The following is a 111861-nucleotide window of genomic DNA, read 5'->3' as shown; positions in this document are numbered from 1 at the left end:
GAAATGCCGGGGCCCGAGCAGGGCAAGCCGGCCGAGATCGATGTGATCATGAACTCTCCGCCCGACCCCGACGGCCGGCCCGGCGCGGCCAATGGCCAGGACATGACGACGCTGTCGCCGGCCGCGGCGGACAGTCCTGCCAGGCGCGGGCTGGGCGAGTTCGAGCCGACCCACACCGAGGCTGCCCTGTTCCGCGACCCCTATGCCGTGCTCGACCAGCTGGCCGACAGCGTCACGCTGACGCCCGGCGAAGGTGCGGCCCCCGAAACGCGCGGGCTGGGCACCCAGCGCCAGGAAGGTGCGCAGGGCGGTGAAGCCTTCCGCGATCCCTTCGATCCGATGTACTGGCAGTTCCTGCCGGGCCGCGAAACGGCCGCACAGCAGGGTGGCGCCGCGAACGACATCTCGGGCGAGGTTGTTGCCGGCGCGTCGAGCTTCAAGGCGCCGGAGACGGCCACGGCTGGCGACGCGCCGGCCCGGCCAGCGGCAACCGGCGTCGACCAGTCTGGCCAGGCCGGCCCGGAGAACGTGGCCGAGGCCCGGTCCGGCACCGGTCCGGATGCCGGTCAGCTGCCGGCTGCTGCCGTCACAGCGGTCGTTGCCCCCGTCGCCCCCGTCGCCTCGTCCGCAGACCGGCCTCATGACCCGTCGGTCCTCCGTGGCGCGGAACAGGCCGACGCCGCACAGCCGGCCTCCACGGCCCCGACGGCCTCTGCGGCCGGGGCATCCGACGCGTCCGCTGCGGCCGCGCGCCAGCTGGCCGAGGATCTGACCCGCGCGATGCGCGGGGTCGAGGGCACGGCGCTCGGCGCGGCGGCCAGCCATGTCGAGGTGGTGCAGCAGGGCTCCGGCGTGCTCATCAGCCTCACCGATGACCAGGACTTCGGCATGTTTGCGGTCGGTTCGGCCGAGCCGCGCGGCGAGCTGGTCAAGCTGATGGAGCGGATCGGCGGCGTGCTCGCCGGCAAGGACGGCCGGATCGTCATCCGCGGCCATACGGATGGGCGCCCCTTCCGGTCCCGCGACTACGACAACTGGCGCCTGTCCACGGCCCGGGCGCACATGGCGCTGTACATGCTGGTGCGCGGCGGCGTCGCCGCCGAACGCATCGACCGTGTCGAGGGCTATGCCGACCGCGATCTCAAGCGGCCGGAGGATCCGCTGGCGCCGTCCAATCGCCGCATCGAGATCTTCATCCTGGAGGACAACGCATGACCCGGCGCATGACCCGGCGACGCACATGGTGCTCTGCTTCCGCGCTTCTCCTGGCTGGCAGCCTGTGGAGCGGGGCCGGTGTGACCGCACCGGAGCGCGCGGCACCGGACAACACACCGGTCAACGCCTTGGCAGAAACGCCGGCGGGAGGCCCCCTGGGCGGCGAGCCGCTGCCGGGCGCCGTGCCGCTGCCTGCGGTTCCCTCGGGACCGGTTCCGGTCCCTGCAGTTCCCGTGAGCGGCATCCAGCCGTTCGAGCTGGTGCGCACGCTGCAGGCGCTGCAGGGGGAGGTCGCCCAGGGCGATGCGCGGGCGCATGTGGCCCAGCGGGCACTGCTCGGGCGCATGCAGGACGCGTTCCTGTCGGCCCCGCCGGAGACCTGGGCCGACCAGCGCAATGCCCGGGCTGCGGTGATCTATCTCCTGAGCGGCGGCAACCCGAAGGTGGTGCGGCAGCTCATCGCGCTGACCCCGCCGCCGGCCGTGGAGGATGACCTGCTGCGCGGGGCCCTGGCCTATGTCGACGGCAACGCGGAAGAGGCCCGCCGGCGGCTGTCGCGGTTCGACCCGATGGACCTGCCGCCCAATCTCGGTGGCCAGGTCGCGCTGGTTCGGGCGGCACTGGAGGTGGCCGGCCAGCCGCAGGAGGCCCTGCGGCTCCTCGGCATCGCGCGCCTGCTCATGCCCGGCACGCTGGTCGAGGAGGCGGCGCTGCGGCGCGAGGTGTTCCTGGCCGGCAAGCTCGGCGAGATCGACCGCTTCCAGAGCCTGTCGATCCGGTATCTTCGCCGCTTCAAGGGCTCGATCTATGCCGGCGACTTCCAGCGTCGCTTCGGCATGGCGCTGGACGGGCTGGGCTTCGGTCTCGATCAGCGACGCTTCGTCCTGCTCGAAGGCCTGCTGGCCGAGTTCGAGGTGCCTGTCCGCCGTCAGTACTACATGGCCGTGACCCGCCAGGCGGTGGTGTCGGGCAATCTCGAGATCGCCCGCATGGCGGCCGGGCGGACCCGCCCGCTTGTGGCGGAGGGCTCGCCGGATGAGGTCCGCCTGCGGCTCTACACGGCCGCCTCGTCGCTGGCCCCGGCCGATGTGATGGCCACCCGCGAACTGCTGTGGTCGATCGATCGCAAGACCCTCGCCCCGGAAGACCTCGCGCTGATGGATGCCGTCTACGCCGTGCTCAACCATGTCCGTCACTGGCCAAGCCCGCCGGACGGGGTCATCGGCGACATCGGGGCCTATGCCTCGATCGACGCGCCGGCCGATCCGGACTGGCGGCGACCCGTGATGCGGGAGGCTGAATTCGTGTTGCGCGAGACCGGCGAGATGCTGGACCAGGCGCGGGAAGGGGGACGGAATGGCGGTTAGCACGACGGGGGTCTTGGCGGCAGCGGCCCCGCTGGGGTCGGCACGCGGCAGCGAGACGGCAGCGGAGGATCCGGGCACGGGTTTCGAGGAGGCGCTGCGCGATGTGGCGCAACCGCGCGAGCGTGGCACGGCCTCCGGTCAGCGCCAGCCGAAGGCCGGCGCGGCCGATGCCGCCGATGCATCGGCACCGGCAGCGGCGGTCGATCCCGGCACGGTGTCGGGGGATGCGGCCTCCGACCCGGCAGCATGGCTGCGTCTGCTCACCTCATCGGTCACGCCGGCGCAGCCGCCGGCAGGTCCGTCCGAGGCGCCGGCCGACGCGGGCATGCCGGATCTCGCCGGCATGCTCGGTCTGACCGGATCGCTTCCGCCGGGCAACGGCGCTGGCGCCGCCCCGGCGACCGCAGCCGCTGCAACGGGGCCAGGCCCCGGAGCCGCCGCAGGCGGTCTGCCGCCAGGCGGGCTCTTGCCCTTCCTGGCCGCAGCGTCACCCTCTCTCACTGCCGGAGCGGAGGGGGCAGGGGGCTCGACACCGGCCAATGGCGCACCTGCGTCGGCCGGAGCGCTCTCCGGACTGGATGACGATGGCCTGTTCGCCCGCTTCGCCGTTGCTCCCGAAGAGGTTCGCATGGATGCGGCCACCGGCCGGCCTGCAGGTCAGGGGGCCGGCCAGGCGGTTACCGCCGAGATCGGCGAGGTCCGGGTGCTGCGCGAGGAGACGCATTTTGCGCCGTCGTTGCGCCTGTCACCGGTCGAGCAGATCGGCGCGGCGATCAGCAAGGCACTGGCCGAACCCCCGCCCGCACCGCCGTCCCCGGGCCAGCTCGTGTCGGGGCCCTTCACGGCACGGGCTGACGGACCCATGGTCAAGGTTCTGGAGATCCAGCTGCAGCCGATGGAGCTTGGCAGCGTGAAGGTCGCGCTGCGGCTGATGGGCGACAGTGTCGAGGTCGTGCTGTCGGCCCAGAACCCGGACACGGTCGAGCTGCTGAAGACCGACCGGCAGCTGCTCGACCAGATGCTGCGTGCCGTCGGGCAGAAGGCGGACAGCATCACCATCCAGGCGGCCAGCGACGACCGGCCGCTGTTCCAGGTCAACGGCTCGCTGCAAGGGCAGGGACCGGGCTGGCTGGCGCAGAACGGAGATGCGGGTGCCGGGCGCGAGGGAGCCTTTGCCCGCGACGGATCGGGTCAGGGGCAGGAGGGCTCCGGCCGGAGCCCGCAGGACAGGCAGAGGGAAACGGAAGGACCTGGTCATGGCGTCACGGGCGAAGATCGCGGCGATCGCAGCGGTGTTGTCTATCTGTGACCTTACCGTTGGCGGGTTCGGGCCGGCCACGGCCCGGGCCGCCGCCGGACAGGCGATCTGCGAGAGGGAGATGGCTGCCGCCGCGCGCGCCTACAACATTCCGCTTGGCGTCCTCTATGCGGTGGGCCTGACGGAGACCGGCCGCCGCAACTCGCTCTCGCCCTATGCCCTCAACATCGAGGGCGAGCCGAAGTTCCTGTCCGATGCCCGGTCGGCCGAGGCAGAGGTGATCGCCGCCCGGGCACGTGGCAAGAAGCTGATCGACATCGGCTGCATGCAGATCAACCATCACTTCCACGGCGAGAAGTTCCGCTCGGTTGCCCACATGCTCGAACCCCGCGCCAATGTGCGTTACGCCGCGCGCTTCCTGAACGAGCTTTACGCCCGGCAAGGCACCTGGACCATGGCGGTCGCCCGCTACCATGCTGGCCCCAACAACAACCCGGCCCAGAAACGCTACATCTGCAAGGTCATTTCCAACATGGTGGCCAGCGGCTTCGGTCAGTGGACGGCGCAGGCGAGGGAATTCTGCGGCTGAAAAAGAATTCCGCACGGCAGTCCGGTCTGTCGTGCGGAAAGGACTTTTTCTGTATTTGAAAGTTAAAATTTTATTAAAAAAGTGACCTCTACTCTGCTTGTGCGAACCAACAGCTTCGCGCAAGTTTGACCGCGTTGAATGTCTCCAGAAGGTTTGGCAACGGGAGACGTTCCATGAGTCTGTATGGCGTAATGCGCACCGGCGTGTCCGGCATGAATGCCCAGTCGAGCAAGCTCGGCACGGTGGCCGACAACATCGCCAACTCCAACACCACGGGCTACAAGCGCGCCGCGTCCGAGTTCACCTCGATGGTGCTGTCGCAAGGGGCCGGCACCTACAATTCCGGCGGCGTCCAGGCCAATACGGTGCGGGCCATCTCGCAGCAGGGATCGCTCAGCTACACGACCTCCGCGCTGAACCTTGCCATCGACGGCAACGGCTTCTTCGTGGTCGCCGACCGGGACGGCACCCAGTCGCTCACCCGCGCCGGAGCCTTCGTCATCGACAAGGAAGGCTACCTCGTCAACACCGCCGGCTTCACGCTGCAGGGCTATCCGATCACCGGCGGCGTTGCGGCAACGCCGGTCGCCAACGGGCTTGGCGGCCTGGTTGATGTCAACGTCTCGCAGAACAAGCTGGAAGCCACGCCGACCAGCTCGGCCACCCTGTGGACCAACGTCCCCGAGGGGGCGACCATCGTGCCGCCGGCGAACCTTCCCTCCGCCAACGCCGCTACGGCCACCTTCTCCGCCAAGACCTCCGTCGTCATGTTCGACAATCTCGGCAACCAGGTGAAACTCGACGTCTTCTATTCCAAGACCGCCCAGACAGCGACGGACTCCACGTGGGAAGTGGCGATCTACAACGCGGCCGAGGCAGGTCCCGGCGGCGGCTTCCCCTACAGCGGTCCCGCCCTGTCCACCCAGACCCTGACCTACAGCCGCACCACCGGCCAGCTGACGGCCGCCAGCCCGAAGGACATCGCCATCACGGTTCCGAACGGCGGCACCTTCAACATGGACCTGTCCGGCTCGACCTCCCTTGCGGCCGGCTTCTCGGTTGCCAGGGTCGAGGCCAACGGCAACGCGCCGAGCTCGGTCGAAACGGTGGAGTTCAACGAGGAGGGGATCCTCAGCGCGGTCTATTCCAACGGAGCCCGCCGCGAGATCTTCCGCATCCCGCTGGCCGACGTGCCGGCGCCGGACAAGCTCACGGCGCTGTCGGGCAACATCTACACCCAGTCCAACAACTCGGGCGACATCCGTGTCGGCTTCCCGGGCGAGGGCGGGCTCGGCAGCGTGGTTGTCGGGGCTCTGGAGGATTCCAACGTCGACCTGGCCACAGAGCTGACCTCGATGATCGAGTCGCAGCGGGCCTACACCGCCAACTCCAAGGTCTTCCGTGCGGGCTCCGACCTGCTCGAGGAACTCGTCAACCTCGTCCGCTGACGGGCTCTGCCGCAAGGAACTGATCCATGAGCCTCTCCGTAGCCCTCAAGGTCGCCCAATCGGCGCTCGCCGCCCGACAGACCGAAACGGCCACCACCTCGCGCAACATCACCGGCGCCCAGGAGGCCGGCTATTCGCGCAAGACCGTCATGCTGAGCACGGTGGTCAACGAAGGTGGCCATCCCGGGGGCGTCCGTGTCGACGGCATCCGCCGCTCGACCGACAGCGCGCTCTATGCCTCGCTGCTGCGCTCCACCGCCCGCGCCACCTCGCAGGATGCGGTGGCGGCCGGCCTGTCCAGGCTGGAGCAGACTGTTGGCGACACGCAGCTGAAGCGCTCCCCCGCCGCCCAGCTCGGCACGCTGGAGACGGCCATCCAGAACTACGCCTCGGACCCGGGCAACGCCATCCTCGCCCAGACGATGCTCGGCGCCGCCAAGGATACGGTGCGGCTCCTCAACGAGTACACCGGCATCGTCCAGGGCATTCGCGCCGGGGCTGATGCCGACATCAACACCTCCGTCGGTCGCATCAACGAGCTTCTTGGCCAGGTCGAGCGTCTCAACGGCGTGATCGTCCGGGGCACCCAGTCCGGTGCGGACGTGACGGACGCGCTGGACGCCCGTGACAAGGCGCTCTTGTCGCTGTCGGAGGAAATCGGCATCTCCACCCTGGCCCAGCCGGATGGCGGCGTCGTCGTCTACACCGACAGCGGTGTGACGCTGTTCGAGACCACGGCCCGCGCCGTCAGCTTTGCGCCGACCAACACCTACAACGCGACCACGACCGGCAACGCGATCTTTGTCGACGGCGTTGCCGTCACCGGTCCGAACGCGATCATGCCGATCGGCAGCGGTCGCCTGCATGGCCTGACCGAGCTGCGCGACCAGACGGCCGTGACCTACCAGAGCCAGCTCGACGAGGTTGCGCGCGGTCTGATCGAGGCCTTTGCCGAGAAGGACCAGTCCGGTGGTGGCGGACCGGACCTCGCCGGCCTCTTCACCTACTCCGGCGGCCCGGCACTGCCGGCGACGGCGACGCTGTCGAAGGGGCTCGCCGGCGACATCCGCATCAACGCCAATGCCGATCCGGACCAGGGCGGCAGTCTGGAGCGCCTGCGCGACGGCGGCATCTCCGATCCGCTGAACCCTGACTATGACTACAACCCGGCCAACAACGCCGGCTTCTCGTCCCGCATCCAGGACTATGCCGCCGCGATGAACGCCGCGCGCGTCTTCGACGCGGGTGTCGGCCTCGATCCCACCGACACGCTGAAGGGCTTTGCCGGCTCCTCCGTGAGCTGGCTGCAAGCTGCGCGCAAGTCTTCTGCGGCAGATGTGGAGGTGCAGTCGGTGATCGTCACCCGGACGGCGGACGCCCTCTCCAACGCCACGGGTGTCAATCTCGACCAGGAAATGACCCTGCTGCTCGACATCGAACGGGCCTATGGCGCTGCCGCCAAGCTGATCTCGGCAGTCGACCGCATGCTCGACGACCTGCTTTCCGCTGCGAGGTAAACCGATGAAAACGACCTTTGTCTCCACCTTCACGCTGCTCAATTCCTCGCGGACGCAGCTCCAGAGCCAGACGGCGAACCTCGCCCGGCTGCAGATCGAGATGTCGTCCGGACGCAAGGCCGACATCGGTCTCGACCTGGGCGCCCGCTCGGGCGAGGCTGTCAACCTGCGCTCCGAGCACACCCGCCTCGATGCGCTCATCGACACCAACGCGCTCGCTGCCTCCCGCCTCGACGTGACGCAGGCAGCCCTGAAGGACATCCTCACCACCACGCAGGACACGCTGGCCACCCTCGTCGGCGTGCGCGACACGGCCGGAGCGGCCTCAGTGGCCAGGAGCAGCGCCGAAGGCGGGCTCAAGCTCGTCATCGCGCGCCTCAACACCCAGCTTGGCGGGACCTACCTGTTCTCGGGCATCAACACCGACAGCAAGCCGGTGCAGGACTATTTCGGCACGCCCCCCGGCGCCAACAAGACCGCCGTCGATGCCGCCTTCCTGGGCGCCTTCGGCTTCTCCCAGGGCGATCCGGCCGTGTCCACGATCACGCCGGCGGCCATGGACGCCTTCCTCAATGGTCCCTTCGCGGCGCTGTTTGCCGATCCGCAGTGGGGCACCAGCTGGTCGAGCGCCACCAATCAGACCATGACCAGCCAGATCTCCCCGGCCGAGAGCCTGGACAGCTCGGTCAGCGCCAACGAGCAGGGCCTGCGCAAGGTGGCCGCGGCCCTGACGATGGTGGCCGACCTCGGCGCGGACCGGCTGGGGCACCAGACCTTCAAGACCATCGTCGACAAGGCCGCCTCGCTGCTCGGCGAGGCCGTCGTCGGCATCACGACGCTGAAGGGCGAGGTCGGGCTTGCGCAGTCGCGCGTCAAGGCGGCCAGCGACCGCCTCGACGTGCAGACCACCATCCTCAACACGCGCATCAACGAGCTTGAGCTGGTCAACAAGGAGGAGACGGCGATCCGGCTCAACACGGCGATCACCCAGCTGGAGACGACCTACGCCGTCAGCTCCCGGCTGCAGAAACTCAGCATCCTGAACTTCCTTTGATCCCGCGTCGGCCCCTGGCCTTCGGCAGGAGGCAGGCCGCCGCAAGTGAGGTGCCATGTACAATTTTTCCTACGCCGAGGCGATTGACGACTATGGCCGCGACCAGCGCGCCGAAGAGCGGGAAGCGATGGACATCGTCATCGGCCAGCTCGAGCGGGCCCGGGAGATGGGACCGCGGTCCCGCGAGGCGATCGAGGCCATCTACAACACCCGCCGTCTGTGGAGCTTCTTCATCGACAACCTCGCCGAGGAGACCAACGAGCTGCCGGTCGAGATCCGCGCCGATCTGATTTCCATCGGCATCTGGGTCATCAAGGAACTGGAACGCATCCGCCGTCAGGAAACCGACAGTCTCGATGCCCTCATCGAGATCAACATCATCATCCGCGACAGTCTGGCACGGTGACGCCCATGCATATTGCCCTGAAAGCCGGTGAACGGATCTACATCAACGGCGCGGTCCTGCGCGTCGATCGCAAGACCAGCCTCGAACTGATGAACAACGCGGTGTTCCTGCTGGAAAGCCACGTGCTGCAGGCACAGGACACCACCACACCGCTGCGGCAGATCTATTTCGTGCTGCAGTCGATGCTCATGGATCCGGTCGCCGCCGCGCATGCCCGCGACCTGGCCGAGATCCTGATCGCCTCCACCCGCAAGACCTTTTCCAACCGGAGCATCGTCGAGGGTCTCGACGAGGTCGAGGGCCTGATGGGCGAGGACCGCCTGTTCGACGCGCTCAAGACCATCCGGTCCCTGTATCCGATCGAGGCTGCCATCATGTCGGGAAAGGTCCCCGACGCTGCGCGCGCCGGCACGATCGTGGCTGCCTGAGGAGAGAGTTCGATGACCGTGACCCAAGCCACCGCCGTGCCGGTGACACAGACTGCCCAGCCGGCTGGCCCGTCGGGCAGCTCCACGACCGGAAAGACGACAGCGGCCGCCAAGGAACAGCTGACGCTCGACTACAACGCCTTCCTGCAGCTGATGCTGGCGCAGATGAAGAACCAGGACCCGACCCAGCCGGTGGATGCGACGCAGCAGCTTGCCCAGCTCGCCAGCTTCTCCCAGGTCGAGCAGGCCATCAAGACCAACTCCAAGCTGGAATCACTGCTGACCAACCTGTCCTTCGGCCAGGTCGATGACATGATCGGCCGCACGGTGACGGACACGGCGACGAATGTCACGGGCAAGGTGGCCTCCGTCGAGGTCTACAGCGACGGCACCCTGCTGGCCCTCGACACCGGCAAGAAGGTCCGCCTCGGGCCCGGCGTGAAGATCTCCTGATCATGAACGAGGCGGACGCCATCGACCTCGTGCGCAACGCGATCTGGGCGATCATCGTGGCCTCGGCCCCTGCGGTCGTGCCGGCGATGATCGTCGGCATCGTCATTGCCCTGCTGCAGGCCCTGACGCAGGTGCAGGAGGTCACGCTGACCTTCATCCCGAAAATCCTCGTCATCCTCGTGATGATCATCGTCGCCGCGCCTTTCATCGGGTCACAGATCTACACCCTGACCGCCCTCGTCTACGGCCGCATCGAAACCGGGTTCTGATCGAGGGGGGCCCGCTCGCCTGCGGGCAACCCGTTCCGGCACGCGTCGACGCTTCCCCGCCGCACCCCGTTCCGTCCCGCGCCGGCCCGTCCTGTCCCGGGGCGCAAGGGGAACCGCATCGCGCGGCCTGCGGCACCGGCACTTGCGGCCTCTCTGCCCCCCTCCATGCCCGCGCAAGCTTCACCGCCGATAGTGAGGCAGCGATCCCTCGAACCGAGATGAGGCATGTCCGACACTGCATTCACGGCCACGGGCCAGACCCCTTCCGGAAGCCGCCGCGACATCGGCTTTGCCGTCGGCATCGCCCTCATCCTGGCGGTGCTGTTCCTTCCGATCCCGACCTTCCTGATCGACCTCGGGCTGGCGCTGTCCATTGCCCTGTCCGTGCTGATCCTGATGGTTGCGCTGTGGATCCAGAAGCCGCTCGACTTCTCGTCCTTTCCGACGATCCTGCTGATCTCGACGATGCTGCGCCTGGCGCTCAACATCGCCACGACGCGCGTCATCCTCTCGGACGGGCACGAGGGCGTCGAGGCGGCGGGCCACATCATCAACGGCTTCTCGAACTTCGTCATGGGCGGCGACTTCGTCATCGGCCTGATCGTCTTTGCGATCCTGATCACGGTGAACTTCATCGTGATCACCAAGGGCGCCACCCGCATCGCCGAGGTCGGGGCCCGCTTCACCCTGGACGCGATCCCGGGCAAGCAGATGGCCATTGACGCCGACCTCTCGGCCGGTCTGATCGACGACAAGGAGGCGCAGCGCCGCCGCCGCGAGCTGGAGGAGGAAAGCTCCTTCTTCGGTGCCATGGACGGTGCCTCGAAGTTCGTTCGCGGCGATGCCATCGCCGGCCTGATCATCACGGCGGTCAACATCTTCGGCGGGATCGTGATCGGCGTCACCCGCCACGACATGTCGCTGGGCGAAGCCGGCGACGTCTTCGTCAAGCTGTCGGTCGGTGACGGCCTGGTGTCGCAGATCCCGGCCCTGATCGTCTCGCTGGCGGCCGGCCTGCTCGTCTCCAAGGGCGGCACGCGCGGTGCGGCCGAGACGGCGGTGCTCAATCAGCTCGCGGCCTATCCCCGCGCCCTGATGGTGGCTGCCGTGCTGATGGGCATCTTCGCCCTGATGCCCGGTCTGCCGACCATTCCTTTCGCCCTGCTCGGCGGTCTCATGGCCTACATCGGCTACTCCATCCCCCGGAAGCGCGCGGAGGAGGAAAAGATGGCAAGGGCCGTGGCGGAGGCCAACGAGGCCAAGGCCAAGCGCGACAGCCGGGAATCCGTCAAGGAATCGCTGAAGACGGCCGAGATCGAACTCTGCCTTGGCAAGCAGGTCGCCTCGCAGCTTCTCGTCGGTCACAACGAGCTGGCCCGTCGCGTCGGCAAGATGCGCCGCAAGTTCGCCGAGCAGTACGGCTTCGTCGTTCCCGACATCCGCGTCTCCGACAGCCTGAGCCTCGACCCGAAGACCTACCAGATCCGCATCCACGGCACCGTGGTCGCCATGCAGGAGCTGAAGGTCGGCGAACTTCTGGTGATGACCGGCGATGACCAGACCTTGCCGCTGCTGGGCGAGCCGACGCGCGAACCGGCCTTCGGCATGCCGGCCTACTGGGTGCCGATGGCCTATCAGGAGGAACTGAAGCGCGACGGTCTCGTGCCGGCGGACAACAACACGGTGATCCTGACCCATCTGTCCGAGGTGATCCGCAACAACCTGCCGCAGCTCCTCTCCTACAAGGACATGCGCAACCTGCTTGACCGGCTTGACCCGGAATACCGCAAGCTGATCGACGACATCTGCCCGTCGCACATCTCGTTCTCCGGCCTGCAGGCGGTGCTGAAGCTGCTGCTGTCGGAGCGCGTGTCGATCCGCAACCTGCACCTGATCCTGGAAGCGGTCGCCGAGATCGTTCCGCATGTGCGCCGCTCCGAACAGGTGGTGGAACATGTGCGCATGCGCATTGCCCAGCAGATCTGCGGCGACCTGGCCGAAGGCGGACCGCTCAACATCCTGCGGCTGGGCAACCGCTGGGATCTGGCCTTTCACCAGAGCATGAAGCGTGACAGCAAGGGCGAGGTGATCGAGTTCGACATCGAGCCGCAGCTGGTGGAGGAGTTCGGCACCCAGATGTCGGCGGCCGTGAAGACCCACATGACCAGCGGCAAGCGGTTCGCCATCGTGGCGGCGCCCGAGGCCCGGCCCTATGTGCGGATGATCGTCGAGCGGATGTTCCCGACCCTCCCGGTGCTGTCGCATCTGGAAATCGCGCGAGGCACCGATGTCGCCACCATCGGCAGCATTTCCTGACCATGCTGGCGGAGATGCTCCTGGCCCGTTTCGGATCGGAGGTGGTGCTGGCCGTCTTCCTGCTGTTCTGCCGGATCGGGGCTTGCCTGATGATCATTCCCGGCTTCGGCAGCGATCGCATTCCGGTGCGCATCCGCCTGATGGTGGCGGTTGCCGTCACGCTGGCGCTGGCCCCGCTGCTGCTCCCGTCGGTGCAGGCGGCGATGCCGGACCAGAGCCTCGCAACGCTGGTCCGGATGATCCTGGCGGAGCTGTTCGTCGGCGGCCTTCTCGGGCTGCTGGGGCGGGCCTTCATCGCCGCGCTGGAGACGATCGGCAATCTCGCGGCCATGAGCATCGGCCTGACGGCGATGCCGGGCATGGCGGTGGAAGGCAACGAGGTCCTGCCGCCGATGGCAAGCCTCATGACCCTGACGGCAACGGCGCTCGTGTTCATCACCAACCAGCACTGGGAGCTGATCCGGGCGCTGGCCGACAGCTACAGCGCGATCCCGCCGGGCGCCGGCCTCGACGTGCAGAGCGGGCTGATCAGGCTGACGGACCAGCTGGCCAACACCTTCCTGCTGGCCCTGCGCATCGGCAGCCCGTTCTTGATCTATGCCGTGGTCGTCAACTTCGCTCTCGGTCTGGCGAACAAGCTGACGCCGCAGATCCCGGTCTATTTCATCGCCATGCCCTTCGTGATCGCGGGCGGGTTGTACTTCCTCTTCATCGTCATGGACGAGGCGATGCTTCTGTTCCTCGACGGCTACGTCACCTGGCTAAAATTCAGTTGAGGCCATCATGTCCAAGAACGCCAAGGAAATCGGGCGCATCCTGAAACTGCAACGGCAGATCCACCAGCTGTCCGCCTGGATGCTGGTCAATCTCGACCGGCAGGACGAGCAGCTCGCCGAACGCCAGGAGCGTGTGCTGAAGGCGCTGTCGGAGGGCGAGCTTGCCCTGCAAGACCGCTTCATCCGCAATGCCTCGCAGCGGCTCAAGACCATTGCCGAGGAGCAGGCGCAGCTCGCCACCGCGCGCGAGAAGGTCGAGGCGGAAATGGCGCGGCAGGGCCGCATGCTCAAGGTCACGGAACGTCGCCTCGCCACCGTGCGGCAACTGGAGCACCAGGCCCAGGAAAGCCGCCGTCTTGCCGAGATCATCGAGCGGCACATCGCGGCCGAAACGCAAGCCTCTCACAAGCTGGACGATCTACCGTCCAAGGCCAGGGAAGCCTGAGGGACGACCCGTCCCGTTCCGTTCCGCGACACAGGAGTGTGTTCATGGCGATCGCGCCACCAACCGATCTTGTTCTTGACGTCGCCCGGGCCGCCGATCCGGGAACGGCGCGCCTGGCGGCGGCCAGGCTCGAACGCCTGTCCTATGCGGCTGCCATGCCCGGAGCCGCATCCGGCGTCGATGAGGGCCTGTTTTCCGAGGCGCTGGACGCGGCAGCCGCTGGCGACGCGGGGCCGGCCGATGTCTCCGCCCTGCCGGGCGGCGGCGGTCCTTCGCGCGTGGCGATGCTCAACGCCACCGCCGTTGCCAATGGCAGCCTGTCACCGGCGCAGAAGTTCGAGGCCATGATCCTGCAGCAGTTCGTGGACGGAATGATGCCGGATGATGCCGCCTCGGTCTATGGCGCCGGCATGGCCGGCAGCATGTGGAAGTCGATGCTGGCCGAGCAGATCAGCACCCAGATCGCAGCGCGCGGCGGCATCGGCATTGCCGGCTTCGTCAACTCCACCCTGAAGGCAAGCGCATGACCGAGACTGCCGACCATCTTTCCGGCCCCCTGGCCGTCGAACGCAGCCCTGCGCCTGTCGTCACCACGCTGGTTGCGGCCATCGCCAAGGCCCATGCCGTCGTCGAGGCGGAGACCCTTGCCCTGCGCGAGCAGGCGGGCGTCGACCTGCGCGCCTACGAGCACCGCAAGAGCCAGGCCCTGCTGGAGCTGACCCGCGCCAGTCGCGGTCTCATTCCCGCCGGCATCGACGGTCTGCGGGACACGCCGGTTGCCGAGGAGCTGGCGCGCCTGCGCGCGGCGCTCGATGCCAACATGACCCTCCTGGAAAAGCATCTGGATGCCGTGCGCGAGATCGCCGACGTCATCTCGCGTGCGATGATCGAGGCGGAATCTGATGGCACCTATGGCGCCCAGATCGCGGGGTGGCGGCCATGATGCGGCTGATCGCGGTCGGTCTCTGGATGTGTCTCGCCACGCTCGCCTCGAGCTTCGGCGCGGTCTATTACCTCACCCACAAGCCGGCGGGCGCCGGGGAGGCTGCCTCGCTGGGCGGGCTGGACTACGAGCGCCTGCGGCCGATCAACGTGCCGATCCTCGAGGATGGCGCGCTCAGGGGCTATGTCGTTGCCCAGCTCGTCTTCACCGCCGACCGGGACGCGCTGCAGGATGTGCAGGTGCCGCCGCATCCCTTCATCGTCGACGAGGCCTTCCGCCTGCTCTATGCCGACGAAACCCTGAATTTCCGCCGTCTCGAGCGCTATGACCTCGACCGCATGAAGGCGCGCGTCCGCGAGACGGTCAACGCCCGCATCGGCAGCGACCTGATCCAGGAAATCCTTGTCGAGGAATTCAACTACTTCGCCAAGGAAGACGTCGTCTCGCATTGAGGGGCCCGGCTTCCCGTCCGCCTCCGGCGACATGGCCGGCTCCCGTCCCCCCCCCCCTGTTCCCCCTTTTCCCAAGCCCTCCGGGCACTCCGCAGCCCGTCTGCCGGCCTTGCCCTGCCGCGCTCCCCGCGACGGCTCCTGCCGCCGTCCTTGCCGGACGGCGGCTTTTTCTGTCCTGCAACGTCCCCGGACACGTTTCGGGAGGCCTCGCTTGCCGGTCATCATGGGCGCCTGAACGGTCCTGACCTGCGACCCGGCCCTGCTACCTGCCCACCTGCCAACTGCCCAACTGCTAGGCTGGCCAGGACCCCGGGGCGCATGGCAAGGTCGATGCACCACCACCCGGCAGCAGAAGGCAGCCTCCCTTGAAAGTTGCTCTTGTCTATGCCGCCGCTGCTCTCTGCGAGATCGCCGGCTGCTACTTCGTCTGGATGTGGTGGCGGCTGGGGCAGTCCTGGCTGTGGCTGCTGCCGGCGCTGGCAAGCCTGACCGTCTTCGCCGCCTTGCTGGCCCTGATCGAGGCGCCGGCGGCCGGACGGGTCTTTGCCGCCTATGGCGGGGTTTATGTGATCGCGTCGCTCGTCTGGATGTGGGCTATCGAGGGCGTGCGGCCGGACCGCTTCGACCTGATCGGAAGCGGTCTCATTCTTGCCGGTGCGCTTGTGGTTCTTGCCGCGCCGCGTCCCGGGGCCTAGGGGCCTGGAGGGCATGCCCTGGCGCAGGTCATGAAAAACCCCTCCGGCGCGGGCACCGGAGGGGCCTTGCATGGCTGTGGGGAGGTGTCGTGCCGATCGGCGCCGCGGCGGGGCGGAGACCTGCTCCCTGTCCGGCCACGCGGCCGGTGTCAGGAGGCCAGCGGGCGGAGGCGGGCGTCGGCGAGGGCCTCACCGAGCCGGCGGGTGTTTTCCTCCGGATCCTCCGAGGGATCGGCAAATTCCACGTGATGGATGTCGACCGCCGATCCGCGGGCATCGAGCGTCAGGCCAAAATAGACCCACACGCCCTTGTTGCGGAACTCCAGGTCGAGCCGCACGCTGGGCGTTGTGTCCCAGTCCAGCTCCACCTGGGCGCCGAGGCCGTAGCGCAAGGTCTCGTTCTTGAAGAACAGTTCCGTCGAGGACTTCACCAGATCGGAGATGTTGGCGTGCTTTTCGGTCCGCACGAAGGCGATGTAGTCGACCACATCGACGAGCCTCAGCTCTTCCGCTACGTCGCTGACCGCATGGGCAAGCATCTCCTCACGTACCTGTCCGGCACCTGCGAGGTGGGTCATCGGGCTGGAGGAGCCTTTTTGCATCATGCGGCCTTCATACCATTCGTGCATCACACGACCTTTACTGTCTTGCGCGAATACACGTAAGAGATGATTTCCGCAACCATGCGATAAAACTGCGGCGGGATCATGCGTTCCAGTTCGGTGCTGGCGTAGAGTGCGCGGGCGAGCTCCCTGTTCTCGATCACCGGGATGTTGTTGTCCTCCGCGATCTGACGGATCTTGAGCGCGATCAGGTCCTGCCCCTTGGCGACCACGACCGGCGCCGCGCTCTCGTCACGGTCGTAGCGCAGGGCCACCGCGAAATGGGTCGGGTTGGCGATGACGACCGTGGCCTGGGGCACGGCGGACATCATCCGGTTGCGCGCCCGGTCGCGGGCGATGGACCGCTGCCGGGCCTTGACCAGCGGATCGCCTTCGGACTGCTTGAATTCGTCCTTCAGTTCCTGCCGGCTCATCTTCAGGTTCTGCCGCCAGTGCATGCGGGCCCAGACGAGATCAAGGGCGACCAGCAGGATCGTGGCGATGCAGATGCCCGACAACAGCTTCATCGACAGATGAAGGATGGTCTCGGGCAGGGCGGAGGGGTCGGTAAACATGGCGTTCACCAGCCCGTCCGCATTGGATCTGAGCAGGAGGAACGCCACGAGACTGATGGCGCCAAACTTGAAGACAGCCTTGAGGAACTCGACCATGCCGTGGGCGCCGAACATCCGCTCGAAGCCCTTGAACACGGATATGCGCGAGAGCTGCGGCTCGATCCGGTCCAGCACCATGCGCGGGGCATTCTGCAGGAAGGAGGCGGCGAGGCCGGCAACCATGAGGATGGCGACCATCGGGGCCAGGAACACGCCGACCTGAAGCCCGAGGCTGTGCGAGAGTAGGATCGCGTCTGAACCATTTCCAAGACTGTATCCTCCTGCGTTGTCGATCAAGCCGGCGAGGCCCGCCATCAGGCGCTTGACGCCGTCAATGGTCACGAAGCTTCCGATCAGCAGGACGGCGAGAAACATGGCCAGCACCGAGGCTTCCTTGGAAGCGGGGATGTTGCCCTTGTCGATCGCGTCCCGGATCTTCTTCTCGGTCGGCTCTTCTGTCTTTGAGTCCTTGTCTTCCTGGTCCGACATGCGTTCGCCCGGATTGGAGGGAGAACCGTCTGTTCCGGCCGGCGGTCTCCCTCAGACGACGCCGGCATTGCAGGTGCCCGTCAGCGGAAGAACGCGGTTTCCTCCTGCTTCGGATTGAGCTCGATCTCGCCCCGCCCGGCCATTTCCAGCGCCAGGTCGGTGATGGTCGACCGCGCCTGCAGCACGTCGCGCTGGCTGGCCGGCTCGCCGCTGGCCAGTTCATGCTCGACGATGCGCCGCGTGCGCGAGGTCAGGGACGACAGCAGCACCTCGCGGAAGGTCCGGTCGGTGCCCTTGAGCGCCATGACGATCCGGTCGGTCGGGATCTGGTCGAAGATCGCCATCCGCGTCCGCGAGCTGAGGTTGATGATGTCATCGAAGGTGAAGAGCAGGCCCTTGAGCAGCTCGGCCGACTTCGGCCGTGCTTCCGTCAGGCTCGACAGCGCTTCCTCCATGTGGTCGCGGTCCATCTTGTTGAGGATGTCCGCCATGCGGGCGTAGGAATCCGCTTCCATGCTGCCCGACAGGTTGAGCATGAAGTCCTCGTGCAGGGTCTTTTCGACATCCCGCATGATTTCCTGCACGATCGCCTTGATCGACAGCATCCGCCGCATCAGCTGGTTGCGCAGCGGTGCCGGCAACTGGCTCAGCACCTTGGCTGCCGCGCTGGGCCGGATCTTGGACAGGATCAGCGCGGCCGTCTGCGGATGCTCCTTCATCAGGTAGTTGGCCAGCACCGTTTCGGACACGCTGGTGATCCGGTCCCAGATCGACCGGTTCGAGTTGCCCAGCACATCCGACATGATGTCGGCCACCTGATCCTCCGGCAGCACGCCCTCCAGCATCTTCTCCACCTCGTTGGCCGTGCCGAAGAGGGTCGTGCCGTTGGAGAACTGGGTGATGAAGTCTTCGGCCAGCCGGTCCAGTTCCTCCGCCGCCACGGTGCCGAGCTGCGCGGCAGCCACCGTGATCATGCGGATTTCCTCCTGGTCGAAGTGCTGCAGCAGCCGCTTGGAGCTTGGCTTGCCAAGCGCCAGGAGCAGGGCCGCCACCTTCTGCGTGCCCTTCAGGGCGCGGGTCGGCAGCATGTTGGTCATGGACAAACTCGCGGTCATGAGCCTCGGTCTTTCCTCGTGCGCTTACGCGTCGAGCAGGCTGTTCTGGGCGCTGATGATTTCCGTCAGGGAGACGCCGAAGCGGGAGTTGTCGTCTTCCACGACCACCACCTCGCCCCGCGCCACGACGCGGCCGTTGACCACGATGTCGACCGGCTCGCCGACGCGGTGGTTGAGCGGGATCACGGCGCCGCGGCCGAGCTTGAGCAGGTTGGCCACCAGCATCGTTGCCGAACCCAGCACGACCTGGATGTTCACCGGAATTCCGAGGATCGTGTCGAGGTTGCGCTCGTCGCCCATCAGGTCTTCCTGGGCCAGTTTCGGCCCCTTGCGCTCGGCGCTCTCCACCTTGGCGAAGTCCGCCTGGCTTGCCGACTTCACGCCGGCGCTGTCGAAGGTCTCGGTAATCTTGCTCATGTCAGGTCATCCTTGCGGTGCATGGAAACGGAACGGAACGGGCCGGTCTGCATGTCGTCGATGCGGTGGACGCGCATCTCGGTCGGCTGGGCCTGGCCAGCCAGCAGCGGGTCATGGCGGCGCGGTGCCTCCTTGCCGGCGTGGCCGGCGGGCTCGCTGTCGGAGGGGGTGAACTGCCCGGCCGAGGGGCGGACGGCCAGCTCCGCCGACAGCTGCTTCAGCTCTGCCTTGAGCACGGACTGCTGCCGCTTCGCCTCGCGGATCAGGCCGTCGATTTCCGCGATCAGCTCGCGGGCGTCGTCCATGCGCGAGCCGAGGGCGTTCAGCACCTGCGAGCCGCGCACGTTGAGCTCCTGGATCGAGACCTCGATGCCGTCGAGCGCCAGCGCGGTCTGGTCGAAAATCCGCTGGTAGTCCGTATGATAGGAGCCCAGGCGCCGCAGCTCGCGGTACATGGTCACCATCTTGACGCTGGTGATCGCCAGCGCGATCAGCAGCACCGCATCAACGAGATAGGAGATCATCGACGATATCCTTTTCCAGATGGATCAGGTCCTCGACCTGAAGCGTGTAGGAGCCGTCCAGTTGCCCGAGGCGGCAGTTGAAGATCGGCTGCTGGTTGCACTCCAGCTTCACCGGGCTGCGCGGCGTCGCCTGCAGCTCGATGATCTGCCCGACCCGCAGATTGGCGATGTCGCCGAGGCTCATCTCGCGCTCTTCCAGCACCGCCTGCAGCTTCACCTCGGTGCGCTGGATCTCGGTCTGGAAGTGCTGCGTCCACTGCCGGTCACGCGTCGACATCTCGCCCGACAGGACCTGGGACAGCTTCTGGCGCAGCGGGTTCAGCGTCGAATGCGGCATGACGACGAAGATCTCGCCGCCCCGGCCGATGGCCTGCAGCAGCAGGCGCGCGACCACGGCCGGGTTGTTGCGCCGGCCGATGATGGCGAAGTCCATGCGGCTCTCGACCCGCTCGATCTTCAGCGTCGTCTCGGCGATCGGGCTGAAGGATTCCGCCAGGGCCTTGGCCGCGACGTCGAACACGGAGCGGGCAATGCGCGTCTCGATCGAGGAGAACGGACGCTCTTCGTCCACCGGCGGCTCGGTGCCGTCGGCGCCGAACAGGACGTCGATCATCGTGAAGATGAAGTCCCGGTCGAAGCCGATCAGCATGCGCGTGTCGAGTTCCGGCGAGTAGAGCACCGCGACAAGCGCATTGGACTCGTAGACATCCAGCACGTCGCCGATCCGCTCGTTGTCGATGTTCGACACGGAGATGTAGGAGGGCGACGCCGACTTCTGGCGCATGGCGTCGGCGAAGACCCGGGCCATGCGGTCGAACAGGACCGGCAGCATCGGCAGGCGGTCGACCGAGATGCCTGCGGCATCGAGAAGCCGGTCGGTGATCTGGGCCCGTTCGGTCTGGTAGGCGGTGGCGGCGGTGTCGAGCATGCTCAGGCCGCTCCCTTCAGGTCCTGGACGCCGTCAGAGGCCGCGCCGCCGGAGTTCATGGTTTCGTTCTCGACTTCATCGATGGTGGGACGGTCGCCGGCAGAGATGGTCTTGCGGCCATGCTCGAGGGCAATCTGCGGCGGAGCGCCGTTCATGAAGGCCAGCAGGGACTGCTTGACGATGATGTAGGGGCGCAGCCGGGACTCGCGCACGCCCTTGACCTTGTGGGCCACCGGGGCGACCAGCGCATAGGACAGGAAGATGCCGACGAAGGTGCCGACCAGGGCGGCGCCGATCAGCGAACCGAGGATCTGCGGCGACTGGTCGATGGCGCCCATCGCCTTGATGACCCCGAGCACCGCAGCCACGATGCCGATGGCGGGCAGCGCTTCGGCCAGGGCCGAGAGCGCATAGTAGGGCTTCATCTGGTCGCGGTGGATGGTCTGCAGTTCCTCGTCCATCAGCGCCTCGATCTCGTGCGCCCGGGCATTGCCGACGATGATCAGACGGAAGTAGTCGCAGACGAAGGTCGACAGGCCGCGGTTGCGATAGACCGTCGGGAAGGCCCGGAAGATCTCGGAATCCTGCGGGTTCTCGATGTGCGGCTCGACCTCGTTGCGGCCCTTGGAGCGCAGCTCGCGCATCAGCGCATAGAGCAGCGCCAGCAGGTCGAGATAATCGCGCTTGCGCGGCACGGAGTTGAACACGGCCTCGCGGGAGGCCCGCAGCGTGTCCAGGATCGCCTTCATCGGATTGGCAACGAAGAACGTGCCGATGGCGATGCCGATGATGATGACCAGTTCCCACGGTTGCCAGAGAACGGTCACCTTGCCGCCCATGGCAGCGAACCCGCCGATCAGCGAAACCGCTGCGATGATCAGACCCAGAATGATTGTCACCTGCCAGCTCCTGCTTGGTGCGTGGTTGACGTCGATGGCAGGAGGCTAGGAGGCGAGGCTTGCCCGAAGCTGTCGGTCGCTTTGCTGGCTATCGGGAGGATCCGGTCCAGCCCGGCGCAAGCCTCGCTGCGCAGAGTGCAGGGCAGTTCAAGGCGACGGCCCCCGTGGTTGCGCCGCGCTCCGGCAGGCGGACCTGCCTCGGGACCCCACAGACGGATCAAAGTCGATGATCAGCACTTTGCTGCAGTACCAGATGGTGACGGGCAACCTGAACCGGTCGCTCAAGGTCACCGCCCAGGATCCTCAGGTCGCGCGTGAAAGCGCCTATTATCTGAAGACGATCGGCTCGATCAAAAGCATCGACGAGTTTCTCGAGAATGACCGTGTCTATGCCTTCGCCATGAAGGCCATGGGGCTCGAGGACATGACCTACGCCAAGGCCTTCATGAAGAAGGCGCTGGAAGGCGGCGTGGACAAGCGCGACAGCTTTGCCAACCGGCTGGCCGACAAGCGCTACGCGGAGTTCGTCAAGACCTTCAACTTCTCCCGCTACGGCGCCACCACAACCACGTTCAGCCGCACCCAGAAACCGATCGTGGACGCCTATGTCCGCCAGACGCTCGAGGTGCAGAGCGGCGAAAGCAACGAAGCCGTCCGCCTGGCGCTTTACTTCGCCCGCAAGGCCGGATCGCTGAAGAACCCCTACGAGGTGCTCGCCGACCGCGCCCTGCAGCAGGTGGTGCTGACCGCGCTGGGACTGCCGAAGGAGTTTGCCGCCGCCAACATCGACAAGCAGGCGGCCGTCATCACCAACCGGGTCAAGTTCGAGGACTTCAAGGACCCGGCCAAGCTCGACATGTTTCTCAAGCGCTTCGCCACCATGTGGGATCTGCAGAATGGCGGCCCGGCCGCCGCAGCCTCGCCGGCGGTGATCCTCAATTCCGCTGCCGGCGCGGCCGGCGGCATCGGCCAGGATCTCCTGGCGCGCATCCAGTCCTTCAAGCTCGGTGGGTTCTGAACATCATGCAGTCTGCCCTCTATGTCTCCCTTTCGGCCCAGGTCGCCCTGTCCAACCGGCTGGACACGGTCGCACGCAACCTCGCCAACATGAACACCGTCGGCTACCGGGCTGACGAGGTGAAGTTTGCCGAGATGCTGTCGCAGGCAGCGAAGGACCCGGTCAGCTTCGCCTCCAGCGGCGAGACCTTCATCTCGCGGCAGGCTGGCGGCCTCACCCGCACCGACAACGCCCTCGATGTGGCGGTCGAAGGGGAGGGATGGCTGGCGATCCGGGCTGGCGAGACGATTGCCTACACCCGCGACGGTCGCATGCAGATCGACACCGACGGCATGTTGCGCACCCTCAACGGCTACGACATCCTCGACGCCGGCGGCCTGCCGATCCAGCTCAATCCGGACAACGGCAGTCCCAACATCGGGCGGGATGGCGCGATCACCCAGGGCGAGGAACAGGTCGGCTCCATCGGGCTGTTCCGCATCCCTGACGACGCGAAACTGCGCCGCTTCGAGAACTCGGCCGTCATCCCGGACCGTCCTGCGGAACCGATCCAGGAGTTTGTGCAGGACGGCGTGGTGCAAGGCTACACCGAAGCCTCCAACATCAATCCGATCCGCGAGATGACCAAGCTCATCATGCTGACGCGGGCGTTCGACGCGGCCTCGAAGATGATCGAGACCAGCCATGATTCCCAGGGCCTGGCCGTCCGCGACCTCGGAGAGCCCGCGTGACCGCCGTTGCTGCCCTGACATCCCAGCCGCTCCGCGCCGCGCTTCCTGCCGACATCGATCGGTCGCGTCCCGTGTCCGGCGCGCCCGGTGTGGCAGCGACCTCCGCGGCCGGGGAGACCCTGGGCTTTGCCGATCTGGTCGATCTCATCAATCCGCTGCAGCACGTTCCGCTGCTCGGCGATCTCTATCGCTCCCTGACCGGCGATGCGATGTCCGAGCCGGTCCGCCATGCCGGCGGAGCGCTTTACGGCCTCGCGCTGGGCGGTCCCGTCGGCATGGCCGGGATGCTCGGCTACAGTCTGGCGCGGACCTCGATGGCCTCGGAGGCATCGCCCGGAGCGCAGGCCGCGGACCAGGATGGACCGGCATCGGCCTCCCTGGCCGCACCGGGCGGTTCCGCGCCGTCGCCGCGTCCCAAGCCGGTCGTCCCGCCACCCGGCCTGAAGGCCGATCCGCAGCCCGCAGCCCTCGCGGCAGCATCCGGGGCCCCCGCGGATCTCCTCGGCATGCGGATTGCCGCCGTGCGGGCGCACTCCGAGGTGACGGGCGCGAACAGGATGGCGGTGGATGCAGCCGTTCCGGTGTCCGATCCGCTCGGCGGGCCGGCGGCCGCACGCGCCCGGCTGGACGGACTGCTCGCCCATCCCGACAACCGCCTGCCGGCGGAGGTCCTGCACGACCTGCGTCTCCGTCACGAGGACCTGATCCGAAATGCACGCACTTGACCGGATGGCGCTTGCCGTCTCCGCCGCTGCCGCCGAGGTGGATCCCGTTCGCATCGGTGGTCGCGTCACGCAGGTCACGCCGAGCGCGATCCGTGTCTCCGGCCTGTCCAGAACCGTCTGCCTCGGTGACCTGGTCACCCTGTCCGGCAAGGCCGGCGAGCGGCGCGGCGAAATCATCCGCCTTGACGAGACCGACGTCATGGTCAAGCCCTTCGAGCCCCATGCCGACATCGGCATCGGCGCCCGCGCCTATCGCAAGGGCGCGCTGACCGTCCATCCGGACGAGAGCTGGAAGGGCCGCGTTGTCGATGCCCTGGGGCGGCCGGCCGACAACCGGGGCCCCCTGCTCAATGGCGCCGAGGCCATGCTCCTGGACCGCGAGCCGCCGCAGACGCTGGAGCGCGGGCGCGTCACCCGTCCGGTCCGGACCGGGGTCAAGGTCATCGACCTGTTCACCCCGCTGTGCGTCGGCCAGCGCGTGGGGATCTTCGCGGGCTCGGGCGTCGGCAAGTCGACGCTGCTGGCCATGCTGGCCGGCTCCACGGACTTCGACACGGTCGTGGTCGGTCTGGTCGGCGAACGCGGGCGCGAGGTGCGCGAGTTTGTCGAGGATGTTCTGGGTGAGGCGCTGGAACGGTCCGTGATCGTGGTGGCCACCGGCGACGAGAGCGCAATGATGCGCCGGCTTGCGCCGCGCACGGCCATGAGCGTCGCCGAATACTTCCGCGATCTTGGCCAGTCGGTCCTGCTCATCATCGATTCCGCCACCCGCTTCGCCCATGCGGCCCGCGACGTGTCGATGGCCGCCGGCGAGCCTCCCGTGGCCCGCGGCTACACGCCCTCCGTCTTCTCCGACCTGACGCGGCTGCTGGAGCGCGCCGGGCCCGGTGCCCGGCAGGGCGGGGCCATCACGGGCATCTTTTCCGTGCTGGTCGACGGCGACGATCACAATGATCCGGTCGCCGACACCTTGCGCGGAGTGCTCGACGGTCACATCGTCCTAGACCGTTCCATCGCCGATGCCGGCCGCTATCCGGCCGTCAATGTTCTCGCCTCCGTTTCCCGCCTGTCGCAGCATGCCTGGACCTCCGAGGAGCGCGAACTGATCATGCGTCTCAAGGCGATGATCTCCCGCTTCGAGGACACGCGGGACCTGCGGCTGATGGGGGGCTACCAGCAGGGCAGCGACGCAGCCCTCGACAAGGCCTGCCTGCTGGTTCCGCGCATCTACGAATTCCTGCGCCAGGACGTGCGCGCCCGACAGTCTGGCGACCCCTTCACCGAGCTGGCCCGCGCGCTCTCGCAAGGGTGATCTTGTCCTGTGCGTGCGACGCAGACCGGCCCGGACGAGACGGTCCGGTGCGCCCGGTGCTGCCCGGCACTTGATCGCTGCAAGAAATCCCGCTATAAACGCCATCAAAGAGCGAGCAAATTTCCTGTGTTTTTCAGGAGAAAAAAGATAAAACATGATAAAAATTGGAATAAAATTGTAAATTTGAAACATTGTATTTTATTGTAACGGAAAGATTAGCGCTCTTTAATCTGTGTTTTCACGTAGCGGTCTGACCGTTGAACGTGATGTTTGACCCGGAAGCCTGGACCCAATAGGGATTTATCAACAAGGCTGTGTTGGGGAAAACACCATGTTCGTAATCGTTGATGAGCGGGAAATCGTCACCGCCGGATATGTGTCCGGTTTCGAGCGCGAGGGGTTTGCCTGCCTCGCGCTGTCGCCGGCAGAGCTGCCCGAGTGGGTGAAGACGGCGTCCGAAGACGATCTGGCCTCCATCGAGGCCTTCCTTTTGGGCGATTGCGTCGAGCGTCCGGACTTTCCGCGCATGGTCCGCACCCGGTGTGACGATGCTCCCATCCTGGCGCTGGACGAGCGGCCGAGCCTCGACCAGACGCTGGAGCTGTTTGCCTGCGGCGTGGACGACGTGCTGCGCAAGCCGATCCATGTCCGTGAGATCCTTGCCCGTGTCGGTGCCATCCGCCGTCGCACGATGCGGGAAGCGGACAACCTGGAAATCGGTCAGATCCGCGTCTTCTTCGACGGCCGCGATCCGGTCATCGGCGGCGAGGTGTTCGAGCTGCCGCGCCGGGAGCGCCGGATCCTGGAGTATCTGGCCCGCAACCACGGTCGCCGGGTGACCAAGACCCAGATCTACAACGCAGTGTATGGCCTCATGAACGAGGAGGTCGACGAATGCGTGGTCGAAAGCCATGTCTCCAAGCTGCGCAAGAAGCTCAAGGACCGCCTCGGCTATGATCCGGTCGAGTCCAAGCGCTACATCGGTTACATGCTCAAGGCCCAGGTTCCCGCACTTGAAGCGCCGGTGCGGGTGGCCGAAAGCCGCCGCGTGCTCGAGCGCGTCTGACAGGAGCTGCGTCTTCCGCGCCCAGCCTCCCGCGCCGGCGCCGCCGGCCCTTCCCTTTCCTTCGCGCCCTGACAGCTGACGCGACTGCCGCCCCGGCCAAGCCCCAACAGGCCGCGGGCGGCTTTTTTTGCTTGAACACTTCAATATATCGAGTAATCTGGAAATATGGATAAAAAAGCCGCCCTCGAGGCACTCGCTGCCCTCTCCCAGGAAACGCGCCTGGATGTCTTCCGCTTGCTGGTTCGCTCCGGCCGGGACGGCATGCTGGCTGGTGAGGTGGCCGAGGCGCTCAATGTCCGCCAGAACACGCTGTCGGCAAACCTCTCGATCCTGGTCTCGGCCGGCCTCATCCGCAACCAGCGGGAAGGTCGCGCGATCCGCTATTTCGCCAGCATGGACGGGATGCAGGATCTGCTCGGGTATCTGGTCGAGGATTGCTGCGGCGGCAAACCCGAACTGTGCCAGCCTCTGATCCGGCAGGTTGGCTGTGGCTGCTGAGGTTCAAGCAATGTCGTCGACCTACAATGTCCTGTTTCTGTGCACCGGCAACTCCGCCCGGTCGATCCTCGCCGAGGCGATCCTGATTGCCGAGGGCAAGGGCCGCTTCCGGTCCTTCTCGGCCGGGTCCCAGCCCAAGGGCGAGGTCCACCCGATGTCCCTGGCCCTGCTGCAGAAGCTTGGTCACGACACGTCCTTCGCCCGGTCCAAGAGCTGGGACGAGTTTGCCGTCGAAGGTGGGCCGAAGATGGACTTCGTCTTCACCGTCTGCGACAGCGCGGCCGCCGAGGCCTGCCCGGTGTGGCCGGGACAGCCGATGACCGCGCACTGGGGCGTGCCGGACCCGGCCGCCGCCACGGGCAGCGAGGCAGACCGGATGCTGGCCTTCTCCGAAGCCTATCGCATGCTGCGCAACCGCATCACGCTGTTCACCAGCCTGCCGATCGAGACGCTGGACGGCCTGTCGCTGAAGCAGAAGCTCGCCGACATCGGCAAGACTACCAGCTGACGGAGCCTTCTCGTGCAGTTTGATCTCTCCCGGCGCCTCGTCGCCGAAGTGCTGGGCACCGCCTTGCTGGTCGCAACCGTGGTCGGATCCGGCATCATGGCCGACCGTCTCAGCGATGACGTCGCGGTCTCGCTTCTCGGCAACACCCTGCCGACCGGCGCCATCCTGCTGGTGCTGATCACCTGTCTCGGGCCGGTGTCCGGAGCGCATTTCAATCCTGCGGTCTCGCTGGTCTTCGCCTTGCGCGGAGACCTCAAGGCGGCTGATGCGGTCTTCTACACCCTCGCGCAGGTCGTCGGCGGCTGCGTCGGGGCCATCGTGGCACACGCCATGTTCGCGCTGCCGCTGGTCGAGCTGTCGAGCACCGTGCGCACCGGCTTGCCGCAGTGGATCGCCGAGGTGGTGGCGACCTTCGGCCTCGTCTTCACCATCCTGTTCGGCCTGCGGTTCAAGGCCGACGCGATCCCGGCGCTGGTGGGCCTCTACATCACGGCCGCCTACTGGTTCACGGCCTCGACCAGCTTCGCCAACCCGGCGGTCGCCATTGCCCGCTCGCTCACCGACACGTTCTCCGGCATCCGTCCGCTGGACCTTCCCGGCTTCATCCTGGCCGAGGTGGCGGGCGCGCTGCTGGCGCTGGCCTTTGCCTCCTGGTTCCTTGGCGGACGCGCCAAAGCCTGACACGACCCTGCGGCGGGCAGACCGTCGCAGGGCCCGTCCCGGTTTCGGGATTCGACCATTTGCCGTCGGTCATCGCACTGGCAATCTGCAGGAACTGCCTCTAAACACAGACGTGCGGGACCCAAACCGGGACGCAGGCCGGCAGCGCGATGGGCGCACGGGAGAAGGCAGTGAGCAGGCGAATTCGCGTCATCGGGATCGGCTCCGGCAATCCCGACCACATGACCATTCAGGCAATTGACGCGCTCAATTCCTGTGACGTCCTGTTCGTGCCCACCAAGGGCGAGGAAAAGGCCTTCCTCGCCGAGCTGCGCCACGAAATCTGCACCCGCTTCATCACCGGCCCGATGCCGCGGCTCGTCCACTACGCCGTGCCGAAGCGCCGCGCCGATGGCGACTATGGTGCCGCCGTCGACGACTGGCACGACGCGATTGCCGCCATTTACGAAGACCTGCTCCTGTCCGAGGTCGCGGAGGGCGAGACCGTGGGCCTGCTCGTCTGGGGCGATCCGATGCTCTACGACAGCACCCTGCGGCTGATCGACAGGCTCACGGCGCGGGCACGGGTGTCCTTCGACCACGACGTCATTCCCGGCATCACCAGCCTGCAGGTGCTCTGCGCCGAACACCGCATGCCGCTCAACCGCATCGGCGCGCCGGTGACGATCACCACCGGACGCCGTCTTGCCGACGGCTGGCCGGAGGGCGCCTCGGACGTAGCCGTCATGCTCGACGGTGTCCAGGCCTTCAACTCTGTCGCCGACCGGGATGCGACCCTCACCTGGGGCGCTTACCTCGGCACACCCATGCAGATCCTGCGTCAGGGACGTCTGGGCGACATTGCCGGCGAGATCACCGCCACGCGGGCCGCTGCCCGGGCCGAGCATGGCTGGATCATGGACATCTACCTGATCCGCGCCAGCGCGACCGAAGCGGATTCGGACGGGGAGGCGGCATGAGCGTGGCTCAGCCCCTTGCCACGGCAGCGCGCCCGCCCGAACGCCGGGGGGCCTGTCCGACACTTGCAACGCCGATGGAAACCGGCGACGGCCTGCTGGCGCGTCTCCGGCCCGTCGCGCCCGGCTACGCCCCTAAGGCCTGGCTGCGGCTGGCGACCCTGAGCCAGACGCATGGCAACGGCCTGCTTGATGTGACCGCGCGGGGCAACCTCCAGATCCGGGGCCTGACCCGCAACAGCGCTGGACAGCTGGCGCAGGATCTCGCCGACGCCGGGCTCCACAGCCACGCCGGCCTTGCCATCGAAACCCCGCCGCTCGCGGGCCTCGACTCAAGCGAAATCGCCGATGGCCGGCCGCTGGCGGAAGCCCTTCGCGCCGCCGTCATGGCTGAGGGCGAGGCCCTGCGGCTCGCGCCCAAGCTGGCTGTCGTGGTCGACGGCGGCGGCCTGCTCAACCTCTCGGGTCAGGTCGCCGACATCCGCCTCGATGCGGTCCGCCGCGACGGCGCGGTGCTCTGGCGCATCGGGCTGGCGGGTGACGCCCTGTCTGCGCATGCCCTCGCTGAAGTCCCGCAAAGTGAGGCCGTCGCGGCGGTTCTCCAGCTGCTTTCGGCCCTTACGGCGCTTGGCCCCGCCGCCCGGGGCCGCGACCTTGATCCGGCTGCGCTCGCCCGGTCAGCCACCTTGCCGCCGCCGCAGGCGATCCCGTCGCCGGCTCCGGTCGGGGTCCTCACCGCGGGCGGCCTCGCCGTGCAGGGCGTGCGCCTGCCCTTTGGCCGGATCGCTGCCGAGGCGCTGGTCACCTGGCTCGACGGGCTGGAACGGCTCGGCGCGAGCGAGGTTCGTCTTGCCCCCGGCCACGCCCTGCTGGTGCTGGGGATTGCCCCGGAACGGGCGAACGAGGCTGCGGCGCTGGCGCAGGCGGCCGGTCTGATCGTTGACCCGGCGGACCCGCGCAATCACATCGTCGCCTGTCCGGGGCAGCGTGGCTGCGGCTCCGGCCTGATCGACCCGCGCGCGCTCACCGACCTGCTCGTCACCACAGCGCCGGCCTTGCTCGACGGATCGCTGACGCTGCATCTTTCCGGCTGCGGCAAGGGCTGCGCCCATCCCGCTGCCGCGTCCCTTGGCCTCACCGGAACGCCCGGCGGCATCGCGCTGGTCGTTGGTGGCCGGGCCGGCGACGCTCCGGTGGCCGTGCTTGCCCCCGCCGACCTCGGCCCGGCCCTGAGCCGGCTGAACACGCGCCTGCGTGCCGGTTCGGACAGCGCCGCCACCCAGATCACCCAGTTGGGGCCGGACGGGCTCCGCGCCCTCATCAAAGACGAGACATGACAGACTACGACTACATCAAGGACGGTCAGGCGATCTATGTGAAGTCCTTCGCCATCATCCGCGCGGAGGCCGACCTCAGCCGCTTCAGCGAAGCCGAGGCCGACGTCGCCGTGCGCATGATTCATGCCGCCGGACTGGTCGAGGCGGCGCAGCATTTCGACTTCGGCCCGGGCTTTGTCGAAACCGCGCGCGGTGCGCTGGAAGCGGGCGCTCCGATCTTCTGCGACGCCGAGATGGTCGCGCGCGGGGTGACCGCCGCCCGCCTGCCGGCTGGCAACGAGGTGATCTGCACCCTGCGCGACCCGCAGACCGCGACGCTGGCCGAGGAGATCGGCAACACCCGCTCGGCGGCGGCCCTGCGGCTTTGGCTTCCTCGTCTGGCGGGTGCGGTCGTTGCCATCGGCAACGCCCCGACGGCCCTGTTCTACCTCCTTGAACTGCTGCGCGACGGGGCACCGAAGCCGGCGGCGATCCTGGGCATGCCCGTCGGCTTTGTCGGCGCGGCCGAATCCAAGGATGCGCTGGCGGAGAATTCCTATGGCGTGCCTTACGCCATCGTGCGCGGCCGGCTGGGCGGCAGCGCGATGACGGCCGCTGCCCTCAATTCCCTGGCGCGGCCCGGACTGTGATGGATCTGACGATGACTGAGGCGAGTGACAAGATCGGCCGGCTGTATGGCGTGGGAACGGGTCCGGGGGACCCGGAGCTGCTGACGCTGAAGGCGGCGCGGGCACTGGAAGAGGCGGATGTTCTGGCCTGGTTCGCCAAGGCGGGCCGGCGCGGCAACGGGCGCGGCATCGTCGAGGCGCGCATCAAGCCCGACATCATCGAGCTGCCGCTCTACTATCCGGTGACCACCGAGATCGACAAGGAAGAGGACGCCTACAAGAGCCAGATCACCGCGTTCTACGAGACCTCGGCCGCCGCCATCGCGGAGCATCTGCGCGCCGGGCGCACCGTGGCCGTGCTCTCCGAAGGCGACCCGCTGTTCTATGGCTCCTACATGCACATGCATGTGCGCCTCGCGCCGCATTTCCCCGTCGAGGTCATCCCCGGCATCACCGCCATGTCCGGCTGCTGGTCGCTCGCCGGTGTGCCGATCGTGCAGGGTGACGACGTGCTGACCGTCCTGCCCGGCACCATGGCGGAAGCCGAACTGGTGCGCCGCCTGAAGGACACGGAAGGCGCCGTCATCATGAAGCTCGGCCGCAACCTGCCCAAGGTGCGCCGGGCGCTGGCCGCCGCCGGCCGTCTGGAGGACGCGATCTATGTCGAGCGCGGCACCATGCCGACCTCCAGCTCCACCCGTCTGGCCGACAAGCCGGACGACAGCGCGCCCTATTTCTCGCTGATCCTCGTGCCGGGCTGGAGCGGGCAGCCATGACGGGCGTCATCCATGTCATCGGCACCGGACCCGGCAATCCGGAGCAGATGACGCCGGAGGCCCTGCGCGCCGTCGCGGTGTCGCAGGAGTTCTACGGCTACTTTCCCTACATCGAACGCCTGAACCTCAGGCCTGACCAGAAAGCGGTCGCCTCCGACAACCGTGAGGAACTCGCCCGCGCCCGTGCGGCCCTCGCCCGCGCCGCCGAGGGCATCAATGTCTGCGTCGTCTCCGGCGGGGACCCGGGCGTCTTTGCCATGGCCAGCGCCGTCTGCGAGGCGATCGAGCATGGGCCGGAGGCCTGGCGCGCGCTGGAGCTGGTCGTGGTTCCCGGCCTCACCGCCATGCTGGCGGTCGCCGCCCGCATCGGCGCACCGCTCGGCCACGACTTCTGCGCCATTTCCCTGTCCGACAACCTGAAGCCCTGGGACCTGATCGAGCGCCGCCTGCAGCTGGTGGCCGAGGCCGGGCTGGTGATGGCCTTCTACAATCCGATCAGCAAGGCGCGGCCCTGGCAGCTGGGCCGGGCTTTCGACATCCTGCGCACCGTGCTGCCGGGCGAGACGCCGGTGATCTTTGGCCGCGCTGCCGGCCGTCCGGACGAGCGGATCGTCGTCAGCACGCTGGCGGCGGCCGATCCGGCCGAGGCCGACATGGCCACCTGCGTCATGGTGGGCTCGCCCGAGACCCGCGTCATTGCCCGCCCGGGCCGGCCGGATCTCGTCTACACACCGCGCTTTGCCGGCAGGCCCAGGCCATGATCCAGCAGCGCGACCGCCTCCGCCGTTGTCCCGGCCCTGAGGGCCGTGACCGGCGCTGGCCGCTCGATCATCACCACCGGCAGGCCAAGGGTCCGCGCGGCGGCGATCTTGCCGTAGGTGGCCGCGCCGCCGCTGTTCTTGCAGACGATCACCTCGATCTGCCGCGCGCGCAGGAGCTGTTCCTCGGCCGCCTCATCGAAGGGCCCGCGCGACAGCAGCGTTTCCAGTTGCGGCAACTGCAAGGGCGGCTCCACCGGATCGACGCTGCGCACCAGATACCGATGCTGCGGCGCCGCCTCGAAGGCCGCTGCCTCCTGCCGGCCGATGGCCAGAAACACGCGCTTGGGCGCAGTCCCGAGGGCCGCCACGGCCGCCTCGACCGAGGCAACCGGCTGCCACCGGTCGCCCGGTTCGGCCGTCCATGCCGGCCGCTCCAGCCGGATCAGCGGCACACCGGCCAGCCTTGCGGCTGTCGCGGCGTTCTGCGTGATCTGCCGGGCAAAGGGATGGGTCGCATCGATCAGCACGTCGATGGCATGCTGGCTGAGATAGGCCGCCAGTCCCTCCGCCCCGCCGAAGCCGCCCGTCCGGGTCGGGGCCGGCAGGGGCAGGGGATCACGGGTGCGCCCGGCGAGCGACAGGATGAGCGCGATGTCGCGGCGCGGCGCAAGCTGTTCGGCCAGCTCGCGCGCTTCGGTCGTGCCCGCCAGAACGAGGATGTGACGCGTGTCCAAGCCTGACCAACTCCCCCTGCCGCCAGCGGCGGATTCGCCGTCCTGTAGCGCTCCCTGGCTCATCCTGATCGGCCTCGGTGAAGACGGTTTAGCCGGGCTCGGCGAGGCTGCCAAGGCGGAGCTTGCCCGGGCCGAGCTGGTGTTCGGCGGCCAGCGCCATCTGGACCTCGCCCAGTCGGCGATCCGGGGCGAGGCGCGGAGCTGGCAGAGCCCCTTCGAGCGCTCGGTGGAGGACATCCTGGCGGCCCGGGGCCGGTCCGTCGTCGTGCTTGCCTCGGGCGATCCGTTCCTCTTCGGCGTCGGGGCCACCCTGTCGCGCCGCATTCCGGCGGCCGAGATGCGGAGCTATCCCGCCCCGTCCTCCTTCAGCCTTGCCGCCTCCCGCCTCGGCTGGCCGCTGCAGGACACGGTCTGCGTCTCCCTGCATGGCCGCCCGCTTGACCTGATCCGGCCGCATCTGCAGCCCGGCAGCCGCGTCCTGGCGCTGACCTCCGATGCCGCCGGCCCCGCCGACCTCGCCGCTCTGCTTGTCGCCGAGGGCTTCGGCGCCACCCGGCTCACCGTTCTGGAAGCGTTGGGCGGCCCGCGCGAGCGCGTGACCACGACTGTGGCCGAGGGCTTCCGCCTCACAGACATCGACAGCCTCAATGTCTGCGCGCTCGAGGTCGCCGCCAGCGCCGGGGCCCGCGTCCTGCCGCTCGCCGCCGGCCGCGAGGACAGCCTGTTCGAGCACGACGGCCAGATCACCAAGCGCGAGATCCGTGCGCTGACCCTGTCGGCGCTGGCGCCCCGCCGCGGCGAGCACCTGTGGGACATTGGCGCCGGCTCCGGCTCGGTTGCCATCGAATGGATGCTCACGGACCCCTCGCTGACCGCCACCGCCATCGAGGCCCATCCCGAGCGCGCTGCCCGTCTGCTGCGCAACGCCGCCCGGTTCGGCGTGCCGTCCCTGCGGCTCGTGCAGGGCACCGCGCCCGGGGCGCTGCAGGGGCTGGCCAGTCCCGATGCGATCTTCGTCGGCGGCGGCGGCTCGGAGCCCGGCGTCATGGACACGGCCTGCGCCGCGCTGAAAGCCGGTGGCCGACTGGTCGCCAACGCCGTGACGCTGGAGATGGAAGCCGTGCTGCTCGCCCTTCACGCAAGGCTCGGCGGCAGCCTGACGCGGCTCGAGATCGCCCGCGCCGCGCCTGTCGGCAGCATGACGGCCTGGCGACCGGCCATGCCGATCACGCAATGGGTCTGGATCAAGCCGGATCCCGAGAGCCCCGCGCCGTCGTCTGACGCCCCCGTTTCAAGCTAGATCCGTCACGAGGAAATCCCATGGCCGTTCACTTCATTGGCGCCGGTCCCGGCGCAGCTGATCTCATCACCGTGCGGGGCCGCGATCTCATCGGCAAATGCCCGGTCTGCCTCTATGCCGGTTCGCTGGTGTCGCCGGAGCTCCTGCAATACTGCCCGGACGGGGCGCGGATCATCGACACCGCACCGATGTCGCTGGACGAGATCGAGGCGGAATATGTGCGCGCGTCCGAACTCGGGCAGGACGTGGCCCGGCTGCACTCCGGCGATCTTTCTGTGTGGAGCGCGGTGGCCGAGCAGATCCGCCGGCTGGAGAAGAATGGCATCTCCTACACCATGACCCCCGGCGTCCCGGCCTTCGCCGCCGCCGCCTCCGCGCTCGGGCGTGAGCTCACCATCCCGGCGGTGGCACAGAGCCTCGTGCTCACCCGCGTCTCCGGCCGCGCCTCGCCAATGCCGAACGAGGAGACGCTCACCCGCTTCGGCGCAACCGGTTCAACGCTGGCGATCCATCTGGCAATCCATGCGCTGGATCAGGTGGTCGAGGAACTGACCCCGCTCTATGGCGCCGACTGCCCGGTCGCCATTGTCGTCAAGGCATCCTGGCCGGACGAACGGATCATCCTCGGCACGCTCGCCGACATCGCCGCCAAGGTCGCCGCCGACCCGATCGAGCGCACGGCGCTGATCTTCGTCGGCCACGGCCTCGGTGCCCGAGACTTCCGCGAAAGCGCCCTCTACGACACCGCCTACCAACGCCGCTTCCGCGGCCGGGGTGAGTAAGGGGAGCGCGCAAAGCCGGTCCAGGAGCTGCTCGGGTTTGTGCAAACGGTAGCAGCAGTGGCAGTTGGGCGGGGGGTAACAAGCCCATTGACCTGCGTTTCAGCCAGAACGGCGCCAAGGGTACATTTAGGCGAGCTGGCTCGATTCAAGAGATGGTAGATGCGTTCCGAAGTGGTGCGTTGAAAGCAGATCAGGTCCCTGCCATTCGCTTGGTTGAGAAGAATGGAATTTGCTTAGTCTCGACAACCGAAGGCTCGAAGCATTCCGCCGCGCTGATATAGGAATGCCATATGGGAAGGCTACGCCTCTAGAAGAATTTCGAGAGGCTTGGAAGTTGACGACGCAGAACGATGACGCTTCGATTGGAATTAGAGGCGAGTGATATGGATTTGAATGAGAAGGTTAACGCGGTGGAAACGCGCGATGATTTCATTGAGTTCATTGGAGCATTGCGGCGTGATCTGAAATCATCTCCTGATGATTGGCAGAATACAACCCTTGACGGCTTCCTTGAAGCGCTTGCTGCCTGGGTGCAGGACATGGATGGGTACTACCAGAACAATAGCCTTCCGGTGACACTCCTCCTCAACTGGAAGAATGTTGCAGAGATGATGCTTGCGGCCAAGCACTACGAATAGCGAACCTACCTATTGCATTTGGCTGATGACCGCTTTGTACGGCGGTTATTCTATGCATTCGCGGCGAAGTGCCTGACTGTACAGAGACGGTATTCACCCGACAGTACCGCGTTTTGCGGCGGGTTCAGGCGGCTCGGGTTTCTGGTTGGTTTGAACCCTGTGCTGCGGACCTTGTTGGTACCTCTCCCTTGGGATTGGCTGCCGCGCTACGGGATGTTTTCTCGGCCAGTCGGTGAAGGCTTGCAGCAATGTCCCGCCTCGCACGGTGCGGCCCCGATGGAGTCACGGCCATCGAATCCAAGGTCGGCAGAACGAGCTGTGATTTCTGAGAAGGTTGTTCATCCTTGAAACCTTCCGGTGGATGTTTGGTCGCAAACACCTTCAGGCTTTCAATTCGGATGAACAACCTTCTCAGAAATCACATCTAGGAGGAAAGCCGAGGGGATTCTGTAAGACACGTCAAATCTAGTGACAGTCGGGCGACAGGCACCTGTATTGGTGGCCAATGTCGAGATCTGCCCGATGGAACCAGGATTAGAATAAAGGTCTTAGATTAGATGATGACCAGTTTGGAAAAATTACTGTCGAACGCAAGTTCATGTCTTAGTGAGCATGAACCGGAAATATCCGTGAAATTGCGTGGCTTCGCAGGCCAATTAACCGATGATTTATTGGGAATGCTGCGCCGGCGTAACGGATTTTATGCGTTGGAAAGCGCTTTACACGTCTTCCCAACGCATTCGAGTTCGCAGGAAATTTGTCTCGGCGATTGGAACGAAAGTACTTTGTGGCGCAGTGCATACAAGGAATTGGCCGACGGCTGTTTGTTTTTTGCAGAAGATATTTTCGGTGGGCAGTTTTGCATCAAAGACAATCTGATTTATACGTTCGACCCAGAAACAGGAGCGCTAGATTATTTGGCTGACGACATGGAAGGCTGGGCAAAAGCAATCATCACCGACTATCAAATGCTTACCGGTTATCCATTGGCGCATCAATGGCAGCAGCAGAATGGCCCTCTTCCAACAAAGAAGCGTTTATTGCCAAAGATACCGTTTGTAGCGGGCGGTGCGTTTAATTTGGACAAATTGTACTTATTTGATTCTGTAGAAGGGATGAAATTTAGGGCAAATATTGCCATTCAAATTAAAGAATTGACCGATGGCGCTCAGATAAAATTTGTCTTTGATGACTGATTTTTAGTGCGGTTTTCGAGCGTCTTAAATGTACAGAATGTACAGAGACGGTACTCACCCGACAGTGCCGCGTTTTGAAGCGTGTTCAGGCGGCTCGGGTTTCTGGTTGCACTGATGCCTGTTTGTGTCTGGATGTCAGGGTCTGTCCCTCGGCTTTTTGCGGGGCTTTTCGGGCGTTAATGAAGGTCTTGAGGGGTGTTCGTCTGCCCATGGCGCGGCCCCCATGGTGGCGCGAGTATGGACACCGAACCAGTCACCGGCCACGGCCTGGGTGCGACAATTGTTTTTCGTCTTCAACGAGTCGATCAGGCATGGATAGTAAAATTGCAGCTTACCCCTGGGTTCCGATCCACGACTTCAGATCATATGCGGAGTTCGACCGCTTTGTTGAATGGATAAACACGCAAATCGCCGCAGGAATAGCTGAAGAAATTTCGATTTCGAGTCATTACGCTGGTTCTACGTCTTTGTCAGAAAAGTGGTTCAAGCATGTTGGTAGTGGCATTGTCTGGCGATTAGTTTGGCCGGATGCCCCCTTCACTGGCGTTTTCGAGCCGGTGTGATGCAGGTGTCCAAGCTTCATGCAAGGTCAAAATGCAGCGCCTGTCCGTCTGTCAGCCAGCGGATGTCAGGGGCGGTCTGATCGATCTGCAGACCGTCACCTGCGGTCAGCCTTTCACCGTCGATCTCCGCCAGCCCCTCGATGATCTGCAGGAAGACGCCTCGCCCGGGCTGCGGGCTGACCGGTGTTGTCCCGCCCTCTTCAGTTCGCAGCAGGGTGACGCGCGTGTCCGAACCAAGCTCCGTCAGCGCGCTGCTGCCGGCCGGACCGGCAAGCAGCACGCGCGGTCCGTCAGTGGGGAGAGAGGCCTGCTGATAACCGGGCGTTTCGCCGGCCTTGTCCGGGATGATCCAGATCTGCAGCAGATGCGTGGTTTCGCCTTCGGCTCCGTTCATCTCCGAATGCGAGATGCCGCTGCCGGCGCGCATGAGCTGGATCTCGCCCGCCGCTGTCTCGCCCTTGTGTCCAAGACTGTCCTCGTGCCGCACCTTGCCCTTCAGCACCAGGGTTAGGATGTCCATGTCGGCATGGTCGTGCCAGGCAAAGCCGGCTCCGGGGATGATCCAGTCCTCGTTGATCACGCGCAGCGCCCGGAAGCCCATGCGCTTGGGATCGCGGAACTCGCCGAAGGAAAAGGTGTGAAAGCTGTCGAGCCAGCCCTTCCGGCTGCGCCCGCGGCTCATGTTCTCATGGATCAGCAACGTCATGGATGGGTCCTTGCCCGGCCGGGTGGGTCCGGCCGGGTGTCATTCTTGATGCTTTAGCGGATGAACGCGAGCACATCCTTGTTGAAGCGCTCCGCTTCCAGCTCGGCCAGCCCATGCCCGCTGCCTTCATAGACAAGCAGCGTGCCCTTGCTCAGCAGCTTGACGGCCTTCTCGGCAGACGCGGCAATGGGCACGATCTGGTCATCGGAGCCATGCAGGACAAGGGTGGGAACGTCGATCTTCGTCAGGTCCTCGGTGTAGTCGACCTCGGAGAATTCGCGGATGCAGTCGTAATGGCCCTTGATGCTGCCGGCCATGCCCTGCAGCCAGAACTTTTCCTGCAGGCCCGGCTGGGCCGGATTGCCATCCCGGTTGAAGCCGTAGAAGGGGACCGTCAGGTCCAGGAAAAACTGCGAGCGCTTCAGCGCGGTTCCCTGGCGGATGCCGTCGAACACCTCCATCGGCGTGCCTTCCGGGTTGGACGCCGTCTTCAGCATGATCGGCGGAACGGCACCGACGAGAACCATCCTGGCGACGCGCGACGTGCCATGCCGGCCGGCATAATGCGCAATCTCGCCGCCGCCGGTCGAATGACCGATGAGGATGACGTCCTTGAGATCCAGCTGCTCGATCAGCTCGGCGAGATCGTCGGCATACTGGTCCATGTTGTTGCCGGTCCAGGGCTGATCGGAGCGGCCATGGCCGCGCCGGTCGTGGGCGATGACGCGGTAGCCGTTCAGGCCGAAGAACAGCATCTGCGCGTCCCAGGCGTCGCCGGACAGCGGCCAGCCGTGGGAAAACACGATGGGCTGACCGGTGCCCCAGTCCTTGTAGAAGATCTTCGTGCCGTCCTTGGTGGTGATCGTAGTCATCGCGATGTCTCCTGTGTCTGCTGCTTGGGGGGTGGCGCTGCCGGAAAAGGGCAGGCCGAGGGAAAGGGCGAGAGCGCCTGCGCCGATCAGGGTCTGGCGGCGGGTGAGGTCGAGGACCATGGGAGGCTCCTTCAGGTTGGCGGGAGGGCAAGGTGGTGTTTCACCTCCGGCGGGCTGTCGCCGGCGTGGAAGCGCAGAAGCTCGCGCTGGAGATCCGCGTCCGGTGAGGCAACGCGCCGGTGCTGGCGCAGGTGTTCGGCCCAGGAGGCGACGAAGAACCATTCCAGCAGGGTTTCCGGATCTGCGACGTCTTCCATCACGCCCCAGGCATAGGCCCCGTCGCGGCGCCGGCTGGTCGACAGGCGATGGATGGCCGCCAGAAACGCTGCCCGGTCGGCGGCGGTCACCTTGTAGGCGATGGTGATCAGCACCGGGCCCCGGTCCGCTGCGGCGTCGCCGGTCAGGTCTTCGGCCAGAGGGCTGGCGACCAGGGGGTCCGGCCAGTGGTTGGACGGTGTCAGGTCCGCTTCGCCGCGCGGCAGGCGGAGACGGTGGAACAGGGTGCCGGTCAGCACGAGGCAAGCAGCGGCAAGAAGCAGGGCCGTGCCCAGACCTGTTGCCTCGGCGACGCCGCCCCAGGCGAGGCTGCCGGCTGTCATCGCGCCGTTGAAGACGGTCAGATAGACCGCCAGCGCCCGGCCCCGGACCCAGTCCGGCAACACGGACTGCGCCGTGCCGTTCAAGGTGGTCAGCGCTGTAATCCAGGCAGCGCCCAGCAGGGCGAGCAGCGCGAGGGCGATGGCCGGCTGTGGGGCCGCCGCCAGGGCGATCATGACGGATGCGGCAACCAGCGCAGCCAGCAGCATCAGGCTGTCAGAACTGAACCGGAGCCGCAGCGTTGGCAGAGCCAGCGCGCCCCCGATCGCGCCAAGACCAACCGCGCCGAGCAGCAGGCCATAGAGGCCCGAACTGCCTTGCAGAAGATCGCGGGTGATGAGCGGCAGCAGGGCCCAGACCGCGCTGGCGCAGAGGAAGAAGACAGCCGCGCGCGCCAGCACGACATGGAGGTCCTTGCTGCGGCGTGCGTAGCGCAGACCCGCCCGGAAGGCGCCGCCGAAGCTCTCCGCCAGCGGATCGCTCGCCTTTCCCTTGCGCGGCCACCAGACCAGCGCGGCAATCACGATCCCGTAGGTCGCAACGTCGACCGCATAGGTCACCGTTGCCCCCGCGAAGGTGATCAGAAGACCGCCTGCGGCCGGACCGATGGCGCGCGCCACATTGAGGCCGAGCGAATTCAGCGCCACGGCGGAACGCAGGTCTGTCCGGGGCACCAGCTCGGGAACGATCGCCTGCCAGGTCGGTGCAATCAGGGCCGCGCCGATGCCGCCGAAAAACGTCAGCGCGACAAGTCCCGTCAGCGTGAGTGCGCCGGCCGCCGACAGCAGCATCAGCGTCAGGCTGACCAGGCCCAGCAACACCTGGATCACGATCAGCAACCGCCGCCGGTCGAGGATGTCCGACAGGACGCCGGCCGGGATCGCCAACAGGAAGACCGGCAGGGTCGCGGCCGCTTGCACGGCGGCGATGGCGGCCGGGGAGGTGCTGAGATCCGTGGCGAGCCAGCCGCTGGCCGTATCCCGGATGAAGCTTCCCGCGTTGCCGATGATCGTCGCCAGCCAGAGGATCAGGAAGACGCGCTGCCTGAGGGGGGCAAAGGCACTGCTGCGGACCGGTGGTGTGGATGAGGCGTCGGTCATCGGTCACATCCAGCAGGCACAGCCAAGGGCACCGAAGAAGCCCTTGAGATCGGCAACCGGAAGCGCCGCCCCCCAGGCCTTGCCATGGTCATGCCCGTGCACGCCGCAGGAGCTGGCGCAGCCGCAGGACATGCGCGCATGGGCGGAAAGGCCGGTGCTGGTCCTGGCGGCGGCCCAGGCACCATATCCGCGATAGGTCCGCACGGGCGACCAGTCCGGCATGGCCGGTGGCAACGGGTTGTCGTCGAGCGCGGCAAAGTCGCCAGCGCCCCACACCACACGGCCGCCGACCATGGTCAGGTCTGACACCAGATGCGAGATCTCCGCCTCAGGCACGGTGAAATAGTCCCGGTCCGGCACCAGCAGATCGGCGAGATATCCGGGCGCAATCCGGCCACGGCGGCCTTCGTCCTTGCAGAACCAGGCGACCTTTTCGGTCCACAGCCGCAGCGCCGTCTCCCGGTCGAGGCAATCGGCCGGCGGCGTCAGGCGCAAGCCGCCGACGGTGCGGCCGGTCACCATCCAGGACAGCGAGACCCAGGGGTTATAGGAGGCGACCCGGGTCGCGTCGGTGCCGGCGGAAACGTGCAGGTCCCGGTCCAGCATGCGGGCAATGGGGGGCGTCGCGCTGGCTGCTGCCGCGCCATACCGCTCGACGAAATACTCGCCCTGATAGGCCATCCGGTGCTGCGTGGCGATGCCGCCCCCCAAGGCCGCGACCCGGTCGATCGACCGGTCCGAGATGGTCTCGGCGTGATCGAACATCCAGTTGAGGCCGTCCAGCGGGATGTCCCGGTTGACCGTCTCGAAAACGTCGAGCGCCCGGGAGATGGTCTCGTCATAGGTCGCATGCATGCGCCACGGCCAGCGGTTCTCCGCCAGGATGCGCACGACCTCCTCGAGGTCCTCCTCCATGGTCGAGGGCATGTCCGGTCGGGGTTCGCGGAAGTCCTCGAAGTCGGCGGCGGAAAACACCAGCATCTCGCCAGCGCCATTGTGACGGAAATAGTCGTCGCCCTGACGATAGGTCACGGACCGGGTCCAGTTGAGAAAGTCGGCCTTTTCGTCACGCGGTTTCTGCGTGAACAGGTTGTAGGCGAGGCGAACCGTCATCTGCCCGGCATTGGCGAGCGTCCGGATCACCTCATAGTCGTCGGGATAGGTCTGGAAGCCGCCGCCCGCATCGATGACGCCGGTGATGCCCAGCCGGTTCAGCTCGCGCATGAAGTGGCGCGTCGAGTTGAGCTGATACTCCAGCGGCAGCTTCGGCCCCCTCGCCAGCGTTGCATAGAGAATGCCCGCGTTTGGCCTCGCCAGCAGCAGTCCGGTCGGATTGCCGCGCGCGTCGCGCTGGATTTCGCCGCCCGGAGGATTGGGCGTATCCTTGTCATAGCCGACGGCCCGAAGGGCTGCGCCATTCAGAAGCGCCCGGTCATAGAGATGCAGCAGGAAAACGGGCGTCTCGGGCGCGGCCGCATTGATTTCCTCCAGTGTCGGAAGGCGTTTCTCCGTGAACTGGTGCTCGGTAAAGCCGCCAATGACCCGCACCCATTGCGGCGGCGGCGTGATGGCCACCTGGCGCCGCAGCATGTCCATGGCATCGGCAAGCGACGTCACGCCGTCCCAGCGCAGCTCCATGTTGAAGTTCAGTCCGCCGCGAATGACATGGGTGTGATTGTCGATCAGCCCGGGAAGCACCCGGCGGCCCTTGAGATCGATGCGGCGTGTCGTGGGCCCGGCCAGCGCCAAAAGCGTGGCGTCATCGCCGACAGCCTCGAAGCGCCCGTCACGGATTGCCACCGCCGACGCGGTCGGCTGGCTGCGGTCGAGCGTCGTGATGCGGCCGTTGAAAAGGATGAGATCAGGCACCATCGGAGCCTCCTGCGGAATGGGCAAGTCTGACGTGCGGCGGAGTTCACGCGGCAGGCGGATCTGACCGGTCAGTCCTCTGGCCGGTTCCGGGCCCGCACTCGGGGTCGGTCGGTGTCGTGCCTTTGGGCAGTTCGCCGCAGATGTGCGGCAGCCGGTGCTCCGTGAACCAGCCGAGCGTCAGCGGCGAACCGGCCAGCATGTGGCGCAGCACCGGCACCATCTGTTCGCCGGCAAGAATGCCGAGCAGGCCGACCAGGGCGACGATCGGCGGGGCAGGGGAGCGGACGTTCAGCAGACTGTAGACGACGCCGACGAGAACCCCGACGGACAGGGAAAGGAAATACATGCGCATCGTGCGGTCTCCGGCACTGGAAAGGCGAGCGGAGGGCCCCGGTGTCGGCACGGCCGGCAGGGCAGCGCGGGCACCGGGGCAGGCGGTCAGTGACCTTCGGACGCGCCGAACATCGACTTGGCGTAGATGATGCCCAGACCATAGGCCCCGCCGAACTTGCGGGCGATGCCGGTCGTCAGGTCATAGGTCTCGCCCCTTGCCCAGTCGCGCTGCAGCTCGAGGAGGTACTGGAGCGACGTCATGGGCCGGGCGCCGGCCTGGACCATCCGGTCCATGGCCCGGTCATGCGCTTCGTCCGACACGTCGCCGCAGGCATCGGCGATGACATAGACCTCGAAGCCCTGATCCAGCGCGGACAGAGCGGGACCGACAATGCAGACGCTGGTCCAGAGGCCGCAGATGACCAGACGGCGCTTGCCGATCCGGTTGACCTCATCGATGACGGCCGCGTCTTCCCAGGTGTTCATCGACGTGCGGTCGAGCATGGCCTGTCCCGGAAACGCGTCGGAAATCTCCGAGAACATCGGGCCGGAGAAGGACTTCTCGGCCACGGTCGTAAGGATCGCGGGAACCTTGAAACCGGCGGCCGCATGGGCGACCAGCGCGGCGTTGTTGCGCAGCAGCACCGCGTCGATCGACTTGGTGGCAAAGGACATCTGCGACTGGAAGTCGATCATGATCAGGGCATGATCGGTCGGCGAGATCAGCTGGGAGCCGGGGGTGGGCTTGGCATTGACAGGCATCTGGTTCACTCCGTCTGGGTCGGGTGAACCACCTATCTCCGATCATCCTCCTGCCGTCTTGAACGCTCGTCCATCGCGTTTTGTACGATTGTCCGGGCATGGTTCGCCGGCAAACTCTGGCGTCAGCTTGCCGCCTGCGCCCGCCAGCGGGCCGGCGAGATCCCGAGGCGGCGGCTGAACTGACGGGTCAGATGGCTCTGATCGGCGAACCCGCATTGCTGCGCAATCTCCGACAGGGGCATGCGTGTTGCCGTGAGCAGCGCCTGCGCCCGTTCCAGCCGCTGCCGCATCACCCATTCATGCGGCGTGCAGCCGAGTTCCTTGCGGAAGGCCTCGTAGAAATAGCTGCGCGACACGCGGCACAGGCTGGCGATCTGGTCGAGGCCGATGTCGCCATCAAGGTTCGCGCGCAGGATCTCCAGGGCGCGGCTGATCAGTGCCGATGGCGGTGGTGTCGTGAGCAGGTCGACGAAGCTGTTGGCATAGCGGCGGCGCAGGTAGGTGCAAAGTGCTTCTCCCATCTGGTCGAGAAAGAGCCGTTCCACCGGCTCGCGGCCGCCCAGCACCGGCAAGACCGCCCGCATGAGATGCCCGATGGTGGGATCGACCGTTCCCGCCTCGCAGGCCAGCCGGCGCGGGTTGCCGAACCGCGGTTCATCGTCCTGAGGGGCAATGACATGGGAGGGGATCTCGATCAGCAGGAAATCGAAGCGACCGCTGAGCTCTGCCGTGTAGGGCCTGTCGAAATCTCGAATGTAGATGCTGTCTTGCACGAACTGCGCGCGCGTGACCTGCCGTCCCTGACGGATGTCACGCCAATGACCGGGCATCAGGGACAGCCCGACGATGTATCCTTGTCCGGTGTCGTCGGTCCGCACCTGCATCGGCTCTGCCTTGCCCGAGGTCTTGCGCAGGAAGATCAGGTCCGTGCCTTGCACCTCCTGATCGCGGATCAGGTCCTTGGCCGTGCAGCCGAGGCGGTCATGCACAGGGGTGGGCGTGCTTGCCATGGACGCGGTCTCCTTCAGGATCAGGTGGGTTGCGGCGAAGGGTGATGGTTGGCCCCGCGCGCATCCGCGCTGGCCACCGTCAGCTTGTCCAGAAAGCGGTCGATGTCCCGCGTGAGGTCGTCCTCCGCTTCCAGCCCGATGCTGAAACGCAGGATCTGTGCGGCGCCCTGCCAGGGCCGTGCGGTGCGGGTGCCTGTGATGGGTTGCGGCGCCAGCAGGCTGCGGGTGCCGCCCCATGACGCGCCGATGGCAAAGATCTGAAGCCCGTGCAGGGCCGCTCCGACATGCGGCGTTGCCTCAGGGGTGAACTCGACACTGAACAGCGGGCTGGAGCCGGTGAAGTCACGCAGCCAGACATCATGCCCCGGACTGCCGGGCAGTGCCGGATGCAGCACGCGATGAACGGCAGGATGGCCGGCAAGACGCGTCGCCAGCCGCAGGGCGACGGCGCTGGCGTGCGCCAGCCGCAGCGGCATCGTTTCCATGCCGCGCAGCACGAGCGCCGCATCATCCGGCGACACGCCGCTGCCGAGCCGGCCGATCAGATTGCGCAGCGGCAGGATCAGCGCCTCGTCGCGCAAGGTCAGCGCGCCCATCAGAAGATCGGCATGCCCGCCATGGAACTTGGTCAGCGCCTCGGCCACGAAGTCGACGCCATGCCGCAACGGCTTGAAGTTCAGCGCGGTCGCCCAGGTGTTGTCGCAGCCGACGAGGGCGCCATGCCGGTGCGCGATCGCGGTGATGGCAGGCAGATCCATCACCTCCATCGTGTTGGATCCGGGCGACTCGCACCAGACAAGCCGCGTCCGGGCGTCGATCTGCCGGGCCACATCCTCAGGCGACAGCGGATCGAAATAGCGCACCGTCACGCCCATCCGCACCAGATCGAGATCGGCGAACTGGCGGACCGGCGGGTAGACCGTATCGGCAATCAGCACCGTGTCGCCAGCCGACAGCACCGCCAGCATGGCCAGCACCACGGCGGCCTGTCCGGAGGGCGTCAGAAACGTCCAGACGCCGCCCTGCAGGTCGCTGAGGCTGCGTTCCAGCATCCGCGTCGTCGGCGTGCCATGCAGGCCGTAGGTGTAGCCATCAGGGGCCAGATCGCCGCGCGCCGCGAACGCGGCCGCATCGGGGAAGACAATGGTGGAGGCGCGATAGACAGGCACCGCAAGCGTGCGAAACCCGTCGGTTTCCGGCTGCGGATGAAGGATGCAACGGCTGGTGTCCTGCATGGGGATCTCCTGAACGACCCCATTGGACATGGCCGGATGCATTCCGTCCAATCGCAAGATATGCTTCGGCTATAATCCGGAGTTATACCCTTGCCATGAACCTGCGTCAGATCGAGATCTTCCAGGCGGTCTTTGCGGCCGGGACCGCGTCCAAGGCCGCCGTCCTGCTCAACCTGTCCCAGCCGGCGGTCAGCAAGGCCGTGCAGGATCTGGAACGCTCCATCGGCTTCGCCCTGTTCGACCGCTCGACGGGACGCATGGTGCCGACGGCCGAGGGGGAGCTGTTTCACCGCGAGGTGGAGCAGACCTTCGCCGGGCTGAGCCGGCTGCGCAGCTCGGCGGCAAGGATCCGCGATTTCGGCTCCGGCGAGATCCGGCTGGCAAGCCTGTCGGCGCTCAGCACGAACATCGTGCCGAAAGCGATTGCCGCCTTCCGGCAGCGTCATCCGCAGGTTGCCATCACCTTCCAGACCCAGATGTCGAGCACGATCCGCGACCTGGTTGCGGCCGGTCAGTTTGACATCGGTCTGACCTCCGACGAGGTGGATGCGACCGGCGTGACGGTCGAGCCCTTCGCGATCTATCGCGCCGCCATTGCCTTGCCGGAGGGACATCCTCTCTGTGCGAAGCCGGTCCTCAGCCCGCCGGACCTGCACGGCGAAGCCTTTGTCGCCCTGGCCCCCGAAGACCGGACGCGTCAGAAACTGGAAACGGTTCTGGCCGCCGCCGGTGCCGTGCCGCGGATCGTGCTGGAAACACCGTACTCGACCACGGTCTGCGCCATGGTTCAGGCGGGCATCGGCTGCGGCCTGATCAATCCGCTGAACGCCGAACCGTTTCTGGGACGCGGGCTGACCTGGCGGCCGTTCGAGCCTGCGCTCTATTTCTGCACCCTGCTGCTGACGCCGCCGGGGCGGCGCGGCTCGCGCATCGCCGAGGACGCAAGAACTCTGCTGATGTCCTTTGCCGGCGAAAGACCGGCGCTGCCGGCGGATCTGCACCACGTGCCGGAGGGGTGACGGGCGGCCGGGCCGCATCCCGGCGACCGGTCGGATCGGAATGGTTCGGTCCGGGAAGGGGGGCGGGACAGGGCGGTTCGGGACGGGGGGCGCCCGTGGCCTCGACGCGACGGCCCGGGCGTTTGATGGGTCACGCCTTGCAATAATATACTAGTATGCTAGTTAAGGGGCGGGAGGCTGAGTTCATGAAGATCCTCGACATCAAGGCCACGACCGTTGCCGTGCCGCTGGAGGCACCGCTTCGTCATTCCAATGGGGCGCACTGGGGCCGGTTCGTCCGCACCATCGTGCAGCTGCAGCTCGACAACGGCCAGATCGGGCTGGGCGAAATGGGCGGAGGCGGGGAATCGGCCGAGGCGGCGATCCGCAGCCTGCGTCCCTATCTGGCCGGGCATGATCCGTTGCAGCTCGAACAGCTGCGCTGGAAGATCATGAATCCTGTCGGCAGTCTCTACAACAACCGCCTGCAGCTGCACGCTGCCATCGAGATGGCCTGCATGGACGCCGCCGGAAAGACGCTCGGCCTGCGCGCCTGCGATCTGCTGGGGGGCGCGATCCGCGAGGAGGTGCCCTTCGCCGCTTACCTCTTCTCCCGCTACCGCGATCCGGCGACCGGGCGTGGCGGAGAGACCGACCCGGACGAGCTGGTGGCCCATGCCCGGGCGCTGAAGGCCGCCTATGGCTTCACCACCCACAAGCTCAAGGGCGGGCATTTCTCGCCGGATCACGATGTCGAGGTCTACCGGGCGCTGGCCGCGGCCTTCCCGGGCGACCGGTTGCGGCTGGATCCCAACTCGGTCTGGACCGTCGAGGAGGCGGTGCGGGTCGGTCGCGCCATCCTGGATCTCAACAATGACTATTTCGAGGATCCGACCTGGGGCCTTGAGGGCATGCGGCGCCTGCGCCAGTTCGTCCCCATCCCGACCGCGACCAACGCCGTTGTCGTCAACTTCGAGCAGCTTGCCCAATCGATCCGGCACGATCTGGTCGACGTGATCCTGCTCGACACGACGTTCTGGGGCGGGCTGCGACAGGCGCACAAGGCCGGAACGGTGCTGGAGACGTTCCAGTACGGCGCCTCCGTTCACTCCTCGGGCGAGCTGGGCATCCAGCTCGCGTCCATGCTGCATCTGGGCGCGGCATTGCCAAACCTGTTCTTTGCCGCAGACGCGCATTACCACCACCTGACGGATGACATCATCCGGGGCGGCAAGCTGCGCTACGAGAACGGCGCCATCCGCGTGCCGTCGGGCCCCGGTCTCGGCGTCGAGCTCGATCCGGATCGGCTGGCGCTTTACGCCGAGCATTACCGGGAGTTCGGAGGCTACCCTTACGACCGTGATCCGGCCCGGCCGCAGTGGTATTCCGTCTTCCCGGAACGCAACTTTGCCGATCCGCGCGTGAAGGAGATGCCCCGCACGCCGGCCTCATGAGAGGTCGCGCGCGGAGCGCAGAGGGAAGGGCGGCCGGTCCGTGCCGCCCTGCTGTCGTCGGCGCGGTTCAGTGCGTCGTGCGCGGTGGCCAGAGTTCGCCCGGAAGGCCGGACTTCGGTCCGCCCAGAAGCGATGACGACAGCGCATGGACGCCGTTCACCGAGAACAGCCAGATGATGTTGCGGTCATACTCGACGAAGGCGGCAAAGCTGCCGTTCTCGAAGGTGTACTCCGGCATCTCCGCCTCGGTCGGGAAACGCGGCACGTAGTAGCCGGCGATCTTCGGTTCCAGCGGATTGCTGACGTCAAAGAGCTGCAGGCCGGCATTGTAGAAGGCATAGGCGACAAGGCCGTCGCGGCCATGCCCGGGCTGGTTCGTGCCGGAGCGCTTCGGGCCGAAGCTGCCCTTGCGCTGGCAATAGTCCGTGAAGCCCGCCTCCGCCGGCGGTGTCGGCCGCGGGAACTTCGCCGCCACCTTCAGCTCCGAGGGAGCCCTTGCATCGATCACCAGGATGTCCTTGTAGGGCTCGTAGCAGTTGGAGTTCATCGGATAGCCGTTGGCAAAGACGTAGCCGGTGCGGGCAAACTGGCTCACGTCGGCATTGTCGAACTCGGTGCCGGCAAAGCTCGGCGGCGTGTTGACGTGGCCGAGGATCGCCGGCTTGTCCGGATTGCTGATGTCGAAGCTGTAGAGGCCGAGGCCGCCCATCGCGCCGAAGGCGATGGTGCCGCCGGCTTCCACCGGCTTCGGCAGGAAGGGCGCCATGCGCGAGCCCATCCACGAGGTGCGGTTGCCCGCGCGCGGGTTCATCAGGAACGCGGCCTCACTGGCTGCATCCCCGACCACCTGTCCGGGCACGGTGATCTGCGTGACGAACTCCGGATCGGCCGGGTCCGACATGTCCCAGACCTGATAGCCGGGGGAATGCAGGTAGTCCGGATACTCGGTCAGGGCATGGGCATCGTCGGGCGCGGCGGACAGGAACATGTACTTGCCGCCGTTCCAGGCCACCGCATCGAGCGCGCCGGAGCCCTGCTGCTCGCCGATCGGGGCCTGCGGATTGACCCGGTCGGTCGTGCGGGTGGCGATGAGTTTCCAGTCGCTGGGCAGCGGACCGTTCATCTCGTAGACCTTGAAGCCCTTGAGCGAATTGTAGTTCCGCAGCGCCGCCACCTGCTCCGGCTGGGTCCGCTTGTTCTCCAGAAGTCCGTACCGGCCGATCTCGTAGGAGGCGACGGCGACCATCTTGCCGAGCGACGGGCTCCAGGCAAACGTCAGTCCGCCCCAGTAATTCTGGACCGTTTTCGCATCCCATTTCTCGCTGGAGCCATCCGGGCCCCAGACCCCGCCTTCGGAGTAGACGACCGTCGCCCTGGCCGGATCGGTCACGTCCAGCACGCGGATGTAATCCCGGTCGTGCACATACATGAACCGCCTGCCGTCGAAATCGGCCACTTCGACCCAGGCATGAAACGGCGAGCTCACATTGGGATAGAAGGCGATCGGCTCGACATTGAGACTGTAGCTCTTGTCGTCCCACCCCTCGATCTGCCCCGGAAAATTGGGGCTGCTGCCGAGCGGTGTGGCCTTCGGTGCCTGGAAGCTGCCATCCGGCCGCATGCCGTAGTCGACGCCTGGCACCGGCGCCGGAGGTGCCTTGTCATAGGTCAGGTCTGACCATTGCAGCAGATAGGGGTCGCGGATGTCGATCGCGGCCGGGGTCTTTGCGCCACCGCCTGCCGCCAGGCAAGCCGTCCCCGTCAGGGCCAGCAGGGCGCTGCCCATGAAAACTTGTCGCAATTGCACTGACATGTCCTCCCAGAATGTGCCGTCCCGGCGGCCTCGTTCGCTCTCGCGCCAGAATCAAAGCAGGAACCAAAGCAGGAACCGGGCGAGGGCCAGGGCCGGGCCAGGGTCGGGCCAGGGTCCTGCCGGCGCCGGGGCCCCATGTCCCCGGTGGTGCCCGACCGTCGCCTCCGCTCCATCGGAGCAATCCAGACGTGTCGGGCAATCCCGGCTGCAAGTGGACACGGATTATATATAAGACACAATCATGATTTATCGTATGAATTCATCCAAAAATCAGGATTAATCGACGCTGGACCGGTGTCGCGTCACGCCGGGCGCAGGGCGTCGAGCAGGGCCTCGACGCTGGCCACCAGCCTCAGCCGCAAGTCGGTGTCCGCGGGAAAGTCGGCAATCTCGAAGGCTGCCTGGTCGAGGGCGCCGAACAGCAGCACGGCCAGCCCGTGCGGGTCGACCGGGCGCAACAGCTGGGCGTCGATCAGCCCGGTGACCTCGGCCTTGAGGAAGGCAAAGGCCGTTTCCCGATCCCGCGCCCGCATCTGGGCCAGTCCGATCACATGCGGCCCGTCCAGCAGCAGGATCTGCCGCATCGGGGGGATGTCGGTGGCGGCAAGATAGGCGCGCCAGATTGCATCGAACCGCAGCCACGGATCCACGTGCCGGCGCGCCGCAGCGTCGATGGAGGCCACGAGATGGTCCTGCCACGCGTCATGGACCGCGATGAACAGGTCACGCTTCGAGCCGAAATGCGCGAACAGCGTTCCCTGCGACACCCCGGCTGCGGCGCAGATCGCCTGCGTCGAGACGGCCTCATATCCGTTCTGCTCGAACAGCGTGCGGGCCGCCGTCATCAGGGCCTCACGCGTGGCGGCGCGCATGTCGGCATTGCGTCCCTTCGGCTTGGGCATCTGTGTCAGGAACCATCTTATTGACCGTAAGTCATTAAATCACTATCCTGCTTGCCATGGACCATCAAGACGGGCGCCTGCCCATCCTGTCGATAACCCTGACTTGCAGGGTCGCGCGGGCTGATCGCGCCGCCTTGCCGGAGCTTCGCGGATGAAAAAGACCTGGATGCAGAAACTGGCCGGCGGCAAGCCGCCGCATGTGGTGCAGCTCGAAAGTGCCTTTGCCGGTGTTCCGGCCGGCGCGCGCCTGTTCATCGCCTCGCCGCGCCTGCTGGACGAGCGCATTGCGTTGATCCCGCGCGGCATGGTGCGGGACCCGGTCGACCTGCGGGCGGAGCTGGCGGCCGAACAGGGAGCGGATGCGACCTGCCCGGTCTCCACCGCCATCTTCCTGCGCATCGTTGCCGAGGCCGCGCTGGAGCGGATTGCCGGCGGGACCCCTGCAGCCGAGGTCACGCCCTTCTGGCGGGTGATCGCGCCGGGGTCGAAGATCGCCGGCAAGCTCAGCTGCGGCGATGACTATCTTCAGCTGATGCGAGACATGGAGCGCACGGCTCCGGCCTGACGAAACGGCCGGCGGTGGGCTGGCCACCGCCGGCCGGATCGGATCCCGTCGCCCGACCCGGCCAGATCCGGCTGTCGGGGCCGGTCTGGAGGGGTCGAGGCGTGTGGCGTCTTATTCGCCCTGGGCCTGCGAGTAGCCCGCCACGCCGTCGAACGTGTAGAGGTTTTCGGTCTTGATCGCATCGAAGCCTGCATCTGCGATGCGCAGGAGCAGTTCGGCAATGGCCTTGCCGTCCACACGGCCGGCTGCAGCCGGGAAGCGGCAGCGCCAGTGGTCGGTGCACAGGGTCTGCGGATTGCCGTTCGGATAGACCTTTACCCCGCGGTTGGTGACAAGGGCGAGGCGGAACTGCGGCCCGGCCAGATCGGCAAGCGCCTGACCCAGCACGTTCGGGTCGCGGCCATGGTCATCCCAGTTCAGGAACACATCGACGCCGGCCAGCTCCTTCTTTGCCGCCGGCTTGGCCGGAACGGTCGCAACGGCCTGGACCAGGGGCTCCGGCTTGCGGTCGGGGTAGGTCACTGCGGCCATCTTGACCGGAGTGCGGCCCAGACGCGCGATCACCGCCTCGGCAAAGGCCCGGGTGCCGAGCTTCTCGCGGCTTACGCCCGGCCGGTAGATGTCGGCGGTATGCAGCCCCTCCTCGAGGGCGCAGAGCCAGGCATTGTGAATGTCGCTCGCCGGCTTGGCGCGGCCGAGATGCACCAGCATCATGACGGCCGACAACAGCAGGCCCGAGGGATTGGCAATGTCCTGGCCGGCGATGTCCGGCGCCGAACCGTGCACGGCCTCGAACATCGCGCAGTCGCGGCCGATGTTGGAGGAGCCCGCCAGACCGATGGAGCCGGCGACTTCCGCAGCCACGTCGGACAGGATGTCTCCGTAGAGGTTCGGCGTGACCACCACGTCGAAGTCCGTCGGGCGGCTGGCCATGCGGGCCGTGCCGATGTCGATGATCATGTGGCTCGTCGCGATGTCGGGATACTCGGCCGCGATCTCGTCGAAGACCTTGTGGAACAGGCCGTCGGTGAGCTTCATGATGTTGTCCTTGGTCATGCAGGTGACCTTCTTGCGCCCGTTCGCACGGGCGTAGTCGAAGGCGTAGCGCACGATCCGCTCGCAGCCCGGACGCGTGATCAGCTTGAGGCACTGGACCACTTCCTGGCTCTGCCGGTGTTCGATGCCGGCATAGGTGTCTTCCTCGTTCTCGCGCACGATCACCACATCCATGCGCGGATGCAGCGCGCTGACATAGGGGTGATAGGACACGCAGGGCCGGAGGTTGGCGTAAAGGCCGAGGGTCTTGCGCAGGGTGACGTTGACCGACTTGTAGCCGCCGCCCTGGGGCGTGGTGATGGGGCCCTTGAGAATGATCTTGTGCTCGGCAATCGCCTGCCAGGTGTCCTCGCCGATCCCCGCCATCAGGCCGGCCTCATAGGCCTTCAGGCCAACGGTGACCGGATGGAAGGTCAGCGCCGGATCAGCGGCCTTCAGGATGGCAAGGGTGGCTTCCATGATCTCCGGACCGATCCCGTCGCCGGCGGCAACCGGAATATGGGCCGCCGGCAAGGCTGCCGGGTGATAGTCCGCACCGGTCTTCGCAGCCGGGGTGGCGATCAGGGGAGCAACGTTGGACTGCATGGCTTGGTTCCTTTCGGATCGTGACAAGCCCGATGTAGTGCGCCGCGCGTGGCGATAAAAATACATTTAAAAGATATGAACGTTCGTTCTTGTAGAACGATCTGCCACGTTCCCGGTCGGGTCGAAAGGCGTCCGGCGTCCATATGCCCTGATGTCAGGCGAGGATGTCCGGCGAGGATGTCAGGCGAGATGGACCGTGTAGGTGCTGCCGGCGGCCTCGGCATGGGCGGCAGGGGTCACGAGCAGGCTGAACAGCTGCGCCAGCACGGCCGCACGCCAGGCCCGGGTCAACGGATCGGCCTCGTCGGCAATCTCGATCAGGATCGCCCCCCGTCGCCAGCGGGAGATGACCGGCGCGCCGCCGGCAAAGGTCCAGGCATGGGCGACGATGGCGCGGCCGAGCAGACGGGCAGCAAGGGGAGCCGGAAGAAGTCCCAGGAGCTTGCGGGCGAGGGCAGGGATCCGGTTTGCCGCAACATAGGCGCCGGTGCGCCGTCCGCTGTCCTCGGCCACGGACAGCGCGGCCGTCGGGGCAAGGCCGGTCGCCAGGCTCCGCATCAGCGCCAGCGCCTCGCCCATCGGCACCATGGCGCCAGGGGGGTCGGCCAGGCGATGGGCGAGGCCGGCACCGGCGAAGATGCGCGCGGTCTGGGCCTCGCCGGCCTGGGCGCGCAGCGCCGCCGCCGTCTGGATCAGGACATTCGGCCCGATGAGCGGCCCGCCGACCGGTGTCGTCATGGTTCGGACGGTCCGTTGACCTCCAGCGCCAGGCTCTCCGGCATCTGCTGCTGCCCGCCTCCGCAGGCCATCATGCGCTCTGCCGCCCGTTCCTTGCCCTGCGCGCGCACGGCAGCCCGCCGCTCGGCAGCGCGGGCCGACCGGTCGGCGGCCGCATCCCAGTCTTCCATCTGCGCCGGCGCGATCTGGCGCGAGGTGTCGAAGTGGAAGTCGACCGACTTCTTTGTCTGCGGTCCCCAGTAGCCGGCCTTGCCGAGGTCATAGAAGGTGCGGTTGAACCCCGCCTTGAGGAAGGCGTAGAGACATCCGAGCAGGTAGCGCCGCCGGAAGCCCCGTCCGCGCCAGGGATAGTGGAACAGCGCCTTGCGGCTGTAGAAGCGCCGGTAGTTGCGCATCACCCCGTCGAGGAGCTCGCCGCGCGTCATCGCGGCCGGCGCCATGATCGGCGTGACGAAATTGTACTTCGAGAAGTCGAAGACCTCGACCTTGTCGCGCAGCTCCTGATAGAGCGGGGTGAAGGGCCAGGGCGTGTACATCGACCAGTTGGCGAGGTCGGGCTGCCAGTCCCACGCCATCTGGAACGTTTCCTCGAGTGTTTCCGCCGTCTCGTTGTCCAGCCCGACGATGAACTGCGCCTCGGTGAAGATGTCCGCCTCGCGCAGCAGCCGGATTGCCTCCTTGTTGTCGGCGACCCGGGTTTCCTTGTTGAACTGGTCCAGCTTCAGCTGCGCGGCCGCCTCGGTGCCCAGGCTGACATGCACGAGCCCGGCCCGGCGGTAGAGCGGCAGCAGGTCCTTGTCCCGCATGATGTCCGTGACGCGGGTGTTGATGCCCCACTTGACCCGGTCCGGCAGGCCGCGGGCGATCAGCTCCTCGCAGAACTCCTTGAACTTCTTGCGGTTGATCGTGGGTTCCTCGTCCGCGAGGATGAAGAAGCCGACATTGTGCTCGTTCACCAGCCGTTCGATTTCGTCGGCAACGCGCTTCGGATCGCGCACCCGGTAGTCGCGCCAGAACTTCCATTGCGAACAGAAACTGCAGGTGAAGGGGCAGCCGCGGGCCATGTTGGGGATGGCGACCCGGACGCCGAGGGGCGTGTAGAGATACTTCGACCAGTCGAGGATCGCCCAGTCCGGATCGATCGCATCGAGGTTCTTCACCGTCGCTGCGGCCTGGGTTGCCACGATGCGGTCGCCATCGAGATAGGCAATGCCCTTGATCTGCTCCCGATCCCGTGGCCAGCGCCCTTCCGCCACCGTCCGCAGCAGCGCGACGAAGATCTCCTCCCCCTCGCCGCGCACGATCACGTCGATCCAGGGGGCCTCGGACAGGACCTGCTTGAACATGAAGGTGGCGTGCACCCCGCCCAGCACCGTGACCGCCGCCGGGCAGACCCGCCGGACCGTGTCCAGCACCGCCTCGGCTGCATAGATCGAGGGCGTGATCGCCGTGACGCCGACGAGATCGGGCTGCAGCGCCTCAAGGCGCAAGGCCAGCGCCTCGTCGTCGAGATCATCGGTCATGGCGTCGATGAAGGTGATGTCGTCGAACCCGGCGGAGCGGGCATGGCCGGCCAGATAGGGCGCCCAGCTCGGGGGCCAGGTGCCGGCGATCTCCGCGCCGCCGGAATGGTAATTGGGATGAACCAGCACAATCTTCACGGCCAACCTCCCTGAAAGTGTCAAGCAAGATTGACAGTTAAAGCGTCATTTGAAATTGACGCAGATCAACTGCGGTGCGCGCGCCCCTGCTGTCGGCTGCGCGCTGAGGCGCCCGCCCCCGGCAGGCCCTGCCGTCCGGAGGGGGGCCGCAGCTTTTGCCCCCGAGGACAAGGCGCAGCGGGCCGGTGTCAGGTTCTCATCGTCGTGTCGAATTCCTGCGCCGGCATTGGCCTCGCGCAGGTGACGGGCTCCTGAGGCCGCCTAGATGCTGTTGCGCGTGTCCGCAAGCGCCACGACCGGGTGCCTGCCTGCCCATCCGCCAGCCCGTCCGTCACGGATCGAAGGAGTGCCTCATGCCGTCTGTCCGTCTGCTGCATGTCCGGGGCCGCTCCAGTCCGCCGCATGGCGTGAACGGGGGCTTGCCGCGCCTGTGGTCGTGCCGGCGCTCGCCCGGTGTTCAGGTGCGTCGGTCAAGACCATGACCGATCTCGCCTACTCCGCTCGCATCGGTACGCCCACCTTCGACCTTGCCCGCTATTCCGCCCCCCCGCGCGATATCGAGCGCTGCGAGGTTTTCTCCGGTGGGCTTTACTTGCTTGAGTTCCCGCGGATGGAACACGTCCGGCAGGTCGAGGCGCCGGGTCAGGGCGGCGACGTGATCATCCATTTCCAGGAAACCATGCCGCGTCTCGATCGCCAGGTCGCTCCCCCGCTTCCGGCCCGGACGATCCACTCGCGGACCCTCACGTTGATCCCGGAGGGGCTGGCAACCAGCTGGCATTGTGCGACCGGGCAGCCGCTCTGCCTGCATATCCATGTGCCCCGGTCGCTGCGTGAACAATGGATGGAAGAGCTTGGCAACGCGCCACTGACCCCCCTGATCAACTGCCGCGCGACGGAGCTTGACGACCTGTTCGCGCGGATTACTGCCGAGTTGCGCGGAGCGGGCGCCTTTCGTCAGCTGAAACTGCAGGGGCTTGTTCTCGCGGCGGTGGCTGCGTGTTACCGGCTGGGCGGACCGCACGGTGCCACGACGTCCGGCCAGGCCATGACGGCGGCACGGCTGCGGCGTGTCCGTGCCTATGTCGAGGAGAATCTCGACCGGGAGGTCTGCATCGAGGATCTGGCCGGTTGCATAGGTCTGTCGCCCAGTCACTTCAGTCGTGCCTTCCGGGCCGAAGTCGGCATGAGCCCGTACGCGTGGGTCGTGCAGGCCCGGATCGAACGGGTGAAGGAGCGGCTTCTCACCACTCGAAAGAGCCTTGCCGAGATCGCCATGGACTGCGGCTTCGGCAATCAGTCGCACATGACCGAGACGTTCCGCCGCTGTGTCGGACTGCCGCCGGCCCGCTGGTTGCGCGAGCAGGGTCAGGATCCGGCAGGACGCGCGACATGAGCGCGCCCCCGATCCGTGGCTCCGCTCGGTCGCCCCGTCGCAGCGACGGCGGCAGGCCGTCACCGCCCCCTGCCGTCTTTCATGCGCAGTCGGGTCTGGTCGCCTATGATGCGGCCTGTTTCCATGGGGCGCCGCCCGTCCATGGTCCGGCCCTCCTGTCTGACCTTGGTTATGCGGCGATGTTCCAGGCCCGTCTGCGCCGGGTCCCGGAAGTGGTCTCCGTCGTCACAGGTGACCTCGTGATCTTCATGGTGATGACGGCAAGGCACGCCATGGATGTCTGGATCGACGGTCGTCCGTGCGGGCAAGTCACCCTGAGGCGGGGTGACCTTGTGTTGCTGCCCCCCGGGCTGACCTCCCGGTGGTGCGCGACCCTCGGACAGGTAAGCGGCATTCATCTGCATGTGTCGGCCGAACGGCTTGCGCGAACCCTGGACGACGAGCCGGGTCGGGCCAGCCTGGATCTGGCGCCGGCAGTTGCCTTTCGCGACCCGGTTCTCCAGCGCCTTCTCATCGAGGCCGTGCAGCTTGATGAGCAAATGGCAATCTCCCGGCTCGGCATGGCGGCCCTCGGCACAGCGGCCCTGCTGCGGGTGCTCCGGCATCCCCCCCCGCGCCCCGGCACGCGAACGCCTCGGTCAGGGTGACGGGGCAGCGCCTGCTCCGAAGCTAGGCCGGGAGGCTCCTGACCAGCGTCTCGCGCCGGTCCGAGAGGTGATCCCTGATCTCGGGGCGCTCGGTTAGCCGGATGGCTTCGGTGAGGCAGGCAATTGCATCTGCGATATCCCCTGCCAGCAGAGAGACCTGGCTGCGCGCGACCCACCAAGGCTGGTGCCGGCGTACCCTGTCTTGCGGCAGGTCGTCGAGCTCGGCGCGCGCGGAGCCGATGTCGCCGGTCTCGGCAAGGACAACAGCCCTGCCGATCCGGGCACCGATGCTGTCTGCATGGGTCACCAGAAGATCATAGAGCTTGAGCAGCGCGGTCAGGTTGAGCCGGCCGGTCAGCGGACGCTGCACGTGCACGGACTGGATGGCAGCTTCACACTGATAGCGCCCGAAACGCCCGGCGCGCGAGGCAACGGTCAAGAGCGCTTCCGCTTCCAGGATCCGGGTGCGGTCCCAGAGCCGGGGGTCCTGACGGTCAAGCGGCACGAAGCGCCCTGCATCATCCCGGCGCGCGAGCCGCCGGGCGCTGCTGTAGAGCATGAGGGCAAGAAGTCCCTTTGCCTCCGGCTCCTGCGGCAGCATCTCCACGACCAGCCGGGCAAGCCAGATGGCCTCGCCGGTCAACGCCTCCGGCATGTCTGGAAGATCAAGCCTGTCCCAGCCCTGCCCGAAGGCTGCATAGATAGCATCGAGCACGGCGTCCAGCCGTCCAGCCATCTCGGCCCGATCGGGAATGCCGAAGCGCAGCCCGGCATCGCGGATCCTCGCCTTGGCCCGCACCAGACGTTGCGACATTGTCGCAGGCTCGACCAGAAAGGCACGGGCAATGGTCGCCGCGTCGATGCCAAGCACGGTTTGCAGCATCAAGGGGGCCCGCGCAGCCGGATCGATGGCCGGATGGGCGCAGACGAACATCAGCTCAAGGCGCCTGTCGCTCGCCTGTACAGTCTCCTCGGCCAGCTCGATCTGCTGCATGAGCTCGGGCTCGGCAGCCTGTCTCACCGACCGCGCCCGCGCCTCGTTCTTCTGCCGGTTGCGCGCCGCAGTCAGCAGCCAGGCGTCCGGATTGGTCGGAACCCCGGTCTGTGGCCAGGTCCGAAGTGCCGCGATCAGGGCCTCCGAAAGGGCATCCTCGGCGGCCGCGATGTCGCGCCGGCGCATCGACAGGATCGCGATCAGGCGGCCATAGCTGGTCCGGGCCGCCTGTTCGGCGACCCGGCGACTGCCGTCGGGATCCGTCGGCTGGCTCATGCTGCCGGGCCGGACATGGGCGACAGCACGGGGCGTACCTCCACGCTTGCAGTTCGCGCCGACGGGGCCCGCGCAGCCCAGTCCAGAGCCGCATCCAGATCTGGGACCTCGATGATGACAAAGCCGGCCAGCTGCTCCTTGGTGTCGGCAAAGGGCCCATCCTCGACCAGACGCTTGCCGTCGCGCAGGCGAACCGTGCTGGCCGTATGCGGGCCTTGCAGTCCGGCGCCGCTCTCGAACACGCCGGCTTGTGCCATAGCGTCGATGAAGGAGCTCCACCCGCCCCAGTAGACGGGAGCCGTTGCGGGGTCATTGCGCTGATCGAAGTCGTCTGCGGTTTCGGTGAAGGCGAGCATGAATTTCATGGCTTGGGTCCTTTCCTGTTCAGCGAGGCATGATGCCGGGTCACGACGTGGCGTCCTGGCGCAAGGCAACGGCCAGCAACGCACCGGCGATGGCCACGACCAGGCTCAGGATGATGATCTGCGGGGCGCCCATTTCGGCAAAGACGCCGTGGATGGCATCGCCGATCCAGAGACCGACGTAGCCAGCAAGCGAGAGCGCGAGAACGCCCGCCGCCTCGGGTCGCCGCAGGAGCAGCAGCACGCTGCCAGCCAGGCCTCCGGTCACGCCAGCGGCAAAGGCAAGGGTCATCCAGGCCGGATAACCGGTCATCACGGTTGCCTGGTCGGCGGTCAGCCCGGAGGCCATGAGGCTGTCCCGTGTCGCCGTCACGGAGCCGACAAGCTGGATTGCGCCGAACAGGTTCCAGGCAATGCCGCCAAGGGCGGTAGCGCGCGTCCACAGGCGGGGGCGGGAGGCGAGAGGGAAGGCGGATGCGTCGGACATGTATCTCTCCTGCAGATCGGAAGCCAGCCGGAACGGGGCTTCTGTCGGGATGACACGCCGACACGGGCCGTTTCGACAGGGTCGCGCATTTTTTTCGCCAAACCAGTCTCCCAGCCTCCCGGGATGTCATGCGCCCTGCGGGCCAGCAAGCCTGATCGAAGACGAAGCCGGTCAGTTCACGCACGTCCGGGCGCTGATCGGGACAGCCGGAGCAGGATCGCGAAAGGCGAGGGGGCGGCGTCCTGATAGTCTTTGACCTGTTGTTCCGGACAGTGATGTCCCCGGTGAATCCGGGTCTGCAGTTCGAGACTGGACCCGAAAACAGGTGCGGGCCGTCTCCGCCTTGGCCGCTTTGATCAGTTCAGGAGACGGGCATGACAGGTCTGCGCCACAAAGCAGGGGCTCGAGCCCTCCCATTCAGGGAAGGACCGCCGCCACGCTACACGCTCTCCAATCCCCAGACCCAGCTCGACCAGCAGCCTGACCGACCGCTTACTTTTGCAATTGTCAGCGAAGTGTCAGGCTGGCCCGGGGTGCGGATTGACGGCAGTCTGCGCGCGCCCATGGGGACGGTCGGCTTCTTTCTCGATCATCCCAGCGGGCAGCCGGCAGACTCCTTTCTGTTAGGTCTCGAGTTCGCGCATGTGCATCCGGGCCCTGACCACAGTTTGCACATGGTCCTCCCGGAGCCGATCCTCAGTGAGGCCATCGGCCATGGCTGGGCTGTTCCGCACCATCTGGCCGGCGCGCCGGGCGTCTCTCGGTTCACGGTTCTCGTTTTCGCGCCCCGTGACACCAGCGAACTCCCGATTGCTCTGGCCCTTGTCAAGTCCGCCTGGCATTTCGCGGCGGGTATCTGATGGAGATCCGAATGCCGAACTACACGCAAGACAGGCTGAGCGCCATCGACGCGGCGCTGCTGCTGATAGATCACCAAGCGGGGATCATGCAGCTTGTCCATGATTATGGTCCCGCTGAGTTTCGCTCGAATGTGCTGGCATTGGCCAAGGTGGGTCTTGCCTTTGGTCTCCCGACGATCCTGTCGTCAAGCTACGAGACTGGACCGAACGGACCGATCATCCCGGAGTTGTTGGCGTTGTTTCCGGACGCTCCGGTCATTCGTCGACCCGGCCAGATCAGCGCCTGGGACAACTCCGACTTCGTGGATGCCGTTAAGGCAACAGGGAGACGCAAGCTCATCATGGCCGGTGTCACGACAGACGTATGCCTTGCGTTCCCGGCCATGCAGGCGGCTGCGGAAGGCTACCAGGTCTACGGGGTCATTGACGCCTCCGGTGCGCATGACTTCGCAACCCAGTCGATGGCTGTGCAGCGGCTTGTCGCGCATGGGGTGACACCGGTCACATGGCTCATGGTGGCAGCGGAACTCCAGCGCGACTGGCGCGAGCCGACCGCCGAGGCAACCGCAAGGGTGTTCCACGAGCACCTCCTGAACTACGGCATGCTGATCGACGGGCACGCAGCCTCGCAAGGAGGCGCAGCATGACCCTGCCGCGCCTGTCTCGATGGCTGCTTGGAGTGTCGGTTATGGGCACTGTTGTGACTGTCGCGGTCGCTGATGTGTTCAACGCCACACACCTGTTCAATCCGGACTGGCCCGCCCATGCCAGGTTTCACATTGCCATGCAGTTCACGGCGCTCTGTCTTGTGTCCCTTGTTTCGTTGTGGGCCTTGTTCGGCGCTGCTCGGGCAGGACAGGCATGGCTGGCTGCACTTGCACCTGCCACATTCTGGCCTGGTCTGCTCGTGGCGTGGATGGTTCCGGGAACAGATCCCTATGCGACCGAGGCACTGCGGTCGACCGGCGTGCCGATAAACATCATTGCGGCTGTCGTCTTCCTTGGCATCACCGGCTGGGGTGTCCATCTCGCGCGGCATAGGGAGTGAGCCAGCGACAGCCATCGTCCAACGAAGGGACTTTTTGTTTGCCCTGCTTGCAGCCTCTAACGGGAGAGCCAGCCATGATTGACCTTGATCGCAGATCCTTCCTAGCCGCGGGTACCGTAGCGGCATTCGTTGCCGCTTCCACACCCTTGCGTGCTCGAACCGATGCGCGTGTCCGGTCGATCAGCGCCATGACGTTGGCCCCGGACGGTCGGCTTGTTGTTGCGGACTGGCGTGCAGGCGCCCTGCATGTTCTCGATCTTCCCGACGCCCAGCCTGCGAGCGACATGCCGTTCAATCTCATGGCTCTCGATGAGGCGCTCTCGACGCTCTCCCCCGGACGAGTGAGGGCGACCGCGCTGGTGTGGCACCCGTCGACCCAACGTGCTGTCATTGCGGCAGAGGCAGGCGGTCAGCCCTTCCTCGCCCTGACTGCTGCAGATGGAGCAGTCGTCACGATTGATCCGGATACGCTTCTCGCAACGTCCATCAGCTTGTCCGATCTTCCCGGCGAGGGAATGATCTGGAATGACACGCCGGCGCGGTCGCTGACGGTTACCGGTCTGTCCTGGCAGGGCTCGTCATTGCTGGTCGCAGGGGTTGCCAATACGGACTTTTCGTCAACGCTGCGCCGTCTTCCCTACCCCTTTGCCGGGACGGCGACCATGGCGCGGATCGAGATGTATCATGCGGTGCACAACCAGCTCGAAACGCGGGCGCCGATCCGAGCCATGGCGACGGTCTCGCTGGGAGGCACCGAGCATCTGCTGGCAGCCTATACCTGCACGCCGCTTGTCATCTTCCCGGTATCCGATCTCGTTGACGGTGCATCTGTCCGCGCCAAGACAATCGCCGAGCTTGGCTTTGGCAACACGCCACTCGCTATCGCCACTTTCTCCTTGCAGGACCAGGGACAAACGTCCGAATGGGTGCTTGTCGCTAACGCCGCGAAATCCGCCGACCTGATCCCACTTCCCGCCATTGCGGAGGCAGCGGCCGGTCCGGGGCTGTCCAGTCCTGTGAAAGCACCGTTCCAGCAATTTGCTGGCGTCCAGTCCATCCCGGTTCCGCTTGGCAATCTCGTGGCGCTGGTTGACCAGGGGCCACAGTTCCTTCTGGCTCTCCGGCGGGCGTCCGAAACGGGCGGACTGGAACTCGTCTCCATTCGCAAGGGGGCATTCTTCAGGCTGTCGGATTTCATCAACGAGTACGATATGCCCGGATATGCCTACCCTGCCGACGATGCGTTCCAGCAGGGCTACATTCGTCCGTTCCATGCCATGATGAAGCGGGACGAAGGATATGGAGATCTTGTCCGCTAACCTGCCGCGGGTACTGGCACTCCATCCCTCGCACACGGCGTGGCCGGCAAACATCCTGCGGGTCCACGTGGTGTTCGACTGCGAGATGAACCCGATGGCCGCCTTGGCTTCCATCAGGATCGAGACCAGTGACGGTGAGCCGCTGAGGTCTGTCCTGGTGGATCTGCCGGATGGGCTGTGGTCACCCGATGGCCGGATCCTGACACTTCTGTTCCACCCTGGCCGCCTCAAGCGCGGTCTGAGGGCTCACGAGCTGCTGGGCAAAGCGCTGCAACCCGGGCGAGCCTACCGGCTTGTCATCGGCCCTGGCCTGACTGACATCGATGGGAGAGACCTGTCGCCAACCGGTCCTTTCGTGTTCGAGGTGGGACCACCGCAGGACGCCCCGATCGATCCCTTCACATGGGAGGTTTCAGAACTCGTTCCCGGTGGTTTTGCGCCTCTGGTCGTTACAACCGGGACTATTCTTGATGCCCTGTCGGCGCTGGGCGGGCTTGGCGTTGTTTCTCCTGCTGGTGGCCGCCATCCCGTCAGCGTCCTCGTCGAAGGGACCAAGGTGATCCTGGTGCCTCGCTTCGCCTGGCCGGATGGCGCTCGATTGCGGATATCGCCGGGTCTTGAGGACGTCTGCGGCAATCGCGTGGACCACGCCTTCGAACGGCCGTTCGGTTGACGGCCACGCTGCTCGCACCGTGACGGTTCGCAGATCAAGTTTGTACCGGGTCCCCGCGGGGGAGTGCCTGCAAATCCGGGACGACGTCATCAATTCTGGTTTCTGATCAGGTGGGTCCGGCGAGAGCCTGACCAGGCGGCGGGTTGCGCGACGACCATCATGGCGAAGGACGTCGTGCCAGGAGAGCCATCGCTGCAGGTCCGCCGCGCGGCGATCCAACGATGGGACAGGGATGGCATGGCCTGTTCGCGCAGCATCGCCAGGTGGAAGCGCTCAGCGTGACCCTTCGTCCAGTGCGTAGAGGGCCTGGTTCTGGTGTCGCGAAGGCCAAGCAGGTCAGCACCTGGAGGGCGAGGCGAGCGACTGAGCCCGAGCCGTTGTCGGTCATCACTCTGAGAACCCTGACGCAACATACACGGCACCATCTGAGCGCGCGCAGCAAAGCCGGTCGTTGACCTGTGCAGCTCGTCCGGCAACACCTCGACATAGGCCAGTCGCGTGGCGCCATCGATGGCGACGTGCAGGAGGTGATGTCCCACGCAAGATCTGCCGTCGCGACAGTTGCCGGTGATGCGGTGGCTAACGCCCTCGAAACGGGCGAGCTTCTTGAGGTCGAGATGGAAACGGTCGCGAGCGTTGACCAACTGGCAGCACCGAACCAGTTGCTCGCGCGTCAGCGCCTTGAGACGGCCAAGGCCCATCCGCGTCAACCATCCGACGCCGTTGGAACGGGCCAGATCCAGCTTCGCCGCGATCTCCCTGCAGGTCAGTCGATACTTCCGCCGCAGCTGCTTCACGGCCGAGCGGCGATCCCCGCCGCGTCGACCTCTGGTCGACGCGGCGTACGCAAGCTGGTGGCGACGATCAAGCGACGTGGAAAGCCAAACCTCATCGTTTCCGACAACGGCACGGAGGTTACCTCGAACGCCGTGCTGACATCGGCACAGGCAGCCAGGATGGCCTGGCATTTCATTGCGCCGGGCAAGCCAATGCAGAACGGCTTCTGCGAGAGCTTCAACGGGCGAATGCGCGATGAGCTCGCTAAGCGAGACGCTGTTTCTGGGCCTTGACCACGCCCGCGAGAAGCTCACGGCTTGGGTCGACAACGACAACAATCTGCGCCCGCACTCCGCGCGTGCCTAACAAACTCTGGCGGCCTATGCCGCCTCCCCTTCCGCAACATGCGATCAGCTGCCCAACCCGGACCAGCTCCGCCGGTCACATGCTGCATAAATCGCGCCGCAATGCGTAAACCCTACAAGAATTCCAAACGCTGCTGGCTGAAACTACAGTGGCAGGTCAGTAGGTTCACGCGATCCTGGCAGAAAGCCCGCGCAAGCGCGCGGCTCGTACCCGTGCAGACACGCCCGCGCTGCTGAAAGGCCTGCTGTTCGGCCCGGATGGCGCAGCCTTTTCGCCGAGCCATACGCGCAGCGGCGACAAGCTCTACCGCTACTACGGCAGCCCGACCGTCCTGAAACACGGGGCCGGCTCCTGTCCGGTGGGCCGTGTGCCCGCTGGCGAGATGGAGGCCGCCGTGATCGACCAACTCCGCGCTGTCTTCCGGCAGCCGGAGATTGTCACCGGAACGGTTAGGGCGCTGCGCACCGCAGCGAGCAGCCTCGGCGAGGACGAGGCGCGCAAGGCCTTGCTGCAGCTCGACCCGCTCTGGGACGAACTCTTCCCCGCCGAGCAGGCGCGCATCGTGGCGCTGCTGGTCGAGCGCGTCGATGTCGGTCTTGGGGGGCTGAGCCTGCGTCTGCGCCGTGATGGCCTTCTCGGGCTCGTGGCAGAGTTGGCGCGGCGCGACGCAAGCAAGTCAAAGGATCAAGCGGCATGACCAGAGCCGGGACCGCGATGTCGTCCATTTCCGACACCCTGACGCTGCATGTGCCGTTCCGGCTCATCAAGCGCGGTGGCCGGAAGGAAATCCGTGTGCCGGACGGCAGCGCAGAACCGCCGCGCAAGGACGATGCCCTCGTCAAGGCCCTGGCCCGCGCCTTCCGCTGGAAGCGGATGCTCGACGCCGGCAACTTCGCCACCCTGACCGATCTTGCCCGCCATGAGGGCGTCACACCATCCTTCGTGACGCGAATCCTCCGCCTGACCCTGCTCGCGCCGGACCTCGTCGAGGCGATCTTGGACGGGACCCAAGGCCCCGACGTGACGCTGGCGCGGCTGATGCAGCCGTTCCCGGTGGAGTGGGCGGAACAGGGATTGGCCTGTCAGAAACGACAATCAGGACTTGTGCAGACTTCAGCGCTCGCATACTCATAAGCGTGTCCAGTAAATGGACATGCGGTATCAGCGGAGCGCAACTGAGCCGGGATGAAGCCAGACACCAGAGACTTGCGTTGGGGCGTCGAGCAGCGCCTCGAGTTCATCGAGTTCCGCCTGTACTGGGAGGGGCGGGTGAACCGCAGCGATCTCATGGACCAGTTCGGCGTTTCGGTGAACCAGGCATCCGCCGACCTCAACCGCTATGCCGGCCTTCAGCCCGACAACATGGTCTATGATCGCAGCCTGCGCAGCTATGTGCGCACGTCGGCGTTCCGGTCGGGCTATTTCACTCCGGACGCAGGCCACTATCTGGCCCAGCTGCGATCTGTTGCCGACGGGATCCTTGACCGCGAGGATGCGTGGATCCCCGATCTGCCGCCATTTGCGTCCGCTCCCGCGCCGGTTCGCGGGGTCGACCCCCTGACGCTCCGCGCCGTGGTCGCTGCCATTCGCAGGTCGGAGGCAATCGAAATCATGTACCAGTCCCTGTCCAGTCCAGAGCCCCGCTGGCGCTGGATCGCGCCCCATGCCATTGCATTCGACGGGTTCCGCTGGCACGCACGGGCATTCTGCCAGACGGACGACTGTTTCAAGGACTTCCTGCTGTCGCGGATGCTCGAGATCCGCGGATCGCGTGCGAGCGAAGCTTCGGGCGCGGATGACCATGACTGGAACAGCGAAGTCACCCTGGAGATCGGCCCGCATCCCGCCCTGTCGGCGACACAGGCAAGGGTCATCGCGCTTGACTACGGGATGGACAACGGCAAGGCACAGATCAGGGTCCGCAAGGCTCTGCTCTACTACGCGCTCCGGCGACTGGGGCTTGATACAGACCCGGACGCCCGAAGGCCGCAGGATCAGCACATCATACTTCTCAACAGGGGTGTCATTCATGAAGATCATGGATAGACTGACCCGCATCTTCGGTAATCGCGACCGTGCGACTAGCGAACCGGAAAACCATGTTCTTGGCCCATCCGAGATCCGGCTGATCGCCGAAGGGAAGCTCGAGCGGCTGGCCGATTTTGCGGCCTCCTCCCGCCTATACGCGGCCGACCCTAAGGGAGATACGCCGCTACACCTTGCTGCGCGCATGGGAAATCTTGCCGTTTGCGATCTCTTCATTAGGTCAGGTGCTGACTATGAAGTGCTGAACCACGACCGACAGACGCCTGCAGATGTGGCATTTGCCGAAGGCCATGGTCTCACCGCGCAGCTTCTGTATTCGCTTGCTGCGGAATCGCGGGAGACGAAGACGGTTAACGAGCACGTTTCACTCGTGGCCGAGACTGTCGCTGCCGTGCCCGTTTCAGTTCCGGAGCACCATTTCTCCGTGGTTCAGGAGACTGAGTCAGCCGATAGGGCTGACGACCTGGATGACCTGCTGAGTTTCGACGCTGAGGCAGAACCAGAGGAATTCTTCGTTCAGCGCGCGGTCGATCCGGCATCGGGGAAATTCGTTGCGCTCGTTAGTTCGCCACCTGTGGTTTCGGATGACGAGGACGGGGATTGGGATCTCGACCTTTCTCAAGCACCAGTTTCTGGAGAGGGCATCGGCTCCAGCGTCGCTGCGGCCGCCGATCACGGTGCAGAGAGTGACTTCCTGCAGATCCGCAACCGCGGCCGACAATCAATCAAACGAGCGGTTGTCCAGAGCGGCACGCGGATGTCGATCGACCCGGATCTCTGCTTCACTTGGGCAGAGGACATTCTGGCAAAGGGCCAGTGCTCCCTCGCTGATATCGACCGCCTTGTCGCCCATTGCGAAGGGAATGGTGATCTCGAGGAACTGCGCATCAATCTGCAGCGCAACCTGGAAGCAGTGGGCTTCAATCTCACTCAGGAGACGTGGCATGATGCCGACCTCTTGGACGCCGTCTCTGACACATCGTCCGATGACCTTGTTGACTTGATTGAGGCAGCCCTTACGCGTCGGACGCGGCTGCCCGGCACACAGCGCTTCGTCATGGACAAATCAGAAGAGCTGCAGTTGCTGGAGCCCATGATGCGGGCCAAGCAGGAACTCCAGCTCGGCATCCTCGCCTCCGAGACCGCCGTCGAGACAATCCTCGACGTCATGGACCGCATCCGCGACGGGTCACGAGACCCCGGCTCGGTCTCTCTGAGAACGATTATCCCCTCACGCCCGGGTCATGCGGAAACGTCTGAAGTAATGGCTGCAGCGGACACTCTGAGGTCGTGGCACACTAGTGGCCGGGTGATGGACGGCAAGCGACGAAGAGAGGCACTTGCTGCGCTCGAGGCATTGGATCTCTCTTTGGCATTTCACAAAGAGTTGGTCCGCAGACTGGAACAGTTCCCAGCGTGCCAAGCCGAGGCCAGTCAACTGGACGCCGAGATACTGATTTCGGAATCCGCTGCCGACCACCTGATCCGCGAGCATCTGCCTTACGTGCGGCGGTTTGCCTCGCGGAACGTTGAGGAAGGCGAGGATCCAGAGGACGTATTCCAGGTGGCGTTCATGGGTCTACAGCGTTCCACAAGGCGATTTGATCCCGAGCGTGGTTATCGTTTTCTCATCTACGCCAATTACTGGATGCGACAGGCCATTGCGCGATGGCGTGCTGATGAAGGCGCGGCAATCCGCATCCCAGTGCACCGGGACCAAAAGATGACCAAGCTTGATCGCGCTTTGGCGAGGCTGGACATTCGGGTCAGTGTTGCAGTTTCCGACCTCGAACTCGCCGAAGAGCTGGAATGGACAATCGACGAGGTTAGGCAGTGCCGCAGCATTCCACGTGCAGCCGAGTATCCCGAAAGCCTTGATGACTGGGACGACCTGCTGCGCGAGCCTTCGGCAGTAGATGTCTTCGACCAGGCAGAAACCGAAAGGATCGTGACAGACGCACTGGCTGACCTGCCAGAACGTCAGGCTGATGTGATCCGGATGCGTTTTGGTATTGGGCGCGATTCCGACATGACCCTCGAGGAAATCGGTCAGATCTACGGCGTGACGCGCGAGCGCATTCGTCAGATCGAAGCGAAAGGCCTCGATCGACTTTCCCATCCGGGTCGCAAACGTCGGCTCCAGGAATTGCTGGGGATGTGACGGGATGGGTGTAAGAAATGCTCCTCCTCATGCTGGATCGATGCTTGAGTCCCTTCGTGGACTCGGCTACGCGCCTCCCACTGCACTGGCCGATCTGGTTGACAATTCCATCGCCGCAAATGCGCGCAACGTCGCCATTCATCTTGAATGGGCCGGTCCAGAGAGCTGGGTAAGAATCGTCGATGACGGTGAAGGCATGGACGACGCGACTCTTGAGGCTGGCATGCGCCTTGGCGCACGCGATCCGAGGGCTGAACGCGCCGCCACCGACCTCGGGCGCTTCGGGCTGGGCCTGAAGACGGCCAGCTTCTCTCAGGCTCGGCGGCTCACCGTCGCCAGTCGGAAGGAAGGTGGGCCGGTCGTCTGCCTGCGCTGGGACCTCGATCTCATCGGCCAGGAGCCCGGTGCCGATTGGCCGCTCTTCGAGGGGCCGACGCCGGGATCAGAGCATCTGCTCGCGCCGCTGGACCAGATGGCCCACGGCACTGTCGTGCTCTGGGAGAAACTGGACCGCATTGTAACCGATGGCTTTGCAGCCACCGACATGATCGAGCTCGCGGATCGCGTGGAGGCGCATCTTGCGATGACCTTCCATCGCCTCATCGATGGTCAGCTGCCCATGCTGCGCCTCTCGCTCAATGGCAGAGGATTGAAGCCTTGGGATCCGTACCTACTCGGTCATCCCGGCAAGGCGCTCGAAAGTCCCGAGTATCGGATCCTCCACACCACCGGTGTTACCGTGCAATGCCACGTCCTTCCTCATCGCGACATGCTCAAGCCTACCGAACAGGAAGCGGCGGCGGGGCCCGGAGGATGGACGCAGCAGGAGGGCTTCTACGTCTACCGCAACAAGCGTCTCCTCCTCGCTGGGGGGTGGCTTGGCCTCGGCGAAGGCGGCAAGCCATGGCCGCGCGATGAGGCTCACAGGCTCGCTCGGATCCGGCTCGACATACCGAACAGCGCGGATGCCGATTGGAAGATCAATGTCCTGAAATCGACGGCGAGCCCCCCGGTGCGCCTTCGATCCCAGCTTCATCGTCTCGCAACAGAAACGCGCGACACGGCGCGGCGGGTCTTCGCCCACCGGGGACATGTGACCCCGACCTCAGGCACGCGCCCGAACGCAGTCGCCGAAGCCTGGAAAGTGCGGCGTTCTGCACAAGGAACGTCTTACCGGATCGCTCGTGACCATGATCTTGTCGCCTCAATCCTCGATCGCGCCGGCCCACTCAAGCCAGACATCCTCGCTCTTCTGAGGCTTATCGAAGAGACAGTGCCCGTGCAGCGTATCTGGCTGGATACGGCGGAAGACAAGGAAACGCCGAGAACTGGTTTCACCGGATCGGCCGAGACCGAGGTAATGGAGACCCTGTCCTCGATGTTTGAAGCACTGGTGAAGTTCCGCGGGCTCAGTCCGACTGAGGCGCGGGAGCGGCTCGGTCGCACGCCCCCATTCGATCGGCACCTTGACCTCATTGCATCCCTTCAATTGAAAGACCCACAATGACGATTTCAAGCCAGAAGGCCTTCGATTCAATCCTTTCTATGGCCCAGAACATGCTTCGCCTTGCTGCGGAACGCGCTCAGAGCCCTGTCACTCCGGAACTGATCGAGAAGGAGCTGACCAAGCTTTCGATCATGATGGAGGACGATTTTGCCCTTGTTGATCGGGACGCGCTCGTTGACGAATTGATCCGCCGTTCAAGCCGCACGGTGGGCGAGAACGCCACCCTGTCGAGCGGTGAGGACCATGTCGCCTGGCTTGATGCAGAAAGGAAGAAGGGCTGGACCTATTGGCAGCGTTATTCGGAGTACATGGAAGCGCGCATCCCTTGGACGGCCCTCGATGCTCTCGACGTCGCCACTGACGAAGTCCTTTCGCAGCTCGAGGACCCGACTCGTGAAGGCACCTGGGATCGTCGCGGGCTGGTCGTGGGCCACGTCCAGTCGGGGAAGACAGGCAACTATACCGGACTAATCTGCAAGGCCGCCGACGCCGGTTACAAGATCATCATCGTGCTCGCTGGCCTGCACAATAACCTTCGAGCACAGACCCAGATCCGACTGGACGAGGGGTTCCTCGGTTTTGCCACCATTGCGGATGCTGACGAGCTCCCGGCGGTAGGCGTGGGGCTGATCGACAAGGACATGTCGGTCCGTCCCAACGCCGCAACGAACCGAAGCGACAAGGGCGATTTCAATACGGCCGTTGCGGCGAAGATGAACATCAGCCCGGAAGAGCGACCGTGGTTGTTCGTGGTCAAGAAGAACAAGACGGTACTCGAGCGCCTGCTGCACTGGATCCGCAACCGTGTGGCCAATCACGTCGACCCCGAAACAGGGCGCAAACTCGTCACCAACCTGCCTCTCATGGTGATCGACGACGAGTCCGATCACGGATCTGTCGACACCGGTGAAGATGTCGTGGACGAGTTCGGCACCCCGGATCTCGAACACGAGCCCAAGACGATCAACAGGTTGATCCGGTCGATCCTCCACCATTTCTCGCGGAAGGCCTATGTCGGTTACACTGCGACACCCTTTGCGAATATCTTCATTCATGACCGCGCGGAGACTCAGGAGCACGGACCGGACCTCTTCCCCGCAGCCTTCATCACCAGCCTTGCGGCGCCATCGAATTATGTCGGACCGGGCCGTGTGTTCGGATCAGCCTCCAGCACGCCGGAAGACCTGCCTCTGGTACGCCCGCTTTCGGACGATGAGTTCCAGCCGTGGATGCCGCAACGACACAAGAACGGCTACCGGCCGCGATGGCAGGGGGAGAATCGTGTGCCGGACTCGCTCGCAGAAGCAATCCGCTCCTTCTTCTATGCCTGTGCCGTCAGGAAGCTGCGCGGACAGGGCAGCAAACACTCCTCGATGCTCATCCACGTTACCCGCTTCACTTCGGTACAGAACGCTGTTGTCAACCAAGTCGCAGAGTACGTGCGAGATATGAAGGGCCGCTACACCCGCGGCATCGAGCTCGACAACCTCGAAGCGTCAATGCGCACTGAGTATCAGGAAACATTTTTGCCAGGCATGCAGCGTATCCGTTCCGCCTTCGTCGAAGGCGAAGCGCTGGAGGACTTCTCGTGGGCCGACATTCGCGCTGTCCTCCCCGAAGTGCTGTCCGACATTCGCGTCCGCGAGATAAACGGCACGGCCAAGGACGCACTCGACTACGCCGAAAATGATGGCGCCGGCCTCAAGGTGATTGCCATCGGTGGCGACAAGCTGGCGCGCGGTCTGACGCTGGAGGGTCTCTGCACAAGCTACTTCCTTCGGACCGCGCGCATGTACGACACGCTCATGCAGATGGGGCGCTGGTTTGGCTACCGCGACGGCTACCTTGATGTCTGTCGCCTCTACACGTCGCAGGAAATGGTTGAGTGGTTCGGCCATATCGCCGATGCCGCTGAAGAGTTGCGTCAGGAGTTCGACAACTTGGTCGCGGCTGGCGCCACGCCGAAACAGTTCGGTCTGCGTGTGAAATCGCATTCGGTGCTAACGGTGACCTCTCGGGCCAAGATGAGAAACGCTCGAGCGATGCAGCTGACATATTCGGGCGACCTTCTGCAGACTATCGTGTTCCCCAACCGCAAGGACGACATCGCGGCGAACTTCAAGGCCACGGATCGGTTCGTCAACGCACTCGGTCCATCGACGGATCTGAATGATCAGCATTTCGTTCCACAAGGTCAGAAGTGGAACGGTCACCTTTGGCGAGATGTGCCTGCCTTAAGCGTAATCTCGTTCCTGCGGGACTACAGAACCCACCCTGCCAGTTTCCGGATCATGAGTCCGCTGATTGCGGACTTCATCGAGGAGATGAACAAGGATGGTGAACTCACGAGCTGGACTGTTGCGCTGATCGGAAAGGACGCGGGCCCGGACGACAAGCATCGCAAGGTCGGCAGCTCTTCGGTCAACATGCTGAAGCGGAGGAGAACGACCGAACATGCGGATCGTTATTCTATCAAGACCCTGATCTCGCCTCGCGATCAGGCCATCGATCTGACGGAAGCAGAATGGAAGGCTGCGCTCTGCCTCAGCAAGAAAACGTGGCGCAACGATACCGATCGCAACGAGGGCCGGGAGCCTCCGTCAGAGCCGAGAGGTCCGCAGATCCGTCACCTTCTTGGGGAAGGAGACGCCGAAGCAGGCGTCCGGGCGCGCCGGGAGCGTGGTCTCCTGATGCTCTATCTGATCGATCCCGAGGGTGCCGAGGTCGAAGAGCTCAAGGATGCCGATCCCGTAGTCGGCTGGGCAATCAGTTTTCCGTCAAGCAGCTCTGAGAGAAGGGTTTCCAATTCGAGGTACATCGCCAACAGCGTACTGTGGGGAGGCCTCAATGAGTGGGTGGACTGAAGAGGGAATTGCGCGTGCCTGGCGAGCGCTCGCACGCCAAGAAGCGGCGGAAGACTGGCGATTTGTCCACCTCACCGGGATGGGCTCCGTCTCGGTTGAAGCTGGCTGTCACTTTCCGCTCGGTCGGGAAGCCTTGATCGTCTCCTTTCCCGGATCGTGGCCGGTCAATCCGGCGCAGCTGCCTGAAGGCAAGGGTTTCGACGTCTCTTGTATCGAGGGTCAAGCGGTATTCGCAGGCAAGACGGCGATCGCCCTCGTGAGGCGGTCAGAGGGCTCACCCGACATCTTCGCCATAATGGTCGTGGATGTCTTGAGAACGCTCGAGACTGCAGCCAACAGCGCGAGCCGTGACGTTGTGGGGGCCTTCCTCGAACGGGTCAGGGAGTGGCAGGCTTTCATGGCTCGAACGCACCGCCCTCTTTCGTCCGACGCGCAGATCGGCCTGCTCGGCGAACTCTGGATGCTCAGATTGCTGGCGGACACTTCCATTGGGGCGGGTGCTCTCGACTGCTGGCAGGGACCGCTGCGGGCGGCACAGGACTTCTACGTTCGGGGGGGCGCGATCGAGGTGAAGAGCACGGTCCGGACTGGCAGCTTCCTCGCGCGGATCAACAGCATCGAACAGCTGGATGCTGACCGGGCGCCCAACTTCCTGTGCGCCTTTCGCTTCGAGGAGAATACCGATGGGATCTCGCTCGTCGGTCTTGTGACAGAACTCCGAGAAAGGTTCGGACTGGCCGGAGTGCAACGCGGGTTCGAAGCACTTCTCATGGTGATGGGGTACCTCGACGAGCATGCAGCACTCTACGGGCGCACACTGACATTGAAGGACGCAAGGGCGTTCCGTGCGGAAGGTAACATGCCGCGTCTCACGCGCGCGTCACTTCCAGCTGCCATCCGCTCAGCTGCCTATATGCTCGACCTCGACGCGCTCGGAGTTCCCTCGATCGGACTTTCGGAGTTGATCAACGAATTTGGACTGGATTGACATGAGCCTCGACGAATTTCACCGCAACTTTCGTTCCGATCTGCAGACCATCATCGCCGAGCGCGTAGAGGCCGGCGAAGGCCCATTTCCTTCGGATGAGCTCGTTTTTGCGGAAATGGTCATGGAGCATGTCGCAGAAACCGGGATCTGCGAGGCGCCAACTGTTTGCCACTGGAGCGGCAAGGTTGGCAACGGGAAACTCCGCATTACAGGCTATGCGCTCAGCTCCGATGAAACGGCTCTCGACCTCTTCGTGACCCACTATTTCGGCACTGACGAACTGTTGGACCTGAACGACACGGATGCCACGACTACCGCTAGTGAAGGCGTGCGGTTTCTGTTTCGCGCGGCGAGCGGAAATCTGGACGCCAAGATTGACCCTACCCATCCAGTTCGGGACCTGGTCGCGACCATCAGGTCTCGCTGGAACGATATCGACCGCCTTCGGGTGCTCTTGATCACCGATGGCAAGACCAAGACCAAACGCTTCTCGAACAAGGAAGTTCACGGCAAGATGGTCGCCGTCGAGGCCATGGATATGGAGAGGCTGTTCCGCCACACCGACGGTAAGCCTCGAGACGAGCTGGCCCTCAGCTTTGTCCTGTCGATAGGTCGACCGCTTCCCTGCGTCCACGTCCCGGATCCGGATGCCGATTACGAGTACGCCCTTACTGCAATTCCGGGGCAGATCATCCGCGATCTTTACCTGCGTTTCGGTAGTCGTCTGCTTGAAGCAAATGTCCGGACTTTCCTCGGCGCAAAGCGCTCGGTGAACAAGGGGATCGTCGAAACGTTGCGAAAGGAACCGGAGCACTTCCTTGCGTTCAATAACGGGCTAGTCCTCGTCTGCGACGAAGCGGCGTTCGAGAGGTCTGACGACGGGAACCTGGGTCTTTCGTTTCTGAAGGGTCTGCAGATCGTAAACGGTGGCCAGACAACCTCAACCATCTATTTTGCGTCCCGCGACGATAGGACCATCGACTTGAGCCATGTCATGGTCCCGGCGAAGATCATCATTCTCAAGGGGGCGCAGGATGAAGCGCGTGAGCGGCTGATCAGCAGCGTGTCCCGCTATGCGAACAGTCAGAACGCGGTGAAGATGTCCGACCTGTCTGCCAACCGCCCATTCCATGTCCAACTTGAAAAACTGGCAAACGAGACTTGGTGCCCCGACGGCGCGACGCGGTGGTTCTATGAGCGTGCTGCTGGCGCATACAACGTGATGTTGCTGAGAGATGGCAACACACCGGCCAAGCGTCGGAAACTGCAGGAGATGATCTCGCCGAAACGCAAGCTTACCAAGAATGACATCGCCAAGTACCATGAAGCGTGGCGCGGAAAGCCGAACCAGGTCGCCATGGCTGGCGAAAAGAACTTTGCGGCCTTCATGGCGGCTCTGGATGACGACCCGACAATTGTGCCAAGCCCGCTCGATGTCCGCTGGTATCGGGCGATGATAGCCAAGGTCATCCTTTTCAAGGCGATCGAAAGCATGATCAAGACAAAGCAATCAAAGGACGTGTTTCGCCAGGGGTGGGTCAACATCGCGACCTACGTCGTGTCGGTCGTTGCAGACCGACTTGGCGATCGGCTCGACCTGGAGCAGATATGGATGCGGCAAGGGATCTCGAGTGATTTTCGGGACCTGCTCTGGGAATGGGCCGTGATCGTGAATGCCGAGTTCAATAGGATCGCCCCTGGTCAGCAGATTTCAGAGGTGGCGAAACGCGCAGACACTTGGACCAAAATTCGATCTGCGCACTTCCCCGCCCCACAAGCTTCAGTTCAAGAGTTGCGAGCACAAAAAAATACGGGCGATTGTCCTTGATGAAAGTTGAAGTAACGATATGTCGTGTTCAAGGGTTCGGGGTGGGCATTGATTCGAAAGTTCAATCTCGTTGTGAGATGGCTGTTTCATCGATCGGAAGCCAGCGCGGATCAAGAGATCGATCACCAAGGATCTCTTGGAGCGACACGGTCGAGGAGTCGAAATGAAGCGGTCAACATCCCGCCGCCTGTAGATGATCAGTCCACACTTCAGCCGGCCCAACCGCGAAACGGAGCGTCAGAAAATGAAACACTTCCGGAGATCCTTCCAAACCTTGATTTCGAACCCGAGATAACGTCAGAGAGTTTCTTCAAGGCCAATCAAACCGATGCGATCAGAGGAACATTCCACCGGGTAGAAACCGTCCGTTGGGACCACACGGAAGCAGACTGGAACCTAGAGGAATACGACCTCGCACTGCCCACGAAGTCCGCCGTTCATTGCACTACTGAGCACTGCCCTGAGAGGGAAAACCAGAAGGTACCTGATACAGATCAGGTTTTCGCCGAGGTTGCATTGGAGCGACTTCGCGCGTTTGCATTGGAAAGGCGCTGGCGGGCAGCAGCATCTGCTCTGAGCAAGGCTGCGACGCGCTCTGCAAGACTCTCGAAGCGCGAGCACGCTGCAATCGAGCATGTCCTTAACGTTGCCGACACCTTGGCTCTTCTTCAAGATGAAACAATTGCACTCAGGAACTGGTTGTCCGGGGCTCAGATATGCAAGAACACTACTGAGCTGCCATGCGCAAAGGGTGGGATCGAAAATCATGATGCGGTAATATTAAATGTGGTTGGAAGAATTGAAAAACAGAGTAAAAACCTGCTCGCCAAAACGCGACGACCTACGCAGAAAAGGCTCCACCTCGCAGCCTGTGAGATACGCAATGTTGCAGCAGACCGCAATTGGCTATCACCAAAGTCAAGCCGCGCGCTCAAGAGATTTGGAGACAGAAAGGTTATACTTGATAGATCAGATAGGAATGCGTTGATCTACTTGCTTGATCGTTGTGATGCGTTACCAGAACTGGCAGAGCACGTTGCGAACCTGCGGCGAGCGATCGCGGACTGACTCAGACAGCACGCGCAATCCGTGTTATTTCAGGCAAGAAAGTAGCAATTCCGCAATCTGACGTGCAAGGAACGGCGGCACTGCGTTTCCGACCTGGACATACTGCTGCGTCCGGTTACCGAGAAACAGGTAGTCGTCGGGAAAGGTCTGCAGCCGAGCAGCTTCGCGCAGCGTCAGGCTCCGGCACTGGATCGGATCTGGATGAATGAAGTAGTGGCCATCCTTCGAGATGTGGCTCGTGACCGTGGTCGATGCCTCGCCCGCCAGCTGAACCCGGAAGCGGTCATTGAAAACGCCGCTGTGCCAGTTGCGGTGATCGGGGCTGAGCATCGGAGGAAAGTCGGCGGCCTTCGGGCTGTAGCCACGGACAGCCCCGAACACGGCGGCAAACAGGTAGCGAGCCAGATCCGATGCCATGTGCCCGCGTGTCTCATGCTGGGCGATTGCGCGCAGTTCCGGTCGCTCGATCCACTGCAGCAACTCATCGTTCGAGGTGCCATAGCCGCCAGGAAACTGTGACGCAGCCCGAACTGCAGGCGCATTTTCCTTCACTCGTTCCGAAACAGTAAGGAACGCCTGTTTCTCTTTCCCCGTGGAAATGCCGGCCAGCAACTTCGCGGCGTCGATGACTTCACGTCGCCAGGCAGCCGCGTCGTCGTCCCCGCGGCTGATGCCGCTTCGCAAGACGGGCATGCTCCCTATGACGTCGTTGACCGTCCTGGCCTCCGTTGAGACAGCGATTTCCGCATCGGCGGCCTGTCCTGCGAGGTCCGAACGGATGCCGACGATGATCACTCTGTGGCGACGCTGCGGGACTCCAAACGCCTCGGCGCGCACGATGAAATCCGAGGACTGTGCCGCCTCCTGCAGGCTGGCCTTGCCATCCTCGATCCGGATGGCGCGAAGTTCGTAGTGATGTGCGTGACCCGTGCCGAGCGAGGACAAATCCTCCATCAACATCTCGAAGACAAGTCGGCTTTCGACCGTGGACGAAAGCATGCCCTTGACGTTTTCCATCACGAAGGCAGCTGGGCGAAGCTTGTCGAGAACGCGGATGTACTCGCGAAAGAGGTAGTGCCGCGCATCCTGCTCCGGAACGTAACCGACTTTGCCTCTGGAACGGACGCGCCCAACCAGGGAATAGGCCTGACAGGGCGGCCCCCCGATCAGGATCGTGTCGTCGTACTTTGCTTTCAGCGTCGCGATAGCGCCATCTATTGCGGCCGCCGCAGCCTCGGTGCCGAGCTCAAGCGCGCGTGCCTCGTCTACGGCATGCTGCCACCCTTCGGCATCGACTGCTGACCAGTCCGGTTCAGATACGAGCCCGGCATGGAAATCAATGAACTCTTCCGGCAAGACGCCATGACGTGCACGATACTCGCGCAGAAAGGCTCGCAGCGTCAGAGTCCGATGGGCTGACGCCTCTTTCTCGACCGAAATGCCGATTCGGAACGGCGCATGGCCATTCTCGACGAGCGAAGCGAACCCCTCGCCAAGTCCGCCCGGGCCGGCGAACAGATCGACAATGCCGAAAGTGGATGGCAAATCAGGCTCCTGACGAATTTCTTTCAGCCGGTGTATACTAGGTTCGAGGACGAAAACCAGGGCGTATATGACCGATATCGTGGACCAGCAGACCCGTTCCCGAATGATGTCGGGGATCAGGGGAAAGAACACCAAGCCCGAGCTGGCTCTTAGGCGGGCATTGCACGCGCGCGGCTTTCGTTTCCGGCTCCATTCCAAGAACGTTTTCGGGCAACCGGACCTCGTCTTTCCGAAGTATCGCGCCGTCGTCTTCGTGCATGGCTGCTTCTGGCATCGCCACGAGGGCTGTCGCTTCGCCTCAACCCCGTCGACCCGCGAGGAGTTCTGGCGGAAGAAGTTCGAGGCGAACGTTGCCCGGGATAGCGCTGTTCGCGCCAAGCTGTTCGCCGAAAGATGGCGCTTGGCGACAGTCTGGGAGTGTGCGCTTCGGAAACCGGATCAGGTGAAAGCCACCACCGACTTTCTGTCAGCGTGGCTGCATTCGAACGAGCTTCAGCTCCAGATCGGCAACAAGGATATTCGCACCCGCACCAATCCCTGACCCTTACGTGCAGACTTTGAGTGGCCTGCTGCCGGTTTCGTGGACACTGAGATCAGGTGTTTGAGGGACCTGGAGAGTTGGAATGCAGAAAGAGAAGTCCAGTCGCGAGTTCAGGCTTGAAGCGGTGAGGCTGTTGAAGGATCGAGGCGTCCCGCTGGCTCGTTAACTGCCGAGGGGAGTACCTTCGATTTCGGTTCCTTGACACGCAAGCGACAGAAATCAAAGCGTTCAGGTACAAGACTGAAAATCTGAATTATTTCAGACGGCTACAAGAACTTGATCAAATCCGCGCAGTCATCAGGTTCAGAGAATATCGGCCTTGAGAGACTGCTTCCGCGCCACCTGGCGAGTGCGCCAGTGCTCAGCCTTTCCCGCATAACCCTCGAAAAGAACGTAAAAATCCTGCCGGGGCCGGATCGGGAGAAGGTCTTTGGTAGGGAGAATGGCGGACAGAGAGGGTGTCACCTTCTCTTGTCTGTCCAATACCTTGGCCTGTCCAACCCCCCTTTTGGCGGGTATTGATTTTGCTGGCGTTTTTCCGCGCGTGTCCAACCGGAAAAAGGCCGGAGCAGCGTGATGGCGGACGCGGGCACCTTCGACTTTGCGTCCCTGGCGCGACCTGTTGCGCTTGAATTGTACGGCGAGCCGAACGCGCGGCTGTCGTCGGCCACCGAACTGCGCTTTGGATCGAATGGCAGTCTCAAGGTTGCGGTCGCAGGGGATGCGGCTGGCACGTTCTCAGATTTTGAGGCGGGTGACAGCGGCGGCTTGCTGGCACTGGTGGCCCGCAAGATCGGCGGCGGCGAGCGGGCGGCGTTGGACTGGCTGCGGCAGCGCTTCGGGCAGGGCGAGGCCCCGCGCCGGGATGCCGGGCGCATTGTCGCGGTCTATCCGTATCAAGATGAGGACGGGCGCACTCTCTTTGAAGTCGTGCGAAAGGAACCGAAGACATTTTTGCAGCGTCGTTCGGCGTCTGACTACAGTGTTAAAGGCGTCCGCGTCGTTCCGTACCGGCTCCCGCACCTGATCGAGCCGCTTGCGCTGAAGCGTCCCATTTTCATTGTCGAAGGCGAGAAAGACGCCGACCGGCTGGCCGCGCTTGGCGCGCCGGCGACGTGCAATGCCGGTGGTGCCGGAAAATGGCGCGACGAGCATTCGGCCTTTTTCACCGGGGCCGATGTGATCATCATTCCGGACAATGACAGGGCGGGCGAGGATCACGCCGACAAGGTGGCAAGAAGCCTCAAGGGCATCGCCGCTCGCGTCCGCATCCTGCGGCTCATGTCGCTGGACCGGAAAGGCGACGTGTCCGACTGGCTCGATGCCGGAGGGCGGATCGAACAGCTTTACGAGCTGGCCGAAGCGGCTCCGGACTGGCGTCCGGCGTCAAAGCTGCCGCTCACTTGGCTTGGAGATGAGGACCGCGTGCCGCCGCGCCGCTGGCTTGTAAAAGGGCTCCTTGGCAAGAACGAACTGTCGATCATCCATGCACCGTCAGGCGGCGGCAAATCGTTCTTCGCGCTCGACCTGTCCGCGCGCATCGCGGCGGGGCTGGACTGGTTTGACCATCAAGTCACGCCGTGTCCGGTTCTCTATGTCGCCGCCGAGGGCGCGGGCGGTTTTCGCCTGCGCATGAAGGCATGGCGGCAAAAGCACCCGGACGCGGAGGGCGCGCCGTTTGTGATGCTGTCCCGGTCGGTTGACCTGCTCGACCCGCGATCCGATGCGGTCGAGGTGCTGGCCGATGCCATTGCCGAGGTGAAGGATGCGACCGGCGAGGCTGTCGGGCTGATCGTCCTGGACACGTTGTCCCGGATGATGCCCGGCGGCGTGGACAGCGAGCCGCGCGACGTGAAGGCATTCCTTGAGAATACGGAAAGACTTCGCACGGAAACCGCCGCGCATGTCATGATTATCCATCATAGCGGCAAGGAAACAGACCGTGGGATGCGTGGTTCTTCCATGCTGAGGGACTACGCAGACACAGTAATCGAGATCAAGGGGAACGACACGGACGGCCCCTTGCGCGCTGTCATCTCAAAGCAGAAGGATGGCGAAGACGGCACCGAGTACCGGTTTACTCTTGCGCAATCGACTGTTGGCTCGGACGAGGATGGTGACGAGATCACCTCTTGCGTTGTCGAGGCCATCGGCGCGAGCGCGGGCGCTGGATCGCAAAAGAAGCCGAAACTGTCCGACCGGGAAGAGATCGCCCGGCGATGCCTGGCCGACCTGCTGGCCGGGGATGCCGTTACACCTGTTACAGGCGTTGCGGCGGCAAGTGTAACGCGTGCTGTAACGGTCGAACAGTGGCGGGACGCGGTGCGTAACCGGCTTGCCATCGAAAACGACAGCACCTTCCGCGTCACATGGAAACGCATTCAGGACAAGCTGTTGCGGCTGTCTGTTGTGGGCATTGATAGGGGGCTGGTGTGGCTGGCGTTACATCAATGAAACGGCGTTACAACAACACATGCAACGGCGATGCGAGGGGGGCGTTACATCCCCTAGTCCCCCTTAAGGGGGGGACTAGGGATGTAACGAACTCCCTCTCTGAGATCGCCGCCCGGCTCGACCGGCTGCGGCCGTCGCACCGCGATCCCGAGCACTTCCACGAGGAAAAGTCAGAACTGGCCTTCGCCATCCGCGAACTGGCCCGCGAGCTTGCGGGTCCTTCCCCATCGGGTTCCGTTGCGCGGGATGCGACCCCCGGAATTTTGGGCTCTGCGGAATTTCGTAAGGGGGAGCCGGGCCGATGAGTGAGACGGCGGAAATACTAAATCTTTCCAGTGACTTGCTTGGAGAGGCGCAGCGCTATGCCGGGGATGTTGCCGCCTTCGGCCTCGTCGTGGATGGCGACAACCTTGCTGCCCTGGTCGGCGTCAACCCAAGGACTATCCGAGACCTTGCGCAGCGCGGGCTTGTCGTGAAGGTCGGGACGGATCGTTACGACCTCACGAAATCGCTCCAAGGCTATGCCTCGCACCTTCGGGAGATGGCGGCGGGGCGGGGCGATGAGGCGAGCGCGATTTTCCTGACGGCCGAACGGGCGCGCCTCGCGAAGGAACAAGCCGACCATGCAGCGCTGAAGAACGCGGCCCTGCGGCGAGAGCTGGTGCCGGCTTCTGAGGTGGCAGCGACATGGGGCGGCATCGTCCGGCAGGTCCGGTCGCGGCTGCTGGCGGTGCCGGCGCGGGTCCGCCAGGGGCTGGCCCATCTGAGCGCTCGCGACGTGGACGTGATCGACGCCGAGATCCGGTGTGCGCTTGAGGAACTTGCCGAAGATGACTGACACCCTGACCCGCCTGCGCAAGGACGCACTCGCCGGCCTGCTGCCGCCGCCCCGGCGGCTCTTGTCGCAGTGGATCGAGCGCAACGTGATGTTGCCGGAGGGCGTCTCGGCGCTGCCCGGCGCGGTCCAGCTCTGGCCGTTCCAGCGCGAAATTGCGGACGCCATTGGTGATCCGGCCATCGAGCGCGTGACGCTGGTCAAGCCCGTCCGCGTCGGTTTTACCACGCTCCTGACCGGCGCGCTTGCCGGATACATCGCCAACGATCCCGCGCCGATCCTGTGCCTGCTGCCGACGGAGGCAGATTGCAGAGATTACATGGTGTCCGATATCGAACCGATTTTTGACGCCTCACCGGCCCTTTCCGGCCTGATCGGCTCCGGCGTTGACGAGACCGGACGCAACACGATCCTGTCCCGCCGCTTCCCCGGTGGCAGTCTGAAGATCGTGGCCGCGAAGGCCCCCCGCAACTTGCGACGGCATAATGTGCGCGTGCTGTTGTGCGACGAGGTCGACGGCATGGAGACGAGCGCCGAAGGATCGCCGATATTGCTGGCGGAAAAGCGGACGCTGTCGTTCCCGGATCGCAAGGTCGTAATCGGATCGACGCCCGTGTTTGAAGAGACCTCCCACGTGCTGCGGTCCTATGCGGCATCCGACGCGCGCGTCTTCGAGGTGCCGTGCCCGGACTGCGGCGCATTCCATGAAATCACCTGGGGGGACATCCATTGGCCGGAAGGCCAGCCAGAGAAGGCGGCGTATGCTTGCCGGTCCTGCGGTTCGGTCATCGACGAGACCCACAAGCCGGCAATGGTCGCCGCCGGTCGCTGGCGCGCAACGCGCCCGGAGGTGCAGGGACACGCCGGCTTCCGGCTGAATGCCCTGGTGTCCCTGCTCGCAAACGCGAGTTGGGGGAAGCTGGCGGCGGAATTTATCGCGGCCAAGGACGATCCGGCGCGCCTGCAAACCTTCGTCAATACGATCCTTGGCCAGGGCTGGCGCGAGGATGGCGAGGAACTGGACGACGCCGCCCTTGCCGCCCGCGCCGAGCCGTTCAGCCTGGACGCCATCCCTGCCGAGGTGCTGACCCTGACGGCCGGCGTAGACGTGCAACGCGACCGCCTCGAGGTGACCGTGATCGGCTGGACACGGGACGCTGAAGCCTTTGTTCTCGGCGCGTTCGTGGTGTGGGGATTGCCCGATGATGACGCCACCTGGACCGAATTGGACGACATGCTGAAGATGCGCTTCCCGCATCCGCTTGGCGGCAAGATCGGCATCGATGCGGCGGCCGTGGATTCGGGCGACGGCGAGACCATGGAATCGGTCTACAGGTTCTGTTTTCCCCGTGCGGGCCGAAAGGTGCTGGCGATCAAGGGTGTCGAAGGCAACAGGCCATGGATTGAAAAGTCGAAGCAGAAAATCCGGGGCGGCGCGCTGTGGATTGTGGGTGTTGACGGCATCAAAAGCCACCTCAACGCACGCCTGGCACGGGCGCGGTCGCTGCGGTTTTCAGATAGCCTGCCGCTCTCTTGGTTTGAGCAACTCGCGTCTGAACGTGTCGTCGTGCGCTACAGCCGGGGCCAACCAAAGCGCCGGTTCGAGCGCATTTCCGGCCGCCGTGCCGAGGCGTTGGACTGCGTCGTCTATGCCTTCGCCGCGCGGCAAATCGTGAATATCAACTGGGAAAGTCGCCTTGATGAGCTGCGGCGCGGCATCGAAAGCACAGCACCGAAAGTTGCCAGCGTCGTCAAGTCGAAGTGGATCAGATGACGCCTTTGCGAAGCCGGACCCCCGGCCCCTCGCCGTTCTCACTCACGAAAATGATACCGGCCTGTTCGAGGGCGGAAACAACCTTCTCTACGGTATCAGATCGGCCACCTAACGGCCCGTCCGATGCCTCTAGCCGCTTGATTGTCGGTTCGGAAACACCGGACCTAAGGGCCAGGTCTGACTGAGACCAGCCTAAGAGTGCGCGTGCTGCCTTCACTTGGCGGATTGATACTTTTGGTATTGACAACACGGCAGTCGTCCTTTTACTACTTTTAGTATCAATAGCGAACCCGAAGGGGAAAGACAATGCCCAGACAGCAGTTTGCGGCAGCCGCTCGCGGCTTGCCCGTTACCTGGATGCCCATGACGCCAAGCCTTCGGGCGCGGATCGAGGCCACAATCGACAACCTGGTCGCGCTGCTCGACGAGATCGACGGCGATGCGGACTTCGAGCCGGATCCGGTCGAGGGCAACGGCGACGAGCGCGACCTCGACAATTTCGAGACCTTCAGCCAGGGCGCGGACGAGGTCCGCCGACGTTGGCTGGCCGAAGCGGGGTGAGACCGAAAAGAACTATTGACGAACTGTCGGAGGTTTGGCATAGTTCAGACAACATGTCGGAGATTTTAAATGCAAACCGTTCGCCTTCGGCCCCTCTGCAACGAACTGGACCTCAACGCGACCCGCGTTGAACAGTGGATTTCGCGGGGCTACTTCAAACCGTCTGAAGCCGGCGTTGCCGGCCGCGCGCGGCAGTTGACCAAGAAGGACGCCGTCACCCTGCTGGCACTTGCCGAGCTTGTGGACGCTGGCCTTGATGCGGCAACCATTCACCGCGAAGTCGAGAACCTGTTCCTGTTCAAGGGGCGTTCCTATCTGGTCATCTCGCGCGGCGAGCTTGGCCTTCTCGTCCCGGCGAGCGAACGGGGCAAGCCGGCTCCGACAGCTGCGGACTGCACTCGCGTGCCGCTGGCGGCCGGCGATTATCGCAGCGATATTGTCGCTGAAGCGGACCTGCCGGGTGTCCTGGCCGACCCCTTCAAGTCGGTCTCCATCGTCGTCAGCCTTGACTACCTGGTCGCCGTTGTCGATGCGGCATGGGAGCGGCTTGCGGACGGCAAGGGCGGCACGGCGGACTGACCCATGTTTCCCTTGGCCCTGCCGAACCTCCTTCGCCGCTTGAACAAACCGGGCGCAAAGACAGCCCGGAGCGTGAACGCGGCCTCCGCGAACTGGCCGGACGATCCCCGCAGCCTGTCCGGCGCGGCGGACATGCGGCAGGCAGGGCAGACGGTCGCGCAACGGGTGGCGGGACTGTACATCAATGACCCGGTTGTGCGTTCTGCGGTGTCTTTGATCGTCTCCCAGGTTGCAGGCAGCGGCGTCCGGCTCAACACACCGGACGCCGCGCTTGACGCAGCGTTCAACAGCGCGCGGCTGGACCCGTCCCGGCGCATGTCGGCAGCGGCCCTTCAGCGCGCCGCTGTCCGGTCCTACGCCCTGACCGGCGAAGTTCTCGGAATCCACCGGGTGATCGATGGGGCCTATGCCTTTCAGCTTCTCGACCCGGAACAGCTGGACCGAAGCAAAAATGAAGATCGCGGCGCGGCCGGCACGGTGGTGGCCGGTGTCGAGCGCGATGGGCGAGGGGTTATAGTCGGGTACTTCCTTCTGACGACCGCCCCAGGTGACCCTTTCGCCGGAACCTCGGCGGCGTCGATCCGCCACGACGCCGCCGAGGTGATCCACCTGTACGACGCAGAATTTCCCGGCCAGGTGCGCGGCGTCAGCCCGCTTGTCGCCGCGCTGCCGGTTTTGAACAATGCGTCCATCGCAATTGAGGCGCGCCTGAAACAGCTTCAGGTCAGCGCCATGCTGACCGCCATCCTGACCAGCCCGGACGGCGCGGATGCTTTCGACGGCGAGCCGAACCCGAGCCTCGAGCCCGGCGCGATCATCCGCACCCGACCCGGTGAGGGCGTCGAAGTGGTGAACGGCCCCCAAAGCCCTGATTTTAACTCGTTCATCAAGGTCCTGTATCGCCAGATCGCCGCCGCAATCGGTGTGACGTACGAAGATCTGATCGGAGATCTTGAGGGCGTCAATTACTCGTCCTTCAGAGGCGGCGCTCTGACCGCCCGACGCAAGGCCGAAGCCCTGCGCCGCGTGCTTCTCATCGAGGGCTTCCTCGACCCGATCTTTCGCCGCTGGCTGGCCATCGAGACGCTGGCCGGGCGCGTTTACGGCGCTGAGGAACCCGGCTGGATCGAACCCGCGTGGCCCCAAGTCGACCCGATGAAGGAAGCCAGCGCCGACATCGCGCTTCTGGGAGCCGGGCTCAAATCCCGCAAGGAGATCGTCGAGGCGCGCGGACGCGAATTTGAAACCGTCCTTGCCGAGATCGCTGCCGACGACACAAAGCCGGCAAAGGAGGAAGCATGAGCAAGCCCATTTGCCGCCTCGACGCCCAGGCGCGGCCGAACAGCTTCGACCCGGAGACCCGCACCTTCACCGTGATCGTCGCGACCAGCGCGCCAGTGGACCGGGGCAGCTATCTAGAAGTTCTCGACCTGAAGGCGTTCGGTGCCGCTGGCTGGCCGGAGCGGCTGCCGCTGCAAACCGACCATTCGACTAGCGTGCGCGACACGGTCGGGACGCTCATGAATTTCCGCACCGAAGACCTCGACGGCGGCGTCACGGCCCTGGTGGCGGACGGTCGCCTGTCCAGCCGGGCCGACAACGCGGCGCTGGCGGCCAACTTGGCGGACGGCGTGCAGACGGCATTCAGCGTGTCCTTCGCGGTGTCGAAGTGGCTGACCCTCACCGATCCCGCAAGCGGAAGGAAAATCCGCAAGGCCGTCGCCGGGCGGCTGATTGAAGGCTCTTTTGTCGTTACCCCGGCCGATCCCTTGTCGCAAATCAGGAGTGAAAACATGCCCCCCGAAGTTGAAACAGAAACCCGCATGACGCCGGCCGCGTTCGATACAGTGTGCCGCGCCGCCGGCGTGCCGGATGATGTGCGCGAGGCGCTGCGAGACAGCGATGCGCCGGACGCCGAGAAGATGCGCCTGGCGCTGGCTGCGGTCGAGCGTGCCGCGCCGACCCTGCGCACCGTGCGCAGCGGCCACAACGACGAGACTTTCGACAATCCGGGCGTCTTGCGCGCGGCCGTCGTCGAGTTTTTCGACACGGTGAACCGGGGCGAAACCCCGACCGGACGCGCCGCTGAAGTGTTCGCCCAGGGCGAGCGGGCGCTGGCCGAGAAAATCTGCCGGAATGCTGGCATCACCACCGTCGGTCTGTCCGATGCGGAGGTGATCCGCCGCGCGGCAACGACTTCCGACTTCCCGATCATCGCCGGGGCAACCTTCAATCTCGCGATGCGCCGCGAACTGGACGCCGCCGCCTCGCCGGTGGCGGCGCTGTTTGGCCGGGACACGGTGACGAGCTTCAACCCAGAAACGCGCGGCCAGGCGGACTGGACATCTCTCGCCATCGCCGACCGGCTGGAGTCGGGGCATTACAGACACTCTTTTATTCACGAGAGCGGTGAAACCGTGTCCGTTGCTATCATCGGCGGCATCACGTCGAAGAGCTACGAACTAACCATCAATGCCGGCGCCCGGCTCGGCAATGATGGCGTGCAGCTCGGGAAGCGGATGGCCGCCGAGATCGCCGACCGTCAGGTCGCCTTCCTGGAACAGGCCAGTGCCGCGGGGCCGAAGATGCGCGACGGGAACCCGGTGTTTCACGCATCGCGCGGCAACATTGCCCAATTCGCCCAGCTGGAAAGCACCATGCTTGGGCAGATGATGGGCTTGCGCTCCGGCATGGCCAAGCGCAAGGGCGCTGGCAATGTGATGATCGGACAGTATCCGACGCACTGGCTGGTGCACTCTGATTACGAAGAGACCGCGATGCGGCTTCTGGCCTTCGTGACCGCTTCGGCGGTGGCGGACGTGAACCCCCTGGCCGGCAAGCTTCAAATCGTTGTTGAGCCTCGTCTGACGAACCCGTCCGTCAGCTGGCTGGCCGTCGCGCCGGCGAAGATGGACGGCGCGGCCCGCGTGTTCCTTCAAGGCCAGGAAGCCCCCTTTACGGACAGCCGGATCGACTTTGACACCGACGCCGTGCAGTTCAAGATCCGCCACCCCTTCGGCCTTGCGTGGCTCGAGTGGCGGAGCTGGACCCGCCTTGACCATGTGCCGGGTTGACCATGACGAGCCAGGCCGAACTTCAGGCGCATCTCGACACCTTGCGGGCGCTGCGGGCGCGCGGCGTCCGCAAGGTCGCGGTCGACGGTGAGGAAGTGGAGTACCGTTCGGACGCCGAACTTGCCGCCGCTATCGCCGACATCGAGCACCGGCTCGCGACCCTGACCGCTCCGCGCGCGCGGATCTTCTCTCCAAAATGTACGAAGGGCTACTGACCATGCGAAATTATGTGCACCCGGGCGACACGCTCGACTTGACCGCGCCGGCTGGTGGCATCGCCAGCGGCGAGGGCTTCCTCTTCGGCGACATCTTCGGCGTGGCCGCGATGAACGCTGCCCCCGGCGCGCTTGTTGCCGTCAAGGTGGCGGGCGTGTTCCGCCTGCCGAAGGTTGCAGCCAGCGGGCTGACCGAAGGCCAGAAGGTTTACTGGTCCGCCGCCGAGCGCAAGGTGACCGGCACCGCCTCCGGCAACACCCTGATTGGCCACTGCACGAAAGCCGCCGCCGCAGGCACGGCTGACGTGCTCGTCCGCGTGAGCAACTGACATGAAAAAGCGCGCCGCCCTCATCCCCCAAGCTGACGCAACGCGGCTATTCCGGGCGGCGCGTGCGGCCGGTTATGGATCGGCCCGGATCACCGTGCGCCCGGACGGAACAATTGAAGTTGAGGCCAGCGAGACGCCGGCCGAACGTCCGACCCAGGACAGCAACTCATGGGACGAGGTGCTGCGGTGACGCAGTATCCTGCCATGCGCACGCGCCGCAATCCGCTGCCCAAACACTGCACCCTGGTTATTGACCGCCATGGCAAGTACCGGGTGCGGTTCCGCAAGCGGGGCTTTTCCTGCTACCTGCCTTTCCCGCCTGTCGGCGACGAGTTCGAGCGCGCCTATGCGGCTGCGCTCGCAGGCGTCAAGGAATGGACGGCCAACGTGGGCAGCGGACGGACGCGCGCGGGCTCGTTCGATGCGCTGGCAGTGTCATATTATCGGTCTGTCGAGTTCACCAGCCAGCGGCCCAGCACGCAAAAGACGTATAGAGGCATCATCGAGCGCTTCCGAAAGCTGCATGGTGACCGCCTCGTCCGCGACCTGCGGCGCGAGCACGTCAAGGCGATCATCGGCGGCATGGCCGACCGCCCGCACGCGGCAAACAATCTTCTCAAGGTGCTGAAAATCATGCTCGATCTGGCGCTCGACAATGGCTGGATCGACCGAAACCCCGCGCGCGGCGTGAAAGGATACGCGAAGAAAACGGCAGGGTTTCATTCTTGGACGGATGCCGAGATCGCGGCCTTCGAGGCGCGCCATCCGTCCGGCACAAAGGCGCGCCTCGCGCTGGCTTTGTTGCTCTACACGGCGCAAAGGCGCGGTGATGTGGCGCGGATGGGCTGGCAGCACGTGCGCGACGGTCGCTTGCATGTCGTGCAGGGCAAGACCGGCGCGGAACTGGCGCTGTCCCTGCATCCGGCGCTTCTCACTGAGCTTGAGGCGACGGCGCGGGACAACATGACCTTCCTCGTCACAGAGTTCGGCGCACCGTTTTCAGACGCAGGATTCGGTAATTGGTTTCGCGATCGCTGCCGGGAAGCCGGGCTCGTCAACTGTTCCGCCCATGGCCTGCGCAAGGCTGCCGCCCGGCGCATGGCCGAGGCCGGAATGAGCGCTGACATAATCAAGTCAGTGACCGGCCACACCAACCTTCGGACCGTTTCGATTTACACGGACGCTGCCGATCAGGCGCGCCTGGCCGATCACGGCATTGCTGCCATCGGGCGAGCAAAACAGGAACGGAAAATGTCCAACCTTTCGCCAGAGTTGGACAAAAGGGAGGGTAAGTAATTGAATTTTCAGGGAAAAGTAAATGTGATGGCGGACAGAGAGGGATTCGAACCCTCGATACGGTTTCCCGTATACACGCGTTCCAGGCGTGCGCCTTCAACCACTCGGCCACCTGTCCGTCTCGCGGCGGATGTCCGCCTGAGGTGGGCGGAATATACTCAGGCGGCGGGGGAGTGCAAGAACCTTGGCAAAGTTTTTTTCCCGGCTTGCGGGATCTGCCGGCAGCAGGCTGAAAAGTCTTGGGAAAACCGGGCTGCCGCACAGCCACGCGCTTGTGCATTGTCGCATCGCGGCGCTCCAACTAGGGTAACCTCGACAGGAGGCGGTCGTCCGGATGACGGGGCCGGCCGGAAGGGAGACTTGCAGATGTTCGCGCTGCTCAGGGGCCTGCTGCGGCTTTTCGGCTATTTCCTTCTCGGCGTCGCCGTCGTGGCGGCCGTGGTGGACGGCAGCAAGTCGATCGCGGCCACCGCCTTTGCTTTCACGCCGCTGCGCCAGGTCTGGTCGGAGCTGTCGGCTGCCTCGCTGCAGGCCGCGCGCGCCTCGGTGGAGGCCGCGCTCGGCCCCGCCGTGTGGGAGCTCGCGATCGAGACCCTGCTCGGCTGGCCGGTCTGGCTGGTGCTGCCGCCGCTTGCGGTCGTCTTTCTCATTCTCGGCACGCGCCGGCGCGTGTCCGCCGCGCTTGCCTGACAGGATCGCCCGATGTCCTTCATGCGTCTGCTCACCCAGAAATTCGAGCTGCCGACCGCGGCCGAGGCGCTGCCCGGCCGGGCCGACCCATACCGCCCCGGCGTGCGCCACGCCATCTTCGACCGGCCGCTGGATGGACCTCGACCCGCAGGCTGCCGCCAGGTCCTGCTCGGCATGGGGTGCTACTGGGGCGGCGAACGGCGCTTCTGGTCGCTGCCGGGCGTCGTGCTGACGGCGGCCGGCTACGCGGGCGGCCACACGCCCAATCCGACCGGGGCCGAGGTGGCCAGCGGCCGCACCGGCCATGCCGAAGTGGTGGCCGTCACATACGATCCGGCCGTCCTGCCGCTCGCCGCGCTGCTCTTGCACTTCTGGGAAGGGCATGACCCGACGCAAGGGATGCGCCAGGGCGACGACATCGGCACCCAGTTCCGCTCGCTCCTGCTCCTGCCCGATGCCGAGGATCTGGCCGTCGCCGAGGCTTCCCGCGCGGACTACGCGGCCGCGCTCAAGGCCGCAGGGCATCCGCGCGCCATAACCACGACGCTGGCGATCGACACCCGTTTCTATCTCGCGGAGGATTACCAGCAGCAGCATCTGGCCCGGGTGCCGGGCGCAAGCTGCACCACGAAGGGCTGCGGCGTGCCGGCACGGCCGCGCAGCGCGTCCGGCGAGGCCGTGACGTGACCCCAGACGACCGCCTGTCGCCGCATGCCGCCGGCCTGCCGCCGGGCGGCCTGCCGTCCGCCCCGGTGTCCCTCAGGTCCGGTGGGGCCGGGCTGCCCTGGGACCCGCCGCTCCGGGCCTCGCAGCTGCCCCTGCGGCCAAGCTTCGGGGAGCGGCTGCGGGTGGAGCTGCTGCTTGCGATCATGACGGCCCGCGCCGCGCTCGCGGATCAGCGCCTGCCCCTTGCTGTCCGCCTCGGACGGGCGCGTCCCCGGCTGCAACAGGCCCGGCTCCTGCTCAAGGTCTGCCGCGACGGGCTTGGCCCGGCCCATGCGCCGCGTGCGGCCCGGCTCAAGCTCGCCAGCAAGGCGCTCAAGTTGCTGGCGGACGGCGCAGGCCTGGCGCTGGTCGGCCTTGTTGGCGACGCGGAACCGCTGTCACCCGAGGATGACCGCCAGCTGGCGGGTCTCGATGCCCTGCTGCGCCGCTGCGAGGTGGATGCCGTGACGCTGGCGCCCGGCCTGATCGATGCGGTCGGGGCTGCCGAGGCCTTCGCCCGGGCTCGTCGCCAGAGCCATCGCCGCGCCGCCCGGGCCTTCGCCGCCCGCTCGCCGGAAATCTGCCGCAAGTGGCTCAAGGCCCTGCGGCGACAGGCCGTGCTCGCCGGGCTCCTGGTGGCGGAATGGCCCGAACCGGGGGCCGCGCCCGCTGCCCGGGCACCACATCCGGTCGACCCGCCCCCGGCGCATCTGCTGCAGGCCCATGCCGAGGATCTGGCCCGATATCTGAAGGTGGATGCGCTGTATCGCCGCCTTTGCGCCCAGCGGGCTAATGGTGCGGTGCCCCTGGCCTCGCCGGAGGCCGTGCGGATCGAGCGCAAGGCCCTGTGGCGCCGGCTGCGGCAGCGGGAGGCGCGACTGGCCCGCATGGCTGCGCCCTTGCCGTAACTGTAACCGATCCGTCCGGCTTGCAGGCCGTGGAGGCCTGTCGAATACCCGTTTTGAGCTTGTTAACCCTGCTCCGCTTACCCTAGCGGGAAGAGGAGCAGGACCAGCGCATCATGAGTTCAACATCGGGACAGGGCAAGCGCGTGTCGACGGCGGGACGCGTCCTGCTGGCCGGCTATTTCCTGGCTGTCTGCCTGCTCGTCATCGGCGTTGCGGTCCTGCCGCGTCCCGGGGAGCCGGTTGCCGTCTTCACGACGTCGCCGGTCCTGCCGGCCGCCGAGGTCGTCGCCCGGGCCGGCGGCAGCCTGATTGCCCTGTCGCCCGGCGGCCAGGTGGCGGTCACCCCGCTTTCCCGCGCGGGCGACATCGATCTGCTCTACCGCTCCGGTGCCTTCATCGTGACAGCCGCCTGGTTTGCCGAGGCCTGTCTGGCGCTGGTGCCTTCGGTCAACACGCAATTGCGCAGTTAAGGGAACCCCTTCGATGAACAGGCTCGATGATATTCGGGAAGTCTTCGGCAAGGCGCTGATGTATGTCATCTGGTTCAACGTGCTGCTGGTCATCGGCACGTCCTGGACCAACGAGACGGTGTCGACGGTCGTTCTGGCCGGCATCGCCTTGCTGTTCGGAACAGTGGCCACGGCCACGTGGATGAAGTTCGGCATCGCGGTCGAGACCCGCATCGTCTCGGCTATCTCGCTGGCCGGCCTGGTGGCGCTGTTCGTGGCGTCCCTTGCGAGCACCGATCCGGCGACCTCGTTCCAGACCGACGCGCACATGTACTTCTTCGCCATGCTCGCCCTTCTGGCCGGATGGGTCGACTGGCGCGCGCTGGTTGCCTATGCCGGGGTCGTGGCCGTGCACCATCTGGGGCTCAACTTCTTCCTGCCCTATGCCGTGTTCCCGGGCGGGGCAAACTTCGGCCGCGTCCTGTTCCATGCCGTGATCGTCGTCGGCGAGGTCGCGGCGCTGTGGTGGCTGACCGCCCAGGTCGAGGCGGCCTTTGCCGCCTCGGGCAAGGCGCTGGACGAGGCCAAGGCGGCCCAGGCTACCGCCATCGCTGCCCAGGGGGCCATGGACCAGCGCGCCCGGGAAGACCAGGCGCGTCAGGCCGAGATCTCCGGTCGCATCGCCCAGTTCCGCAAGGAAATCGAGACGCTGCTGTCCGGCGTGGCGCAGCGCAGCCAGAACTTGCGCCAGGCGGCGGGGCAGCTCGGCAATCTCGCCTCCGGCACGGCCGGTCAGGCCAGCACCGCAGCTCAGGCCTCCGACAAGGCTTCGGAAAACGTGCAGACGGTGGCCTCGGCCGCCGAGGAACTGTCGTCGTCCATTTCCGAGATCGCCCGCCAGGTGGCCCAGACCACCCAGATCGTTGCCCGGGCAACCGAAGGCGCGCAGACCTCCAATGCGAAGGTGGCCAGCCTTGCAAATGCCGCCAGCCGGATCGGGGAGGTCGTCACGCTGATCCAGGCCATTGCGGAGCAGACCAACCTTCTGGCGCTCAATGCGACCATCGAGGCGGCTCGTGCGGGTGAGGCCGGACGCGGCTTCGCCGTGGTGGCGGCAGAGGTGAAGGAACTGGCGACGCAGACCTCCCGCGCCACCGAGGAGATCGGTGCCCAGATTGCGGCGATCCAGACGGAAACCAAGGCTGCGGTCGAGGCCATCGGCGCCATCGCGCACACGATGGAGGACGTCAACCGCTACACCGGGGCGATCGCGGCGGCCGTCGAGGAGCAGGGGGCCGCAACAGCCGAGATTTCCCGCAATGTCAGCGAGGCGGCGCGCGGAACCGAGCTGGTTGCCAGCAGCATCGGTGGCCTGAATGCCGCTGCGGCCCAGACCACCGGGTCGGTCGGCACCGTTGCCGGCACCGCCGAGGAACTGGAGCAGGAGGCGGCCCGGATGCGCAAGAGCATCGACGCCTTCCTCCGCGACGTGGCCTGACGGCAGGCAGGCTGGCGACGGGGGCGTCCCACGCGCCAGAGGTTACCCGGCGACCGGCGCATCTGCTGCGCCGGTCGGTGTCATGTGCGGGGCCGCATCCTGCATGACCGGCGCCGCGTCAGCGGGGCGCCGGCAGCATCAGAAAGGCCGCAATCCGGCTGAGCGCTTCGGCATGGACCACCGCCCGGTCCGATCCGGCCGGATCCGCGCAGATCGCATCTTCCCCTTCGGCTTCCAGCAACTCCGTCGCGCCGGGCTTGCACAGGGCGAGGAAGCTGTAGTGGTGCGCCGGTGCGATGTAGCTGTGGCTGAAGTCGGGGATCAGCTCCGCGAACCTGCCACCGCTTGCGCCCACATCCGCCGCGATCGGGATTTCGCCAGGTGCCCCCAGGCTGATGACGGCGACGGGAATGCGGATCGCCTTCAGGCTGCCCGCCTTGTAGGACTGCGCCATGGCCGGATCGACGGCAACGCTGCGCGAAATGCGCGGATCGGTCAGCGACTGCTCGAACTCGGCCTGCGGCACGCCGGTCAGGTCCGTCCGGCCCTTGGCGTAGAAGCGGCAATCGACCTTGCCCGGTGCCGGCTCGGCGCAATAGTCCACGAAGGCCTGCTGGCTCGTCTCAGCCCCGGCCAGCGCCAAGGCCGTCACCCCGCCCAGTGAGAAGCCGACGACGGAGATCCTGTCCGTGTCGATGAGCGGACCAAGCTCCGGGGTCTGCAACAGGCTGGTCAGCAGCGCGCTGACATCCTTGGCGCGCTCCCAGTGGCGCAGGCTGCGGCGCGGCGAGCTGTCGCCGCTGGTGCTGCCCGGGTGATTGACCCCGGCGACGATGAAGCCCTGCGCCACCAGCCCGTTGGCCAGCCAGCTCATGGCGTCGATGTTGTTGCCCGATCCATGCGACAGCAGAACCAGCGGATGTTTGCCGGCCGGATAGGGCGCGCCCATGTTGACCGGGTTGCCGACGAAGACCGGATTGTCGCCAACGAGGCCGCGATAGGTCTTGCCGCCTGCCGGATACCAGACCGAGGCCATCAGCGGACCGTCCCGGTGTGCGGCCGTGACCTGCAGCCGCTCGTGCCCGGGATCAAGCCTGTCGGCTGCCCCGGCCGGCCCTGCCAGGGCGAGGATCAGGCAAACGGACTGCACGAGATGGCGGGTGAAGGTGCGGGCGAAGTTGCGAGATGTCACGGGCATGCAGGTGTCTCCTGTGTCAGCGGGATCGCTGAGGCCAGATGACTGGCCCATGCCGTTTGGGGCGACCTCGAACCGGATTCAGGTCGCCACGAACCGGATCAAGGAGGTAGAGACAGGGAAACGGCCGGTCCGGGACCTGCATCTGGGACCCCGCAACCGGTCGCGCCGTCGCCACGCACACCCGGTTTGCCCGATGCCGAGCTTTCCTGTCCCCGTCTTTGCCGCCGCGATCCTCGCCTGCCTGCTCCTGCGTCTTGTCTGGAGCGGCGAGGGCAGTCGCTGGCTGCGCCTGCTGATCGCCGTCTCGGCGGTCCAGTCGCTGATTGCCGCCGCCGTGCAGCATTACGGGATTGTGGAGCTGCGCTTCCTCCAGCCCTTCATGGCATCCCTCATTCCGCCGCTGACCTGGCTTGCCTTCGTGCAGGGCGCCTTGCGCCCGCTGGCGCCACGGGACGGGCTGGTGCAGCTCGCCGCGCCGGCCTTCGTGCTCTTCTGCATCGTCTTTGCCCCGTTGACGCTCGACGCAGTCCTGCCGGCGCTCTTCACTGGCTACGGCCTGCTGATGCTGCATGCGATGCGGAACGGGGCGGACCGCCTGCCGCTGGCCCGGCTGGAATCCAGCGCGCCGTCCTTGCGCTCCTGGCGGCTGCTCGCGATCCTGCTGATCGGATCGGCGGCCAGCGACGTGCTGATCGTCGCCGATATCCTGTTCTTCGCCGGCGACCTCAAGGGCAGCATCACCAGCGTCACGTCCTCGCTGTTGCTGCTGGGCCTCGGACTGATGGGGCTGGAACGGGCACAGGATGAGCCCGACACGCAGGCTTCCGGCGAAGACGTCCCAATCGAGGCGGTCGAACAGGCGGACGCGGCGTATCCGAGCGACGAGGAGCGGCAGCTGGTCGGCCGCGCGTTCGATCTTCTGACGACCTCGCGCCTGGCCGCTGATCCGGACCTCACCCTTGCGCGCCTCGCCCGCCGCCTCACGGTTCCGGCCAAGACGCTCTCCGCCGCCATCAACCGGGTGGAACAGATGAACGTCAGCCAGTTCGTCAACCGTTACCGGGTCGAGCTGGCCTGCCGGGCGCTGACGGCCGGGACCAGCGTCACCGAAGCAATGTTCGAGGCGGGCTTCCGCACCAAGTCCAACTTCAACCGCGAATTCCGGCGTGTCACCGGCCAGAGCCCGACCGGGTGGCAGCAGGCAAACGCGGGCCGTGCTCAGGCCTCTGCGTCGTCCCAGCCGATCACCTGAAGCTCGGGCCAAAGGCGCTTCAGCCTTGCGCTCTTCTCGGCATGGGTCTTCGCAGTGTCGAGCACCCTGTTCGGCACCAGCCGCATGGCAAAGAGAGTGGCAAGGCCAAACGGCGCGGCGATCTCGATCTTGTTCCCTGCTGTCATCCGGGCCGCGACAGCATGCGTCTTCGACGCATAGAGCGTCAGCGCTTCCGTGCTGCAGGTGAGCCTCGGATAGGCACTGCCGAAGCGCTCGGGATACCAGAGATGCACGCGCGCCTGGTTGCGCGTCTCGATCATCCCGGACAGCGCCGGCAGCGCGCCAGCAACGGCCCGGATCACCCGGTCTTCTGCGTCGTAGGACAGGTCGCCGCCATCGAAATACGTGACGTCATAATCCTTGATGCCATGGCCAACCGGCTTGCCGGTCATCAGGTTCCAGGCGTTCTGGTAGATCCCGCCGGAAACGAGCCACGCATCGGGCAGGCGGAGATCGCGGATTGTCTCCAGGATCTGCAGCACCACCGGCATCGCGCCGATCAGCCGGACCAGCGCTCTCCGCCGCTCATCCTCGCTGGCCCGCGCCGGATCGCCCAGCCGGAGCCGGTCGCGGCTGACGTCGTCAAGGCAGGACAGGCTGGCGGACATGACAAGGCTCCGGGAATCGACGCGATGCCCGGAGCCTTGCACGGCGGCATGGCCGCCGGACGACAGGAGAGGTAAGCGCGCCGATCAGACCTGCTTCAGATAGGCCGCGATGATGTCGCGGGCAGCTTCCAGGTCCTTCTTGGCGATCATCTCGGTCACCGTGTGGATGTAGCGGGTGCCGACGACGATGCCGACCGCCCGGGCCCCGGCCGCCGCCTGCTGGGCCGCCGCGCCATCTTGCCCGCCAGACCGCAGCATGGTGCGCTGGTAGGGGATCTTCTCGGCAATGGCGAGCGCCTCGATCTCGCTGACCAGCTGGCGGTCGGCGATGAACGAGCCGTCCTTCACATGCAGGCCAAAGCCGCCGCCGAGCGTCGTCGTGCGGTCCTGTTCGGGCACGCCCGGCGTGTCGCAGGCCAGCGTCACGTCGATGCCAAGGCCGATGTCCGGCTTGATCGCGTAGGATGCGGTGCGGGCACCGCGCAGGCCCACTTCCTCCTGCGCCGTGAAGGCGACATGGATCTCGCACTCATGCTTGGCCTTGCCGAGCGCGCGGATCGCCTCGATGCCGAGCCAGCAGGCGATGCGGTTGTCGAGCGCCTTGGAGACGATGGTGTCGCCCATTTCCAGCAGCGGCTCGTCCATGGTCACCATGTCGCCGATCTTGACGATCTCCTTGGCCTTCTCGCCAAGGCCCATGTCGATGACGAACTCGTCCGGCTCCGGTACCTTCTTGCGCTCGTCGGGCGAGGAAATGTGGATCGGCCGGCCGCCGGGGTTCATCACGGCCTTGAAATCTCCCTTGTCCGTCGACACCAGCACGCGGCGCGAGAACAGGTTGCGCGGGTCAAACCCGCCGACCGGATGAACGTGGACGAAACCCTTGTCCGTCACATGCGAGACCAGGAAGCCGATCTCGTCCATATGGCAGAGCAGCATCACCTTCTTCGGCGACTTCGACTTCTTGCGCGGATCGCGCCGGCACAGGAGCGAGCCCATCGGGTCGACGGTCACCTCGTCGAACAGGCCCTTGATTTCCGTTTCGATGAGCGCCCGCACCCGGTGCTCGTGACCGGGAACGCCCGGGGTCTCGCACAGCCGGCGCAACAGATCGATGTTCATGGAAGGAGTGTTCCTGAAAAGTGATTTGGGAACCATCAGACTAGGCCTGTGTCCAGCGCCGGGGAAGAGCGTTTCAGCTCTGCTGTGCGGCTTTTCTGAAGGCCTCAGCAAATCCTGCGGGACGCCTTGTCATTGCAGGATTGCGGCTTATACTCCCGCTCGCTTCAACGGGATGCGCCATGACCACCGGCCTTGCCACGACTGGGACCAGCCTCGCCGCCAGCGGAATGCGGGCGAAGCGCTTCGTCGTGCGCCGTCTGCGCAACCCGGCCGCCCAGGGCCCGGCCTGCGGACGATTTAGCCGCTGAGGACGCTCTCGGCGCCTCTGACATTCCCGTCCGCCTTCGCCTGCCTTCCTGTGGCATGCGCGCGCAATTCTGCTAAAAGACCCAACGACCTGATCGCCTGCTGCCGGATCCGCCTGCCCGGGACCCGCACATGGCCCAACGACCGAAGAGCTCATGTCTGACATCGACAGCCTTTACACCGAGATTTCGGCCGCCATCGCCGCGGCCACCAGCGAGGCAGCCCTCGAGGAGGTGCGCATCGGCGCCCTTGGCAAGAAGGGCAGCATTTCCGAGATGCTGAAGACGCTGGGCTCGATGAGCCCGGAAGAGCGCCAGACGAGGGGCGCCGCGATCAACGGCCTCAAGACCCGCGTCACCGACGAACTGGCCGCCCGCAAGGACGTGCTCAAGGAAGCCGCGCTCGAGGCGCGTCTGGCCAGCGAGCGGGTCGACGTCACCTTGCCGCTGCGCGCCGCGCCTGCCGAAATGGGCCGGATCCATCCGATCGCCCAGGTGATCGACGAGCTGACCGCGATCTTTGCCGACATGGGCTTCTCGGTCGCCGAAGGTCCGGATATCGAAAGCGACGAGCTGAACTTCACCGCGCTGAACTTCCCGCTCGGCCATCCGGCACGCGACATGCACGACACCTTCTTCTTCCATCCGGACGAAGCCGGTGAACGCCTGCTGCTGCGCACCCACACCTCGCCGGTGCAGATCCGCACCATGCGCAGCCAGCAGCCGCCGATCCGCGTCATCATTCCGGGGCGCACCTATCGCTGCGACAGCGACCAGACCCACACGCCGATGTTCCATCAGGTGGAAGGCCTCGTCATCGACAAGGGCAGCCACATGGGTCACCTGAAGTGGATCCTGGAGGAGTTCTGCAAGGCCTTCTTCGAGGTCAAGGACATCAAGATGCGCTTCCGCCCGTCCTTCTTCCCCTTCACGGAGCCGTCCATGGAAGTGGACATCCAGTGCGACCGTTCGGGCGCCGAGGTGAAGTTCGGGGAAGGCAACGACTGGCTCGAGATCCTCGGCTGCGGCATGGTGCATCCCAACGTCATCCGCAACTGCGGCCTCGATCCGGACGAGTACCAGGGCTTTGCCTGGGGCATGGGCATCGACCGCATCGCCATGCTGAAATACGGCATGCCGGACCTGCGCGCCTTCTTTGATGCCGATGTCCGCTGGATCAAGCACTACGGCTTCCGCCCGCTCGACCTGCCGACGCTGTTCGGCGGCCTGTCGTCCTGACCCGATCGATCCCTCCCGGCGTGCCGCGCAGGGGCCGTCAGCCCGGCCCGCGCGCTGCCAAAGACACGAGATGACACGATGAAGTTCACGCTTTCCTGGCTCAAGGAGCATCTGGAGACCGACGCGACGCTCGACCAGATCGTCGAGCGCCTGACCATGATCGGTCTGGAAGTCGAAGACGTCACCGACCGCGCCGCCCGCCTCGCCCCGTTCAAGATCGCCAAGGTCGTCTCGGCCGAACAGCACCCGAACGCTGACCGCCTGCGCGTGCTCAAGGTCGACACCGGCTCGGGTGAGCTGCTGCAGGTCGTCTGTGGCGCGCCCAACGCCCGCGCCGGCCTCGTCGGCGTGCTCGGCAAGCCGGGCGACTACGTCCCCGGCCTCGACGTCACCCTCTCCGTCGGCAAGATCCGCGATGTCGAGAGCTTCGGCATGATGTGCTCCGAGCGCGAGCTGGAGCTGTCGGACGAGCACAACGGCATCATCGACCTGCCGCAAGACGCCCCCATCGGCATGTCCTTCGCCGAATACATGGGGCTTGGCGATCCGGTGATCGAGATCGGCCTGACGCCGAACCGCCCGGACTGCACCGCCGTCTACGGCATCGCCCGGGATCTCGCCGCCGCCGGCCTCGGCAAGCTGAAGGAGCGCAAGCACCTGCAGATCCGGGGCAGCTTCCCGTGCCCGACCAAGGTCGTCCTCGACTTCGGCGACACTCCGGCCCTGTGCAAGGCCTTCGGCCTGCGCCTCGTCAGGGGCGTCAAGAACGGCCCGTCGCCGAAGTGGCTGCAGGACCGTCTGGTTGCCATCGGCCTGCGCCCGATCAACGCGCTGGTCGACATCACCAACTACATGACCTTCGACCAGGGCCGCCCGCTGCACGTCTTCGATGCGGCCAAGGTGACCGGCAATCTGGTCGTCCGCCGCGGCCGCGCCGGCGAGGAGATCGAGGGCCTCAACGGCAAGACCTACCAGGTCGACGACAGCATCTGCGTCATCGCCGATGACAAGGGGCTGGAGTCGCTCGGCGGCATTCTCGGCGGCGAGCATTCCGGCTGCGACGAGACCACCGTCGACGTGCTGATCGAATCCGCGCTCTGGGACGAGACCGGCATCGCCCGCACCGGCCGCAAGCTCGGCGTCAACACCGATGCCCGCTACCGCTTCGAGCGCGGCGTCGATCCGGACTTCATGCTGCCGGGTCTCGAGATGGCGACCCAGATGGTGCTGGACCTGTGCGGCGGCACGCCGTCGGAGGTTGTCAGCGTCGGCCAGGTGCCGGACACCTCGCGCATCATCGAGTTCCCCTACCGCGAAGTGAAGCGCCTCACCGGCCTCGACCTGCCGGTTCCGGAAATCAACCTGATCCTCAAGTCGCTCGGCTTCTGGATCTCCGGCAGCGGTGAGACCGTCCGCGTCGCCCCGCCGAGCTGGCGTCCGGACATCGAGGGCAAGGCCGATCTTGCCGAGGAGGTCATGCGCATCGCCGGTCTCGACCGCGTCGCGCCGACGCCGCTGCCGCGTTCCGGCTCCGTCGGGGCCAGGGTGTTGACCGCCAGCCAGATCCGCCGCTCCCGTGCCCGCCGCACGCTGGCCGCGCGCGGCATGGACGAGGCCGTCACCTGGTCCTTCATCGCCAAGGCCCATGCGGAAGCCTTCGGCGGCGGCGCGCGCGAGCTGGAGCTCGCTAACCCGATCTCCGCCGACATGTCGCAGATGCGCCCGAGCCTGCTGCCGGGCCTGATCGCGGCTGCACAGCGCAACGCCGACCGCGGCTATGCCGATGTCGCCCTGTTCGAGGTCGGTCAGGTGTTCCTCACCGCCCGCGAGGATGGCCAGCGCATGGTCGTCGCCGGCGTCCGCCGCGGCACCGCCAAGCTCGCCGGCAATGGCCGGCACTGGTCGGGCTCCGCCGGCAGCGTTGACGTGTTTGATGCCAAGGCCGATGCGGAAGCCGTTCTGGCCGCCGCCGGCGCGCCGGTCGACAAGCTGCAGGTCTTCACCGATGCGCCCGGCTGGTTCCATCCGGGCCGCTCCGGCGCCTTCAAGCTCGGTCCGAAGCAGACGCTCGCCGTCTTCGGCGAGGTGCATCCGCGCACGCTGGGGCTGATGGACGTCGCCGGTCCGCTGGTGGCCTTCGAGATCTATCTCGACGCCATCCCCGAGCCGAAGGCCAAGCCGACCCGCTCCAAGGGCGCGCTCGACATCGCCGACCTGATGCCGGTCCGCCGCGACTTCGCCTTCGTGGTCGACAAGGACCTCAGCGCCGACAAGCTGCTGAAGGCCGCCCGTGGCGCCGAGAAGACGCTGATCGCCGACGTCAACCTCTTCGACATCTACGAAGGGCAGGGCGTGGGCGAAGGCAAGAAGTCGCTTGCCATCGACGTGACGCTGCAGCCCAAGGACCGCACGCTGACCGACGAGGAAATCGACGCCGTGGCAAAGAAGATCGTCGCCGCCGTCGAAAAGGCCACCGGCGGCACCCTGCGCGGCTGAGCGGTCTGATCCTGAATGCAGAAGCCCCGCGTGTGACCCAAGCGGGGCTTCTTTTTACGCTGATATTTACCCGGCTAACAATGTGCCGGATCAGAGCGCCGCATCGACGATCACATGCGACCGGCCATGGCTGCAGGCCTCGATCCGTGCGTCGACCCGGTAGACCTCGCGCAGCAGACCGGCCGTGATCACCTCGCCCACTGGTCCGCTGGCCACCAGCTGGCCGTTGGCCACCACCATCGCCTGGTCGCAGTAGCGCAGGGCGTGGTTGAGATCATGCAGCGCGATCAGCACCGCGATGCCCTGCCGACGGGCAAGGCCCTGCATGTACTGCAGCACCTCGATCTGGCGGAACAGGTCCAGCGCCGAGGTCGGCTCGTCCATCAGCAGCACGCGCGGCTTGCGCACCAGCGCCTGGGCGATGGCGACGAGCTGCCGCTGCCCGCCGGATAGCTGCCCGAGGTCGCGGAAGGCAAGGTCGGTGATCTTCAGCGAGGTGAGGATCTCGTCGATCTCGTCCAGCTCGCCATCGGCAACGCGCCACGAGCCGCCCTGCTTGGCAGCCAGAAGCACGGACTCGTAGACTGTCAGCACCGCATTGGCGCCGGTGTCCTGCGGCATGTAGCAGATCGGATGCGAGAGACTGTCCGTCCCCGACAGGTGGACCACGCCCTCACCCTTGATCAGCCCGGCGATGCGCTTGAACAGGGTCGACTTGCCGGCCGCATTCGGGCCGATCACCGCCGTCAGGGTGCCGCCCGACAGCGGTCCGGCGGACAGGCCGGAGAAGACGGCTTGCTTGCCGTAGCGCGCTCCCAGCGCTTCGAGCGTCAGGCTCACCATGCGCGCCTCCTGTTGGTGAAGATCAGCGAGAAGAAGAACGGCACGCCGACCAGCGCGGTGATCACGCCGATGGGCAGGATCGCCCCCGGAATGATCATCTTCGACAGGACCGACGTGGCCGACAGCATCAGCGCTCCGCAGAGCAGCGAGCCGGGCAGGAAGAAGCGCTGGTCCTCGCCCAGCAGCATTCGCGCGATATGCGGGCCGACGAGGCCGATGAAGCCGATGGTGCCGACGAAGGACACCGGGATCGCCGCCAGCAGGCTGACGAGCATCAGCGTTTCAAGCCGCAGCTGCTTCACGTTGACGCCGAAGGAGGCGGCCTTGTCATCGCCGAGCCGCAGCGCCGTCAGCGCCCAGGCCTGACGCGCGAACAGCGGCACGCAGACGACGAGCACGGCGCCGGTCACCGCCACCTTGCTCCAGGTCGCCTTGGTCAGCGAGCCCATGGTCCAGAACACCACCGCCGCCAGCGCCTGCTCGGAGGCCAGATACTGCAGCAGCGCCAGAAGCGCGTTGAAGGTGAACACCAGCGCGATGCCGAGCAGCACGATCGTCTCCACCGTCACCCCGCGCAGCGTCGAGACGGCATAGATGAACAGCGAGGCCAGCATCGCCATCAGGAACGCGTTGATCGGCACCATCAGCTCGAGCGCCAGCGGGAACACGGCAACACCGGCCACCAGTGCCAGCGCCGCGCCGAAACTGGCTGCCGCCGAAATGCCGAGCGTGAAGGGGCTGGCCAGCGGATTGGCAAGGATCGTCTGCATCTGCGCACCGGCCAGCGACAGCGACGCCCCCACCGTCACGGCCATCAGCGCGATGGGCATGCGGATGTCCCAGATGACCACGCGCAGCTGGTCCGAGACCCCGGCCGGGTCGACCAGCGCCGACAGCACCTCGCCAAGGCTGTAGCGGGCCGGCCCGAGGCCCATGTCGAGGGCGACGCTGAGGGCCAGCGTCACCAGCATCAGCGCCAGAATGATCAACCGCCGCGCGGTCAGCGCCCGGTAGCGCAGGCCGCCGGCGTCACCGGTTTCGGCCGGGGTCTTGGCCAGATCTGCTGCATCGACAACGGCCATCATCACCGCACCTCACTCGTCTGGATTGCCGCCGGAAACAGGAACAGGGCGACTGCCGCCCGCGGGATGCCGTGTGTCATTGCGTTGTCCACCTGCGCGACGGGGCCGGTGTTGCCACCGGCCCCGGATCGGGTCACTTGAGCGAGACGAAGTAGCCCGGGCGGTATTCGACCGGCAGGAAGCGCGTGTGCAGTTCCTTGAAGGTCGCATCCACGTCCACATCCTGGAACAGGTCCGGATGCAGCCACTTGGCAATCTGCTGCACGGCGATGAACTGGTACGGGCTGTTGTAGAACTGGTGCCAGATCGCATGGACGTTCTGGTCCTTGACCGCCTTGATGCCGGTGAAGGCCGGGCGCTCGGTCAGGCCCGCGAGCTTGGCCCTGGCTTTGGCGGCGTCAGCGCCCGGTCCCACGCCGACCCACTTGCCCCCCGGGACATAGAGTTCCCAGTTGGAGCCGGTGATGATCACCTGATCCGGGTTGGAGGCGATGATCTGCTCCGGGTTGACCGTGCCGAAGGTGCCGGGAATGAACTCGGCCGCCATGTTGATGCCGCCAGCCAGGTCGACCATCTTGCCGAAGTTCTCGTTGCCGAAGGACATGCAGCAATCGTCGCTGTAGCCGCCGGCGCGTTCCATGAACACGACGGGCTTCTTCAGGTCGCCGGCCTTGGCCAGACGGTCGGTCACCGTCGCCATCTGCTCCTGACGGAAGCTGACGAACTCCTCGGCGCGGGCTTCCTTGCCGAACAGCTTGCCGATGATGCGCATCGAGGCGTCGGTGTTCTGCATCGGCTTCTCGCGGAAGTCGATGTAGACCAGCGGGATGCCGACCTTGGCCAGCTTCTCGATATAGCCGGCCTCCTCTGTCGCCGACTTGGCCTCGGTGTTCATGATGATGACGTCGGGCTTCAGCGCCACGGCCTGCTCGATGTCGAACGTGCCGTCCTTCATGCCGCCGAAGGTCGGGATCGTGGCCATCTCGGGGAACTTCTCGAGATAGGCGGTGTAGCCGTCGAGATCGGCCTTCCGGAAGTCGTCGCGCCAGCCGACCACGCGGCCGAACGGCTTTTCGGTGTCCAGCGCTGCCGTAAAGTAGATCTGCCGTCCTTCGCCGAGGATGACGCGTTCGACAGGCACGGCGACTTCAACCTCGCGTCCCGTGATGTCCTTGATCTTCACGACTTCGCCTGCAACTGCAGTCTCTGCAATCAGGGCGAGCGATACCGCTGCGGCAAAAGCCACATTCTTGAACGTCAGCACTTTCGATCTCCTGTGGGAGGAATGGGGTGATCTAATTTTTTATGACTTTCGTAGTCAACTTTTTTCTTTTAGAAGGTTTCCAGTCTTTCCAATCACTTGCAGGGAAAACCAGGCAGATGGTCACGCTCGCGCATGGCGCAAACCACGGACTTCGCGAGGAAATAAAGGCCTACTGGTCCGCCCGGGCGGCCAGTTTCGACAGCCAGCCGGGGCATGAAATTTTCTCGGAGGAAGAGCGGGCAGCCTGGCACAGGTTGCTGCGCCGGCACCTGGGAGAGGGCGAGGGACGCAAGGCGCTCGACCTCGCCTGCGGCACCGCCGTTGTCTCGCATCTTCTGGATGACCTGGGCTTTCAGGTCACCGGGCTCGACTGGGCCGAGCCCATGCTGGAGCTGGCCCGGAGCAAGGCCCGCACGCGCGGCCGGTCGATCCGTTTCCTGATGGGCGACGCGGAAAACACCATGGAGCCGGATGCCAGCTACGACGTCATCACCAACCGGCATCTGGTCTGGACACTCGTCGATCCGCTCGCCGCCTTTCGCGACTGGCACCGTGTGCTGAAGCCCGGCGGCAAGCTGCTGATCGTGGACGGCGATCACGTCAACCCCGGCCTTGCGGCCCGGCTGATCAGGCGGCTCTCGGCCTTTGTCGCGCGCCTGTCAGGCGACGCAGCCGTGCAGCACGGTCCCGCCCCCGGCCAGATGGAAACCCATCTGTCCATCCTTTCGCGCGTGCATTTCTCGCAAGGCGCCCGGGCGGACGAGGTCGTGAAACTCCTGCGACAAGCCGGCTTCGACACGATCACGGTCGACACCGACATGCGGGCGATCCACAAGGCGCAGCGGTCGAATTTCAGCTTCCTGAAGGGGCTGGAGCGCGCGACCCAGCATCGCTACGCGATCTGCGCCAGCCGGAGCTGAGATCCGGCCTCAGATGATCTCGTCCTCGTCGAACAGGGTGTCGCGCTCGTGCGCCTCGCCCTCTTCGGCGACCGCCGGGCCAGCGGACGTCAGCTTGGCCACATGGAACAGCGCATCGCCCTGGTTGACCACCGGCAGATGCGAATGACCGATGATCAGCCCGTCATGCGGGCTGTGCAGCTCGAATTCCGTGTCGCCAAAGGGATCTGCAACAACCCCCAGCAGCTCGCCGGCCGAGGCGTGATGTCCCGACTGGCGCAAGGCCCGGAAGATGCCGCCTTCCGGCGCCCGGATCCAGAAGGACTTGCGCGAGTAGAGCGGCGTCTTGCCGGCCTTCAGCACGGGTTTCGGCGCCTGTCCGGGCAGCATGCCAAGCCGGTGCATGACCGCGACGATGCCCCGTTCCCCCACGCGGATCGCCTCTTCGTCAAAGCGCAGAGCCTCTCCGGCCTCATACAGCAGCACATCCACGCCCATCGCCAGCGCCGTCTCGCGCAGCGAGCCATGGCGCAGGTTCGCCTCCATCACCAGCGGCGCGCCGAAGGCATCGGCAAGCTCACGCATCCGGCCGCTGTAGCGCGCGACGCGCAGCTGCGGCAGGTTGGTGCGGTGCAGCGCGGCGGTGTGCAGGTCGATGCCGACATCGGAGCGGGCGACGATTTCCTTGCGGAACAGGTCTGCCAGCTGGGCCGCCAGCGACCCGCGCTCGGAGCCGGGGAACGAGCGGTTGAGGTCGCGCCGGTCCGGCAGATAGCGTGAATGCGAGATCAGGCCGTAGGCATTGACCACCGGAATGGCGAGCAGCGTTCCGGCAAGGCGGCCGAGCTGCGGCTTCCTGAGGATGCGGCGAATGATCTCGACGCCAAGAACCTCATCACCATGCACGACGCCGGAGATGAACAGCACCGGCCCGGGCTTCCTGCCATGCACCACCTGCACCGGCAGTGTCATCGGCGTGTGGTTCGACAGCAGGCTGAAGGGCAGGTCCACCGTGCGCCGCTCGCCGGCGGCAATCTCGAAGGGCCCGATCTTGAACGGATCGCGCCGCACGGTGTCTGTCATCTCTCAGCCCTTGCCCTTGGTCTTGGTCTGGCCCGCCTTTGCGTGCTTCTCGATAAACTCGATGATTTTCCCGGCAACGTCCACCCCCGTTGCCTTTTCAATGCCTTCGAGGCCGGGCGAGGAGTTCACTTCCATCACCACGGGACCGTGGTTGGAGCGCAGCATGTCGACGCCGGCCACGTTCAGCCCGAGCGCCTTGGCGGCCCGGATCGCGGTCGAACGCTCCTCCGGGGTGATCTTGATGGCCTCGGCCGAGCCGCCCCGATGCAGGTTGGAACGGAACTCGCCGATGCCGCCCGTGCGGCGCATCGAGGCGACAACCTTGCCGCCGATCACCAGCGCGCGGATGTCGGAGGAGCCGGCCTCCTTGATGTACTCCTGCACCAGGATGTTCACGTTGGCGCCGCGGAAGGCCTCGACCACCGACTTCGCCGAGGACATGGTCTCGCCGAGCACCACACCGATCCCTTGCGTTCCCTCCACCAGCTTGATGATCGCCGGGGCGCCGCCCACGAGCTTGATCACTTCCTCCGCCTGCTTCGGATCGTAGGCAAAGGCCGTCACCGGTAGGCCGATGCCCTCGCGCGCCAGGATCTGCAGTGCGCGCAGCTTGTCGCGCGAGCGGCCGATGGCGACCGATTCATTGAGTGGATAGACACCCATCATCTCGAACTGGCGCAGCACGGCGAGGCCATAATAGGTCACCGAAGCGCCGATGCGCGGAATGACCGCGTCATGGCCGGTGACCCGCTCGCCGTTGTAGATCACCGAGGGCCGGTGGGACGTGATGTCCATGTAGCAGCGCAAGGTGTTGTAGATCGTGAGCGTATGCCCCCGTGCCTCGGCCGCCTCCACCAGGCGCTTGTGCGAATAGAGGCCCGGGTTTCGGGCAAGCATGGCAAGGCGCATGGCAGGTCACTCTCCAGCGAGGAAGCAGCGCCAATATCCCAAATCCGCATCCGTCCGCTAGCGGGATTTTTGTGAAGGTTTTCTGACCCTTCGTCCGGCGAGGAAGCTTCGTGAGGGATCAATGATGAGCCGGCTGTGCATTGCCGAGCGGCCCACAAGCATTGGCAGCTTCATGTCCGAGCGATCCGTCAGTGTCAGCTCGATCTGCCACTGTAATCCGGCAAAGGACAGAGTCGTGTGGATAGTCAGCCTCTGCTCGGCGTGACCGGACGAGGACTTCACCCGACGCAGGTCCAGAAGCGGCGCGGTGTGGCGCAGCAGCCCGCCGGCATCCGGCGCATCCGTGTCGAGGTCGAAGTTCACATGCGCGCGCCCGTCGATCTCGATCACCTGCGCCCGGGGCACGTGCAGCGCCGAGGAGCGCGCACCGGTGTCGAACTTGGCCATGAGCCGCGGCACGCCGAGATCCGGCAGGCTCACCCATTCCTTCCAGCCCACCACCAGCTTGCCGTCCAGCTCGGTCGGCGTTGCGCTGCTGCGGGAAGGGGTCGGATCGGTGGACATGCTCACCCGGGGGCTCCTGTCTGCGTCGGACGCACCGCCGATAGGCGCAATTGCCGGCCCGGTCAAACGGAATCGACCAGCCGCACCCGGATCAGGCCGCGCACGGAATTGCCGACATAGACCGGATCACCCGTCGTCAGATCGGCCCGCGTCAGGTCGGCTTCTGCCGCAATCCGCCTCTCCAGCAGCGCCGCGCGCAGCGTGCCCGGCAGCACCCCGTGGCGCAGCGCCGGCGTCAGCAGCCGCCCGTTCCAGGCCACGAACAGCGTCGTGAAACTGCCCTCGGTGAGGAACCCGTCCGTGTTCTCGAACAGCACTTCCCGAAGACCCGGCTTCGTCGCCACCATCCGGTTGCGCGTGCCGTCGTAGATCTCCCGGTTGGTGGTCTTGTGATAGTAGAAGCGGTCGCTTGCGTCGGTCCGGACATCCGCCAGGCACACGTCCCAGACCTCGCCCGGGGCAACGGCCTGCATCGGCGCATGGGTGATCTGGTGGCTGCCGTCGCTGGCCAGTTCCAGCCGCACCCGCGTCAGCCCGGCAAAGCCTGCTGCCACGCCCTGCAGCGCCGCCTCCACGGCGGCAAGATCGCAGGTGAAGCCGAAATAGGCGGCCGACCCGGCCAGCCGGTCGAGATGCCGCTCCAGGAGCAGATAGCCCTCGTCCGGGCTCCAGCCGAGCGTCTCGATCAGCCCGAAGGCCGGTGGCTCGGCGGCGGTCAGGAACTTCAGCTTGAGCAGGCACTCGTCATATTCGGGCGCGGCACCGGAATCGAACACCACCCCGGACCCGACGCCGGCCTCGCCCAGTCCGGTGTCGCGCAGCACCAGCGTGCGGATCGCCACGTTGAAGCGGAAGTCGCCCGCAGGCGTCACATGGCCGATGGAGCCCGTGTAGATCCCGCGCGGCCCGGTCTCCTCGGCCTTGATGATCTGCATTGCCGAGAGTTTCGGCGCTCCGGTGATCGAGCCGCAGGGGAACAGGTTGGCGATGATCTCGCTAAGCCCAACGCCGTCCTCCAGCTCGCCCTCGACGCCCGTCACCATCTGGTGCAGGCTCCTGTAGCGCTCGACCGCGAACACGTCATGCACGCTCACCGAGCCGGGCTTGCAGACGCGCGACAGGTCGTTGCGCATCAGGTCGGCGATCATCACGTTCTCGGCCCGCTGCTTCGGGTCACCGGCCAGCGCCGCGGCAATCGCCGCATCCTCGCTGCCGTCGCGCCCGCGCGGGGCGGTGCCCTTCATCGGCCGGGTGCGCAGCCTCTGGCCTTCCCGCTCCAGGAACAGTTCCGGCGACAGCGACAGGATCGCCCGGTCCTCCAGCTGCAGGAACGCCCCGTGCGCCACCGGCTGGCGCCGGATCAGCCGCGCAAACTGCGCCGCCGCCGGGCCCTGGTGGCGGAAGCGGGCCCGCATGGTCAGGTTGGCCTGATAGATGTCCCCCACCGCCAGATGGTGCTGCACGGCTGCGAAAGCCTGCGCATAGCGGGCCCGGTCCATGTCGTAAGTGAAGCTGTCGATGGTGGCATGCGCCAGATCATTGGCCCTGTCATTGGCCAGTCCGCCTGCCCCCTCGCCGGGCTGACCGGCGGCCTGTCCCAGCAGGTCGTCCAGCGCCTCCAGCGTCAGGATCTGCGGAGCGTCATAGACGCCGAACCAGGCCAGCGGCTCGCCAGTGTCCTGCCAGCTTGCCGCCAGCTTCGGCTCGAAGGCAAAGCCGAACTCATAGGCAAGGAACCCGGCCAGATGCGCGCCCGCAGCCCGCTCGGCCTCCAGCCTGGCGAGGAAGTCCTGCGACTCCCTGACGTGCCGGCATGCCAGGCTGCGCCGTGGCCGCGTGAACAGCAGCGCCCGCTTCCGCGTCAGCGCATCCACCAGGATCACCGTTCCGGGTCGAAGCGCCGGCGGTGTCGCGGTCTGGGGAAGGGAGTGGGTCAGCGTATCGGCCAAGGGTCTCGTGCATCCGGTTGGAACGGTCGGCCCAGACATAAGGCGCTGCCGGTCGGGGCCAAGGACTGCCCCGCTGTTTACACCGCTGCCGGCGGGCGTCAACGCGTCTTCCCGGCGCTCGGTCGCCCCGATCCGCCGTCGGCATGGTGCAGGGGCTGGTCCGGCACGCCAGGCCAGAT

112 protein-coding genes, 1 tRNA gene and 1 pseudogene (1 of these 114 running past the window's edge) are annotated in these 111861 nt (G+C 65.5%); 76 read left to right on the top strand and 38 right to left on the bottom strand.

From position 1 onward, the window contains the following. From GWI72_RS13895 to GWI72_RS13810, 18 genes are all read left to right on the top strand, one after another. A protein-coding gene (locus GWI72_RS13895) for a MotB family protein (protein WP_161708969.1) crosses the window boundary here: on the top strand, positions 1 to 1215 show its 3' portion. Its footprint begins 249 nt before the window's first position; only the last 1215 of its 1464 coding nucleotides appear in the window; its start codon lies beyond the left edge, outside the window; the stop codon is at positions 1213 to 1215. Next, complete coding sequence (locus tag GWI72_RS13890; RefSeq protein WP_161708968.1) at positions 1212 to 2582, top strand: chemotaxis protein; 1371 nt, start codon at positions 1212 to 1214, stop codon at positions 2580 to 2582. The genes GWI72_RS13895 and GWI72_RS13890 overlap by 4 nt, the downstream gene beginning before the upstream one ends. After that, positions 2572 to 3891, top strand: a complete 1320-nt coding sequence (fliK, locus tag GWI72_RS13885) for a flagellar hook-length control protein FliK (protein WP_209000113.1) — start codon at positions 2572 to 2574, stop codon at positions 3889 to 3891. The genes GWI72_RS13890 and fliK overlap by 11 nt, the downstream gene beginning before the upstream one ends. Beyond that, positions 3839 to 4429 (top strand): transglycosylase SLT domain-containing protein, encoded by a 591-nt coding sequence (locus GWI72_RS13880; RefSeq protein ID WP_208995856.1) that lies wholly within the window; start codon positions 3839 to 3841, stop codon positions 4427 to 4429. The genes fliK and GWI72_RS13880 overlap by 53 nt, the downstream gene beginning before the upstream one ends. A 173-nt stretch (positions 4430 to 4602) precedes the next feature. Next, positions 4603 to 5877 carry a flagellar hook protein FlgE gene (locus GWI72_RS13875; RefSeq protein WP_161708966.1) on the top strand — a complete coding sequence of 425 codons (1275 nt, stop codon included), beginning with the start codon at positions 4603 to 4605 and terminating at the stop codon, positions 5875 to 5877. Between the two features lie 26 nt (positions 5878 to 5903). Next, positions 5904 to 7394 carry a flagellar hook-associated protein FlgK gene (gene flgK, locus GWI72_RS13870; RefSeq protein WP_161676805.1) on the top strand — a complete coding sequence of 497 codons (1491 nt, stop codon included), beginning with the start codon at positions 5904 to 5906 and terminating at the stop codon, positions 7392 to 7394. A 4-nt stretch (positions 7395 to 7398) separates the two neighbouring features. Beyond that, positions 7399 to 8448: a flagellar hook-associated family protein gene (locus GWI72_RS13865; RefSeq protein WP_161708965.1), complete on the top strand. Its 1050-nt coding sequence runs from the start codon at positions 7399 to 7401 to the stop codon at positions 8446 to 8448. A 55-nt stretch (positions 8449 to 8503) separates the two neighbouring features. Further along, on the top strand, positions 8504 to 8854 hold the full coding sequence (gene flaF / locus GWI72_RS13860; RefSeq protein WP_161676803.1) for a flagellar biosynthesis regulator FlaF: 351 nt from the start codon (positions 8504 to 8506) through the stop codon (positions 8852 to 8854). Between the two features lie 5 nt (positions 8855 to 8859). After that, the gene (flbT, locus tag GWI72_RS13855) at positions 8860 to 9282 is read left to right on the top strand and encodes a flagellar biosynthesis repressor FlbT (RefSeq protein ID WP_161676802.1); all 423 of its coding nucleotides are present in this window, start codon (positions 8860 to 8862) and stop codon (positions 9280 to 9282) included. A gap of 12 nt (positions 9283 to 9294) precedes the next feature. After that, positions 9295 to 9735: a flagellar hook assembly protein FlgD gene (flgD, locus tag GWI72_RS13850; RefSeq protein WP_161708964.1), complete on the top strand. Its 441-nt coding sequence runs from the start codon at positions 9295 to 9297 to the stop codon at positions 9733 to 9735. Positions 9736 to 9737: 2 nt separating this feature from the next. Further along, complete coding sequence (locus GWI72_RS13845) at positions 9738 to 10004, top strand: flagellar biosynthetic protein FliQ (RefSeq protein ID WP_161676800.1); 267 nt, start codon at positions 9738 to 9740, stop codon at positions 10002 to 10004. A gap of 225 nt (positions 10005 to 10229) precedes the next feature. After that, entirely contained in the window at positions 10230 to 12320 is a 2091-nt protein-coding gene (flhA, locus tag GWI72_RS13840) for a flagellar biosynthesis protein FlhA (protein WP_161676799.1), read from the top strand. 2 nt (positions 12321 to 12322) lie between these two features. Beyond that, positions 12323 to 13096, top strand: coding sequence for a flagellar biosynthesis protein FliR (gene fliR, locus GWI72_RS13835; RefSeq protein WP_161708963.1), 774 nt, complete (start codon positions 12323 to 12325; stop codon positions 13094 to 13096). A gap of 7 nt (positions 13097 to 13103) precedes the next feature. Next, positions 13104 to 13541 carry a flagellar biosynthesis protein R gene (locus tag GWI72_RS13830; RefSeq protein ID WP_161708962.1) on the top strand — a complete coding sequence of 146 codons (438 nt, stop codon included), beginning with the start codon at positions 13104 to 13106 and terminating at the stop codon, positions 13539 to 13541. A gap of 44 nt (positions 13542 to 13585) precedes the next feature. Continuing rightward, positions 13586 to 14068: a rod-binding protein gene (locus GWI72_RS13825; RefSeq protein WP_161708961.1), complete on the top strand. Its 483-nt coding sequence runs from the start codon at positions 13586 to 13588 to the stop codon at positions 14066 to 14068. Next, on the top strand, positions 14065 to 14484 hold the full coding sequence (locus GWI72_RS13820) for a hypothetical protein (RefSeq protein ID WP_161676795.1): 420 nt from the start codon (positions 14065 to 14067) through the stop codon (positions 14482 to 14484). The genes GWI72_RS13825 and GWI72_RS13820 overlap by 4 nt, the downstream gene beginning before the upstream one ends. Continuing rightward, positions 14481 to 14936, top strand: coding sequence for a hypothetical protein (locus GWI72_RS13815; protein WP_161676794.1), 456 nt, complete (start codon positions 14481 to 14483; stop codon positions 14934 to 14936). The genes GWI72_RS13820 and GWI72_RS13815 overlap by 4 nt, the downstream gene beginning before the upstream one ends. A 365-nt stretch (positions 14937 to 15301) precedes the next feature. Continuing rightward, positions 15302 to 15631: a YnfA family protein gene (locus tag GWI72_RS13810; RefSeq protein ID WP_161708960.1), complete on the top strand. Its 330-nt coding sequence runs from the start codon at positions 15302 to 15304 to the stop codon at positions 15629 to 15631. Positions 15632 to 15780: 149 nt separating this feature from the next. On the opposite strand, the gene GWI72_RS13805 is transcribed toward GWI72_RS13810, so the two are convergent. The 7 genes from GWI72_RS13805 to motA all read right to left on the bottom strand — a co-directional run bounded on the left by GWI72_RS13805 (position 15781) and on the right by motA (position 21219). Next, complete coding sequence (locus GWI72_RS13805; RefSeq protein WP_161676792.1) at positions 15781 to 16260, bottom strand: hypothetical protein; 480 nt, start codon at positions 16258 to 16260, stop codon at positions 15781 to 15783. Continuing rightward, positions 16260 to 17336 carry a flagellar biosynthesis protein FlhB gene (flhB, locus tag GWI72_RS13800; RefSeq protein ID WP_161676791.1) on the bottom strand — a complete coding sequence of 359 codons (1077 nt, stop codon included), beginning with the start codon at positions 17334 to 17336 and terminating at the stop codon, positions 16260 to 16262. Before flhB ends, GWI72_RS13805 begins: the two co-directional genes overlap by 1 nt. 80 nt (positions 17337 to 17416) lie before the next feature. After that, entirely contained in the window at positions 17417 to 18451 is a 1035-nt protein-coding gene (locus tag GWI72_RS13795; RefSeq protein WP_161676790.1) for a flagellar motor switch protein FliG, read from the bottom strand. A gap of 24 nt (positions 18452 to 18475) precedes the next feature. Then, positions 18476 to 18751: a flagellar motor switch protein FliN gene (gene fliN, locus GWI72_RS13790; RefSeq protein ID WP_371328666.1), complete on the bottom strand. Its 276-nt coding sequence runs from the start codon at positions 18749 to 18751 to the stop codon at positions 18476 to 18478. 113 nt (positions 18752 to 18864) lie between these two features. Further along, the gene (locus tag GWI72_RS13785; protein ID WP_161708959.1) at positions 18865 to 19392 is read right to left on the bottom strand and encodes a hypothetical protein; all 528 of its coding nucleotides are present in this window, start codon (positions 19390 to 19392) and stop codon (positions 18865 to 18867) included. Further along, positions 19373 to 20320, bottom strand: a complete 948-nt coding sequence (locus GWI72_RS13780) for a flagellar motor switch protein FliM (protein WP_161676787.1) — start codon at positions 20318 to 20320, stop codon at positions 19373 to 19375. The genes GWI72_RS13785 and GWI72_RS13780 overlap by 20 nt, the downstream gene beginning before the upstream one ends. 2 nt (positions 20321 to 20322) lie before the next feature. Next, entirely contained in the window at positions 20323 to 21219 is an 897-nt protein-coding gene (gene motA, locus GWI72_RS13775) for a flagellar motor stator protein MotA (RefSeq protein WP_161676786.1), read from the bottom strand. A gap of 226 nt (positions 21220 to 21445) precedes the next feature. Between motA and GWI72_RS13770 the strand changes: the two genes are divergently transcribed. The 13 genes from GWI72_RS13770 to GWI72_RS13710 all read left to right on the top strand — a co-directional run bounded on the left by GWI72_RS13770 (position 21446) and on the right by GWI72_RS13710 (position 32196). Next, entirely contained in the window at positions 21446 to 22237 is a 792-nt protein-coding gene (locus GWI72_RS13770; RefSeq protein ID WP_161708958.1) for a DUF1217 domain-containing protein, read from the top strand. A 5-nt stretch (positions 22238 to 22242) separates the two neighbouring features. Continuing rightward, a complete protein-coding gene (gene flgF / locus GWI72_RS13765) occupies positions 22243 to 22968 on the top strand; it encodes a flagellar basal-body rod protein FlgF (protein WP_161676784.1) in 726 nt (241 codons plus the stop codon). Beyond that, positions 22965 to 23693 carry a hypothetical protein gene (locus GWI72_RS13760; RefSeq protein WP_161708957.1) on the top strand — a complete coding sequence of 243 codons (729 nt, stop codon included), beginning with the start codon at positions 22965 to 22967 and terminating at the stop codon, positions 23691 to 23693. The genes flgF and GWI72_RS13760 overlap by 4 nt, the downstream gene beginning before the upstream one ends. Further along, on the top strand, positions 23680 to 25005 hold the full coding sequence (gene fliI, locus GWI72_RS13755; RefSeq protein WP_161708956.1) for a flagellar protein export ATPase FliI: 1326 nt from the start codon (positions 23680 to 23682) through the stop codon (positions 25003 to 25005). Before GWI72_RS13760 ends, fliI begins: the two co-directional genes overlap by 14 nt. Before the next feature lie 331 nt (positions 25006 to 25336). Beyond that, positions 25337 to 26071 carry a response regulator transcription factor gene (locus GWI72_RS13750; RefSeq protein WP_161708955.1) on the top strand — a complete coding sequence of 245 codons (735 nt, stop codon included), beginning with the start codon at positions 25337 to 25339 and terminating at the stop codon, positions 26069 to 26071. A gap of 165 nt (positions 26072 to 26236) precedes the next feature. Then, complete coding sequence (locus tag GWI72_RS13745) at positions 26237 to 26569, top strand: ArsR/SmtB family transcription factor (protein ID WP_161676780.1); 333 nt, start codon at positions 26237 to 26239, stop codon at positions 26567 to 26569. Between the two features lie 10 nt (positions 26570 to 26579). After that, positions 26580 to 27077, top strand: a complete 498-nt coding sequence (locus tag GWI72_RS13740) for an arsenate reductase ArsC (RefSeq protein WP_161676779.1) — start codon at positions 26580 to 26582, stop codon at positions 27075 to 27077. 12 nt (positions 27078 to 27089) lie between these two features. Beyond that, positions 27090 to 27758, top strand: coding sequence for an aquaporin (locus GWI72_RS13735; RefSeq protein WP_161708954.1), 669 nt, complete (start codon positions 27090 to 27092; stop codon positions 27756 to 27758). 170 nt (positions 27759 to 27928) lie between these two features. Then, on the top strand, positions 27929 to 28717 hold the full coding sequence (cobF, locus tag GWI72_RS13730; protein WP_348272677.1) for a precorrin-6A synthase (deacetylating): 789 nt from the start codon (positions 27929 to 27931) through the stop codon (positions 28715 to 28717). Continuing rightward, positions 28714 to 30051: a precorrin-3B synthase gene (gene cobG / locus GWI72_RS13725; protein WP_161708952.1), complete on the top strand. Its 1338-nt coding sequence runs from the start codon at positions 28714 to 28716 to the stop codon at positions 30049 to 30051. The genes cobF and cobG overlap by 4 nt, the downstream gene beginning before the upstream one ends. Then, on the top strand, positions 30048 to 30680 hold the full coding sequence (locus GWI72_RS13720) for a precorrin-8X methylmutase (RefSeq protein WP_161708951.1): 633 nt from the start codon (positions 30048 to 30050) through the stop codon (positions 30678 to 30680). Before cobG ends, GWI72_RS13720 begins: the two co-directional genes overlap by 4 nt. 11 nt (positions 30681 to 30691) lie before the next feature. Beyond that, complete coding sequence (locus tag GWI72_RS13715) at positions 30692 to 31435, top strand: precorrin-2 C(20)-methyltransferase (protein ID WP_161676774.1); 744 nt, start codon at positions 30692 to 30694, stop codon at positions 31433 to 31435. After that, positions 31432 to 32196, top strand: coding sequence for a precorrin-3B C(17)-methyltransferase (locus tag GWI72_RS13710; protein ID WP_106752530.1), 765 nt, complete (start codon positions 31432 to 31434; stop codon positions 32194 to 32196). Before GWI72_RS13715 ends, GWI72_RS13710 begins: the two co-directional genes overlap by 4 nt. Here the strand turns inward: GWI72_RS13710 and GWI72_RS13705 are convergent. Beyond that, a complete protein-coding gene (locus GWI72_RS13705) occupies positions 32160 to 32930 on the bottom strand; it encodes a cobalt-precorrin-6A reductase (RefSeq protein WP_244314243.1) in 771 nt (256 codons plus the stop codon). The genes GWI72_RS13710 and GWI72_RS13705 overlap by 37 nt on opposite strands. On the opposite strand from GWI72_RS13705, the gene cbiE reads away from it, so the two are divergent. From cbiE to GWI72_RS13685, 4 genes are all read left to right on the top strand, one after another. Further along, a complete protein-coding gene (gene cbiE / locus GWI72_RS13700; protein WP_390806508.1) occupies positions 32923 to 34230 on the top strand; it encodes a precorrin-6y C5,15-methyltransferase (decarboxylating) subunit CbiE in 1308 nt (435 codons plus the stop codon). The two genes, GWI72_RS13705 and cbiE, sit on opposite strands and share 8 nt — an antisense overlap. A 20-nt stretch (positions 34231 to 34250) precedes the next feature. Continuing rightward, a complete protein-coding gene (gene cobM, locus GWI72_RS13695; RefSeq protein WP_161708949.1) occupies positions 34251 to 35012 on the top strand; it encodes a precorrin-4 C(11)-methyltransferase in 762 nt (253 codons plus the stop codon). Between the two features lie 350 nt (positions 35013 to 35362). After that, on the top strand, positions 35363 to 35650 hold the full coding sequence (locus GWI72_RS13690; protein ID WP_161708948.1) for a DUF7660 family protein: 288 nt from the start codon (positions 35363 to 35365) through the stop codon (positions 35648 to 35650). A gap of 560 nt (positions 35651 to 36210) precedes the next feature. Further along, on the top strand, positions 36211 to 36846 hold the full coding sequence (locus tag GWI72_RS13685) for a hypothetical protein (RefSeq protein WP_209000112.1): 636 nt from the start codon (positions 36211 to 36213) through the stop codon (positions 36844 to 36846). 579 nt (positions 36847 to 37425) lie between these two features. On the opposite strand, the gene GWI72_RS13680 is transcribed toward GWI72_RS13685, so the two are convergent. From GWI72_RS13680 to GWI72_RS13645, 8 genes are all read right to left on the bottom strand, one after another. Beyond that, on the bottom strand, positions 37426 to 38115 hold the full coding sequence (locus tag GWI72_RS13680) for a pirin family protein (RefSeq protein ID WP_161708947.1): 690 nt from the start codon (positions 38113 to 38115) through the stop codon (positions 37426 to 37428). A gap of 53 nt (positions 38116 to 38168) precedes the next feature. Next, a complete protein-coding gene (locus tag GWI72_RS13675; protein ID WP_161677023.1) occupies positions 38169 to 38987 on the bottom strand; it encodes an alpha/beta fold hydrolase in 819 nt (272 codons plus the stop codon). A 131-nt stretch (positions 38988 to 39118) separates the two neighbouring features. After that, the gene (locus GWI72_RS13670) at positions 39119 to 40744 is read right to left on the bottom strand and encodes an MFS transporter (protein WP_161708946.1); all 1626 of its coding nucleotides are present in this window, start codon (positions 40742 to 40744) and stop codon (positions 39119 to 39121) included. 3 nt (positions 40745 to 40747) lie between these two features. After that, a complete protein-coding gene (locus GWI72_RS13665) occupies positions 40748 to 42616 on the bottom strand; it encodes an amidohydrolase (RefSeq protein ID WP_161708945.1) in 1869 nt (622 codons plus the stop codon). A 43-nt stretch (positions 42617 to 42659) separates the two neighbouring features. After that, positions 42660 to 42968: a DUF1427 family protein gene (locus GWI72_RS13660; RefSeq protein ID WP_161708944.1), complete on the bottom strand. Its 309-nt coding sequence runs from the start codon at positions 42966 to 42968 to the stop codon at positions 42660 to 42662. Positions 42969 to 43054: 86 nt separating this feature from the next. Further along, complete coding sequence (locus GWI72_RS13655) at positions 43055 to 43711, bottom strand: hydrolase (protein WP_161676767.1); 657 nt, start codon at positions 43709 to 43711, stop codon at positions 43055 to 43057. Positions 43712 to 43833: 122 nt separating this feature from the next. Next, positions 43834 to 44721 (bottom strand): helix-turn-helix domain-containing protein, encoded by an 888-nt coding sequence (locus tag GWI72_RS13650; protein WP_161708943.1) that lies wholly within the window; start codon positions 44719 to 44721, stop codon positions 43834 to 43836. Between the two features lie 20 nt (positions 44722 to 44741). Then, the gene (locus GWI72_RS13645; RefSeq protein ID WP_161708942.1) at positions 44742 to 45956 is read right to left on the bottom strand and encodes a trans-sulfuration enzyme family protein; all 1215 of its coding nucleotides are present in this window, start codon (positions 45954 to 45956) and stop codon (positions 44742 to 44744) included. Positions 45957 to 46051: 95 nt separating this feature from the next. Here GWI72_RS13645 and GWI72_RS13640 point away from each other — a divergent pair, with 95 nt between their 5' ends. Continuing rightward, positions 46052 to 46975, top strand: a complete 924-nt coding sequence (locus tag GWI72_RS13640; protein WP_161708941.1) for a LysR substrate-binding domain-containing protein — start codon at positions 46052 to 46054, stop codon at positions 46973 to 46975. Between the two features lie 185 nt (positions 46976 to 47160). After that, positions 47161 to 48408, top strand: coding sequence for an enolase C-terminal domain-like protein (locus tag GWI72_RS13635; RefSeq protein WP_161708940.1), 1248 nt, complete (start codon positions 47161 to 47163; stop codon positions 48406 to 48408). A 67-nt stretch (positions 48409 to 48475) separates the two neighbouring features. Here the strand turns inward: GWI72_RS13635 and GWI72_RS13630 are convergent, their stop codons facing one another. After that, positions 48476 to 50194, bottom strand: a complete 1719-nt coding sequence (locus GWI72_RS13630) for an LVIVD repeat-containing protein (RefSeq protein WP_244314242.1) — start codon at positions 50192 to 50194, stop codon at positions 48476 to 48478. Positions 50195 to 50523: 329 nt separating this feature from the next. Then, positions 50524 to 51123: a TetR/AcrR family transcriptional regulator gene (locus tag GWI72_RS13625; protein ID WP_161708938.1), complete on the bottom strand. Its 600-nt coding sequence runs from the start codon at positions 51121 to 51123 to the stop codon at positions 50524 to 50526. Positions 51124 to 51274: 151 nt separating this feature from the next. On the opposite strand from GWI72_RS13625, the gene GWI72_RS13620 reads away from it, so the two are divergent. Next, the gene (locus GWI72_RS13620) at positions 51275 to 51688 is read left to right on the top strand and encodes a hypothetical protein (RefSeq protein WP_161708937.1); all 414 of its coding nucleotides are present in this window, start codon (positions 51275 to 51277) and stop codon (positions 51686 to 51688) included. Between the two features lie 111 nt (positions 51689 to 51799). Here the strand turns inward: GWI72_RS13620 and GWI72_RS13615 are convergent, their stop codons facing one another. The 3 genes from GWI72_RS13615 to bchE all read right to left on the bottom strand — a co-directional run bounded on the left by GWI72_RS13615 (position 51800) and on the right by bchE (position 55728). After that, complete coding sequence (locus GWI72_RS13615; RefSeq protein ID WP_161676759.1) at positions 51800 to 53329, bottom strand: NADP-dependent isocitrate dehydrogenase; 1530 nt, start codon at positions 53327 to 53329, stop codon at positions 51800 to 51802. A gap of 180 nt (positions 53330 to 53509) precedes the next feature. Continuing rightward, positions 53510 to 54067 (bottom strand): bacteriochlorophyll 4-vinyl reductase, encoded by a 558-nt coding sequence (gene bchJ / locus GWI72_RS13610; RefSeq protein WP_161708936.1) that lies wholly within the window; start codon positions 54065 to 54067, stop codon positions 53510 to 53512. Beyond that, the gene (bchE, locus tag GWI72_RS13605) at positions 54064 to 55728 is read right to left on the bottom strand and encodes a magnesium-protoporphyrin IX monomethyl ester anaerobic oxidative cyclase (protein WP_161676757.1); all 1665 of its coding nucleotides are present in this window, start codon (positions 55726 to 55728) and stop codon (positions 54064 to 54066) included. The genes bchJ and bchE overlap by 4 nt, the downstream gene beginning before the upstream one ends. Positions 55729 to 56206: 478 nt before the next feature. Between bchE and GWI72_RS13600 the strand changes: the two genes are divergently transcribed. Beyond that, entirely contained in the window at positions 56207 to 57124 is a 918-nt protein-coding gene (locus GWI72_RS13600) for an AraC family transcriptional regulator (RefSeq protein ID WP_161708935.1), read from the top strand. Between the two features lie 59 nt (positions 57125 to 57183). Here GWI72_RS13600 and GWI72_RS13595 read toward each other — a convergent pair whose 3' ends face one another. The 4 genes from GWI72_RS13595 to GWI72_RS13580 all read right to left on the bottom strand — a co-directional run bounded on the left by GWI72_RS13595 (position 57184) and on the right by GWI72_RS13580 (position 59890). Next, the gene (locus tag GWI72_RS13595) at positions 57184 to 57663 is read right to left on the bottom strand and encodes a hypothetical protein (protein WP_161708933.1); all 480 of its coding nucleotides are present in this window, start codon (positions 57661 to 57663) and stop codon (positions 57184 to 57186) included. Positions 57664 to 57793: 130 nt separating this feature from the next. After that, the gene (locus tag GWI72_RS13590) at positions 57794 to 59041 is read right to left on the bottom strand and encodes an RNA polymerase sigma factor (protein WP_161676754.1); all 1248 of its coding nucleotides are present in this window, start codon (positions 59039 to 59041) and stop codon (positions 57794 to 57796) included. After that, positions 59038 to 59406, bottom strand: a complete 369-nt coding sequence (locus GWI72_RS13585; RefSeq protein ID WP_161708931.1) for a YciI family protein — start codon at positions 59404 to 59406, stop codon at positions 59038 to 59040. The genes GWI72_RS13590 and GWI72_RS13585 overlap by 4 nt, the downstream gene beginning before the upstream one ends. 40 nt (positions 59407 to 59446) lie before the next feature. Then, positions 59447 to 59890, bottom strand: coding sequence for a hypothetical protein (locus GWI72_RS13580; protein ID WP_161708929.1), 444 nt, complete (start codon positions 59888 to 59890; stop codon positions 59447 to 59449). Positions 59891 to 60264: 374 nt separating this feature from the next. Here GWI72_RS13580 and GWI72_RS13575 point away from each other — a divergent pair, with 374 nt between their 5' ends. The 15 genes and pseudogenes from GWI72_RS13575 to GWI72_RS13505 all read left to right on the top strand — a co-directional run bounded on the left by GWI72_RS13575 (position 60265) and on the right by GWI72_RS13505 (position 77395). Next, positions 60265 to 60750, top strand: a complete 486-nt coding sequence (locus GWI72_RS13575) for a luciferase domain-containing protein (protein ID WP_161676751.1) — start codon at positions 60265 to 60267, stop codon at positions 60748 to 60750. A gap of 11 nt (positions 60751 to 60761) precedes the next feature. Then, complete coding sequence (locus GWI72_RS13570) at positions 60762 to 61397, top strand: isochorismatase family protein (protein ID WP_161676750.1); 636 nt, start codon at positions 60762 to 60764, stop codon at positions 61395 to 61397. Further along, the gene (locus GWI72_RS13565) at positions 61394 to 61798 is read left to right on the top strand and encodes a hypothetical protein (protein WP_208995855.1); all 405 of its coding nucleotides are present in this window, start codon (positions 61394 to 61396) and stop codon (positions 61796 to 61798) included. Before GWI72_RS13570 ends, GWI72_RS13565 begins: the two co-directional genes overlap by 4 nt. Positions 61799 to 61872: 74 nt before the next feature. Further along, a complete protein-coding gene (locus tag GWI72_RS13560; RefSeq protein ID WP_161676749.1) occupies positions 61873 to 63117 on the top strand; it encodes a hypothetical protein in 1245 nt (414 codons plus the stop codon). After that, a complete protein-coding gene (locus GWI72_RS13555) occupies positions 63098 to 63790 on the top strand; it encodes an Ig-like domain-containing protein (RefSeq protein WP_161676748.1) in 693 nt (230 codons plus the stop codon). The genes GWI72_RS13560 and GWI72_RS13555 overlap by 20 nt, the downstream gene beginning before the upstream one ends. 803 nt (positions 63791 to 64593) lie before the next feature. Then, a pseudogene (locus tag GWI72_RS20190) lies at positions 64594 to 65023 on the top strand (integrase core domain-containing protein); the annotation flags it as partial. 82 nt (positions 65024 to 65105) lie between these two features. Then, a complete protein-coding gene (locus GWI72_RS20390) occupies positions 65106 to 65630 on the top strand; it encodes a recombinase zinc beta ribbon domain-containing protein (protein WP_348272697.1) in 525 nt (174 codons plus the stop codon). Then, positions 65627 to 66067 (top strand): hypothetical protein, encoded by a 441-nt coding sequence (locus tag GWI72_RS13540; RefSeq protein ID WP_161708927.1) that lies wholly within the window; start codon positions 65627 to 65629, stop codon positions 66065 to 66067. The genes GWI72_RS20390 and GWI72_RS13540 overlap by 4 nt, the downstream gene beginning before the upstream one ends. A gap of 51 nt (positions 66068 to 66118) precedes the next feature. Further along, positions 66119 to 66979, top strand: coding sequence for a WYL domain-containing protein (locus GWI72_RS13535; RefSeq protein WP_161708925.1), 861 nt, complete (start codon positions 66119 to 66121; stop codon positions 66977 to 66979). Beyond that, entirely contained in the window at positions 66963 to 69140 is a 2178-nt protein-coding gene (locus GWI72_RS13530; RefSeq protein WP_161708924.1) for a sigma-70 family RNA polymerase sigma factor, read from the top strand. The genes GWI72_RS13535 and GWI72_RS13530 overlap by 17 nt, the downstream gene beginning before the upstream one ends. Positions 69141 to 69180: 40 nt before the next feature. Then, positions 69181 to 70647, top strand: a complete 1467-nt coding sequence (locus GWI72_RS13525; protein WP_244314241.1) for an ATP-binding protein — start codon at positions 69181 to 69183, stop codon at positions 70645 to 70647. Continuing rightward, entirely contained in the window at positions 70644 to 73511 is a 2868-nt protein-coding gene (locus GWI72_RS13520) for a Z1 domain-containing protein (RefSeq protein ID WP_161708921.1), read from the top strand. Before GWI72_RS13525 ends, GWI72_RS13520 begins: the two co-directional genes overlap by 4 nt. Next, positions 73495 to 74499, top strand: coding sequence for a PD-(D/E)XK motif protein (locus GWI72_RS13515; protein ID WP_161708920.1), 1005 nt, complete (start codon positions 73495 to 73497; stop codon positions 74497 to 74499). Before GWI72_RS13520 ends, GWI72_RS13515 begins: the two co-directional genes overlap by 17 nt. Position 74500: 1 nt before the next feature. After that, on the top strand, positions 74501 to 76327 hold the full coding sequence (locus tag GWI72_RS13510; protein ID WP_161708919.1) for an AIPR family protein: 1827 nt from the start codon (positions 74501 to 74503) through the stop codon (positions 76325 to 76327). A gap of 24 nt (positions 76328 to 76351) precedes the next feature. Beyond that, complete coding sequence (locus GWI72_RS13505; protein WP_161708918.1) at positions 76352 to 77395, top strand: hypothetical protein; 1044 nt, start codon at positions 76352 to 76354, stop codon at positions 77393 to 77395. A 24-nt stretch (positions 77396 to 77419) separates the two neighbouring features. Here GWI72_RS13505 and GWI72_RS13500 read toward each other — a convergent pair whose 3' ends face one another. Beyond that, positions 77420 to 78940, bottom strand: coding sequence for a DNA cytosine methyltransferase (locus GWI72_RS13500; protein WP_179956073.1), 1521 nt, complete (start codon positions 78938 to 78940; stop codon positions 77420 to 77422). Between the two features lie 67 nt (positions 78941 to 79007). Between GWI72_RS13500 and GWI72_RS13495 the strand changes: the two genes are divergently transcribed. The 4 genes from GWI72_RS13495 (at position 79008) to GWI72_RS13480 (ending at position 84544) form a co-directional block, all read left to right on the top strand. Beyond that, positions 79008 to 79481, top strand: a complete 474-nt coding sequence (locus tag GWI72_RS13495) for a very short patch repair endonuclease (protein WP_161708917.1) — start codon at positions 79008 to 79010, stop codon at positions 79479 to 79481. A 576-nt stretch (positions 79482 to 80057) separates the two neighbouring features. Then, positions 80058 to 81935: an AAA family ATPase gene (locus GWI72_RS13490; RefSeq protein ID WP_161708916.1), complete on the top strand. Its 1878-nt coding sequence runs from the start codon at positions 80058 to 80060 to the stop codon at positions 81933 to 81935. Between the two features lie 301 nt (positions 81936 to 82236). Next, positions 82237 to 82773, top strand: a complete 537-nt coding sequence (locus GWI72_RS13485) for a terminase small subunit (RefSeq protein ID WP_161708915.1) — start codon at positions 82237 to 82239, stop codon at positions 82771 to 82773. Then, a complete protein-coding gene (locus GWI72_RS13480; RefSeq protein WP_161708914.1) occupies positions 82766 to 84544 on the top strand; it encodes a phage terminase large subunit family protein in 1779 nt (592 codons plus the stop codon). Before GWI72_RS13485 ends, GWI72_RS13480 begins: the two co-directional genes overlap by 8 nt. On the opposite strand, the gene GWI72_RS13475 is transcribed toward GWI72_RS13480, so the two are convergent. After that, entirely contained in the window at positions 84537 to 84761 is a 225-nt protein-coding gene (locus GWI72_RS13475) for a helix-turn-helix domain-containing protein (protein WP_348272696.1), read from the bottom strand. The two genes, GWI72_RS13480 and GWI72_RS13475, sit on opposite strands and share 8 nt — an antisense overlap. A 146-nt stretch (positions 84762 to 84907) precedes the next feature. On the opposite strand from GWI72_RS13475, the gene GWI72_RS13470 reads away from it, so the two are divergent. From GWI72_RS13470 to GWI72_RS13435, 8 genes are all read left to right on the top strand, one after another. After that, entirely contained in the window at positions 84908 to 85105 is a 198-nt protein-coding gene (locus GWI72_RS13470; RefSeq protein ID WP_161708913.1) for a hypothetical protein, read from the top strand. A gap of 69 nt (positions 85106 to 85174) precedes the next feature. Next, a complete protein-coding gene (locus GWI72_RS13465) occupies positions 85175 to 85684 on the top strand; it encodes a hypothetical protein (RefSeq protein WP_161708912.1) in 510 nt (169 codons plus the stop codon). Between the two features lie 3 nt (positions 85685 to 85687). Next, entirely contained in the window at positions 85688 to 86986 is a 1299-nt protein-coding gene (locus GWI72_RS13460; protein ID WP_161708911.1) for a phage portal protein, read from the top strand. Beyond that, positions 86983 to 88758 carry a phage major capsid protein gene (locus GWI72_RS13455; RefSeq protein WP_161708910.1) on the top strand — a complete coding sequence of 592 codons (1776 nt, stop codon included), beginning with the start codon at positions 86983 to 86985 and terminating at the stop codon, positions 88756 to 88758. The genes GWI72_RS13460 and GWI72_RS13455 overlap by 4 nt, the downstream gene beginning before the upstream one ends. A gap of 2 nt (positions 88759 to 88760) precedes the next feature. Then, positions 88761 to 88973 carry a phage head-tail joining protein gene (locus tag GWI72_RS13450; RefSeq protein ID WP_161708909.1) on the top strand — a complete coding sequence of 71 codons (213 nt, stop codon included), beginning with the start codon at positions 88761 to 88763 and terminating at the stop codon, positions 88971 to 88973. A gap of 2 nt (positions 88974 to 88975) precedes the next feature. Further along, positions 88976 to 89302, top strand: coding sequence for a DUF2190 family protein (locus GWI72_RS13445; protein WP_161708908.1), 327 nt, complete (start codon positions 88976 to 88978; stop codon positions 89300 to 89302). Between the two features lies 1 nt (position 89303). Next, entirely contained in the window at positions 89304 to 89492 is a 189-nt protein-coding gene (locus GWI72_RS13440) for a hypothetical protein (protein WP_161708907.1), read from the top strand. Then, positions 89471 to 90598, top strand: coding sequence for a tyrosine-type recombinase/integrase (locus GWI72_RS13435; RefSeq protein ID WP_209000110.1), 1128 nt, complete (start codon positions 89471 to 89473; stop codon positions 90596 to 90598). Before GWI72_RS13440 ends, GWI72_RS13435 begins: the two co-directional genes overlap by 22 nt. 28 nt (positions 90599 to 90626) lie before the next feature. Here GWI72_RS13435 and GWI72_RS13430 read toward each other — a convergent pair. Continuing rightward, positions 90627 to 90716, bottom strand: a tRNA-Ser gene (locus GWI72_RS13430). 248 nt (positions 90717 to 90964) lie between these two features. Between GWI72_RS13430 and GWI72_RS13425 the strand changes: the two genes are divergently transcribed. The 5 genes from GWI72_RS13425 to GWI72_RS13405 all read left to right on the top strand — a co-directional run bounded on the left by GWI72_RS13425 (position 90965) and on the right by GWI72_RS13405 (position 94848). Next, positions 90965 to 91288 (top strand): hypothetical protein, encoded by a 324-nt coding sequence (locus GWI72_RS13425; RefSeq protein WP_161708905.1) that lies wholly within the window; start codon positions 90965 to 90967, stop codon positions 91286 to 91288. A gap of 12 nt (positions 91289 to 91300) precedes the next feature. Next, a complete protein-coding gene (gene msrA / locus GWI72_RS13420) occupies positions 91301 to 91975 on the top strand; it encodes a peptide-methionine (S)-S-oxide reductase MsrA (RefSeq protein WP_161708904.1) in 675 nt (224 codons plus the stop codon). Next, positions 91972 to 92901: a hypothetical protein gene (locus GWI72_RS13415; RefSeq protein WP_161708903.1), complete on the top strand. Its 930-nt coding sequence runs from the start codon at positions 91972 to 91974 to the stop codon at positions 92899 to 92901. Before msrA ends, GWI72_RS13415 begins: the two co-directional genes overlap by 4 nt. A 113-nt stretch (positions 92902 to 93014) precedes the next feature. Further along, positions 93015 to 93371, top strand: coding sequence for a hypothetical protein (locus GWI72_RS13410; protein ID WP_161708902.1), 357 nt, complete (start codon positions 93015 to 93017; stop codon positions 93369 to 93371). A gap of 13 nt (positions 93372 to 93384) precedes the next feature. Next, positions 93385 to 94848, top strand: coding sequence for a methyl-accepting chemotaxis protein (locus GWI72_RS13405; RefSeq protein ID WP_161676692.1), 1464 nt, complete (start codon positions 93385 to 93387; stop codon positions 94846 to 94848). 118 nt (positions 94849 to 94966) lie between these two features. Here the strand turns inward: GWI72_RS13405 and GWI72_RS13400 are convergent, their stop codons facing one another. Further along, positions 94967 to 96046 carry an alpha/beta hydrolase family protein gene (locus GWI72_RS13400; RefSeq protein ID WP_161708901.1) on the bottom strand — a complete coding sequence of 360 codons (1080 nt, stop codon included), beginning with the start codon at positions 96044 to 96046 and terminating at the stop codon, positions 94967 to 94969. A 193-nt stretch (positions 96047 to 96239) separates the two neighbouring features. Here GWI72_RS13400 and GWI72_RS13395 point away from each other — a divergent pair, with 193 nt between their 5' ends. Further along, positions 96240 to 97298, top strand: a complete 1059-nt coding sequence (locus GWI72_RS13395) for an AraC family transcriptional regulator (RefSeq protein ID WP_161708900.1) — start codon at positions 96240 to 96242, stop codon at positions 97296 to 97298. On the opposite strand, the gene GWI72_RS13390 is transcribed toward GWI72_RS13395, so the two are convergent. Both GWI72_RS13390 and GWI72_RS13385 read right to left on the bottom strand, forming a co-directional pair. Beyond that, positions 97265 to 97927: a nucleotidyltransferase family protein gene (locus tag GWI72_RS13390; RefSeq protein WP_161708899.1), complete on the bottom strand. Its 663-nt coding sequence runs from the start codon at positions 97925 to 97927 to the stop codon at positions 97265 to 97267. The genes GWI72_RS13395 and GWI72_RS13390 overlap by 34 nt on opposite strands. An 84-nt stretch (positions 97928 to 98011) precedes the next feature. Beyond that, positions 98012 to 99049 (bottom strand): M42 family metallopeptidase, encoded by a 1038-nt coding sequence (locus tag GWI72_RS13385; RefSeq protein WP_106753864.1) that lies wholly within the window; start codon positions 99047 to 99049, stop codon positions 98012 to 98014. A gap of 179 nt (positions 99050 to 99228) precedes the next feature. Between GWI72_RS13385 and GWI72_RS20330 the strand changes: the two genes are divergently transcribed. From GWI72_RS20330 to pheT, 3 genes are all read left to right on the top strand, one after another. Beyond that, positions 99229 to 99357 (top strand): hypothetical protein, encoded by a 129-nt coding sequence (locus GWI72_RS20330; protein WP_280116346.1) that lies wholly within the window; start codon positions 99229 to 99231, stop codon positions 99355 to 99357. Positions 99358 to 99510: 153 nt separating this feature from the next. Beyond that, positions 99511 to 100593 (top strand): phenylalanine--tRNA ligase subunit alpha, encoded by a 1083-nt coding sequence (pheS, locus tag GWI72_RS13380; RefSeq protein WP_161708898.1) that lies wholly within the window; start codon positions 99511 to 99513, stop codon positions 100591 to 100593. Between the two features lie 78 nt (positions 100594 to 100671). Beyond that, a complete protein-coding gene (gene pheT, locus GWI72_RS13375) occupies positions 100672 to 103089 on the top strand; it encodes a phenylalanine--tRNA ligase subunit beta (protein WP_161708897.1) in 2418 nt (805 codons plus the stop codon). Positions 103090 to 103179: 90 nt separating this feature from the next. Here pheT and GWI72_RS13370 read toward each other — a convergent pair whose 3' ends face one another. The 3 genes from GWI72_RS13370 to GWI72_RS13360 all read right to left on the bottom strand — a co-directional run bounded on the left by GWI72_RS13370 (position 103180) and on the right by GWI72_RS13360 (position 106275). Beyond that, positions 103180 to 103932, bottom strand: a complete 753-nt coding sequence (locus GWI72_RS13370) for an ABC transporter ATP-binding protein (RefSeq protein ID WP_161708896.1) — start codon at positions 103930 to 103932, stop codon at positions 103180 to 103182. After that, positions 103926 to 105014, bottom strand: a complete 1089-nt coding sequence (locus GWI72_RS13365) for a FecCD family ABC transporter permease (RefSeq protein ID WP_390806485.1) — start codon at positions 105012 to 105014, stop codon at positions 103926 to 103928. The genes GWI72_RS13370 and GWI72_RS13365 overlap by 7 nt, the downstream gene beginning before the upstream one ends. A gap of 133 nt (positions 105015 to 105147) precedes the next feature. After that, positions 105148 to 106275 (bottom strand): ABC transporter substrate-binding protein, encoded by a 1128-nt coding sequence (locus tag GWI72_RS13360; RefSeq protein WP_179956187.1) that lies wholly within the window; start codon positions 106273 to 106275, stop codon positions 105148 to 105150. 119 nt (positions 106276 to 106394) lie between these two features. Here GWI72_RS13360 and GWI72_RS13355 point away from each other — a divergent pair, with 119 nt between their 5' ends. Further along, a complete protein-coding gene (locus GWI72_RS13355) occupies positions 106395 to 107198 on the top strand; it encodes a class I SAM-dependent methyltransferase (protein ID WP_161708894.1) in 804 nt (267 codons plus the stop codon). Positions 107199 to 107207: 9 nt separating this feature from the next. Here GWI72_RS13355 and GWI72_RS13350 read toward each other — a convergent pair whose 3' ends face one another. The 4 genes from GWI72_RS13350 to pabB all read right to left on the bottom strand — a co-directional run bounded on the left by GWI72_RS13350 (position 107208) and on the right by pabB (position 111682). Further along, a complete protein-coding gene (locus tag GWI72_RS13350) occupies positions 107208 to 108260 on the bottom strand; it encodes a succinylglutamate desuccinylase/aspartoacylase family protein (RefSeq protein WP_161676681.1) in 1053 nt (350 codons plus the stop codon). Positions 108261 to 108263: 3 nt separating this feature from the next. Then, positions 108264 to 109169: a 30S ribosomal protein S6--L-glutamate ligase gene (gene rimK / locus GWI72_RS13345; protein ID WP_161676680.1), complete on the bottom strand. Its 906-nt coding sequence runs from the start codon at positions 109167 to 109169 to the stop codon at positions 108264 to 108266. Positions 109170 to 109226: 57 nt separating this feature from the next. Continuing rightward, positions 109227 to 109733 (bottom strand): ATP-dependent zinc protease family protein, encoded by a 507-nt coding sequence (locus tag GWI72_RS13340; protein WP_161676679.1) that lies wholly within the window; start codon positions 109731 to 109733, stop codon positions 109227 to 109229. A gap of 62 nt (positions 109734 to 109795) precedes the next feature. Next, positions 109796 to 111682 (bottom strand): aminodeoxychorismate synthase component I, encoded by a 1887-nt coding sequence (pabB, locus tag GWI72_RS13335; RefSeq protein WP_209000109.1) that lies wholly within the window; start codon positions 111680 to 111682, stop codon positions 109796 to 109798. Positions 111683 to 111861 lie beyond the last annotated feature (179 nt).

This window comes from Pannonibacter sp. XCT-53 (assembly GCF_009915765.1).
In the GTDB taxonomy this organism is placed as follows: Bacteria; Pseudomonadota; Alphaproteobacteria; order Rhizobiales; family Stappiaceae; genus Pannonibacter; species Pannonibacter tanglangensis.
The sequence above is the reverse complement of the archived record's forward strand: the minus strand, read 5'-3'. Positions and strand labels throughout refer to the sequence as shown.

What these genes read in the sequence shown, in the direction of transcription:
- GWI72_RS13615 (WP_161676759.1), bottom strand. Translation starts at nt 53,329, where the DNA reads ATGCAGTCCAACGTTGCTCCCCTGATCGCCACCCCGGCTGCGAAGACC.
- GWI72_RS13410 (WP_161708902.1), top strand. Translation starts at nt 93,015, where the DNA reads ATGAGTTCAACATCGGGACAGGGCAAGCGCGTGTCGACGGCGGGACGC.
- GWI72_RS13355 (WP_161708894.1), top strand. Translation starts at nt 106,395, where the DNA reads ATGGTCACGCTCGCGCATGGCGCAAACCACGGACTTCGCGAGGAAATA.
- pheS (WP_161708898.1), top strand. Translation starts at nt 99,511, where the DNA reads ATGTCTGACATCGACAGCCTTTACACCGAGATTTCGGCCGCCATCGCC.
- GWI72_RS13875 (WP_161708966.1), top strand. Translation starts at nt 4,603, where the DNA reads ATGAGTCTGTATGGCGTAATGCGCACCGGCGTGTCCGGCATGAATGCC.
- GWI72_RS13495 (WP_161708917.1), top strand. Translation starts at nt 79,008, where the DNA reads ATGACCGATATCGTGGACCAGCAGACCCGTTCCCGAATGATGTCGGGG.
- fliI (WP_161708956.1), top strand. Translation starts at nt 23,680, where the DNA reads ATGCACGCACTTGACCGGATGGCGCTTGCCGTCTCCGCCGCTGCCGCC.
- GWI72_RS13785 (WP_161708959.1), bottom strand. Translation starts at nt 19,392, where the DNA reads ATGATCTCCTATCTCGTTGATGCGGTGCTGCTGATCGCGCTGGCGATC.
- GWI72_RS13490 (WP_161708916.1), top strand. Translation starts at nt 80,058, where the DNA reads ATGGCGGACGCGGGCACCTTCGACTTTGCGTCCCTGGCGCGACCTGTT.
- GWI72_RS13795 (WP_161676790.1), bottom strand. Translation starts at nt 18,451, where the DNA reads ATGACCGCGAGTTTGTCCATGACCAACATGCTGCCGACCCGCGCCCTG.
- GWI72_RS13370 (WP_161708896.1), bottom strand. Translation starts at nt 103,932, where the DNA reads ATGGTGAGCCTGACGCTCGAAGCGCTGGGAGCGCGCTACGGCAAGCAA.
- GWI72_RS13365 (WP_390806485.1), bottom strand. Translation starts at nt 105,014, where the DNA reads ATGGCCGTTGTCGATGCAGCAGATCTGGCCAAGACCCCGGCCGAAACC.
- msrA (WP_161708904.1), top strand. Translation starts at nt 91,301, where the DNA reads ATGTCCTTCATGCGTCTGCTCACCCAGAAATTCGAGCTGCCGACCGCG.
- GWI72_RS13535 (WP_161708925.1), top strand. Translation starts at nt 66,119, where the DNA reads ATGAAGCCAGACACCAGAGACTTGCGTTGGGGCGTCGAGCAGCGCCTC.
- GWI72_RS13435 (WP_209000110.1), top strand. Translation starts at nt 89,471, where the DNA reads ATGGGACGAGGTGCTGCGGTGACGCAGTATCCTGCCATGCGCACGCGC.
- GWI72_RS13555 (WP_161676748.1), top strand. Translation starts at nt 63,098, where the DNA reads ATGGAGATCTTGTCCGCTAACCTGCCGCGGGTACTGGCACTCCATCCC.
- GWI72_RS13400 (WP_161708901.1), bottom strand. Translation starts at nt 96,046, where the DNA reads ATGCCCGTGACATCTCGCAACTTCGCCCGCACCTTCACCCGCCATCTC.
- GWI72_RS13520 (WP_161708921.1), top strand. Translation starts at nt 70,644, where the DNA reads ATGACGATTTCAAGCCAGAAGGCCTTCGATTCAATCCTTTCTATGGCC.
- rimK (WP_161676680.1), bottom strand. Translation starts at nt 109,169, where the DNA reads ATGCGCCTTGCCATGCTTGCCCGAAACCCGGGCCTCTATTCGCACAAG.
- flgF (WP_161676784.1), top strand. Translation starts at nt 22,243, where the DNA reads ATGCAGTCTGCCCTCTATGTCTCCCTTTCGGCCCAGGTCGCCCTGTCC.
- GWI72_RS13455 (WP_161708910.1), top strand. Translation starts at nt 86,983, where the DNA reads ATGAGCAAGCCCATTTGCCGCCTCGACGCCCAGGCGCGGCCGAACAGC.
- GWI72_RS13645 (WP_161708942.1), bottom strand. Translation starts at nt 45,956, where the DNA reads ATGCAGGACACCAGCCGTTGCATCCTTCATCCGCAGCCGGAAACCGAC.
- GWI72_RS20330 (WP_280116346.1), top strand. Translation starts at nt 99,229, where the DNA reads ATGACCACCGGCCTTGCCACGACTGGGACCAGCCTCGCCGCCAGCGGA.
- GWI72_RS13745 (WP_161676780.1), top strand. Translation starts at nt 26,237, where the DNA reads ATGGATAAAAAAGCCGCCCTCGAGGCACTCGCTGCCCTCTCCCAGGAA.
- fliK (WP_209000113.1), top strand. Translation starts at nt 2,572, where the DNA reads ATGGCGGTTAGCACGACGGGGGTCTTGGCGGCAGCGGCCCCGCTGGGG.
- GWI72_RS13820 (WP_161676795.1), top strand. Translation starts at nt 14,065, where the DNA reads ATGACCGAGACTGCCGACCATCTTTCCGGCCCCCTGGCCGTCGAACGC.
- GWI72_RS13450 (WP_161708909.1), top strand. Translation starts at nt 88,761, where the DNA reads ATGACGAGCCAGGCCGAACTTCAGGCGCATCTCGACACCTTGCGGGCG.
- GWI72_RS13460 (WP_161708911.1), top strand. Translation starts at nt 85,688, where the DNA reads ATGTTTCCCTTGGCCCTGCCGAACCTCCTTCGCCGCTTGAACAAACCG.
- GWI72_RS13425 (WP_161708905.1), top strand. Translation starts at nt 90,965, where the DNA reads ATGTTCGCGCTGCTCAGGGGCCTGCTGCGGCTTTTCGGCTATTTCCTT.
- GWI72_RS13650 (WP_161708943.1), bottom strand. Translation starts at nt 44,721, where the DNA reads ATGGCAAGCACGCCCACCCCTGTGCATGACCGCCTCGGCTGCACGGCC.
- GWI72_RS13675 (WP_161677023.1), bottom strand. Translation starts at nt 38,987, where the DNA reads ATGACTACGATCACCACCAAGGACGGCACGAAGATCTTCTACAAGGAC.
- GWI72_RS13445 (WP_161708908.1), top strand. Translation starts at nt 88,976, where the DNA reads ATGCGAAATTATGTGCACCCGGGCGACACGCTCGACTTGACCGCGCCG.
- GWI72_RS13690 (WP_161708948.1), top strand. Translation starts at nt 35,363, where the DNA reads ATGACGCTTCGATTGGAATTAGAGGCGAGTGATATGGATTTGAATGAG.
- GWI72_RS13480 (WP_161708914.1), top strand. Translation starts at nt 82,766, where the DNA reads ATGACTGACACCCTGACCCGCCTGCGCAAGGACGCACTCGCCGGCCTG.
- GWI72_RS13565 (WP_208995855.1), top strand. Translation starts at nt 61,394, where the DNA reads ATGACCCTGCCGCGCCTGTCTCGATGGCTGCTTGGAGTGTCGGTTATG.
- GWI72_RS13590 (WP_161676754.1), bottom strand. Translation starts at nt 59,041, where the DNA reads ATGAGCCAGCCGACGGATCCCGACGGCAGTCGCCGGGTCGCCGAACAG.
- GWI72_RS13710 (WP_106752530.1), top strand. Translation starts at nt 31,432, where the DNA reads ATGACGGGCGTCATCCATGTCATCGGCACCGGACCCGGCAATCCGGAG.
- flhA (WP_161676799.1), top strand. Translation starts at nt 10,230, where the DNA reads ATGTCCGACACTGCATTCACGGCCACGGGCCAGACCCCTTCCGGAAGC.
- pheT (WP_161708897.1), top strand. Translation starts at nt 100,672, where the DNA reads ATGAAGTTCACGCTTTCCTGGCTCAAGGAGCATCTGGAGACCGACGCG.
- GWI72_RS13890 (WP_161708968.1), top strand. Translation starts at nt 1,212, where the DNA reads ATGACCCGGCGCATGACCCGGCGACGCACATGGTGCTCTGCTTCCGCG.
- cobG (WP_161708952.1), top strand. Translation starts at nt 28,714, where the DNA reads ATGAGCGTGGCTCAGCCCCTTGCCACGGCAGCGCGCCCGCCCGAACGC.
- GWI72_RS13340 (WP_161676679.1), bottom strand. Translation starts at nt 109,733, where the DNA reads ATGTCCACCGATCCGACCCCTTCCCGCAGCAGCGCAACGCCGACCGAG.
- GWI72_RS13715 (WP_161676774.1), top strand. Translation starts at nt 30,692, where the DNA reads ATGACTGAGGCGAGTGACAAGATCGGCCGGCTGTATGGCGTGGGAACG.
- GWI72_RS13865 (WP_161708965.1), top strand. Translation starts at nt 7,399, where the DNA reads ATGAAAACGACCTTTGTCTCCACCTTCACGCTGCTCAATTCCTCGCGG.
- GWI72_RS13540 (WP_161708927.1), top strand. Translation starts at nt 65,627, where the DNA reads ATGACCAGAGCCGGGACCGCGATGTCGTCCATTTCCGACACCCTGACG.
- GWI72_RS13635 (WP_161708940.1), top strand. Translation starts at nt 47,161, where the DNA reads ATGAAGATCCTCGACATCAAGGCCACGACCGTTGCCGTGCCGCTGGAG.
- GWI72_RS13515 (WP_161708920.1), top strand. Translation starts at nt 73,495, where the DNA reads ATGAGTGGGTGGACTGAAGAGGGAATTGCGCGTGCCTGGCGAGCGCTC.
- GWI72_RS13440 (WP_161708907.1), top strand. Translation starts at nt 89,304, where the DNA reads ATGAAAAAGCGCGCCGCCCTCATCCCCCAAGCTGACGCAACGCGGCTA.
- GWI72_RS13470 (WP_161708913.1), top strand. Translation starts at nt 84,908, where the DNA reads ATGACGCCAAGCCTTCGGGCGCGGATCGAGGCCACAATCGACAACCTG.
- GWI72_RS13580 (WP_161708929.1), bottom strand. Translation starts at nt 59,890, where the DNA reads ATGTCCGACGCATCCGCCTTCCCTCTCGCCTCCCGCCCCCGCCTGTGG.
- GWI72_RS13670 (WP_161708946.1), bottom strand. Translation starts at nt 40,744, where the DNA reads ATGACCGACGCCTCATCCACACCACCGGTCCGCAGCAGTGCCTTTGCC.
- GWI72_RS13600 (WP_161708935.1), top strand. Translation starts at nt 56,207, where the DNA reads ATGACCGATCTCGCCTACTCCGCTCGCATCGGTACGCCCACCTTCGAC.
- GWI72_RS13815 (WP_161676794.1), top strand. Translation starts at nt 14,481, where the DNA reads ATGATGCGGCTGATCGCGGTCGGTCTCTGGATGTGTCTCGCCACGCTC.
- GWI72_RS13740 (WP_161676779.1), top strand. Translation starts at nt 26,580, where the DNA reads ATGTCGTCGACCTACAATGTCCTGTTTCTGTGCACCGGCAACTCCGCC.
- GWI72_RS13525 (WP_244314241.1), top strand. Translation starts at nt 69,181, where the DNA reads ATGCTTGAGTCCCTTCGTGGACTCGGCTACGCGCCTCCCACTGCACTG.
- GWI72_RS13625 (WP_161708938.1), bottom strand. Translation starts at nt 51,123, where the DNA reads ATGCCCAAGCCGAAGGGACGCAATGCCGACATGCGCGCCGCCACGCGT.
- GWI72_RS13620 (WP_161708937.1), top strand. Translation starts at nt 51,275, where the DNA reads ATGAAAAAGACCTGGATGCAGAAACTGGCCGGCGGCAAGCCGCCGCAT.
- fliN (WP_371328666.1), bottom strand. Translation starts at nt 18,751, where the DNA reads ATGGGCGACGAGCGCAACCTCGACACGATCCTCGGAATTCCGGTGAAC.
- GWI72_RS13825 (WP_161708961.1), top strand. Translation starts at nt 13,586, where the DNA reads ATGGCGATCGCGCCACCAACCGATCTTGTTCTTGACGTCGCCCGGGCC.
- bchJ (WP_161708936.1), bottom strand. Translation starts at nt 54,067, where the DNA reads ATGACGACACCGGTCGGCGGGCCGCTCATCGGGCCGAATGTCCTGATC.
- GWI72_RS13350 (WP_161676681.1), bottom strand. Translation starts at nt 108,260, where the DNA reads ATGACAGACACCGTGCGGCGCGATCCGTTCAAGATCGGGCCCTTCGAG.
- cobM (WP_161708949.1), top strand. Translation starts at nt 34,251, where the DNA reads ATGGCCGTTCACTTCATTGGCGCCGGTCCCGGCGCAGCTGATCTCATC.
- GWI72_RS13640 (WP_161708941.1), top strand. Translation starts at nt 46,052, where the DNA reads ATGAACCTGCGTCAGATCGAGATCTTCCAGGCGGTCTTTGCGGCCGGG.
- flhB (WP_161676791.1), bottom strand. Translation starts at nt 17,336, where the DNA reads ATGTCGGACCAGGAAGACAAGGACTCAAAGACAGAAGAGCCGACCGAG.
- fliR (WP_161708963.1), top strand. Translation starts at nt 12,323, where the DNA reads ATGCTGGCGGAGATGCTCCTGGCCCGTTTCGGATCGGAGGTGGTGCTG.
- GWI72_RS13830 (WP_161708962.1), top strand. Translation starts at nt 13,104, where the DNA reads ATGTCCAAGAACGCCAAGGAAATCGGGCGCATCCTGAAACTGCAACGG.
- GWI72_RS13805 (WP_161676792.1), bottom strand. Translation starts at nt 16,260, where the DNA reads ATGCACGAATGGTATGAAGGCCGCATGATGCAAAAAGGCTCCTCCAGC.
- GWI72_RS13560 (WP_161676749.1), top strand. Translation starts at nt 61,873, where the DNA reads ATGATTGACCTTGATCGCAGATCCTTCCTAGCCGCGGGTACCGTAGCG.
- GWI72_RS13660 (WP_161708944.1), bottom strand. Translation starts at nt 42,968, where the DNA reads ATGCGCATGTATTTCCTTTCCCTGTCCGTCGGGGTTCTCGTCGGCGTC.
- GWI72_RS13630 (WP_244314242.1), bottom strand. Translation starts at nt 50,194, where the DNA reads ATGGGCAGCGCCCTGCTGGCCCTGACGGGGACGGCTTGCCTGGCGGCA.
- GWI72_RS13405 (WP_161676692.1), top strand. Translation starts at nt 93,385, where the DNA reads ATGAACAGGCTCGATGATATTCGGGAAGTCTTCGGCAAGGCGCTGATG.
- flaF (WP_161676803.1), top strand. Translation starts at nt 8,504, where the DNA reads ATGTACAATTTTTCCTACGCCGAGGCGATTGACGACTATGGCCGCGAC.
- GWI72_RS13770 (WP_161708958.1), top strand. Translation starts at nt 21,446, where the DNA reads ATGATCAGCACTTTGCTGCAGTACCAGATGGTGACGGGCAACCTGAAC.
- flbT (WP_161676802.1), top strand. Translation starts at nt 8,860, where the DNA reads ATGCATATTGCCCTGAAAGCCGGTGAACGGATCTACATCAACGGCGCG.
- GWI72_RS13845 (WP_161676800.1), top strand. Translation starts at nt 9,738, where the DNA reads ATGAACGAGGCGGACGCCATCGACCTCGTGCGCAACGCGATCTGGGCG.
- GWI72_RS13655 (WP_161676767.1), bottom strand. Translation starts at nt 43,711, where the DNA reads ATGCCTGTCAATGCCAAGCCCACCCCCGGCTCCCAGCTGATCTCGCCG.
- GWI72_RS13395 (WP_161708900.1), top strand. Translation starts at nt 96,240, where the DNA reads ATGCCGAGCTTTCCTGTCCCCGTCTTTGCCGCCGCGATCCTCGCCTGC.
- GWI72_RS13685 (WP_209000112.1), top strand. Translation starts at nt 36,211, where the DNA reads ATGACCAGTTTGGAAAAATTACTGTCGAACGCAAGTTCATGTCTTAGT.
- GWI72_RS13385 (WP_106753864.1), bottom strand. Translation starts at nt 99,049, where the DNA reads ATGAACATCGATCTGTTGCGCCGGCTGTGCGAGACCCCGGGCGTTCCC.
- GWI72_RS13575 (WP_161676751.1), top strand. Translation starts at nt 60,265, where the DNA reads ATGACAGGTCTGCGCCACAAAGCAGGGGCTCGAGCCCTCCCATTCAGG.
- GWI72_RS13485 (WP_161708915.1), top strand. Translation starts at nt 82,237, where the DNA reads ATGAGTGAGACGGCGGAAATACTAAATCTTTCCAGTGACTTGCTTGGA.
- GWI72_RS13530 (WP_161708924.1), top strand. Translation starts at nt 66,963, where the DNA reads ATGAAGATCATGGATAGACTGACCCGCATCTTCGGTAATCGCGACCGT.
- GWI72_RS13680 (WP_161708947.1), bottom strand. Translation starts at nt 38,115, where the DNA reads ATGACGTTGCTGATCCATGAGAACATGAGCCGCGGGCGCAGCCGGAAG.
- GWI72_RS13510 (WP_161708919.1), top strand. Translation starts at nt 74,501, where the DNA reads ATGAGCCTCGACGAATTTCACCGCAACTTTCGTTCCGATCTGCAGACC.
- GWI72_RS13585 (WP_161708931.1), bottom strand. Translation starts at nt 59,406, where the DNA reads ATGAAATTCATGCTCGCCTTCACCGAAACCGCAGACGACTTCGATCAG.
- GWI72_RS13465 (WP_161708912.1), top strand. Translation starts at nt 85,175, where the DNA reads ATGCAAACCGTTCGCCTTCGGCCCCTCTGCAACGAACTGGACCTCAAC.
- GWI72_RS13880 (WP_208995856.1), top strand. Translation starts at nt 3,839, where the DNA reads ATGGCGTCACGGGCGAAGATCGCGGCGATCGCAGCGGTGTTGTCTATC.
- GWI72_RS13665 (WP_161708945.1), bottom strand. Translation starts at nt 42,616, where the DNA reads ATGGTGCCTGATCTCATCCTTTTCAACGGCCGCATCACGACGCTCGAC.
- GWI72_RS13720 (WP_161708951.1), top strand. Translation starts at nt 30,048, where the DNA reads ATGACAGACTACGACTACATCAAGGACGGTCAGGCGATCTATGTGAAG.
- GWI72_RS13780 (WP_161676787.1), bottom strand. Translation starts at nt 20,320, where the DNA reads ATGCTCGACACCGCCGCCACCGCCTACCAGACCGAACGGGCCCAGATC.
- GWI72_RS13750 (WP_161708955.1), top strand. Translation starts at nt 25,337, where the DNA reads ATGTTCGTAATCGTTGATGAGCGGGAAATCGTCACCGCCGGATATGTG.
- flgK (WP_161676805.1), top strand. Translation starts at nt 5,904, where the DNA reads ATGAGCCTCTCCGTAGCCCTCAAGGTCGCCCAATCGGCGCTCGCCGCC.
- GWI72_RS13390 (WP_161708899.1), bottom strand. Translation starts at nt 97,927, where the DNA reads ATGTCCGCCAGCCTGTCCTGCCTTGACGACGTCAGCCGCGACCGGCTC.
- GWI72_RS13570 (WP_161676750.1), top strand. Translation starts at nt 60,762, where the DNA reads ATGCCGAACTACACGCAAGACAGGCTGAGCGCCATCGACGCGGCGCTG.
- flgD (WP_161708964.1), top strand. Translation starts at nt 9,295, where the DNA reads ATGACCGTGACCCAAGCCACCGCCGTGCCGGTGACACAGACTGCCCAG.